This is a genomic window from Paenibacillus abyssi (assembly GCF_014640295.1).
GTDB classification, from domain to species: Bacteria; Bacillota; Bacilli; order Paenibacillales; family Paenibacillaceae; genus Paenibacillus_D; species Paenibacillus_D abyssi.
The window spans coordinates 1-115,343 of sequence record NZ_BMGR01000003.1 but is presented as its reverse complement, the minus strand read 5'-3'; the positions used below and the strand labels follow the sequence as shown (position 1 = coordinate 115,343).

General features: G+C 49.3%; 98 protein-coding genes and 9 tRNA genes (1 of these 107 running past the window's edge). 22 read left to right on the top strand and 85 right to left on the bottom strand.

The genetic code is table 11. The annotated features are described in order from the left end of the window. The 13 genes from IEW11_RS05165 to IEW11_RS05105 all read right to left on the bottom strand — a co-directional run. Positions 1 to 225 carry the 5' portion of an endo-1,4-beta-xylanase gene (locus tag IEW11_RS05165; RefSeq protein ID WP_188529681.1) on the bottom strand. 810 nt of this gene lie to the left of the window's left edge, so only the first 225 of its 1,035 coding nucleotides appear in the window; it begins with the start codon at positions 223 to 225; the stop codon falls past the left edge of the window. 71 nt (positions 226 to 296) lie between these two features. Continuing rightward, a complete protein-coding gene (locus IEW11_RS05160; RefSeq protein WP_188529679.1) occupies positions 297 to 2,360 on the bottom strand; it encodes an alpha-glucuronidase family glycosyl hydrolase in 2,064 nt (687 codons plus the stop codon). A gap of 107 nt (positions 2,361 to 2,467) precedes the next feature. Next, positions 2,468 to 3,376 (bottom strand): carbohydrate ABC transporter permease, encoded by a 909-nt coding sequence (locus IEW11_RS05155; RefSeq protein WP_188529677.1) that lies wholly within the window; start codon positions 3,374 to 3,376, stop codon positions 2,468 to 2,470. 15 nt (positions 3,377 to 3,391) lie between these two features. After that, on the bottom strand, positions 3,392 to 4,339 hold the full coding sequence (locus IEW11_RS05150; RefSeq protein WP_229724984.1) for an ABC transporter permease: 948 nt from the start codon (positions 4,337 to 4,339) through the stop codon (positions 3,392 to 3,394). A gap of 124 nt (positions 4,340 to 4,463) precedes the next feature. Further along, the gene (locus IEW11_RS05145) at positions 4,464 to 6,149 is read right to left on the bottom strand and encodes an ABC transporter substrate-binding protein (RefSeq protein ID WP_188529675.1); all 1,686 of its coding nucleotides are present in this window, start codon (positions 6,147 to 6,149) and stop codon (positions 4,464 to 4,466) included. A gap of 196 nt (positions 6,150 to 6,345) precedes the next feature. Continuing rightward, positions 6,346 to 8,070, bottom strand: coding sequence for a sensor histidine kinase (locus tag IEW11_RS05140; protein WP_188529673.1), 1,725 nt, complete (start codon positions 8,068 to 8,070; stop codon positions 6,346 to 6,348). A gap of 15 nt (positions 8,071 to 8,085) precedes the next feature. Then, the gene (locus IEW11_RS05135) at positions 8,086 to 9,657 is read right to left on the bottom strand and encodes a response regulator transcription factor (RefSeq protein ID WP_188529671.1); all 1,572 of its coding nucleotides are present in this window, start codon (positions 9,655 to 9,657) and stop codon (positions 8,086 to 8,088) included. A 250-nt stretch (positions 9,658 to 9,907) separates the two neighbouring features. Next, positions 9,908 to 11,056: a family 8 glycosyl hydrolase gene (locus IEW11_RS05130; protein ID WP_373289304.1), complete on the bottom strand. Its 1,149-nt coding sequence runs from the start codon at positions 11,054 to 11,056 to the stop codon at positions 9,908 to 9,910. Between the two features lie 545 nt (positions 11,057 to 11,601). Then, complete coding sequence (locus IEW11_RS05125; protein ID WP_188529667.1) at positions 11,602 to 11,823, bottom strand: hypothetical protein; 222 nt, start codon at positions 11,821 to 11,823, stop codon at positions 11,602 to 11,604. Beyond that, on the bottom strand, positions 11,810 to 13,249 hold the full coding sequence (hydA, locus tag IEW11_RS05120; protein ID WP_188529665.1) for a dihydropyrimidinase: 1,440 nt from the start codon (positions 13,247 to 13,249) through the stop codon (positions 11,810 to 11,812). The genes IEW11_RS05125 and hydA overlap by 14 nt, the downstream gene beginning before the upstream one ends. Positions 13,250 to 13,252: 3 nt before the next feature. After that, complete coding sequence (gene preA, locus IEW11_RS05115; protein ID WP_188529663.1) at positions 13,253 to 14,542, bottom strand: NAD-dependent dihydropyrimidine dehydrogenase subunit PreA; 1,290 nt, start codon at positions 14,540 to 14,542, stop codon at positions 13,253 to 13,255. A gap of 23 nt (positions 14,543 to 14,565) precedes the next feature. Then, positions 14,566 to 15,945, bottom strand: coding sequence for an NAD(P)-dependent oxidoreductase (locus IEW11_RS05110; RefSeq protein WP_188529661.1), 1,380 nt, complete (start codon positions 15,943 to 15,945; stop codon positions 14,566 to 14,568). 4 nt (positions 15,946 to 15,949) lie between these two features. Further along, entirely contained in the window at positions 15,950 to 17,197 is a 1,248-nt protein-coding gene (locus tag IEW11_RS05105) for a M20 family metallo-hydrolase (RefSeq protein ID WP_188529659.1), read from the bottom strand. A 270-nt stretch (positions 17,198 to 17,467) separates the two neighbouring features. Here IEW11_RS05105 and IEW11_RS05100 point away from each other — a divergent pair, with 270 nt between their 5' ends. After that, complete coding sequence (locus tag IEW11_RS05100; protein ID WP_188529657.1) at positions 17,468 to 19,138, top strand: PucR family transcriptional regulator; 1,671 nt, start codon at positions 17,468 to 17,470, stop codon at positions 19,136 to 19,138. Here IEW11_RS05100 and IEW11_RS05095 read toward each other — a convergent pair. The 12 genes from IEW11_RS05095 to IEW11_RS05040 form a co-directional block, all read right to left on the bottom strand. Further along, complete coding sequence (locus IEW11_RS05095; RefSeq protein ID WP_188529655.1) at positions 19,135 to 20,514, bottom strand: aspartate aminotransferase family protein; 1,380 nt, start codon at positions 20,512 to 20,514, stop codon at positions 19,135 to 19,137. The two genes, IEW11_RS05100 and IEW11_RS05095, sit on opposite strands and share 4 nt — an antisense overlap. A 112-nt stretch (positions 20,515 to 20,626) precedes the next feature. Then, the gene (locus IEW11_RS05090; protein WP_188529653.1) at positions 20,627 to 21,508 is read right to left on the bottom strand and encodes a nitrilase-related carbon-nitrogen hydrolase; all 882 of its coding nucleotides are present in this window, start codon (positions 21,506 to 21,508) and stop codon (positions 20,627 to 20,629) included. A 24-nt stretch (positions 21,509 to 21,532) separates the two neighbouring features. Continuing rightward, positions 21,533 to 22,606 (bottom strand): ABC transporter substrate-binding protein, encoded by a 1,074-nt coding sequence (locus tag IEW11_RS05085; protein ID WP_188529650.1) that lies wholly within the window; start codon positions 22,604 to 22,606, stop codon positions 21,533 to 21,535. Between the two features lie 139 nt (positions 22,607 to 22,745). Continuing rightward, on the bottom strand, positions 22,746 to 23,576 hold the full coding sequence (locus IEW11_RS05080) for an ABC transporter permease (protein WP_188529647.1): 831 nt from the start codon (positions 23,574 to 23,576) through the stop codon (positions 22,746 to 22,748). After that, positions 23,576 to 24,388 carry an ABC transporter permease gene (locus IEW11_RS05075; RefSeq protein WP_229724964.1) on the bottom strand — a complete coding sequence of 271 codons (813 nt, stop codon included), beginning with the start codon at positions 24,386 to 24,388 and terminating at the stop codon, positions 23,576 to 23,578. The genes IEW11_RS05080 and IEW11_RS05075 overlap by 1 nt, the downstream gene beginning before the upstream one ends. Positions 24,389 to 24,391: 3 nt before the next feature. Next, positions 24,392 to 25,174 carry an ABC transporter ATP-binding protein gene (locus IEW11_RS05070; RefSeq protein WP_188529645.1) on the bottom strand — a complete coding sequence of 261 codons (783 nt, stop codon included), beginning with the start codon at positions 25,172 to 25,174 and terminating at the stop codon, positions 24,392 to 24,394. Positions 25,175 to 25,581: 407 nt separating this feature from the next. Continuing rightward, a complete protein-coding gene (gene deoC, locus IEW11_RS05065) occupies positions 25,582 to 26,274 on the bottom strand; it encodes a deoxyribose-phosphate aldolase (protein WP_188529643.1) in 693 nt (230 codons plus the stop codon). 47 nt (positions 26,275 to 26,321) lie between these two features. Next, entirely contained in the window at positions 26,322 to 27,284 is a 963-nt protein-coding gene (gene deoR, locus IEW11_RS05060) for a DNA-binding transcriptional repressor DeoR (RefSeq protein WP_188529641.1), read from the bottom strand. A 151-nt stretch (positions 27,285 to 27,435) separates the two neighbouring features. After that, positions 27,436 to 28,389, bottom strand: coding sequence for an ABC transporter permease (locus tag IEW11_RS05055; protein ID WP_188529639.1), 954 nt, complete (start codon positions 28,387 to 28,389; stop codon positions 27,436 to 27,438). A 3-nt stretch (positions 28,390 to 28,392) separates the two neighbouring features. Further along, entirely contained in the window at positions 28,393 to 29,463 is a 1,071-nt protein-coding gene (locus tag IEW11_RS05050; protein ID WP_188529637.1) for an ABC transporter permease, read from the bottom strand. Continuing rightward, positions 29,460 to 30,983, bottom strand: coding sequence for an ABC transporter ATP-binding protein (locus IEW11_RS05045; RefSeq protein ID WP_188529635.1), 1,524 nt, complete (start codon positions 30,981 to 30,983; stop codon positions 29,460 to 29,462). The genes IEW11_RS05050 and IEW11_RS05045 overlap by 4 nt, the downstream gene beginning before the upstream one ends. Positions 30,984 to 31,081: 98 nt before the next feature. Further along, the gene (locus IEW11_RS05040) at positions 31,082 to 32,239 is read right to left on the bottom strand and encodes a BMP family lipoprotein (protein ID WP_188529633.1); all 1,158 of its coding nucleotides are present in this window, start codon (positions 32,237 to 32,239) and stop codon (positions 31,082 to 31,084) included. A gap of 442 nt (positions 32,240 to 32,681) precedes the next feature. Here IEW11_RS05040 and IEW11_RS05035 point away from each other — a divergent pair, with 442 nt between their 5' ends. Then, positions 32,682 to 33,632, top strand: coding sequence for a GDP-L-fucose synthase family protein (locus IEW11_RS05035; RefSeq protein ID WP_229724963.1), 951 nt, complete (start codon positions 32,682 to 32,684; stop codon positions 33,630 to 33,632). On the opposite strand, the gene gmd is transcribed toward IEW11_RS05035, so the two are convergent. Genes gmd through IEW11_RS05020 form a run of 3 tightly spaced genes read right to left on the bottom strand, consistent with a single transcriptional unit; the run spans position 33,612 to position 36,357 of the window. Continuing rightward, positions 33,612 to 34,691 carry a GDP-mannose 4,6-dehydratase gene (gene gmd / locus IEW11_RS05030; RefSeq protein WP_188529629.1) on the bottom strand — a complete coding sequence of 360 codons (1,080 nt, stop codon included), beginning with the start codon at positions 34,689 to 34,691 and terminating at the stop codon, positions 33,612 to 33,614. The genes IEW11_RS05035 and gmd overlap by 21 nt on opposite strands. A 30-nt stretch (positions 34,692 to 34,721) precedes the next feature. Beyond that, complete coding sequence (locus IEW11_RS05025) at positions 34,722 to 35,477, bottom strand: hypothetical protein (protein WP_188529627.1); 756 nt, start codon at positions 35,475 to 35,477, stop codon at positions 34,722 to 34,724. 28 nt (positions 35,478 to 35,505) lie between these two features. Next, the gene (locus IEW11_RS05020; protein ID WP_188529625.1) at positions 35,506 to 36,357 is read right to left on the bottom strand and encodes an alpha-1,2-fucosyltransferase; all 852 of its coding nucleotides are present in this window, start codon (positions 36,355 to 36,357) and stop codon (positions 35,506 to 35,508) included. Between the two features lie 226 nt (positions 36,358 to 36,583). On the opposite strand from IEW11_RS05020, the gene IEW11_RS05015 reads away from it, so the two are divergent. Both IEW11_RS05015 and IEW11_RS05010 read left to right on the top strand, forming a co-directional pair. Continuing rightward, positions 36,584 to 37,768 carry a MalY/PatB family protein gene (locus tag IEW11_RS05015; RefSeq protein WP_188529623.1) on the top strand — a complete coding sequence of 395 codons (1,185 nt, stop codon included), beginning with the start codon at positions 36,584 to 36,586 and terminating at the stop codon, positions 37,766 to 37,768. 177 nt (positions 37,769 to 37,945) lie between these two features. Continuing rightward, complete coding sequence (locus IEW11_RS05010; RefSeq protein WP_188529621.1) at positions 37,946 to 38,800, top strand: SDR family oxidoreductase; 855 nt, start codon at positions 37,946 to 37,948, stop codon at positions 38,798 to 38,800. A gap of 140 nt (positions 38,801 to 38,940) precedes the next feature. On the opposite strand, the gene IEW11_RS05005 is transcribed toward IEW11_RS05010, so the two are convergent. After that, the gene (locus tag IEW11_RS05005) at positions 38,941 to 40,344 is read right to left on the bottom strand and encodes an NAD-dependent malic enzyme (RefSeq protein WP_188529619.1); all 1,404 of its coding nucleotides are present in this window, start codon (positions 40,342 to 40,344) and stop codon (positions 38,941 to 38,943) included. Positions 40,345 to 40,401: 57 nt separating this feature from the next. Beyond that, the gene (nadX, locus tag IEW11_RS05000) at positions 40,402 to 41,208 is read right to left on the bottom strand and encodes an aspartate dehydrogenase (protein ID WP_188529617.1); all 807 of its coding nucleotides are present in this window, start codon (positions 41,206 to 41,208) and stop codon (positions 40,402 to 40,404) included. 128 nt (positions 41,209 to 41,336) lie between these two features. Here nadX and IEW11_RS04995 point away from each other — a divergent pair, with 128 nt between their 5' ends. Continuing rightward, positions 41,337 to 41,672, top strand: coding sequence for a 2Fe-2S iron-sulfur cluster-binding protein (locus IEW11_RS04995; protein WP_188529615.1), 336 nt, complete (start codon positions 41,337 to 41,339; stop codon positions 41,670 to 41,672). A gap of 182 nt (positions 41,673 to 41,854) precedes the next feature. Here IEW11_RS04995 and IEW11_RS04990 read toward each other — a convergent pair whose 3' ends face one another. From IEW11_RS04990 to IEW11_RS04940, 11 genes are all read right to left on the bottom strand, one after another. Further along, positions 41,855 to 42,154: a hypothetical protein gene (locus IEW11_RS04990; protein ID WP_188529613.1), complete on the bottom strand. Its 300-nt coding sequence runs from the start codon at positions 42,152 to 42,154 to the stop codon at positions 41,855 to 41,857. Positions 42,155 to 42,188: 34 nt separating this feature from the next. Next, positions 42,189 to 42,659 carry a RidA family protein gene (locus IEW11_RS04985; protein WP_188529611.1) on the bottom strand — a complete coding sequence of 157 codons (471 nt, stop codon included), beginning with the start codon at positions 42,657 to 42,659 and terminating at the stop codon, positions 42,189 to 42,191. A 48-nt stretch (positions 42,660 to 42,707) separates the two neighbouring features. Continuing rightward, complete coding sequence (locus IEW11_RS04980) at positions 42,708 to 42,992, bottom strand: 2Fe-2S iron-sulfur cluster-binding protein (protein ID WP_188529609.1); 285 nt, start codon at positions 42,990 to 42,992, stop codon at positions 42,708 to 42,710. Positions 42,993 to 43,036: 44 nt separating this feature from the next. Continuing rightward, positions 43,037 to 43,714, bottom strand: a complete 678-nt coding sequence (locus tag IEW11_RS04975; protein ID WP_188529607.1) for a GntR family transcriptional regulator — start codon at positions 43,712 to 43,714, stop codon at positions 43,037 to 43,039. Between the two features lie 99 nt (positions 43,715 to 43,813). After that, the gene (locus IEW11_RS04970; RefSeq protein ID WP_188529605.1) at positions 43,814 to 44,344 is read right to left on the bottom strand and encodes a chromate transporter; all 531 of its coding nucleotides are present in this window, start codon (positions 44,342 to 44,344) and stop codon (positions 43,814 to 43,816) included. Further along, complete coding sequence (locus IEW11_RS04965; protein WP_188529603.1) at positions 44,341 to 44,931, bottom strand: chromate transporter; 591 nt, start codon at positions 44,929 to 44,931, stop codon at positions 44,341 to 44,343. The genes IEW11_RS04970 and IEW11_RS04965 overlap by 4 nt, the downstream gene beginning before the upstream one ends. A 33-nt stretch (positions 44,932 to 44,964) precedes the next feature. After that, positions 44,965 to 45,438 carry a GlcG/HbpS family heme-binding protein gene (locus tag IEW11_RS04960; RefSeq protein ID WP_188529602.1) on the bottom strand — a complete coding sequence of 158 codons (474 nt, stop codon included), beginning with the start codon at positions 45,436 to 45,438 and terminating at the stop codon, positions 44,965 to 44,967. A 30-nt stretch (positions 45,439 to 45,468) separates the two neighbouring features. Further along, a complete protein-coding gene (locus IEW11_RS04955; RefSeq protein ID WP_188529600.1) occupies positions 45,469 to 46,950 on the bottom strand; it encodes an aldehyde dehydrogenase family protein in 1,482 nt (493 codons plus the stop codon). A gap of 96 nt (positions 46,951 to 47,046) precedes the next feature. After that, complete coding sequence (locus IEW11_RS04950; protein ID WP_188529598.1) at positions 47,047 to 47,757, bottom strand: iron-containing redox enzyme family protein; 711 nt, start codon at positions 47,755 to 47,757, stop codon at positions 47,047 to 47,049. Positions 47,758 to 47,872: 115 nt separating this feature from the next. Beyond that, positions 47,873 to 49,276, bottom strand: a complete 1,404-nt coding sequence (locus IEW11_RS04945; RefSeq protein ID WP_188529596.1) for a hypothetical protein — start codon at positions 49,274 to 49,276, stop codon at positions 47,873 to 47,875. A gap of 5 nt (positions 49,277 to 49,281) precedes the next feature. Continuing rightward, entirely contained in the window at positions 49,282 to 50,031 is a 750-nt protein-coding gene (locus tag IEW11_RS04940; protein ID WP_188529594.1) for a creatininase family protein, read from the bottom strand. A 175-nt stretch (positions 50,032 to 50,206) separates the two neighbouring features. On the opposite strand from IEW11_RS04940, the gene yyaC reads away from it, so the two are divergent. Next, on the top strand, positions 50,207 to 50,803 hold the full coding sequence (gene yyaC, locus IEW11_RS04935) for a spore protease YyaC (RefSeq protein ID WP_188529592.1): 597 nt from the start codon (positions 50,207 to 50,209) through the stop codon (positions 50,801 to 50,803). A 35-nt stretch (positions 50,804 to 50,838) separates the two neighbouring features. Here the strand turns inward: yyaC and IEW11_RS04930 are convergent, their stop codons facing one another. The 8 genes from IEW11_RS04930 to IEW11_RS04895 all read right to left on the bottom strand — a co-directional run bounded on the left by IEW11_RS04930 (position 50,839) and on the right by IEW11_RS04895 (position 60,249). Further along, positions 50,839 to 52,299, bottom strand: a complete 1,461-nt coding sequence (locus IEW11_RS04930; protein ID WP_188529590.1) for a hypothetical protein — start codon at positions 52,297 to 52,299, stop codon at positions 50,839 to 50,841. Between the two features lie 448 nt (positions 52,300 to 52,747). Next, complete coding sequence (locus tag IEW11_RS04925) at positions 52,748 to 53,632, bottom strand: ABC transporter permease (protein ID WP_188529588.1); 885 nt, start codon at positions 53,630 to 53,632, stop codon at positions 52,748 to 52,750. Further along, a complete protein-coding gene (locus IEW11_RS04920) occupies positions 53,613 to 54,392 on the bottom strand; it encodes an ABC transporter ATP-binding protein (RefSeq protein WP_188529586.1) in 780 nt (259 codons plus the stop codon). Before IEW11_RS04920 ends, IEW11_RS04925 begins: the two co-directional genes overlap by 20 nt. A gap of 16 nt (positions 54,393 to 54,408) precedes the next feature. Then, positions 54,409 to 55,509, bottom strand: a complete 1,101-nt coding sequence (locus IEW11_RS04915; protein WP_229724962.1) for an ABC transporter substrate-binding protein — start codon at positions 55,507 to 55,509, stop codon at positions 54,409 to 54,411. 33 nt (positions 55,510 to 55,542) lie between these two features. Further along, positions 55,543 to 56,586: a Nif3-like dinuclear metal center hexameric protein gene (locus IEW11_RS04910; RefSeq protein WP_188529584.1), complete on the bottom strand. Its 1,044-nt coding sequence runs from the start codon at positions 56,584 to 56,586 to the stop codon at positions 55,543 to 55,545. A gap of 392 nt (positions 56,587 to 56,978) precedes the next feature. Further along, positions 56,979 to 57,338, bottom strand: coding sequence for a Na-translocating system protein MpsC family protein (locus tag IEW11_RS04905; protein WP_188529582.1), 360 nt, complete (start codon positions 57,336 to 57,338; stop codon positions 56,979 to 56,981). A 155-nt stretch (positions 57,339 to 57,493) separates the two neighbouring features. Continuing rightward, positions 57,494 to 58,888 (bottom strand): hypothetical protein, encoded by a 1,395-nt coding sequence (locus tag IEW11_RS04900; protein WP_188529581.1) that lies wholly within the window; start codon positions 58,886 to 58,888, stop codon positions 57,494 to 57,496. Between the two features lie 206 nt (positions 58,889 to 59,094). Then, entirely contained in the window at positions 59,095 to 60,249 is a 1,155-nt protein-coding gene (locus IEW11_RS04895) for an MFS transporter (RefSeq protein ID WP_188529579.1), read from the bottom strand. A gap of 139 nt (positions 60,250 to 60,388) precedes the next feature. On the opposite strand from IEW11_RS04895, the gene IEW11_RS04890 reads away from it, so the two are divergent. After that, the gene (locus tag IEW11_RS04890) at positions 60,389 to 60,697 is read left to right on the top strand and encodes a 2Fe-2S iron-sulfur cluster binding domain-containing protein (protein WP_188529577.1); all 309 of its coding nucleotides are present in this window, start codon (positions 60,389 to 60,391) and stop codon (positions 60,695 to 60,697) included. A gap of 53 nt (positions 60,698 to 60,750) precedes the next feature. Here the strand turns inward: IEW11_RS04890 and nagZ are convergent, their stop codons facing one another. After that, positions 60,751 to 63,018, bottom strand: a complete 2,268-nt coding sequence (gene nagZ / locus IEW11_RS04885; RefSeq protein WP_188529576.1) for a beta-N-acetylhexosaminidase — start codon at positions 63,016 to 63,018, stop codon at positions 60,751 to 60,753. Positions 63,019 to 63,297: 279 nt separating this feature from the next. Here nagZ and IEW11_RS04880 point away from each other — a divergent pair, with 279 nt between their 5' ends. Genes IEW11_RS04880 through IEW11_RS04870 form a run of 3 tightly spaced genes read left to right on the top strand, consistent with a single transcriptional unit; the run spans position 63,298 to position 66,807 of the window. After that, positions 63,298 to 64,137, top strand: a complete 840-nt coding sequence (locus IEW11_RS04880; protein WP_188529575.1) for a sugar phosphate isomerase/epimerase family protein — start codon at positions 63,298 to 63,300, stop codon at positions 64,135 to 64,137. After that, positions 64,137 to 65,711: an FAD-dependent oxidoreductase gene (locus IEW11_RS04875; RefSeq protein ID WP_188530185.1), complete on the top strand. Its 1,575-nt coding sequence runs from the start codon at positions 64,137 to 64,139 to the stop codon at positions 65,709 to 65,711. Before IEW11_RS04880 ends, IEW11_RS04875 begins: the two co-directional genes overlap by 1 nt. A gap of 34 nt (positions 65,712 to 65,745) precedes the next feature. Continuing rightward, on the top strand, positions 65,746 to 66,807 hold the full coding sequence (locus IEW11_RS04870) for a Gfo/Idh/MocA family protein (RefSeq protein WP_188529574.1): 1,062 nt from the start codon (positions 65,746 to 65,748) through the stop codon (positions 66,805 to 66,807). Between the two features lie 425 nt (positions 66,808 to 67,232). Here IEW11_RS04870 and IEW11_RS04865 read toward each other — a convergent pair whose 3' ends face one another. The 7 genes from IEW11_RS04865 to IEW11_RS04835 all read right to left on the bottom strand — a co-directional run bounded on the left by IEW11_RS04865 (position 67,233) and on the right by IEW11_RS04835 (position 77,268). Then, positions 67,233 to 68,216, bottom strand: a complete 984-nt coding sequence (locus tag IEW11_RS04865; RefSeq protein ID WP_188529573.1) for a zinc-binding dehydrogenase — start codon at positions 68,214 to 68,216, stop codon at positions 67,233 to 67,235. A 157-nt stretch (positions 68,217 to 68,373) separates the two neighbouring features. After that, entirely contained in the window at positions 68,374 to 69,918 is a 1,545-nt protein-coding gene (locus tag IEW11_RS04860; RefSeq protein WP_188529572.1) for an extracellular solute-binding protein, read from the bottom strand. 120 nt (positions 69,919 to 70,038) lie between these two features. Then, on the bottom strand, positions 70,039 to 70,944 hold the full coding sequence (locus tag IEW11_RS04855; protein WP_188529571.1) for a carbohydrate ABC transporter permease: 906 nt from the start codon (positions 70,942 to 70,944) through the stop codon (positions 70,039 to 70,041). 12 nt (positions 70,945 to 70,956) lie between these two features. After that, complete coding sequence (locus IEW11_RS04850; RefSeq protein ID WP_188529570.1) at positions 70,957 to 71,862, bottom strand: ABC transporter permease; 906 nt, start codon at positions 71,860 to 71,862, stop codon at positions 70,957 to 70,959. Between the two features lie 466 nt (positions 71,863 to 72,328). Then, entirely contained in the window at positions 72,329 to 73,927 is a 1,599-nt protein-coding gene (locus tag IEW11_RS04845) for a response regulator transcription factor (RefSeq protein WP_188529569.1), read from the bottom strand. A gap of 12 nt (positions 73,928 to 73,939) precedes the next feature. Continuing rightward, on the bottom strand, positions 73,940 to 75,763 hold the full coding sequence (locus IEW11_RS04840) for a sensor histidine kinase (protein ID WP_188529568.1): 1,824 nt from the start codon (positions 75,761 to 75,763) through the stop codon (positions 73,940 to 73,942). After that, positions 75,760 to 77,268, bottom strand: a complete 1,509-nt coding sequence (locus IEW11_RS04835; protein ID WP_188530183.1) for an extracellular solute-binding protein — start codon at positions 77,266 to 77,268, stop codon at positions 75,760 to 75,762. The genes IEW11_RS04840 and IEW11_RS04835 overlap by 4 nt, the downstream gene beginning before the upstream one ends. A gap of 239 nt (positions 77,269 to 77,507) precedes the next feature. Here IEW11_RS04835 and katA point away from each other — a divergent pair, with 239 nt between their 5' ends. Next, positions 77,508 to 78,965 carry a catalase KatA gene (gene katA, locus IEW11_RS04830; RefSeq protein WP_188529567.1) on the top strand — a complete coding sequence of 486 codons (1,458 nt, stop codon included), beginning with the start codon at positions 77,508 to 77,510 and terminating at the stop codon, positions 78,963 to 78,965. 163 nt (positions 78,966 to 79,128) lie between these two features. On the opposite strand, the gene IEW11_RS04825 is transcribed toward katA, so the two are convergent. Beyond that, a complete protein-coding gene (locus IEW11_RS04825) occupies positions 79,129 to 80,892 on the bottom strand; it encodes a sigma-54-dependent Fis family transcriptional regulator (protein ID WP_308422694.1) in 1,764 nt (587 codons plus the stop codon). Between the two features lie 233 nt (positions 80,893 to 81,125). Between IEW11_RS04825 and adh the strand changes: the two genes are divergently transcribed. The 7 genes from adh to IEW11_RS04790 all read left to right on the top strand — a co-directional run bounded on the left by adh (position 81,126) and on the right by IEW11_RS04790 (position 89,714). Further along, positions 81,126 to 82,646 carry an aldehyde dehydrogenase gene (gene adh, locus IEW11_RS04820; protein WP_188529565.1) on the top strand — a complete coding sequence of 507 codons (1,521 nt, stop codon included), beginning with the start codon at positions 81,126 to 81,128 and terminating at the stop codon, positions 82,644 to 82,646. 14 nt (positions 82,647 to 82,660) lie between these two features. Beyond that, complete coding sequence (locus tag IEW11_RS04815) at positions 82,661 to 83,026, top strand: DUF779 domain-containing protein (RefSeq protein WP_373289303.1); 366 nt, start codon at positions 82,661 to 82,663, stop codon at positions 83,024 to 83,026. A gap of 142 nt (positions 83,027 to 83,168) precedes the next feature. After that, the gene (locus tag IEW11_RS04810) at positions 83,169 to 84,164 is read left to right on the top strand and encodes a substrate-binding domain-containing protein (RefSeq protein ID WP_188529564.1); all 996 of its coding nucleotides are present in this window, start codon (positions 83,169 to 83,171) and stop codon (positions 84,162 to 84,164) included. Then, complete coding sequence (locus IEW11_RS04805) at positions 84,161 to 85,603, top strand: sensor histidine kinase (protein ID WP_188529563.1); 1,443 nt, start codon at positions 84,161 to 84,163, stop codon at positions 85,601 to 85,603. Before IEW11_RS04810 ends, IEW11_RS04805 begins: the two co-directional genes overlap by 4 nt. Next, positions 85,581 to 86,924 carry an AraC family transcriptional regulator gene (locus tag IEW11_RS04800; RefSeq protein ID WP_188529562.1) on the top strand — a complete coding sequence of 448 codons (1,344 nt, stop codon included), beginning with the start codon at positions 85,581 to 85,583 and terminating at the stop codon, positions 86,922 to 86,924. The genes IEW11_RS04805 and IEW11_RS04800 overlap by 23 nt, the downstream gene beginning before the upstream one ends. 273 nt (positions 86,925 to 87,197) lie before the next feature. Next, positions 87,198 to 88,574 carry a sugar porter family MFS transporter gene (locus tag IEW11_RS04795; RefSeq protein ID WP_188530179.1) on the top strand — a complete coding sequence of 459 codons (1,377 nt, stop codon included), beginning with the start codon at positions 87,198 to 87,200 and terminating at the stop codon, positions 88,572 to 88,574. 177 nt (positions 88,575 to 88,751) lie between these two features. After that, a complete protein-coding gene (locus IEW11_RS04790) occupies positions 88,752 to 89,714 on the top strand; it encodes an acetamidase/formamidase family protein (protein ID WP_229724960.1) in 963 nt (320 codons plus the stop codon). A 118-nt stretch (positions 89,715 to 89,832) separates the two neighbouring features. Here IEW11_RS04790 and IEW11_RS04785 read toward each other — a convergent pair whose 3' ends face one another. The 6 genes from IEW11_RS04785 to nthB form a co-directional block, all read right to left on the bottom strand. Continuing rightward, positions 89,833 to 91,062: a CynX/NimT family MFS transporter gene (locus IEW11_RS04785; protein WP_188529561.1), complete on the bottom strand. Its 1,230-nt coding sequence runs from the start codon at positions 91,060 to 91,062 to the stop codon at positions 89,833 to 89,835. A gap of 177 nt (positions 91,063 to 91,239) precedes the next feature. Continuing rightward, positions 91,240 to 91,527, bottom strand: a complete 288-nt coding sequence (locus tag IEW11_RS04780) for an energy-coupling factor ABC transporter substrate-binding protein (protein ID WP_188529560.1) — start codon at positions 91,525 to 91,527, stop codon at positions 91,240 to 91,242. Further along, entirely contained in the window at positions 91,524 to 92,297 is a 774-nt protein-coding gene (locus IEW11_RS04775) for an energy-coupling factor ABC transporter permease (protein WP_188529559.1), read from the bottom strand. Before IEW11_RS04775 ends, IEW11_RS04780 begins: the two co-directional genes overlap by 4 nt. Before the next feature lie 105 nt (positions 92,298 to 92,402). Then, the gene (locus tag IEW11_RS04770; protein WP_188529558.1) at positions 92,403 to 92,777 is read right to left on the bottom strand and encodes a nitrile hydratase accessory protein; all 375 of its coding nucleotides are present in this window, start codon (positions 92,775 to 92,777) and stop codon (positions 92,403 to 92,405) included. Between the two features lie 14 nt (positions 92,778 to 92,791). Continuing rightward, positions 92,792 to 93,415: a nitrile hydratase subunit alpha gene (gene nthA / locus IEW11_RS04765; RefSeq protein WP_188529557.1), complete on the bottom strand. Its 624-nt coding sequence runs from the start codon at positions 93,413 to 93,415 to the stop codon at positions 92,792 to 92,794. A gap of 27 nt (positions 93,416 to 93,442) precedes the next feature. Beyond that, positions 93,443 to 94,114 carry a nitrile hydratase subunit beta gene (gene nthB / locus IEW11_RS04760; RefSeq protein ID WP_188529556.1) on the bottom strand — a complete coding sequence of 224 codons (672 nt, stop codon included), beginning with the start codon at positions 94,112 to 94,114 and terminating at the stop codon, positions 93,443 to 93,445. A 402-nt stretch (positions 94,115 to 94,516) separates the two neighbouring features. Between nthB and IEW11_RS04755 the strand changes: the two genes are divergently transcribed. Together IEW11_RS04755 and IEW11_RS04750 are read left to right on the top strand one after the other, a co-directional pair. Then, positions 94,517 to 94,699, top strand: coding sequence for a hypothetical protein (locus IEW11_RS04755; RefSeq protein ID WP_188529554.1), 183 nt, complete (start codon positions 94,517 to 94,519; stop codon positions 94,697 to 94,699). Further along, entirely contained in the window at positions 94,696 to 96,123 is a 1,428-nt protein-coding gene (locus tag IEW11_RS04750; protein ID WP_188529552.1) for an amidase, read from the top strand. Before IEW11_RS04755 ends, IEW11_RS04750 begins: the two co-directional genes overlap by 4 nt. Before the next feature lie 67 nt (positions 96,124 to 96,190). Here IEW11_RS04750 and IEW11_RS04745 read toward each other — a convergent pair whose 3' ends face one another. From IEW11_RS04745 to IEW11_RS04715, 7 genes are all read right to left on the bottom strand, one after another. Beyond that, positions 96,191 to 97,699: an amidase gene (locus IEW11_RS04745; protein WP_188529551.1), complete on the bottom strand. Its 1,509-nt coding sequence runs from the start codon at positions 97,697 to 97,699 to the stop codon at positions 96,191 to 96,193. 27 nt (positions 97,700 to 97,726) lie between these two features. Continuing rightward, the gene (gene urtE, locus IEW11_RS04740; RefSeq protein WP_188529549.1) at positions 97,727 to 98,425 is read right to left on the bottom strand and encodes an urea ABC transporter ATP-binding subunit UrtE; all 699 of its coding nucleotides are present in this window, start codon (positions 98,423 to 98,425) and stop codon (positions 97,727 to 97,729) included. Beyond that, on the bottom strand, positions 98,418 to 99,161 hold the full coding sequence (gene urtD / locus IEW11_RS04735; protein WP_229724959.1) for an urea ABC transporter ATP-binding protein UrtD: 744 nt from the start codon (positions 99,159 to 99,161) through the stop codon (positions 98,418 to 98,420). Before urtD ends, urtE begins: the two co-directional genes overlap by 8 nt. Positions 99,162 to 99,174: 13 nt before the next feature. Beyond that, positions 99,175 to 100,260 carry an urea ABC transporter permease subunit UrtC gene (gene urtC / locus IEW11_RS04730; protein ID WP_188529545.1) on the bottom strand — a complete coding sequence of 362 codons (1,086 nt, stop codon included), beginning with the start codon at positions 100,258 to 100,260 and terminating at the stop codon, positions 99,175 to 99,177. A 5-nt stretch (positions 100,261 to 100,265) separates the two neighbouring features. Beyond that, entirely contained in the window at positions 100,266 to 101,123 is an 858-nt protein-coding gene (gene urtB, locus IEW11_RS04725) for an urea ABC transporter permease subunit UrtB (RefSeq protein ID WP_188529543.1), read from the bottom strand. Positions 101,124 to 101,197: 74 nt separating this feature from the next. Next, positions 101,198 to 102,421, bottom strand: coding sequence for a transporter substrate-binding domain-containing protein (locus IEW11_RS04720; RefSeq protein ID WP_188529541.1), 1,224 nt, complete (start codon positions 102,419 to 102,421; stop codon positions 101,198 to 101,200). A gap of 530 nt (positions 102,422 to 102,951) precedes the next feature. Further along, positions 102,952 to 103,836 (bottom strand): cell wall hydrolase, encoded by an 885-nt coding sequence (locus IEW11_RS04715; protein ID WP_188529538.1) that lies wholly within the window; start codon positions 103,834 to 103,836, stop codon positions 102,952 to 102,954. A 237-nt stretch (positions 103,837 to 104,073) separates the two neighbouring features. Between IEW11_RS04715 and uraA the strand changes: the two genes are divergently transcribed. Next, positions 104,074 to 105,369: a uracil permease gene (gene uraA, locus IEW11_RS04710; protein ID WP_188529536.1), complete on the top strand. Its 1,296-nt coding sequence runs from the start codon at positions 104,074 to 104,076 to the stop codon at positions 105,367 to 105,369. 75 nt (positions 105,370 to 105,444) lie between these two features. Here the strand turns inward: uraA and IEW11_RS04705 are convergent, their stop codons facing one another. The 5 genes from IEW11_RS04705 to IEW11_RS04685 form a co-directional block, all read right to left on the bottom strand. Continuing rightward, positions 105,445 to 107,130: an alpha-amylase family glycosyl hydrolase gene (locus IEW11_RS04705; protein WP_188529533.1), complete on the bottom strand. Its 1,686-nt coding sequence runs from the start codon at positions 107,128 to 107,130 to the stop codon at positions 105,445 to 105,447. Between the two features lie 20 nt (positions 107,131 to 107,150). Further along, positions 107,151 to 108,926 (bottom strand): glycoside hydrolase family 13 protein, encoded by a 1,776-nt coding sequence (locus IEW11_RS04700; protein WP_188529531.1) that lies wholly within the window; start codon positions 108,924 to 108,926, stop codon positions 107,151 to 107,153. Positions 108,927 to 109,131: 205 nt separating this feature from the next. Next, positions 109,132 to 110,004, bottom strand: coding sequence for a sugar ABC transporter permease (locus IEW11_RS04695; protein WP_229724958.1), 873 nt, complete (start codon positions 110,002 to 110,004; stop codon positions 109,132 to 109,134). Further along, a complete protein-coding gene (locus IEW11_RS04690; protein WP_229724957.1) occupies positions 110,001 to 111,344 on the bottom strand; it encodes a sugar ABC transporter permease in 1,344 nt (447 codons plus the stop codon). Before IEW11_RS04690 ends, IEW11_RS04695 begins: the two co-directional genes overlap by 4 nt. Before the next feature lie 92 nt (positions 111,345 to 111,436). Continuing rightward, positions 111,437 to 112,771 carry a sugar ABC transporter substrate-binding protein gene (locus IEW11_RS04685; protein ID WP_188529529.1) on the bottom strand — a complete coding sequence of 445 codons (1,335 nt, stop codon included), beginning with the start codon at positions 112,769 to 112,771 and terminating at the stop codon, positions 111,437 to 111,439. A gap of 484 nt (positions 112,772 to 113,255) precedes the next feature. Here IEW11_RS04685 and IEW11_RS04680 point away from each other — a divergent pair, with 484 nt between their 5' ends. Next, entirely contained in the window at positions 113,256 to 114,275 is a 1,020-nt protein-coding gene (locus tag IEW11_RS04680; protein ID WP_188529528.1) for a LacI family DNA-binding transcriptional regulator, read from the top strand. A 115-nt stretch (positions 114,276 to 114,390) separates the two neighbouring features. Here IEW11_RS04680 and IEW11_RS04675 read toward each other — a convergent pair. The 9 genes from IEW11_RS04675 to IEW11_RS04635 all read right to left on the bottom strand — a co-directional run bounded on the left by IEW11_RS04675 (position 114,391) and on the right by IEW11_RS04635 (position 115,224). Next, a tRNA-Gly gene (locus tag IEW11_RS04675) sits at positions 114,391 to 114,464 on the bottom strand. Positions 114,465 to 114,473: 9 nt separating this feature from the next. After that, a tRNA-Pro gene (locus tag IEW11_RS04670) sits at positions 114,474 to 114,550 on the bottom strand. A gap of 26 nt (positions 114,551 to 114,576) precedes the next feature. Further along, a tRNA-Arg gene (locus tag IEW11_RS04665) sits at positions 114,577 to 114,653 on the bottom strand. 6 nt (positions 114,654 to 114,659) lie between these two features. Beyond that, positions 114,660 to 114,734, bottom strand: a tRNA-Gly gene (locus IEW11_RS04660). Between the two features lie 3 nt (positions 114,735 to 114,737). Continuing rightward, positions 114,738 to 114,824, bottom strand: a tRNA-Leu gene (locus IEW11_RS04655). Between the two features lie 13 nt (positions 114,825 to 114,837). Further along, a tRNA-Thr gene (locus IEW11_RS04650) sits at positions 114,838 to 114,913 on the bottom strand. Positions 114,914 to 114,965: 52 nt separating this feature from the next. Continuing rightward, a tRNA-Glu gene (locus IEW11_RS04645) sits at positions 114,966 to 115,040 on the bottom strand. Between the two features lie 7 nt (positions 115,041 to 115,047). Continuing rightward, positions 115,048 to 115,138: transfer RNA gene (locus IEW11_RS04640), tRNA-Ser, on the bottom strand. Between the two features lie 9 nt (positions 115,139 to 115,147). Beyond that, positions 115,148 to 115,224: transfer RNA gene (locus IEW11_RS04635), tRNA-Ile, on the bottom strand. Positions 115,225 to 115,343 lie beyond the last annotated feature (119 nt).

The window sequence follows — 115,343 nt, the reverse complement described above, 5'->3', positions numbered from 1 at the left end:
AACGATTCTATCCGCCGCCTCGAAGGTATATATCCCCTCCTCCGGATGAACGCGTTCAAATTTCATATCATTCTCAGCCGTCAGGCTGTTGAAGTGAGCTGCCAGCAGCTCCTGCTGGGTATCGATTGTCGTTAGGTTTACCGCGGCGCCGATATCGAAGTAATCCTTGTACTGTGCGCATAAAGCAGGAATCGGTGCGGTTGATCGTTGAGCCTCCCGTGTCATAGATACACTCCCTTATGTAGATTTATTTATAATTAAAAAATCTTGTGGCAGCCTGCACATCACTCGGTATGCTAATAAATCACACGGTTTTTCTCATCCGGTATTGCGGATTTACGATAAAAGTAGGTGTTGATCACATCGCGCCACTCCTTGGCATTTTCCAATTGCGCCTCAAGACGGCCGCATACATGCCGGTAGCGTTCCGCATCGATATCGCCTTCCAGGCCCCTCCAGCGGGAAATCACCTGTTCAACCTGCTCCACGCCTTCGAAATGCGTATCGTAAATATGCTGAATGACCGTTTTCCCTGACTTTAATCGATGGGTGTACGGCACATGATGGAAGAACAACAGCAATTCATCCGGACATGTCTCCAGGTTCTCATACAGCTCGCTGTTCGCTTTCTCGTACTGAGCGGAATAACCGGTCCCCGTCGATTGCGTCCGGTCCACCCCGATACCATGGCAATCGGCAAAATGATAGGTCCCCCACTTGGAATATTCATAACCGTCGATATCCGGCCCGTAGTGATAGTGAGGCCTCACCATCCAGCCCACGCCAAGCGGAGAGGTGTACTTCTCATAAATCGGCCATGAGGCCATCAGGATGTCCGCGATTGTATCCGCGGCGGCCTTATTTGGACCGAAGGTAAGAAGCGCCCATTCCTTGGCAATCAGCTCCGAGGATAGCTCCGGGTTCCAGATCAACCGGCCATAACCGTACAAATTCGCCTGGGCCAAATGATGTCCCGTCCAGTTAAGGTCATCCCCGATATTGGATACGGCGGTGATCCCGCTATGAACATAAGGATGTACAAGACCTGCCGCAATTTCTTTGACCGTGCTGCCCTCGCCCTTTATGCGGGTGTCAAAATCCAGCACTTCCTTCCACTGCGGGATTAAGTAGCACACATCCTTCTGCTGTCCGGTATATTCCTGTGTAATCTGGAACTCCACGATTTGATTCGTTTTCTCCATTGCTCCGATAAGCGGCGAAACCGGCTCCCGCACCTGGAAGTCCATCGGTCCGTTCTTGATCTGCAGCACGACGTTATCCAGAAATCGTCCGTCGAGCGGCTTGAAATGATCGTAAGCCGCACGGGCACGGTCAGTCGTCCGGTCTCTCCAGTCTTGATGGCAGTTGTAAACAAAGCATCTCCACAGCACGATACCTCCATATGGCTTCAGCGCTTCGGCAAGCATGTTGGCGCCATCAGCATGATCGCGCCCGTATGTGAACGGACCGGGACGGTTCTCGGAGTCCGCCTTCACGAGGAAGCCCCCGAAATCGGGAACATAACAATAGACGTCGGCAGCCTTTTCCTTCCACCACTTTTGAACATCCGCGTCGAGCGGATCGGCCGTCCTCAAGTCTCCCAGCTCGATCGGTGCAGCAAAATTGACGCTCAAATACAAGCGGATCCCATAGTTCCGGAAAATATCCGCGATTCTAGCTACATCCGGCAGGTAGACCTCGGTAATCAGCCTTGTCTCATGACGGTGCACATTTACGTTGTTAATGGCAATTCCGTTGATGCCGACAGAAGCTAACAATCTCGCATAATCCCGTACTCGAGCGGATCGCGACAACAAAACATCATTGCGGTAAAAAATAGATTGGCCCGCATAACCGCGCTCTACACTGCCGTCCATATTGTCCCAATGATTGACCATACGCAGCCGGTATTTCGGCACTTCGGTCACATCCACTTGGTCAGTCAATCCGCCCGTCTTCAGCAACCGCAGAAAATGAAAAACGGCATACAGAAGCCCTTTCTCTGTCTTGCCTGCCAGCACGATATACACGTGTTCCCCTCTGTCCACTTTGCGGATCACGAATCCTTCGTCTCCCAGCCGCTCCGCTTCCCCGGCTTCGATGGACTGATCAATGAACGAGGAGCTGCCGATCGTACCTAATGTCAGATAACGTCCCGAGCCGGATTCCATACACACGGGCTTCTGCCCCGTTATGGAGCGGATCCCGTCCACCAGCTCTTGCACAGCGGTTTGATAGATTCCGGAGCCCGCTTGCGCCGTTGTAATGATTTGCTGCAAAAAGTCGTGAATCGGTCCCATCGCAGCATGATCCGGCTCAAAGCCGTTTTGCAGCCAAGCCTGATAGCCTTTACTGGTCATATGGATCCCCCTTTTGTGGCATGTTTATCTTTGACAAAAAGAGCATAGGCAGACGCCTCCCCAGGATTGGCTGCCTATACTCCCTCGTGACCTGGACGGAAGTGGTTTTAGCCCTTTACGCCGCCAAGCGTCAACCCTTTTACAAAGTATTTCTGCAGGAACGGATAGACGCAGATGATCGGAAGGCTTGCCACAATCGTCATCGTCGCGCGCAGTGCCGTAGGCGTAACGACCGCTTGGCCGCCTTGCGCGCCCGCAAAGGCATCTGCCGCATTTTGTGCGCTTGCCGCCGTATTCGAGGTCTGCAATATTTTCTGCAATTCATATTGAAGGGTACTTAAATCTATATTCGATGAATTGTAGAGAAAGACGTCGAACCAGGAATTCCACTGTCCCACCGCCACAAACAGCGATACTGTAGCCAATACCGGAACGGTAAGCGGAAGTACAATCCGGACAAAGGTTGTAAAATCGCCCGCGCCGTCGATCTTGGCCGACTCCAGGACGCCATCGGGAAGGCCTTCGATAAACGAACGGATGATGATCATATTGAACACGCCGATAATGCCCGGCAGGATGTAAACCCAGAAGGAGTTCGTCAATCCCAGTTCACGGATCAGCAGGTATCCGGGTATCAATCCGCCGCTGAAATACATCGTCAGAACAAAAGCCAGAGTAACGAATTTACGGAGCACATAATCCTGGCGGCTTACCGTATAGGCCAGCATCGCCGTACAAAACACGGATACGAGCGTCCCGATTACGGTACGCAATACCGAAATCATCGTCGCGTGAAAAATCGTCGCTTCATTGAGGACATATTTATAGTTATCCAGCGTCCACATGCGAGGCCACAAGTAAATGCCGCCTCTGACCGTATCGTTCGCATTATTCAACGAAACAGCAATCATGTTGACGAACGGATAGAGCGTGACGATCATTAGAACGATCATGAACAAGATATTTAATGTGTCGAAAAGATTGAATTTCTTGCGCCTTAAGCTCACTTGACTCATTGGTAATTGGCCTCCTTAGAACAGTCTGCTCTCCCCTAGTCTCTTGGCAATGTAGTTGGCAGAGAATAAGAAGATAAAGCTGACGACAGTTTTAAACACGCTTGCTGCAGTTGATAAAGAGAAGTCTCCAATACCAATCCCGTATTTAAGTACAAATATATCAAGGTTTTCGGAATATTCGGCGTTCATCCCATTGCCGAGCAAATACTGCGGTTCAAATCCCGATTCCAATATATTTCCGATATTAAGAATTAATAAAATGACAATGACCGGCTTCAGCCCGGGAAGGGTGATATGCAGCATACGCTGAAACCGGTTGGCTCCATCAATTTCCGCCGCTTCATACTGCCCCGGATCAATCGTCGTAATGGCCGCCAAATAGATAATTGTGTTCCATCCCACATTTTTCCAAACCTCGGTTGTACCAAGAATGCCCCAGAAGTACTCACCTCTGGCCAGCCAAAGGACGGGATCTGAAATGATGCCAAGACCTACTAGAATTTCATTAATAACGCCTTCTGTCGACAATACGGTCGTTACGATGCTCGCTGTAACTACCCAGGAAATAAAGTGAGGCAAATAACTGATCGTTTGTACGACCCGCTTAAACATGACATTCCGGAGCTCATTGAGCAGAAGCGCAAGCGTGATTGCGGTAACAAAGCCCAGCACCAGATTGATGATGCTCATGACCAGCGTATTGCGCATAATCAGGTGGAAATTAGCGTCGGTAAACATGAATCGAAAGGTTTCCAGGCCGATCCATTCCTGATCGAATAACGGCCGGGCCGGCTTAAAATCCTGAAATGCAATTGTCCATCCCCAAAGCGGAACATATTTAAATATAAACAACCATAATAGGAACGGTACGGACATCATGACCAGTACTTTTTGCTGGATCAGCCGCTTGAAAAAAAGCCGAATGCCGGTTACGCGGGGTGCAGGTGTACTGTCGATCGAAATATTAGACACAGGTTGGTTTTTCACTTATCTGTACTCCTTTCCGTCACCCTGTTTAAGCTTCTCCTAACCGGAAAGACCGGAATGCATGGCATATCCGGTCTTCCGAGTATCCTTGCCTTATGAATTATTGTTCGGCGCGTTTTTTAACCTCTGCTGTCATTGTCGCCTCATAGGTTGCCTTATCCAGCTTGTTGAACTCCGCCACGTACTCCTCCCAAATTCCGTCCACTTCTCCCGGCTTGGCAAGAATCATTCTAGGCAGGTATTTCTGCGAAAGGTCTGTTGAACGCTGGCCGAAAATTTGCTCCGGCGAGCCCTGACCTAATTGAATACTCCAGGCAGGGAACCATGGACGCTCATCCGGCTCTGCGAACATGCCCGCAAATGTATTCGCATCGTAGATTTCCATTATTTTTCGATCGCCATCGGTGTAACCCATGTTCGCAACTTCCGGCTGATTGCCTACACCGTAGGAATTGCCGTCCGCCAGAATGGAGTTGCTGCCGTAACGCGGCCAGCCGTATTCAAAGTACTGGAAGCCATATTTCAATTTGAAGTCATTGTCGTCGCGATTTAACTTTTGTTCTTCTGTCAGGAAGAAGCGTCCGTTCTCATCCACGCTGTAAGTGTCGTCCTTAACGCCCCACTGCACGAGAATTTGGTTTTCTTCCTTCAGCAGGTTATCGAAGTATTTAATAATCCGAACCGGATCCTTCGCTTTGACGGAGATTCCGACACCGCGGTTGCTAACGAATGCAGGAGGATCGACATATTGGTCTTTGATGCCTTCCTCGAATACGATCGGCAGCGGCGCATAACGCTTCTCATCGATGCCGGCAGCTTTCAGGTTGTTCGTTGCTTCACCGATCTGCCAGTTGTATGCAAAGTAGCCGAGCACGCGGCCGGAAGTGACTTTTGCCATGAACTGATCCTTGTTCATTACGAAGGATTCCGGATCGAACAGGCCTTGATCGTTGACTTCACTCAGCTTTTTAATCCAACGCTTCTCAATATCGGTGGCGGCATACACTTTCGCTTCCAGCGTATCCATGTCTACAATGACACCGCCGTCATTCGGATAACCGGCAAGATGCATTGGAATGTTCGTCAACGTATAGAAGGAATCGGACGGTGCAAAGATATTAAATCCGATCGTAGCTTTGCCATCGACCTGCGGGTATTTTTCTTTGTACTGCGTGATCAGGTCAAAGTACTCGTCAACAGTTGTAATTTTCGGATATCCGAACTCCTTCAGAACGGAGCGCTGAATCCAGAAAGCGCCCTGATTAATATTGGGATCGCCAATATATCCTTGGTTCGGGGAATAAGGAAGGTGATACAGTTTGCCGTCCGGTTGACGGAATTTCTCGAAATAAGGGCCATATACACGTTTAATGTTAGGGCCGTGCTCCTCGATCAGCTCATCAAGCTCGATAAAAGCGCCGGCATCAAGGAATTTGTCGATTTCAGCTTCCGGTGCGATCACATCCGGATAATCACCGCTGGCAATCATAACGCCCGATTTTGTATCCGGGTCGCCGACCAGATATTCCAGCTTGAAATTTACGCCGGTTTGATCTTCCAGCATTTTGCCGATGGTTGTTTCATTGGCCATCACGTCCTTGCCCCGGCTCTGGAAGTTGAAATAGGTGAAAGTAACGGGTGAAGTATCCTCTTGCTGTTCCCCCGCGGCATTCGTATTCGTTGAAGAGTTAGATGGTGCATTGTTGTTGCCGCCGCTGCATCCAGCTAAAGCCGATGCTGTCAAAAACACGGATAAAGCGACCGTCAAAAGCTTTTTCTTGCTCATTTGCTTTTTTGCCCCTTTCTATATATCGTTGTTTTGTAAGCACTTTCAGTATAATTCGAAAACGCTTTCGCCAAAACCCGTCAATGTTTAGTTCCTGCTTTGAAAACTATAGATGATCCATCTGCAAGCAGATCTCAAAAATAAAGGCACGCATTAACCACGCGGCCCGGGATAATTGAACGTGCCTTTTTTGAAGCTATTCTTCCGCTGCCGTATACAGCGGCAATCGGATTTCAATGCGGGTTCCCGCCCCCGGCTCACTCTCAATATGGAAACGGAAGGCATCTTTGTAATACATGATGAGCCTGGAGTAGGCGTTCTTCATGCCGATATTTTCGCCAATGGCTTCGTCGGATTGCAGGTAATGAATAATTTCCTTCAGCTTTTCTGCGGACATGCCGATTCCATTATCCTTCAGAATGAAGATAAGCTCATTAGATGAGCGATGAATATCAATCGTAATAAAGCCTTTGTACGGAGAAGATTCGATGCCGTGAATACTCGCGTTCTCTACGTAAGGCAGGAAAGTCATTTTGGGAATTAATAGCTCCCGCACCGACTCATCGATCCGCAGCTTATAGTCCAGCTTGTCCCCGAAGCGGTATTTCTGGATCTCCAGGAAACACGAGATGAATTCCAATTCATCCCCCACGCTCACCCAGTCCCTCCCCCAGGAGATGGATCTGCGGAATATTTTGGCCATATTATGAATAATCTTCGCCGTTTCTCCTTCTCCTTTAATCACGCTGCGCATCCGGATCGTCTCCAGCGCGTTGAACAGAAAATGAGGATTAATCTGGCTGTGGAGCGCATTCAGCTGTGCCTGGCGCCGCTGGAGCTCCAAATCCTTCTTCTCGATATCCGCGATATAAACGTCGTCGATTAAGCTCTTGATCCGATTGGTCATTCGATTGAATTCTGTCGTCAATTGGCCAATCTCGTCCCGATCCTCGCCCATGGGGACCGGTTCAAAATTTTGGTTCTTCACCTTTTTCATATGCTTCAGCAGACGGACTAACCGTTTGTGCAGCGAACGGGAGATGTAAGCTATGATGAGTGTCGGCAGTACGAAATTAATACAAACCAGGTAAACAACAAATGCTCTTGATTTGCGCACTTCCTCGAATGCAACCTTTTCATCCATTGTCCCGTATACGCTCCACCCCTGCAAATAGTTGGCATTGGATAACGGAGTCGGAAATTGGATTGTTTGCGCTGTCACCGGTATGGATTGAATCGTTGTACGGCCGCTCATCCAATCAATGGTCGGATCGTTACTAAAGGTAATCATCCCTTCGGGACTTAAGATATACAGGTTGCCGTCAAAGGCTGAATTTTGAATGACTTGCCTGATCGCCGTTCGGTTCAGATCAATTTTAATTAGATTCAAATATTGCGCACTCCGGTTATTATCCAGCCGCAGCAGCAAACTGAGTCCGCCCTCGTCGAATACAAGCAGCGGATAAGAAGCGTTTGCCGTCTGCAGGGTTTGGAACCATGCCGAGTCCTTGATATCATCGGTTATCCGTTCGATATTGCCCGATGTAAGAATGCCGGGATTATCCGTGTACACATTCAGGTACGTTTGCGTGTAAAGGTAAAAGGTACCCTTCAAAAGAGAGTCGTACGCTTCAATATAACTGATGGCATCCGGATAATCGCGGTTCAACAATTCATTGAACACCGGGTCAAAATAAAATTGATACGAAATCCCTACCGCTTCGTCTATGATCGACTGAAACTCGTTGTTGGTTTTCTCAATTGCGAAGGTCGCATCCCGTATTTTCTGGTTTCGTATGTTCGTGGTCGTCACATGATAGAAGATCACGTTGGTCGCCACGATCGGGATGAGCACGCAAAGGATATACATCAAAAGCAGCTTGTCCCGCAGCTTGACGTTGTTGAAATGAAGCCTATTCATAAATCAGCCACCTGTTCACAGTTTGTTGATCAGCTTGTTCCGGTATTCCGTCGGGGTCAATTTCTCCAGCTTCTCGAATTGGGTGACAAAATAATCGGCGCTTTGAAAGCCTACCCGCTCGGCGACTTCATACATGCGCAAATCGGTAACGCGCAGAAGCTTCTTGGCCTCCTGTACGCGTAAACCAAGCAGAAAGTCATTGAAATACACGCCGTAGGTTTTACGGAACAGCTGACCTAAGTAAACCGGATTCATGAAAAATTTGGCGGCGATGCTCTTGAGGCTGATGTTTTCATTGTAGTTGGTTTCAATATATTTCTTGATTTTCTCGATACCGCCTTTGGACTGCTCCCGGCGCAGCTCGGCGATATACGCAGAGGCTTCATATATAAAATGGGTAAACAGCTGCTTCAGCTCCTGCAGACGGACGTGGCGATTCTGCCACTCCATTATACCGGGGAGCGACTCAAGCCCTTTCTCGTCGCTTTCCATATCCCGGATAATTTTGATGACGCCGATCACGCAGCGCGTTATCGTGTTCGATACCGCATTCGAGGCAAACCGTTTTTCCTTGAATTCCGCAAACAAATTATCGATCACGGACAAATAGGCCTCTTTATCATTTTCTTCAATATGCTCAAAAAGCTTTGTATACATAGCCGGTTCAATATCGAAATAATACAATGGCGTTTCCTGCATGCGGCCGATATCAATCACCGCCGCTCCATCCTCGGCATATTTGTAGGAAAGCGCTTTACTCGCACTCCGGTATGATTCCTTCACATCGTGCAGCAGCTCCACTGTCTTCCCTACATAAAGCGTGACGGGAGCGTCTTTCGCTCTTGAGAGCGCGGCATGCACCGATCGGTAAATCGCTTCCAACTTACTGTCCCCTTTAGCTAACCGCTTCGTATCAAGCAGCAAGCCATATAAGCCCGGATCATGCTCATAGCTTGGAATCTCGCAGTCTGTGCGATCAACGATTTCCTGCAACGCTGCCGCTACTTCCTTCACCGACCAATCGGTCTGCGCCCCGTCCATACCCTTCGGGTGGATCTCCGCCAGTACGTAGGCATACCGGGATTCCTCCTCCATATGAAGGGCGGCGGCATACTGCCCTGCATCCTCCTCGCGGAAATCTCCTTTGATGAGGCTCTCCAGCACCGAACCCGCAGCAAGCTTGTTCCCGGTGAGACCCGTCAGCTTTTTGGCGCTGATCGTTCCAACCAGCTTCTTCAATGTATTCTCAAGCTCTACCTCATCAATCGGCTTGAGAAGGTAATCGTGTACATTATAACGAAGCGCTTGCTGTGCATATTTAAAATCATGATAGCCGCTTATAATAATAAATACAGGAACCTTGCGCCATTCCGTCGTAACGGTACGGATCAGGTCAAGACCGTCCAACACCGGCATACGGATATCCGTAATGACCAGATCCGGGCTGACCTGTTCCATAATATCCAGCGCCTCCTGACCACTCTCCGCTTCGCCGCATATCTCATAACCTAGCGATTTCCAGTCAATTAAATTCATCAAGCCTTTTCTTACGAATAACTCGTCATCGACTAAAAGCACTTTGTGCATGAGCAGGCCTCCTTGTTCACAACTATTTATTATAAAGCATATAAAACGGATAAACAGTTTTTTCACAGAGAAATAATGTGCCGAATATGGAGAAGCCACCTTACGGGAGACGTATTCGTTTACAGAGAACCGTGCATTCGAATGTTCTTAAGCGCCGCTGTTGATCAAAGAAAGCAAATGGCGCCACAAGTGTAAGTCCCTGTGAGCCATTTGCTTTCTATTACCACATAACAGGAAACCTGATGCTAAGCTAGTCTTTTCGCTTCGGTAGCCATATGCGGTATTTGCCGCTAAGCGCCAGCATCGCAAACATATAGAGACAGTTGTCGTAGTACCTTCGAACACCGGTCCGAACCGGTGTATTCCAGAATAGCTCTACATTAGCACGCGCATGCGGACCGTCGGCGGCTAAAGAGGCCATGGCGTTCGTCGCAATCAAACCGACGGGATGAAGCGATTTCTCCTCGAATGGTTCACCGGAAATCGTATACCGGCGATAATCACCCGGCTGTTTGTCCGCGAAGAATGCTTGAAGCTTATTTGCCTCTTCAATTTCCCATGTATCCCCCCGGAACCATTCCCAATCCATGCCCACATTGCAAGCCACACGATACGAGTCGCTGAAGAAGTGTCCGTAACCCCGGTCATTGTTCGGCGTTCCGTCATAATGGGCATATTCCGGCGCTAATCCTGTTTCCGGATGGCAGGAAATTTTCAAATAATCCCGGCTGGCCGCCGCCGCCTGCTTCCAGAACGCCCGATCCTCCTCATAGGCGTACAGTGCAAACAGCTCATAGAAATGCGGCAGGTGATACGAGGGATCGGAATATTCGCAGTCCGGAATAAACTTAATCAGCTTATTGTCCGGATTCCACATCGGATATCCCTCGCCGTTCTCTCCTTTATGGATACACGTCCGCAGCAAATCGCGGGCCTGCTTGCCGTAATCATAAGGCGGAGGTCCCTCCTGCCACCGATGGGAAGCGAACAACAGCGCCATCGCAAAGAACTCTTCGCCATCCGGGGCCGGACCATTCGCATTCCGCGTTCCATCCGGGCTGCAGGACCAGGCAAAATAGCCTGCATGAAGGCCGTCCGTCATGAACATATGGTCCATCGTCCATTTCCACAAACGGTCGAATACATCCTTGCGGTCCATTTGCACCGCCATCATCATCCCGTAAGACATGCCCTCGGTCCGCACGTCCAAACTGCCGGTATCGAGGATATATCCTTTGCCGCCGTCAGCCTCGTAATATATTCGTGTATTTTCATCACCATCGAAAAGCGCATTCCACGTGTGCTGTAATCTGGCCTCAATCTCAGCTTCCCCGTACCCGCACTCCAAAAACACGTTGCGGTATTGTCCCGTATAAAAAGCGCCCCATTTCTCCGACATCTCCATTGCCCCCTGTTTTTTATTCCAAGACTTTATGTTTCACCAATGTATTTCAATCATTTGTATTCATCAATGATCATTTTGTAATCGTTTTCATTTTAATATAACTTATTTTTCTGCCTGGTCGTACCCGACGATGTTTACTGCTTACTTAGAATATTAAAGAAGTTTATGATTGTAGAGATTATTCCTTCCTATTCGCCTGAGGAAAAGCAAATGGTGTAGAGGTTCCTATTCGGAATCCCCTACACCATTATCACTTTTTAAGATGAATAGCCCACCGCTTGTCAGCTTCTCTTATTCACAGCTTTCATCGGCATTTTCATAACAAAGCTTCTCAGATTGAATGTTATTGTCTGTTTATCGCAGCTTCTCACGGGAATAGGAATAAAATGATCCAATAATGACAACTGCAATCGGCATAACGAGATACCAATCCATTGGAAACACCCCCTACTCATCATTACCCAGATGACGAGGCTTTTAACAATCTACATAGGGTTGTCAAGTGAATGGCTTCAAATCGCAATGAACACTTGCCATCTTCACAGCGCTTTTCTTTGCTTCTCGATGATCAAACCCACGATATATTTTCTCGCATCCGCACTTAACAGACGAAGACCCGTTTGGTTAGGCTCCGAAGCCTCCCTCGCGAAGCGTACATCCATCCCATCCATGATTTCCGCAACGCCGACAATCGTAAATCCTTTTTCCATCAAAGCGTCGATCTCCTGCTTCTCCTCCCAAAACTCCTCATAAGCCGACATTAGTATACCCTCCAATTGTTTTCTCCTTGATGGGCAGCTTCTCCATTTGGTTGAACCGTTTGCGGTGCAGGTATTGCCCGGTGCCCGGTTTGCCGACGAACTGCTTATTGCGAATGACGAATTCGCCCCGGACTAAAACGGAGACCGGCTCCCCTGTTATTTCCAAGCCTTCAAAGGCGTTGTAGTCGACATTCATATGGTGGGTTTCCGCACTTATCGTCCGTTCCGCCGTCGGGTCGAAGATGACAATATCGGCGTCGCTGCCGATCGCGATTGTGCCTTTCTGCGGGAACAGCCCGAACAGCTTGGCGCTGGCCGTTGATACAATGTCCACGAACTTGTGCAGCGAGATCCGTCCCTTGCGAACCCCTTCCGAATACAAAACACTGAACCGGTCCTCAATCATCGGGCCTCCGTTCGGTATTTTTGAAAAGTCGCCGAGCCCTAAGTCCTTCTGCCCTTTAAAATCAAAGGAGCATTGGTCGGAGCCGATCGTTTGAAGCTGGCCGTTCCTCAGCGCATCCCATAATACATCCTGGTTCCACTTTTCCCGCAAGGGCGGTGACCAGACGTATTTCGCGCCTTCAAAATTCGGCTTCTCAAGGTAGGATTGGTCCAGCATCAAATATTGCGGACAGGTCTCACCATATACGCGCAGCCCCTTCTTACGCGCTTCCGTTATCTTCCATACCGCTTCGGCACATGTGACATGCACAACATATAACTGCGAATCGGCAAGCTCCGTCAAATCGGCGGCACGGCCGGTAGCTTCTCCCTCCAGCACCGGCGGACGCGTCAGCGCATGATAGATCGGCTCAATCTTCCCTTCCTCCAGCGCCTTCGCGATCAGAAAATCGATCACATCGCCGTTCTCCGCGTGCACCATTACAAGTGCGCCCTGCTCCTTGGCCAGCAGCAGCGTCTTGAACAACGTTCCATCGTCTGCTTGAAAGACATTTTTATACGCCATAAACACTTTAAGAGAGGTAATCCCTTCTTCCTCAATAATTTGCGGAAGCTCAAACAGCACGTCATCGCTCACTTCAGCGATCATTAAGTGGAAGCTGTAATCAATAACGGATTTCCCCCTCGATTTCGCATGCCAGGTTTCCACCGCTTTCGCGAGCGGCGCACCCTTCGACGTCAGGCAGAAATCGATGACGGTCGTCGTTCCGCCGAATGCGGCAGCAATCGTGCCGCTCTCAAAGTCATCTTTCGTTACGGTCCCGCCGAACGGCATATCCAGATGCGTATGGGGGTCGATACCCCCCGGGAAGATATAACAGCCTGCAGCATCAACGATCTCGGCGCCTTCTGCTTCAAGATCAACGCCGATCATCACAATGATACCGTCATCGATTAAGATATCGCCAAAGTACGTATCCGTCGCGGTGACAATCGTTCCATTCTTGATAATCTTCTTCATCGCTTATACAACCTCCATTTCAGAAGATGCCGCATTTAATTTCTCGATCGCGCGCTGTCGATCATTCCATGTCATCGGCGGTTGAATACCCGGCAGTTCGACCATTTCGATCGCGCCGTCCACCGGACATACGATTGAACAGAGATTACAGCCGACGCAGTCTTCTTCACGCACCTCCAGAACCTGCTTCCCATCGGCGTTTGTCAGCATATCGATGCATTGATGCGAGGTGTCCTCGCAGGCGATATGGCATTTGTTACAGTTGATGCACGTCTCTTGATCGATTCTTGCTACAACTCTATAGTTAAGGTCCAGATCCCCCCAATTCGAATACCGCTCCACCGACTTGCCGACGATATCCCTCACCGATGAGATCCCTTTGTCATCCAGATAATTGTTCAACCCGTCGATCATCTCTTCCACAATGCGAAACCCGTGATGCATCGCCGCAGTACAGATCTGCACGCCTGCCGCGCCCATCAGCATAAACTCCACCGCGTCCTGCCAGTTCGAGATGCCTCCGATTCCCGAGATCGGGACACCGACATGCATGTCCCTGGCGCATTCCGCTACCATATTCAAAGCGATCGGTTTTACTGCAGGCCCGCAATAGCCCCCATGCGAGCCTTTTCCGCCGACATGGGGAATCGTATTCCAGGAATGGATATCGACACCCGCAAGACTATTGATTGTGTTGATCAGGCTGATCGCATCGGCTCCGCCGCTGACGGCATGGCGCGCTACCACGGTAATGTCCGTAATATTGGGCGTTAGCTTTACGATGACAGGTGTCTGTGCAACCTCCTTCACCCACATCGTCTGCATTTCCACCAGATCCGGCTGCTGCCCGGAGGCCGCACCCATGCCCCGCTCCGCCATGCCGTGAGGGCAGCCGAAGTTCAGCTCCAGCCCGTCAACACCGATGGCCTCTACCCTTTTGACGATTTCATGCCACTTCTCTCTTTTGGGTTCAACCATCAAGGAAACGACAAGCGCATGCTTTGGAAACTTCTTTTTCGTTTCGTAGATCTCCTTCAGATTGACTTCAAGCGGCCGATCGGTAATGAGCTCGATGTTATTGAAGCCGGCCACCCGCTGGCCATTAAAATGGACGGCGGCAAACCGTGAAGAAGTGTTAATGATCGGGTCGCCCAGTGTCTTCCAGACCGCTCCCCCCCATCCTGCTTCAAAGGCGCGCTGGACCTGATAACCGGTATTTGTAGGCGGTGCGGATGCCAACCAGAATGGATTAGGCGCCTCGATTCCTGCCAGATTAATACGCAAATCTGCCATCACTACCATCCTCCCGATTCGAATTAAATAGCTTCAGAGCTTGTCGCTGCAAAATGTCTGCTGATCGCGTAGGCGGTTTGCTTGCCTTGTTCCGCCGCCGATACGACCATCGCATCTCCCTTCCCGGACCCAAAGACGATATCTCCTGCCGCATACACTTTGGGATGGGACGTTCTTCGTGTCGCCTCGTCGATGATGACCACTCCGCGATCATGTTTCAAGCCGATGCTTTCGATGAGGCCGACATGCCGTTTCTGCCCGATTGCCAATACGACAGCGTCCACAGGCATAAGGAATTCGGAGCCTTCAATCGGGATAGGAATCGCTCTTCCGTCAGCGCCGGCTTTGTCGGACAACTGCATCTGCACACATTCCAGATGAGTCACTTTGCCATTCGAATCACCGATAATGCGCTTAGGCGCCGTCAGCCAACTAAATTCAACACCCTCCTGCTTAGCGAATTCGTATTCGAAATCATACGCAGTCATCTCATCCCTAGTGCGCCGGTACACCATCTTCACCTGTTCAGCTCCAAGCCTTACGGAGCAAGTGGCCGCATCGATAGCCGTGTTGCCGGCGCCAATCACCGCAACCTTGGCCCCAAGCAGAGCAATAGATGGCTCATGCAATTTCGTGCGTTCGACCAATTGGATGGCATCATACACGCCTGCCAATTCTTCCCCTTCCAAGCCGATGGAAGGGACATACCCCATTCCGGCCGCAAGCACAACAGCGTCATAGTCTTCAATTAACTGCTTCGCTGACACGTCCACGCCAACTTTGACGCCGGTCTTTATTTCAACGCCAAGCTTCTCCACCTGCTCCACCTCCCAGAGCGAGACGGTTTGCGGCAGCCGGAACGATACGATGCCATGCGTATCCAAACCGCCGGCCATTGGCTTCGCTTCGTAGATCACAACGGAGAAACCCTCTCTGGCAAGCTCTCTCGCAGCCGACAGACCTGCAGGTCCCCCTCCGATCACCGCAACCTTCTTAGCGTTCGATGGTCCGGGAGCAAATAGCTGCTGCCCGCTCTGGATCGCCCAATCCGTCGCATAACGCTGCAGCATCCCGATCATGATCGGCTTCGATGCCCCATTCAACACACAAGCGCCTTCGCAAAGCTCCTCCGTAGGACATACCCGAGCACAGCTTGCGCCCACCGGATTCGAATCCATGATCGTTGTCGCAGCGCCTTTCAAGTTATCCGTAGCGATCCGCTTAATAAAAGAAGGGATGTTAATGCCTGTTGGGCACGCTGTGATACAAGGAGCATCATAACAATAAAGGCAGCGATTCGATTCCTCCATCGCCGCTTTTCTCGTCAAACCCGGCTGCGCCTCGGCAAAATTGGCGGTTAGCCGCTCTGGCGAGAGTAATCCGATTACGCGTGAATGTTCCATAACGTTATCCCTCCTGGCACATTTTTAACAGTGTTTGGTAGAGCAGCTCAGTACCCGTGGCAATATCTTCTTTGCTGGCATATTCCTGTGGATTATGGCTGATTCCCTCCTTGCAGCGGACAAAGATCATGCCGTAATCGCAATAATAGGACATGGCCAGCGAATCGTGAAACGGGCCGCTCATTAATTCGGGTGCTGCCACCTTCATCTCCTTTGCCGCTTCCCGCACCGTATTCAGAATACGGGGAGCACAGTAGCGGGGCTCGCTGTTGGTATCCTCCCTGATCTCTACGCGCAGCCCATGCTCCTGTGCAGCCTGGTCGATCAGCCCGCGCAGCTGCTTCTCCAGTTTGTTGCGACGCGACAAATCGATATCACGCAGATCAACCGTAAATTGCACATGCTCCGGTATGATGTTCCTCGAATCCGGAAACACCTTGAGCGAGCCCACCGTGCCGACGGTCGGCGCTTCAGGCTGGCTTGACGCTATCGCCTGCAGCCCGACAATTACTTTGGAAGCCCCGACAAGCGCGTCCCTCCGAAGTCCCATCGGAACCGATCCGGCATGTCCGGCAAAACCATACATATCCACCGTCCACCACAACGGACCGGAAATGCCGGTTACGATGCCTACCGGACAATCCAATGATTCGAGGACCGGCCCCTGCTCGATGTGAAGCTCCAGAAAGGTTCCCACTTGACCGGGCTGATATTCGCTGTCGGCGAACCCTTCCGGCTCGCCTCCAAACTCCAGCAGCGCCTGTCTGCGCGTGATTCCGTTCTTGTCGGTCCGCTCGAGCTCACCTTCTTCCAATTGTCCGAGCAGTCCCCGGACGCCGAACAGCCCTTTATTGAACCGGCAGCCTTCTTCATCACAAAAGGCAGCGACCTCAATCGGAACGGACGGAACGATGCTTCTCTCTTTGAATGTCTGCACCGCTTCGATCGCTCCGATCACGCCCACAATTCCGTCGAATCTTCCTGCATAGGGCTGCGTATCAATATGAGAGCCGATCATAATGGAAGGAGCATCCGGGTTCAATCCTTCAATCCTGCCAATCAAATTGCCGAAGGCATCGATGCGAGCTTTCATGCCGGCTTCTTCCATCCATAACTTCACAACATTAACGGCTTGGCGATCCTCAGGGGATAGAGCCAGCCTGCATACACCCGTGGCACTGATTTTCCCAATTTCGGCAAGGCGGTCGATTCGCTCTTCAACTCTGTTTGCGTTAATTGTAAAATTCAGCATCTCTTTCTCCTCCGCAGCATTCTTTTATGTAACATAATATAACATTATAATCAAAATTTTCTGAAAATTTTCCATAAACACTATAGATAAAAGCTGAAAATTGTTCTATGATTATTAAATCCCTTTCTCAAATGTCATATTATCTAACAAACCCTGATTAAACTATATCGCTCCCCGATTTTCGATACACTAGACATTATGTCAAATTTCAAATCCGACTTTTTTTACGCGGGCAGCACCATGTAGAACAATTGAAAGCGAGGGATTCCATTGGATTCAGAGCTTGTTCTTACGGTTCGTGAGGCACTGCAAAGGCCGCTTTTTCAGCATGCCCAGGTGATTGCGGGAGAAGAAGGATTATACCGATTCATTCGGTGGGTGCATATTTTAGAGATTACGAGCTTTGAAACACTGATCCACGGGGAAGAGATGATCCTCACAACGGGTCTGGGTTTCAATTGGGATGCCGTTTCCTCCATCACATTTCTGGAAAATTTAATTAAACAAAACGCCACTTGCCTATGCATCGAAATCGGACAATACTTCGATACCGTCTCCGAAGAGCTCATCGAGCTTGCAAACCGCTATCAGTTTCCGCTTATTCTCTTTCCGCGTACCGTCCGTTTTGTCGATATCACGCAGGATTTGCATTCATTAATTATTAACCGGCACCACAAGATGCTTCAGGAGCTCGAAAGTCTGTCCAGAGAATTCCACCGCTTAACGCTTTCCTCGCAAGGGACGTCGAATGTGCTTAAACTGCTATACAAAAGCACGCAGTGCCAGATTATATACCGGCCGATCATAGGGAAACCCGTTTGCTTTCCAACCCTTCCCGCTCAAGAGCAGAACCATCTCTTTCAATCATTGGACCCATTCTGGGAGGAACTGGAGGGCATCAAACCAAATAGCTCCCCAATCCTAAGGCATTACGAAAAACGAACGGTCGTCTTGAAGCCGGTAGGCGCATTGGATCAAACATGGGCACATATTGTGATGGTTTGCGGGCACAAGCCGCGGGAGTATGACTACCTCCTGCTCGACTCGGCCTCTCTATCGATTGCGCAGGAGCTGCTTCGGACACGTTATATGGAAGAGAGAAAGCTTTATTCCGAAAACCTGTGGGTGGATGAACTGCTCAGCAGCCGATTTGATGACGAGAAGCATATTACAGCCTTAATCGGCCCCGACTTCAAAAAGCTGAATGAGTTGAATTACCAAGTCTGTTTAATTGAGGTTGAGAATCTTTACGATGACCACCCGAATGTATTCGATAACGATTGGGATTCGATCCGGCTTCAATTATTTATGACGCTGCGTTCCACGTTTGAGAAGTTTTCTTTCCTGCCGCTCATTACGTTAAAGAACAATCGTCTGGCCGTCATCGCACTGGATATGAAATCGAAGGTGCAGACAAAAGCAAGGTTGCAGCAAGCGCTGGCTGCCCTTCTTGATATCCATGCCCCTGATAAGCCGAAGGGTTTGCAGTTGGTAATCGGAGTGGGCAAAACCTACACCCGTCTCAAGGATGCCTATGCCGGCTATCAGGAAGCGGTGCAAGCTCTCTCGTTATATCCTTGCTCCAAACGGGCGCTGCTTTTCTATGAGGAGCTCGGGGTGTTCAGATTGCTGTTCAGCTTAAATGACGGCAAGACGCTGCAGACCTTTATCCGTGATTACCTGGGGCCTTTAATCGACCATGATCATTCCAAGGGCAGCGAGCTGCTGCTGACGCTTAAGGTGTATTTGGACAACGACGGCTCAAAGCAAATCGCGGCACAAAAGCTGTATATTGTCAGGCAGTCTCTCTACTATCGGCTTGAGAAAATATCAGAGCTGCTTGGCGAATCGTTCATGTCCCCGGAAAACCGGATCTCCATTCAGGTCGCTTTGCGCGCCTATCAGCTGTTGAACCCTGATAAATTCACCGGACACGCTTAGTTCAGGTTATCGCTGGCCTGAACTTGGTTGCTCATGACCTGCTTAAAGGTAGTGACAATGAATTGTAAATCTTCATCCGTGGAAGAGAGAGGCGGAGAAAAACATAACACATTGTTAAATCCGGCGACCGTGTCTCCGTTCTTCCCGATAATTAACCCCTTCTTTTTGCATTCCCCGATAATCTTATTGACCGTCGCCAGCGGAGCCGGCTCCTTGGTCTGTTTATCCTGTACCAGCTCGATGCCCAGAAGAAAGCCAAAGCTGCGAACATCTCCCACAAGCGGATGCGCCAGCAGCTCCTGCATTTCCTCTCTTAATCGCTGGCCTAGCAGCCGCGAGCGTTCAACAAGATGATCCCGCTCCATAATTTCCAGGTTTTTCAACGCCACCGCGCATGCCGACGGATTGCCGCCGAATGTATTGACATGGCGGAAATGGCTGTACGCTGCCGGATCTTTGAAAGCATCATAGATTTCCTTGCGTACGGCTGTCGCGGACAGCGGCAGGTAGCCGCTTGTCAGCCCCTTCGCCATCGTAACAATATCCGGCTTCATGTTAAAGTTCAGATGCCCGAACTTTTTGCCGGAACGGCCGAACCCGCAGATCACTTCATCCACGATGAGCAGCACCCCGTACTTGCGGCAGATTTCCTGTACGCGATCCAAATAGGCCGCCTCCGGGACGATAACGCCCCCACCCGTAATAACCGGCTCCAGAATGACCCCCGCGATCGTTTCCTCTCCTTCCCAAACGATCATATCCTCGATCGCTTGCGCACATTGCAGGTTAAAATCCATCTGCGATTGGCCGGCAGGGCGGCGATAGCTGTCCGGTGGATGGACGTGAAGAAATCCGCCTCCGAGCGGTTCATATTTGTATTTCCGCTGCGCTTGGCCTGTTGCAGACAGTGCACCCATGGAGCCCCCATGATAAGCGCGGTACCGGGCGATGAATTTATAACGGTTATGCCCGCCGGTCTGCTGATGATATTGCCTTGCAATTTTAAAGGCAGCCTCATTCGCCTCCGAGCCGCTGTTCGAGAAGAAGATAACATACTCCCCTTCCAGCCATTCATTTAATTTCTCTGCCAGCCGGACAGCCGGCAGATGGCTTTGCGTCAGAGGATAATACGGCATCATGAGCATCTGCTCATAAGCTGCCTCCGCCAATTCCGCTCTTCCATAGCCTACATTGACACACCATAGACCGGACATTGCATCCAAGTAGCGGTTGCCTTGAAGATCCGTGATCCACGCCCCTTTCCCTTCCGTGACAACCATCGGCGGTTGGTTGCCATTATAAGGAAGCATATTATGCCATAGAAATTTCCGGTCTTTATCCGCTATCGTATCGCTAGTGTTATCGATATCCAACATACAGTCAGCTCCTCACCGTTAACAATTATTAGACCGCCATGACGTGGTTTTCCGGAAAAAGAAAGGAGCCTCCTTAGTTGGAACAGCTCCATTTCAATCTTTCTTCTTGCCGTTATAACAGGGCCAGACCTTGATAAGTCTCTGGACGGCGGTCACGGTAAAACTGCCAGCTTTCACGCACTTCGCGGATCAGCGATTTGTTCAAGTCTCCGATTACCACTTCATCCCGATCCCTGCTGCCCATCGCAACAAAGCTTCCACGCGGATCGACCAAATACGATTGGCCGTAGAACTCTCCCATATTCCATGGGCCTTCAACGCCGACACGGTTAATAGCGGCCACATAATAACCGTTCGCTACGGCATGGGCAGGCTGCTCCAGCTTCCATAAATATTCGGATGTACCCGAGACCGTTGCAGACGGGTTAAACACAATTTCCGCCCCGCCAAGGCCAAGCATTCTCGCCCCTTCCGGAAAATGACGGTCGTAACAAATATAGACGCCCACCTTGGCAAATGCCGTATCAAATACCGGGTATCCCAGATCTCCTGGTTTAAAGTAATACTTCTCCCAAAATCCGCAGCCGCCTTCTCCCGCTCCGACATGTGGAATATGATGCTTCCTGTACTTGCCGAGATAGGTCCCGTCGGCATCGATCACAGCCGCTGTATTATAATAAGTCGCAATGCCTTCGCGTTCATAGATCGGCAGAACGATGACAAGACCAAGCTCCTTGGCAGCCGATTGAAACAGCCTGGTCGTCGGTCCATCCGGGATCTCCTCCGCCGCATCATACCATTTCACCTTCTGCTCCGCGCAAAAGTAGGGACCGTAGAAAATTTCCTGCAGAGATACGATTTGGGCGCCCTGCTGTTTCGCTTCCCGCAAAAGCATCAAATGCTTTTCTATCGCTGCAGCTTTGTGCACCTCCACAGACTCTTCGCCATGTACATCATGACGCGCTTGAATCAGGCCGATTCTTATCGTATCCATTCTCGCAGGCCTCCTGCCATTTCCTTATTCTATTGCCATCTCTATAATTTCATTCGTATAGGCTTCTTCCAGGTTGGCCGGATTCTCGATAACGCCGAACTGAAGGGCGATGTCCGCCGTTTGCTTGAATTTCTCATGGTCGATAACTCCCATTTTGGTGATGTCAAAGCCTTCGGGAAGAACCAGCTTTGCCACTTCCTCCATCATTTTTAACTGATGCTCTCTTGATGTGCTGCCTTCCTCCGTTTCTTTCATGACACTGTCTACAGCCGCTTCCGGATCATCGATCGCATCCTTCCAGCCCTTGAGTGATGCCCTGACAAACTTGGCAGCCGTCTCTTTGTTGTCCTCGAGCCATTCTTTATTGGCAAACAGATTATCCTCCAGCATGGCCACGCCTTCATCATTCATATCAATGACCGATAAATCGCTCTCCGGCACCCCTTGACCGAGCACGACCTGATACTCGTTGTAGGTCATTGCCGATGCGGCATCCAACTCGCCGGCGAGAAATTGGTCCATCGTAAACCCTTGCTTTACAAATTCCAGATCCTTATTCGGATCGAGCGTATACTTGTCAAACAGCGCCAAAATCTCAAATTCATTACCGCCCATCCAGTTGCCTACCTTTTTGCCTGCCAGGTCAGCCGGCGTGTTGATTCCCGCCTCCTTCTTGGAGACCAGCACCAATCCGCTCTCCTGATAGATTTGGGCGATTTCCACAAGCGGCAAGCCCTGCTCCTGATGCGCCAACAGACTGGCTACCCAATCAACCCCGATCTGTGCCACTCCATTTGCGACCTGCTGCTCCGGAACAATATCCGGCCCGCCCGGCAAAATTTCGACTGCCAGCCCCTCCTCTTCATAATAGCCTTTATCCAGCGCGACAAAGTAACCGGCGAACTGCGCTTGCGGCACCCACTTCAACTGAAGCTTAACGGGCACCGGTGCCGTTTCCGCCTCCGCTTCCGTTCCTGGTGTCTCATTCTCCGATTCTGCAGGTTCATTTCCGTTTCCACATGCGGCAGCAACCGAAACAAACAGCATAATAACAGCGATCAATAGGGCTCTGCGGCATTTCCATTTGTTCTCTTTCATCGATCATCTCTCCCTCTTCCGACAATGTGGTAAAGCAATGCACAGCATGGACATTATCGCAATTGCTATATAGGTTCGACCGGGCGGCTTCTCTCTGTCCCCCGCTTCAGCCGGCTGTGTAGATACCATTTATCCCCGATCAGCTTCTCTGGGAGGGGTGCCACCTGATAAATACTTTTTCAAGCCTTTCTACAATTAAGTAAAAAAGGACGCCCGCGACAGCGGCAACGATAATGCAGGACCAGCCAAGCGGCATTTTCGCCACTTTAATCGAATTGGACAGCAAGTACCCGAGGCCTCTGGAAGAGAAGAAAAACTCGCCCACGATCGCTCCGATCATGCTGGCAGTTGTATTGATTTTTAGCGCGGTGAACACATAGGGCAGACTTCTCGGAATTCGTAAATACAGGAGCACCTCGTGCTTCTTCGCCGCATAAGCGTGCATCAGATCCAAGGCCAACGGACTGATCATATTCATTCCCTTGTGGGCGTTGACAGCCATCGCCGCCATCGTCGTGACCGCTACGATGGCAATTCTCGACCCGATGCCGTCGCCAAACCACAAATTCATAATAGGAGCCAAAGCGACGATTGGAACCGCGTTTAATGAAGCGACGATAATTACGCTGCCTGCTCCCCATTTCGGCCAAGCCGTTGCACCCAATGCGACGATAAACCCAGCCGCTGAACCTGCCAGCATACCGAGAATAGCCTGGGTTAGTGTGTAACCAGCGTAGGACAGGAGGAGATCGAGATTATTCGCCATCGCCTCAAGGATCGCCAGCGGCAGCGGGAGCTGGTAGGTTTTCAAATCGAACAAAAAATGAAACACCTGCATTTGCCATAGTCCAAGCATCAGCAGGCCGACAACAATCGGAAGCCAAATCCGGCTCCCCGTATCCCCCTTCCTTCGCTTCCCCTCACCTGAACGAATCATCAAGCGGCGTTCCACGGCCGTATTCCCCTCCATTACCTGCCGCCCCCTTTGACACGAAATTCCGGCTGCCATGGCGCCGCAATCCGCTCCATCAGATTGATGGCCAAATAACTGGCCACTCCGAGCATTGCGCCGATAAATACGGTGGACCAAAACATGTAATTATGGGATGGTCCGTAATACAGATTGCGCAGCATGATTACGCCGATTCCTTGCCGGGCCCCCATAAGCTCCACCAGAATAGCACCGGTCACGGCAAGCGGCGCGGCAATTTTGAGTCCGCTGAACAGGCCCGGAAGAGCAGCCGGAAACCGTAATTTCCAATACATCTGCCATGGCTTGGCCGCATAGGAATACATTAATTCGAGCGCCGCCGGCTCAGCACTCCTCAGCCCTCTCAACATATTCAACGCAACGGGAAAAAACGTGATATACCCTGCGATCAGTACACGCGCCAATTGCTCATCGCGCACGATGCCATAAATAATCGGAGCCAGGCCTAGAATCGGTATCATCTGGGAAGCAACCGCATAAGGGAAGGTCAGCTGCTCGACCCATTTCGATATGCTCATCAGAATCGCGATCAAAGTCCCGGCAATAGCTCCAAGCAGGAATCCGAGACCTGCATTGGCAAAGGTGACGCCCCCTTCCATCAATAAGGTGCTTCCATACTGCCCGAAGGTGTACAAGACCTTATGAATATAAGGCAGCTTGGATTGGGCGAGCGGTACCTGCAGCACCTGCAGCATCAACCAGGAAACAGCTTCCCAAAGGATGAGCAGGCCAAGCCCCCACACGATTGTCGGCAGCATACGGCCGCGATACAACATGGTTTGCCCCTTCATTTGCTACACCCCTTCAAATCGATCGCGGATGGCAGCGATAAGCTGAAAAAATTCCGGGCTGTTTCTCATTTCCTGGGTACGGGGCCGCGGCAGAGGAATCTCAACGACAGAGGACAATCTTCCGGGGTGGGGAGAAAGAACAAATACCCGGTCAGACAAAAAGATCGATTCGGGGATACTGTGCGTAACAAATACGACGGTGTTTTTCACCTTGCTCCAGATCAATAACAGCTCTTCATTCAATCGTTCCCTTGAAAATTCATCCAATGCTGAAAACGGTTCGTCCATCAGCAATATTTCCGGTTCCATCGACAGCGCCCGGGCAATCGCTACCCGCTGCTGCATCCCCCCGCTTAACTGCCAAGGGTATTGGCTGCCGAAATCCTGCAAACCGACCAATTCCAGCAGTTCTTCAGCTTTTTTGCTGCGCCGAGCCTTCTGGACGCCCATCATTTCCAGCGGCAGTGTGATATTATCCTTGACCTTTCTCCAATCATATAAGACAGGATTTTGAAAAACGATGCCGTACTTTTGCGCCAACCTGGCTTCTCTGGCGGATTGCCCGGCGATCTTAATCATGCCGCTCGTCGGTTGAATCAAATCCGCCATCAGGCGAAGCAATGTCGTCTTGCCGCAGCCCGAAGGGCCCAAAAGGGAAACAAACTCTCCTTTGGCAATTTTCAAGCTCACTTGTTGAACGGCCAATACGTCGGATGCTCCCGTATCGTACTGCATGCTAACCTGCTCCATCTGAATCTCAGGAATTGTTATCGCTGTCCCAGCCATTTTCACTCCCCCTTTATTTCACACGGAAAACTACTTGCTCTTGAAGACTAATGAAAGCGAATCACCCAAAATATTTCCTTATCAACCTTAACTATATGTCATGTTTAATGACATATTTGCACCTAAATCATTTATTCATATTTATTTATGTCTTATTTACTTACATGTTACACTGTTGCACCCAGACTAACATTAGACATAAAGGTAAATTAGGCAGCCAAAAGTTCGGTCATTATGTCCAAAAAGGGAGGGCAACTCCCCCATTATTCTGATTATTTATGTAATATAAATTGACATTAAATTTAATGTTTTCCTCTCCGAACAAAGAAAAGCCGCGGCAGACAAAACATTGTCAACCGCGGCTCTTCTATTATAGTTACACACTATCTATCGGCTGCCGGCCAAAATCAGTACCCGGTTCCTTGGCCTCCGGTGACGATCGCCACGCTTGAGCTCGCACCGATCCGGGTCGCTCCTGCAGCAATCAAGCTGCGGACGGCCGCCTCATCCCGCACGCCTCCTGAGGCTTTAACTCCCATCTCCGGCCCGACTGTCTGCCGCATTAATGCGATGTCTTCAACCGTTGCGCCGCCCGGCCCGAATCCCGTCGACGTCTTCACAAAGTCAGCCCCCGCCGATTGACTAAGCTCGCACGCCTTCACTTTCTCATCATCCGTGAGATAACCCGTCTCAATGATGACTTTAACGACGGCACGACCTCTGCAGGCACGGACCACGGCCTCGATATCACTCTTTACATCGCCGTACATTCCCGATTTCAGCGCCCCGACATTGATAACCATATCAATCTCAGTCGCACCTCCGGCGATCGCGTCCCTCGTCTCAGCAACCTTTGAAAACGTGCTCGTCGCCCCGAGCGGAAACCCGATAACAGTTGTCACGCCTACGCCAGAGCCAGCCAGCTGCTCTGCCGCCGCAGGCACCCAGAAAGGATTAACGCATACGGTCGCGAACCGGTATTTACGCGCTTCCGCACACAAACGGACGATATCGGATACTTTGCTGTCCGGCTTCAATAACGTATGATCAAAGTAGGCAGACAGCTCTTCAGTTTTTCCAGCTTCATGTTCTGAACTCAAATCTCGTCTCTCCCATCGCACAGCCCTCCGTGGATAGCCGGCTTGTATTATAATGAACGATCCCGTTCCATCAAATATTTGGCTGTAAATTGATCGGTAATTAAAACATTGGCATACTGCCCGCGTAGAGCACCGTAAATCCCTTCAACCTTCTTGGGCCCCCCGGCTACGAGAATCGATTGCTCCTTCAGTTTCAACTCTTCAAGATCAATTCCGATCGTTCGCCCGTTCAATTCATCGGCAATGATGTTTCCATCCGCATCAATATAACGCGAGCAGATATCTCCAACGCCTCGTTCATGGATAACCTTCAGGTCAGACTCCGTAAAATAATTCGCTTTGATTAATACGGAATCTTCAGTCGGTGCGCCAACTGTCACAATGGCAACATTGGATTGCTTGCCCATCTCCAGAATATTGCGGATATGCCGATCCGACTCGATTGCATGCTTTACGACGGAATGGTCAACGATGGCTGGCAGCGGAATGAAGTAAGGCACCGTATGGAACGCTTTGCCGAACAAATGAACAATCTCATAAGCGTACGTATTCGTCTCCGAATGGCTGACCCCGCCGTTAAGCTGTACCACCTTGACGTCCTTCACGTGTTTGTCCCGCAGGTTAAGGGCCGCCTGATACAGCGTTGTCCCCCATGTCATGGCAATAATGTCTCCGTCTTTCACGGTTTCATACAAATAGTCACCCGTCGCCACACCCAAATACTTCTTCACAATGGCATCCTCATACTGCGGCACGGAGACGATGACCGCTTTTTTGAGCCCGAATCGTTGTTCAATCTGCTGCGCGAGGAGGCCGTTGTTTTCCTTTGGATCGATGATTTTGATTTGAACGTATCCCTCATCCTTCGCCTGCTGTAGAAACCGGGATACCGTAGGGCGGGAAACGCCGATTTTCTTGGCAATTTCCTCTTGATTATAGTTCAATTCATAGTACATTCTAGCCGCATCAATCATTTTGGCTTGCTTATCATCCGAACGTTCATCAGCCATATACGCTCAACTCTTCCCTTGATGTTCCAATAGCGAAAAAATGTGCTGTCAACAATACACATTTTTTCACCGAAAATTATAGCAAATGTTTTAAAGAATGACAACGGCCCCCGTACAACCGTTAGACACAGGCCCAGGTACGCCCCCGGCTTCATCGCTTGCCTGAATCAAAAGCCTCGCCCGCCGCCTTAGGCGCCTGTGAAGACTTTGAAAACAGAACAAGCGCTATGAGTGTAATCACATAAGGAAACACTTTTAGAATAAACGGCGGGATGACTGCAAGCGACGGAATCACCTGGGAGACGTTTGCGAGCGTGCTGGCAATCCCAAAGAACAGGGTTGCCGCCAGTACGCCGAAAGGACGCCATTGCCCGAATATGAGCGCTGCCAAGGCCAAAAAACCTAATCCAGCTACCGTTCCGTTAAATTCACCGGCAAACGTCACGATGAATACCGCTCCGCCAAGCGCCGAGAATGCGCCTGAGATCATCACGCCGATATAACGCATCCGCCTCACATTAACACCGGCTGCTTCGGCTGCCTGCGGATATTCGCCGCAAGCCCGCAAACGCAAGCCAAAAGCTGTTTTGTTCAGCATAAAGCTGCTTAATAATACGACCAGCAGAATAAGCCAGGTTGTCGGATACGTCTTCGTAAACAACAAATCCCCGATGATGGGAATGGAGGAAAGCACGGGGACGTCAAAAGGCAAAAACCCGCTTGTAATCCGCACGTTGCCGCTTCCTGTAATGTTCCTCGCCAGAAATATCGTCAAAGCGCCGGCGATCATGTTAATCGCCGTTCCGCTAATGACCTGGTTGGCGCTCAAGTTAATGCTGGCAAAAGCATGCAGGAGGGAGAACAGCACCCCGGCTGCCATCGCTGCAAGCAGGCCAATCCAAAGAATAAACGGATTCCCCGGCCACGCCGCCTGTAATTTGAAAATCACTAAAGCGCCGATAAAGGATCCAACGACCATAAGTCCTTCCAAGCCAATATTAACGACGCCGCTCCGTTCACTGAACAAACCGCCTAAAGCCGTAATAAGAAGAGGAATCGTGAACACGATGGCATAAGGAAATATTTGCTGAATAAGGGTCCACATCCGCTACTCCCCCTTCCTTCCATCGGCATCCAGCCGGGCCGATAATCTGCGTTTCATGAACCATCTTGCGAACCGTTCCATCAAAATGCTCGTCGCCGCGAAATAGATGATGATCGCGATGATCGAATCCGCAATTTCGGGAGGAATATCGGTCATCGCGTTCATAAATCCTCTGCCCGAATATAACAGGCCGAAAAATATGGCAGCCAATAATACGCCCACAGGCGAATTAGCGCCCAGCAGCGCTACGGCAATACCATCAAATCCTTGGGAAGGAAGGCTGCCGATTTGAATATTTGACGCATTCCCCGCATATTGGGCCACGCCGCCAAGTCCTGCAAGCCCGCCGGATATGACCATCGAAAGGATAATACTGCGGTTCACTGCGATTCCGGCATATTCCGCGGCATAGCGGTTGAACCCTACGGCTTTCAGCTCGTATCCGACCGTTGTTTTATTGATAATAAAGGCGATGATAATGACGACGATCACGGCCAAAAATAACCCCAGATTCACATACGAGCCGCCAAACCACTCGGATAGAAATGCCTCCCTTAGCGAAGCGGCAGGCGGCAGCGCCCTGGATTCCGTCTCCAGATACTCGCCTTTTAAATAAGCCGGGACCGCATAATAAATCGTCCAGTAAGCGATCCAGTTCATCATGATTGTCGAGACAACTTCATGCACATTGAATTTCGCTTTCAGCAGACCGGGAATGAACGCCCACAGCGCGCCGCCCGCAAATCCCGCTATCGCCATAGCGAGCAGCAGAATCGGCCTGGCAGCATCCAGGTTAAGTCCAACAGCTGTTGCGCAAAAGCCGCCGAACAGCATTTGTCCTGCAGCGCCAATATTGAATAATCCCGTTCTAAAAGCAAAAGCTACCGCCAATCCGGTAAATATGAGCGGCGTTCCTGTAGCCAACGTATTTCCGATCCGTTCCGGATTTTTCAATCCGCCTTCGAACAGGTACTTATAACCCTCCATCGGATTATGGCCGGTGACCACCATCAACAATGCGCCAGCTAACAGCCCAAAGACAACGGCGAGCAAGGATATGACCATATTTCTCATTCGCCTTCACCTCTTTCTAAGCCGGCCATCATCAAACCGATCTCATTTTCCGACGTATCCGCAGCATTGACAACACCTACGAGTTCCCCGTTATTCAAAACGGCAATTCGATCCGATACCCCTAGAATTTCATCCAGCTCCAGAGAGATCAGCAGGACCGCTTTCCCTTTATCCCGATGCTCGATTAACCGCTTATGAATATATTCGATTGAACCTACGTCAAGACCGCGGGTAGGCTGCACTGCGATAAGCAAGGTAGGATTAAGCTCAATCTCACGGCCGATGATTGCCTTCTGCTGGTTACCGCCGGATAAGGATCTGGTGATCGATAACGCTCCTTGTCCGGATCGCACATCAAAGCTTTGAAGAATCCCGTTCGTATATTGCCGAATCGACCGCTTGTTCAAAATGCCGCCTTTGGAGAAAGGAGGACGTTTATAAATTTCCAGAACCATATTTTCTTCCAGCGTATAATCGAGCACTAACCCCCGCCTCTGCCGGTCCTCCGGTATATGTCCGATCCCGCTTCGGATCCTGTCCCGGATGCTCAGGCCGGCCACATTCCGCCCTTCCATATAGATGGCGCCTTCTTCAATTTTTCTCAGCCCCGTTATGCCTTCTACCAATTCCGTCTGGCCGTTCCCCTCAACCCCGGCGATCCCGACAATTTCACCGGCACGCACCTCGAGAGAAAACTGCTTCAGGCCCAGTACTTTTTTGCTGTTTTTAACGGAAACGTTTTCTAATTTCAACACAACTTCGCCCAGGCTGCTTGGCTTCTTGCTCACCTGAAACGATACATTTCGGCCTACCATCATTTCGGCCATCGTCTGCTCGCTTGTCGTCGCGACCTCGACCGTTCCGATTGTCTTCCCCCGGCGAATCACCGTACATCTATCGGCGACGGCTTTAATTTCCTTGAGCTTGTGCGTAATAAGAATAATGGACTTGCCCTCAGCGATTAGACTTTTCATAATCTTCCCCAGCTCCTCGATCTCCTGAGGCGTCAGTACGGCTGTAGGCTCGTCAAATATTAACACTTCCGCATTACGGTAGAGCATCTTAAGAATTTCCACCCTTTGCTGCATCCCGACGGAAATATCTTCGATTTTGGCATGGGGATCCACATTCAATCCGTAACGCTTGGAGAGTTCGGTGATTCTTCTGGCGGCCGTTTTGATATCAAGCACGAGGCCTTTCCGGATTTCGTTACCAAGCATGATGTTCTCGGTAACCGTAAAATTCGCAACCAGCTTAAAATGCTGATGGACCATTCCAATTCCCAGCTTGCCCGCAACATTCGGGTTGGAAATCCGGGTTTCTTTGCCGTGTACCTTTATCGTGCCGCGATCCGCCTGATACATGCCGAACAATATACTCATAAGCGTTGATTTGCCGGCCCCGTTCTCACCGAGCAGCGCATGAATTTCTCCCTTTTTCAACCGAAGCGTAATATCATCGTTGGCCACAACCCCCGGAAATTCTTTTCGAATGTTGAGCATTTCCACTACATAATCCATCGAATACGGCTCCTTTGGCAAGATGATCATTGGTACCAAAAAGAGACGGAAGGCCCCGTCTCTTATCGTTTCTAAACGTTAATAATGACATGATTCGATTACTTGATTAAATCTCCTTGTACAGCGGCCACCGCAATTTCACCGGATTGAATCTTCGTGAAAATCTCGCCGACTGCAGCAACTGTTTCCGCACTCAGATTCGGATTTTCTTCCGGAATGCCTACGCCGTTGTTCTTGGAATCAAGCGTCAGCGTCTCTCCGCCCGGGAATGCGCCGTCCTTCTCCGCTTTAACCATATCATACGCGGCCTGATCGATCTTCTTCATTGCGGAGGTGAGGATGATCGATTTTTCGCCATCATAGACGCCGTCCGCATACTGGTCGACGTCTACGCCGACGATCCATACATTCTCACCCTTTGTTGCGCGGTTTTTCGCTTCGGTAATCGCACCCACTCCTACGCCGCCTGCCGCTGCAAACACGACATCCACTCCGCTGTCATACATTTGAGCTGCAAGCTGGCTGCCTGCCGCAACGTTATCAAAGCTGCCTTGGTAGATCACATTTTCCGGTTTAATCGTAATGTTCGTGCTTAAATTTTCATTCGCGTATTTAAGGCCTTGCTGGAAGCCCCAGTTGAACTTTTGTACAGCTGGAATCTCCATGCCGCCGATAAAGCCCGCTTCGCCTTCTTTCAATTGAAGCGCAGTTGCGACTCCTGCAAGGAAACCGGACTCATGCTCCGCAAAGAAGATCGATACTGTGTTTTCCTTCACGACCGGGGCAAAATCGCCGGCATGAGGAGCGCCGTCAAGAATGACGAATTTCGCATCCGGGTATTTGTCTTGGGCTTGGAAAATCGCCGTTTCAAACTTGAAGCCAGGCGCGATGATCAATTTAAAGCCTGCATCGTAAAGATTGCCGATCTCTTTCATATAATCAGCCTCAGTCGTTCCGGCCGGTTTTAAATATTTATGCTCGATCCCGAACTCTTCCGTTGCCTGCACAACACCTTCCCATGTGCCCTGGTTGAACGATTTATCATCAATCGTTCCCGCATCCGTTACCATGCCGACTTTAAAGATTGGTGCCTCGGCACTTCCCTCATTAGCGCCTTCATTCGCTCCGGCATTCGTATTTGCATTTGTATTCGATCCTGTATTCGTGCCTGCATTGTTGCCGTTGTTGCTGCCGCAGCCGACGATCAATGTTACCGTCATAATCAGAACCGCCAATGTAAACCAGCTTTTTCTCATAGGTATCTGCTCCCTGTAACCGTATTTTTATCTGCACTAAGCACCGTTCCTGCAAGCCCAACCGACCGAGTGAATGAATAACCCCCGCCCCCAGGCACCCCCTTGAACAAATTTGTCTAACTTCTTTTTCGGATTGAACATTTGTAAAAACGAGATTATATCATTTGTTAGTTATACTATTTAATATAAAGTGGAATTTCCAATTTGTAAACTAATATCTTCATAAAACTGCGCTTTTTCTTCCGTATATGTAAATTTAATTGACACATTCTCCGAGTGTCCTAATGAATATCAGTAATAATATAACATATATCTTACATAATAGGATACAATCAACACTTTTTTAGAACTGTTGGATGTGTTTTGCTCAAAATGTTCAAATGGTGCACACCTAAGCGCGCAACCCCGCATACTAAGTAAGGTAGGAATGGGGGTTGAGTGCATGAAAGGAAAAAGAATCATGGTCACGGGAGGTTCGGGCTTCCTTGGTTCCCATGTTGTGGAGCAATGCAGGAAAAGAAGATGCGCTGAGCTTATCGTCCCGCGCAGTCACGTCTACGATCTTCGCGATCCATCCGTTGCCTTCCCGCTGGTAAAGACGGCGAAACCTGACATTATCATTCATCTTGCCGCATCCGTAGGCGGCATCGAAGCCAACCTGAAAAATCCGGGCGCCTTTTTCTATGACAATGCAGCAATGGGGATCCATCTGTTGGAAGCCGCACGTTTAGCGCATGTGGAGAAGGTCGTCATCTGCGGAACGATCTGTTCCTACCCTAAGCATGGAGTACTGCCTTTAAAAGAGGAAGCGTTATGGGACGGCTATCCGGAAGAAACCAACGCCCCTTACGGACTCGCCAAGAAAATGTTGCTTGTCCAGTCCCAGGCCTACCGTGAACAATACGGCCTTAATTCGATTTACCTGCTCCCGGTTAACCTGTACGGACCGCGGGATAATTTCGATCTGGAAAGCTCACACGTCATCCCTGCGCTGATCCGGAAATGTTTGGAGGCAAAAGAGCAGAACCGGGACGAAATCCATGCCTGGGGCTCGGGCAAAGCGACAAGGGAATTTCTATTCGTGGAGGATGCGGCGGAGGCCATTGCGCTGGCTGCAGAAAAATATGACGGCGGGGATCCGGTAAATATTGGAACAGGAGTGGAGATTTCCATTCGCGCGTTAGCGGAGACCATTGCCGGGCAGGTTGGCTTCACCGGCAAGATCGTATGGGATCCTAGTAAACCTGACGGACAGCCGCGCCGCTGCTTGGATGTATCCAAATCAAAGTTATTATTCGGATTTGAATCAAGGACCACTTTGGAGGAAGGCTTACAGAAGACTATTGCATGGTACAAACGAAACAGGAGCACGTCATCCGACCGAAAAACCTGAAACAATGATAAGATCGCTTTCCATCATTTCCTTTACCAGCCCTTGCAGATCATATTTCGGGCTCCAGCCCAGCTTCTGCTTGGCCTTCTGCGGGTTGCCAAGTAAGAAATCGACTTCTGAGGGACGAAAATATCTGCGGTCCACGGCGACAACCTCCCTGCCGATCTCCAACTGATAATCCGGATGATGGCAGGCCTTCACATATCCTCTCTCTTCTTCTCCCTCTCCGTTAAAGGCCAATTCCATGCCTACATGCGCAAACGCCAATCGGACAAACTCTCTGACCTCTGTAGAGATTCCTGTCGCAATCACGAAATCTTCCGGCTCTGCCTGTTGGAGGATGAGCCACATCGCTTCCACATAGTCGCCGGCATGCCCCCAATCCCGCTTCGTGTTCAAATTGCCCAAATACAGTTTGTCCTGCATCCCTAAAGCGATTCTAGATACTGCGCGCGTAATTTTCCGGGTGACAAACGTCTCGCCGCGAATGGGGCTTTCATGGTTAAACAAAATGCCGTTGCATGCAAACATGCCGTAGGCCTCGCGATAATTGACCGTAATCCAATAGGCATAAAGCTTAGCCACTGCATACGGGCTCCGCGGATAAAAAGGAGTGTTCTCCGTTTGCGGCGACTCCTGAACCAGACCGTACAGCTCGGATGTAGAAGCTTGGTAAACTTTCGTTCTCTCGATCAGGCCGAGAATCCTGATGCCTTCCAATATTCTAAGCGTCCCAAGTCCGTCCACATTAGCTGTATATTCAGGCATTTCAAAGCTGATATGCACATGGCTCATTGCCGCCAAATTATAGATCTCATCCGGGCGGACCTTATCTATCACCCGGATCAGGTTGGCAGCATCGTTCATATCCCCGTAATGCAGAAAAAAACGGCCGTTCAGCTCATGAGGATCCTCATATAAGTGATCGATCCGTTCCGTATTAAATAGAGAGCTTCTGCGTTTCAAGCCATGCACCGTATATCCTTTGTTCAGTAAAAATTCGGCCAGATAGGCTCCGTCTTGTCCGGTAATTCCAGTTATTAATGCAACTTTACTCATGGTAACCTCCTGCCATGAAACCAAATTTGCTTAATCCTTTTTCCGATGATGATTCAGCAATGTACCGTACGGGGAGTTCTTATAGGGCTTGGCGGCATAAGAAGAGCATTCACCGGCATGGCGGAATTTTTGTATTTTGTAACGGTCCCCATGCTGACAAGGAGCTCGATAGACCTCGATCTTGTGTTTGACTGCTAACAGCGACAATACGGATTGATCGTGGCGATGATCCTTGAATTCCGGAAAATTGTTTAATCCGCATTGATTCGCAATGTCAGTCAGAATGCGTTCATCGAGGCAGTAAGTCAGCCACTCCTTTACAAACGCTTTGTTTTTCTGGTTATTCATAAATAGGCAAAAAGAACCCATTAGCTGCTCCGCATTCCAATAGTCTTCGGAATCGCATTTCATCAAGGCGAAGCAGTCTCTTTTCGTCCATGCTTTATTAAGCAGATTATGTGCCCTGAACAGCATGATGCCGCCCTGGCGCTTGCAAATATCGATTAGCGGATCTAATGGCCGGATGACTTCCATCCCGGAATCGGAATAAATGATCATGTCATTTTCCTTCGCCTTGGACATGGCTTTAAAAATAATATACGGCTTCCACAGCCAATACCCGCCGCCGCGCGGCTGCTGCAGTATTTTTTTGTTCTTCTCATAAAATGAAGTGCTTGCCAGATCTTTATCCCTGATAGGAATTACCTGATCCACTCCGTATTGAAGAGCGGACCGCCGCAGCTTCTTCTGGGATTTATAAAACCGGGCTGTTGCGTAACTGACCATGAATACCATTTCCTCCACCTTCTTCACATCACAGTAAATCCAATCGTCTGCTGCTATTCCAAGGATCATAAGGCACCAGCGTTTTACTTTTGTGGGGCCTCACGAACAATTTGCATCGTTCATTTAATAAGCCGGCTGTGAAGGAAAACGTACTGTTGGAAATCGCAAGCCGGTCGCATTGGGTCAAGAAGTAATAATCGGGGTAGAAGGAGGGATCCAAGCGATCATATTTAGGTTCGGCAGGAAATTGTTTGATGAAATCGGCAGAGGTAACAGGCAAAAAACGCTTGAAATCGGATAAAACATTTTCCAGATCGTCACTGGCAATAAACAACACCGGGCTATCGAGCATCGGCCATATTGAATTCAGCCAATCGATATACCAGCTGGTTGGAACGGCGTAATTGCGCGGATGGTCTTTATATTTTAAAAAATCCCCTCTTCTCACATGAATGCCAATAATGGTTTTCCCGTTTTTTCGAAGCTCGCTCATCCCTTTGCTCACGATTGCGTGTATTTCCGGAATGGGTTTGAATAATGACCGGAACATCTTTTTGTAGGGAGCGTAGCTTCGGGTATGCATAATAAACTGCCCTTGGAGGTCTACGTTCACAAAAGGCGGTTTTTTACTCCCGAGCAGCGTTTTCGTTTTTATTTTTTTAATTTGGCTATCTTTTATAACCGAAAAATGATGCGTAATCGGCGGATCCTTGTGACCAAACAAATATTGGCCGATCCATGGAGGCGTTTCTACCCTCAAGTTAAAACTGGAAGCATAGATCCGCAAGAAGCCGTATTGAAAAACTTGATTGCCAAAGCGGCCAAACCCTCGTGTTCCCAAAGCACTCATCGTAATGGTCGGCTTGCTTTTTTTACTCACAGCACATCCCGCCTTCAATGCTAACAATCATGGTTTATGTAACCTATGATTAAAAAATAGAAGATGTGATGCTACACAAGACTATATTTACAGCTATTAGGCTTTGTTTTGCTGCCTGGTTATGAATTGTCACAGCAATAAGGAAGGCCCGGCCTACATTTTCACCGCTCACATGATATAATGTCTTCAGACGATAAGACACAGAGGATTCTGAAGGAGGAAAATCATGGGGTTTAATTTTGATCAAGTTCCAAATCGGCGTAACACGCATTCCTATAAATGGGATCAATCCGAGAAGCTGTTCGGCGACCCGGATATATTGCCGCTGTGGGTGGCGGACATGGATTTTCCAAGCCCTCCGGCGATTAAGGAAGCCTTAATCAAGCGCGCAGAACAAGGCGTGTATGGCTACACCTTCCGCTCGGAAAAATATGTGGATGCCATCATCGAATGGTACCGCAAGCGCCATGGATGGGAGCTTTCTCCTTCCTGTTTGACTGACGTTCCGGGTGTCGTAACTTCGCTTAGCTTGTGCGTAGAGCTGTTCAGTGAACCTGAGGGCGCGGTTATTCTGCAATCGCCCGTTTATTATCCATTCTATGACGTCATCAAGATGAATGGCCGCCGCGTCGCTAACAATCCTCTTCTATTGAAAAGCGGCCGTTACGAGATGGATTTCGAACATCTTGAATCGCTGATGAAGGACGGCGCCAGACTGATTCTTCTCTGCAGCCCGCACAATCCGGGAGGGCGCGTATGGGAGCCTGAAGTGCTGCAGCAGCTGGGAGAACTGTGCGAACGCTATGATGTCATCATCGTGTCCGACGAGATTCATGCCGATCTGGCTTTGCCCGGTTATAAACATGTCCCGATCGCTTCCATTTCGGAAACTTTGGCTCAGCGCACGATCACCTGCCTGGCTCCGACGAAAACGTTCAACCTGCCGGGGCTTCAATCTTCATTTGTCGTGATTCCTAATTCGGAGCTGAAACGGCGTTTCGATTACCGGCTCAAAGCGCTCAGCCTGCATATGATGCACTTTTTTAACAATGAGGCCATTACAGCGGCCTACACCGAGGGCGGACAATGGCTCGATGAGATGCTTCAATATTTACAGGGCAACGTAGACTATGCCCTTTCTTATTTGGCCGAGCACCTGCCTGAAGTTACCCCGATGGTTCCGGAAGGCACTTATCTGCTGTGGGTTGACTGTCGGGGGTTAGGAAAAGACATTCAAGGATTGAAAGAACTGATGTACAAGGGCGCCAGAGTCGCATTTAACGAAGGATCCGTATACGGCGCAGAGGGCGCAGGATTCTTAAGAATTAACCTGGCTTGTCCGCGCGCTGTCGTCGAAGAAGCGCTCCGCCGGTTTTGCGGCGCAGCCAAAGAAATAGCCAACGCCCAATGAACTTGATTAAACCGTCCGATAATCCGGACGGTTTTTCTTCTCTCTGCCGCCAATTTCCCGATCGATTGATGAGGCTGTATACATTTTTCCACTTTCTGCGCTATATTAATGATACATACTTTTGGTTACGCTTACAATAAGAGGATGGACAACATTCCGGCAAGGGAGGATGAATGGATGGGACCGTTTGCTGAAAACTTATTGAAAGACAAAGTCGTACTTATTACAGGCGGGGCTACCGGTTTGGGCCGTGCTATGGGGGAAATGTTTCTGAAGCTTGGAGCTAATCTGGCGATTGCCAGCCGCCGTGAGGACGTGTTGAAACAGGCGGCGGATGAAATGAGCCTGGATGGCAATGAAGTGTTCTATAAAAGCTGCGACGTTCGGGATCCCGCTCAAATTCATGATATGGTGGAAGCTGTCCAGCAGCATTTCGGCCGGATCGATGTACTCGTTAATAATGCAGCTGGAAATTTTATCAGCCCTACCGGGCGCCTCTCTGCGCGGGCCGTCGATGCGGTATTGAACATCGTGCTTCACGGCACCTTCTATACGACTTTGGAAGTGGGAAAAAGATGGATTGAGCAAGGAAGAGGCGGTACGATGCTCAACATCGCAACGACATATGCCTCCACAGGCTCGGCATTTGTCGTTCCATCAGCAGCAGCGAAAGCCGGTGTGCTTGCACTTACCCGGTCTCTTGCGGTGGAATGGGCCCAATATGGCATACGTCAAGTTGCGATCGCCCCAGGCCCCTTCCCGACGGAAGGCGCTTGGTCACGCCTCTCGCCCACACCTGAGCTGGAGGCGAAAATGATTAACCGCATTCCCCTGCGGCGCGTCGGCGATAAAGAAGAGCTCGCCCATCTAGCCGCTTATGTAATCTCCGACTATGCCGGTTATATTAACGGCGAAGTCATAACGATCGATGGCGGCGAGTGGCTGCAGGGCGCCGGACAATTCAACGACCTTCTGGAGGTAACCGATGAACAGTGGGACCGGCTCGCCGAAATGACCCGTAAAGGAAAATAAATAAAACGAAACGGAGCAGGTCGAATGGTTCTGGAGAAACGTTAGCGTACACCTCTATTGAACCTCAAAAAACAAGGGGCTTCCCATCGTCATCATAGATGACTTATGGGACACCCCAGTTGTCGACTGTATCGTGAAAGCTATCTAAAATCAGGCGGTATCCGTCTAGCGACACCGGTTAAGATGGCAGCCTCGATAACGGCATGCCTAACCTTCGTTACGACCTGCTCATTAAAAATACTCGGGATAATATACTGCTCGTTCAATTCCGTTCCGGAGACAACAGCCGCAATCGCACGGGCTGCGGCAAGCTTCATCGGTTCGTTGATGCGTCTGGCGCGGCAATCCAGCGCTCCCCGGAAAATACCCGGAAATACAAGCACGTTGTTGATCTGGTTCGGATAGTCGCTTCGTCCTGTAGCAAACACCCGTACGATCGGCAAGGCCGCCTCCGGATCAATCTCCGGATTTGGATTGGCCATCGCAAATACGATCCGGTCCGGCGTCATAGACATGACGTCTTCTGCGGTCAGTAGATTGCCTCTGGATACACCGATAAATACATCGGCATCCCGGATGACCTCTTTCAAGCTGCCGGGCTGGTCCTCTACCTGAGGCTGTTCGGCAAGCCAAGACCACATCGGATACGGATAGGTTCCTCCGCGCACGATGGCGCCGTCACGATCAACCGGAACAAGCCTTTTTACTCCTGCCGCAAGCAGCATTTTACAGATCGATACACCTGCCGCTCCAATGCCGTTGACGACGATACGAACCTGATCCATTCGTTTTCCAACCACTTTTAGAGCATTCAATAAACCTGCGATGACGACGATCGCCGTGCCGTGCTGGTCATCATGGAATATGGGGATGTCCAGCTCATCAGCTAGACGCGTCTCAATCTCGAAGCAGCGGGGCGAGCTGATATCCTCCAGATTAATGCCGCCGAAAATCGGGCTGATCGCTTTGATCGTGCTGATAATCGACTCCGTATCCTTCGTGTCCAAACAGATTGGAAAAGCATCCACTCCCGCCAACTGTTTAAATAACATCGCTTTGCCTTCCATTACCGGAGCGGCAGCATGCGGGCCGATATCTCCTAATCCCAAGACCGCGGTTCCGTCCGTGACAACGGCTACTGTGTTTCGTTTGATTGTCAAGGAATACGCTTTTTCAGGATTTTCGTGAATCGCAGTCGAAACCCTTGCAACCCCCGGCGTATACACTCTCGACAGATCATCCCGGTTCTTGATCGGAAGGTTGGGCTGAACAGAAATCTTGCCTCCCAGATGGACCAGAAACGTGCGGTCCGACACATTGATGAGCTGAATGCCTTCAAGCTGCTTCAATGATTCTACCACCTGCGCTTCCACGTGGTCAGCCACATGTACGGTGATGTCGCGAACAGAAGTTTCCTGGCCGGGCCGGATGACGTCAATCGAGGTGATGTCACCGCCCGCTTTGCTGATGGTGGATGCCACGTCGCCAAAGTTAACCAAAGCATGATTCATTTCAAGCCGCAAAATTATACTATTATACGCCACGCTGCTATCCCCTTTTCTACTGAAAATATGGACAAGAAGAAAACGCAATCATACTGATTAAAGACCGATTATAAAGGAAGAAGTCCGTTCGCGCAATGTTTTAATTACGCTCATTGCCACAATGTATCCTGTCTTGGGATTTCTCGCGGACGGCGTATTCTGAATTTGCAGTTGAATTCGTCCAAATTTCCCGCTTGCAGCAATTTCATGGGTATTATGCGTAACAGTCGGATCCACGATGACCTTTACCTTTGTTTCGTCAAATCCGACACCCGCCAGGCTTAACGCGGCGGATACGTTGACACTCTCAGGGAATAATCGCGCCGAATCCCGCGCCACACCCTCAAAAGCGGTATAAGGCTCTTTTAACGCTGCAAGATCGACCTGCTGTTCAACGAAGGTGCCATACCAGGCTTGCGGCGGCTTACGGGTAATGAGCGTCACTTCATCCATATCCCCTACACTGCCGGCAGCAATACGGTCCAAGCCGCCGATCGCAGCCGAGGGAACGATAATTTTACGCTGACACTCCCCGGCCACTTCCATCATTCGATTCAACAGCAGTTCGTCTGCAAAAGCTCCCACGCTAACCACAAGCAAATCCGCACCATTCACCAAGGTAAGCTCCCCGTATTTGCGGACAGCCTCATGGCCTGCGCATTCGACGACAATATCCGGCCGCTGCGAAAAAAATTGAACCTGATCTTCCGTCATTGCGTATCCATATGGATCCGATTCCTTATATTTGGATTTATCGCGAACCAAAATGGATGTTACTTCCGCTGCTCCGGCTTTACCTTGTCCGATCGCTTCTGCTACATCTTCGCCAATCGTCCCATAACCAATGATTCCAACCTTTAGCATAAATCCCTCCAGCGTCTATTGTAGTATGGTTTGCTATATTGTTATCATACCAAAATTATTGCATTTGGTATACCATAAACCGAGCCCATATGGTATAATCATTTTATACCGAACGGGAGGGATGCCTAATGCCAACTGTGACTTTTCAAACCTCGGGCAAAACCATCGAAATTGATAAAGACACCAATCTATTAAGAACGTCCATTCGATTTGAGGGCTCTGTCCCTTATAAATGTGGCGGGGGCTTATGCGGAACCTGCAAAGTAAGAATCGTGGACGGGCAAGAGAACTTGAGTAAGGTCATGAAAAAGGAAGTGGCCAGACTTGGGGAGGAAAAAATCGAGCAAGGTTTTCGCCTGGCATGCCAAACCTTCATTAACGGGGATGTTACGGTGGCATGGGGCGAAGAGGATCTCGAACGCTTGAATAAAATCGCGCAAAGACGCATCAATGCAGCGCAATAATCCGAATATGTTTTTGAAATTAGGGGCTGTCTCAAAAAGCAGATTACATCTGCCGCCTGAGATGGCCTCTTTCGTATTGTGCTGATGAGACTTATTCTATCTTGAGCCTATACAAAAAGCTGTCCCTGCAGTCATCTCAGATGACTCCGGAACAGCCTTTCCTGCTTCCTGTTGTGCAACTTTTATTGTACTTTAACAATTTTACTTTCATCATCATGATCCAATTCGTAGATTTCCTTCTCAATGTCCTCGATCGAATCGAACTTTGGAAACACTTTAAGCGGGATGCTGTTGTCCGGGAACACCTCGGAAACCCCTTGAATCACAATTCTTGTATCATTGCTTTTTATTTTGCAAATCGAGAATGTCGTTTTTTTCTTCCCGAAGAAATAATACTCGTAATCAGCTACCTTCTCCAAATTAGGATTTTCGGTAACCGTGCGGTAACGTTCTGTTGTGGTCATTAAGACAAATTCGCTCATCATAATACCCTCCACTCATGAATTTGATTTTCAATCACTCAAAACGCACAATAAGCTCAACTTCCACTGCAGCCCCGCCGGGCAAGGCGGCGACACCGATCGCCGACCGGGCGTGAACGCCCTTTTCGCCGAACACTTCGACCAATAAGTCGGAAGCGCCGTTCAACACGTCAGGAAGCTCATAAAAATCAGGTGCCGCATGGATAAATCCTTCCATCTTGACGATACTGACCACCCGGTCCAAGCTTCCGAGCGCCGCTTGCATCGTGTTCAGATGATTAATGATGCACTGCCTGGCCGCTTGATATCCTTGCTCTTTCGTTACATCCTGACCCACTTTGCCTTTGTATTTCAACAAGCCGCTGACCTTAGGCGTTACACCGCTTAAGTACAGATAAGGCGCCGCCATCGTATAAGGAACATAATTACCACTCGGTTTAGGTGGAGAATCCAATGTAATATTCAACGCTTCCAGCCTTGTTTCGATTGTTCTTTGTTCCGCCAACAAAGGTCTTCCCCCTTTGGATCAGTTGAATAACCGCGTGCTTGCGGGCTATTCCTGACGAATCTCAAGATCATCTGAGATATACAACTGGCATGCCAAGCGAAACCCTTCATTTAATCGTTCACCCAGCATTTTGTTTTCCTTCCAATTCGGCTCAGGCAGCTTGTCTGCACCGGCTAGCACTCTGACCATGCATTTTGTACACTTACCCATACCGCAGCCATACTTCAGATGGGGGAATTTTTTGATTCCTGCTAACACAACCAAGTTGCTATTCTCACTCACTTCTTGCTGGTAAACTTGACCGTTTTGATGTAATATCACATTCGGCATAAAAGACCTCCATCTGCAGCATGACCTAGATCAATACGGCGCGCTTATTCTTTATTCAGGGCCTCTAAATAGGCCTTTTTGGCATTTTCTACATGAATCTTGGTGAAATTCTCTGCCAACTCCGCTTCGCGATCGCGAACCGCCTTTGCCAGATCGCGATGCTCCTCCATTGCTTTTCGCATCCGACCTGGAAGCTCATAGCCTAAATGAACAAATGCACGAATGTAATCCGATAATCCGTCCAGCATCTGCGTCAGCCGCGGGCTCTGGGTGGCACGGCATATTACATCATTAATTTTGAAATGAAAGTGCCAATGCTCCTGCTCAAAATTAGGCTGGGCGAGCGCATGATCGATCTCTTCGATGATCTGCGTTAGCTCCTCACGATGATTGGCTTCGGCTTTATGCGCGGCCAGCTTCATCGCCAAGCTTTCCAAAGCGGAAAGAATCGTGAAAATCTCGATTACTTCCTCTGGCGAAAGCTTGGATACGACGACCCCTTTACGCGGAAGCGTTTTTACGAAACCTTGTGACTCAAGGCGGAACAATGCTTCACGAATCGGCGTACGGCTAACATTCAATTGATCCGCCAGCTCACGCTCGATAATTCGTTCACCTGATTTATAGACGCCTTGGACAATGGCTTGTTTTATATATTGATACACTTTATCTCGAATAGGACTTAGTTCTTCATCTTTCCAAATAATTGGCGTCTCCGGCATCTGGTATACCTCCGATTGTTGTTTTTCTTAGTTTAATGCATCTGTCGATAATTGTACAACAATCAAAACTCAGGGCAGCCATTTGCCGAATAAGCTCGATTAACCCAAGACCAGCGCTCCATAACCCATTGCCAGACAGATCACGATACCTGGATGAACCTTATATTTCTCCAGAGCAATCAAGCTGACGAATGCCAGTAAGGCAGTTTGAACAATGCCGGAGGATTGATAAGCAGTCATGAAAAATTGAAGCGCCAGTATACCCATCAATACGGCAACGATCGGCCTTACAATCTGCGTCATCGCCACAACCTGGGGCGACGTCTTGAATAAATGAAGGAACTTGAACAATAAGATCATTGCGACCGCAGTCGGGACAATCGTTGCAAAGAGCGCTACTAATAGACCGGGAATTCCTGCGACCTGATAGCCGATGTAACCGCCAAGCTTCGTCGCGATCGGACTGGGAAGCGCGTTGCCGAGCGCCAGCACATCACCGAACTGCTGCAGGCTCATCCATTGATAACGGTCAACCACCTCGGCCTGCAGCAAAGGAATAATCGGCGGCCCCCCGCCGTAGCCCAAAATATTGGATACAAAAAATGCCCACAAAATCTCCAGTAACGTCATGCTGAAAAACCCCTATCCGAATCAACATGCTTTTGCTTCTTCCGTTTTCTTGAAATGGCAGTCGCCTCGATAAATGCGTAAGCCAGCGCAATGCCAATCAGCAAGCCCGGATTCAGGTTCAAAAGCATCAGGGCCGCAATCGCGATCACGGTCCATATGACCGTTTTGCTCTTTACCCAGCTCCCCCAGGCTTTCTTGAAAAACTCATAAGCGAGCACAGCCATCATGACACCGATAACCGGTTGAATGCCTTGGGTGATTCCGTTAACAATACCGGTGTTTTTTAAATTATAAATAAAACCAAGAAGTAAAATCATAGCTGCCAGAGAGGGGACCACCATTGCCGTAATCGCGATTGTGGCGCCGAGCGCCCCCTTCACCTTATAACCGATATAACCGGCCATCTTCGTCGCGATTGGCCCTGGCAAGGCATTCCCAAGCGCTAATACGTCAGTGAACTCGTCATCGGTTACCCATCCGTATTTCTTGACTGCTTCGGCATGGACTAGGGGGATCATCGTAGGTCCGCCGCCGTAGCCGAGAAGTCCAATCCGCAAAAAACCAACGAACAGCTTCCAATATTCCATGTTCCCCCCCTATCCGGAAAAGCATCGATCCGATTATTTTTTAATGTCTGCTTGTGTCATGACTTCATATTCACTGCCCAGATAGTTTTGCAGCGCCTTAAGAGCTGCTGTTCCTACCGCTGTGTCCTGTTCCCCGTTACCACCGCTGACGCCTACACCGCCGACGACTTCGCCGTTTACTACGATCGGGAATCCGCCTACGAAAATCGCGAACTTGCCAGGCATCATCACATGAATGCCGAAGGCTTCGCCGGTGGTCGTTGCCGGACCGCCAGGCTGATTGAACAAATGGGTCGACCGTTTGTGTCCTCCCGCGGTGAAGGCTTTGGCAATCGCAATTTCCGGGCCTGTTATGCGTGCGCCATTCATGCGTTCCATCGCAATGACATATCCGCCGTCATCAACGATACAGATCGTTTCCAGCGCATTTGCTTCCTCTGCGGCTTTCTTCGCCGCCTCGATCATCACTTTTGCTTCTTCCAATTCCAATCTCATAACCGATTTCATAGAAGTCCTCCGTACCTAAGTGGCTTAATATTAAAATTTGATGGTCTGTGTGCCGTGATAAACGGTTTTTTCTTGCAAATAAAAATCTAGCGCTGCCCTTCCGGATTCCCGATAGGTTGCCGTACTGGACATTTTAACGCCTCCGAAAGGAGCGTTTAGCGCATTGCCTGTCGTCGGACGATTAATTTTTACGACGCCCGATTGAATGTTATGAATAAAATATTGCGCCCGGTTCGGATCCGCTGTACAGATCGAAGCGGATAAGCCGAATTCCACGTCATTAGCGATCTCCATCGCTTCTTGGAAGCTGTTTACGCGAATGATCGAGATCACCGGACCGAAGATTTCTTCCTGTGCAATGCGCATCTTAGGTTTAACATTCGTGAATATTGCCGGCCTTACATAATATCCGTTTGTATAATCGCCCTCGCTGAGCCGCTCTCCTCCATATACCAGCTTGGCACCTTCCTGCTGGCCGATTTCAATGTAGGACAGCACATTGTTCAATTGGCTCTCGTTGGCCAACGGCCCAACCTCTACGCCTTGGCTGAGTCCGCTGCCAACGCTCAATGCTTTGGTCTTTTCGATCAATTTCTCCACGAATCGGTCATGCGCTTCCTCCATGACGATCACTCTGCTGGTACCCGTGCAAGCCTGGCCCGTCAGTTCGAACCCGCCTTTGATCGCCAGCTCTGCCGCCTGATCGATATCGGCATCCTCCAGCACGATGAGCGGATTTTTACCGCCCAGCTCAAGCTGAACCCGGGTGGAGAGGCGAACCGATTGGTTGATCTTCTCTCCTGCGCCTGTCGAGCCTGTGAACGTGACCGCTTTAATTGCCGGATGTGACACAAGCGGCTTCCCTGTCTTCGATGCCGAGCCGGTTACAAAATTGATGACCCCTGCAGGCAAACCCGCGTTATGCAGCGCCTCTACCAGACGATAAGCAATTAACGGCGTATCCGATGCCGGTTTAAAAACAACAGTGTTGCCGGTTGCCAGAGCGGGAGCAATCTTGCGTACAGGAATCGAGATCGGGAAATTCCAAGGTGTAATAACGGTCACTACGCCAAGCGGCTCTTTTTTCGTATATACGAATGTTGTCGGATCATCAGAAGGCAGCGTATCGCCGGATACATTCAATCCTTCTGAAGCATAATACCGCAGCGTCTGTGCAGAGCGCTTCACTTCCATCTTGCTGCTCGCAAGCGTCTTGCCTTCCTCCCTGGTCAATTCAGCAGCGTACTGCTCCAAGCCGGCTTCCAGCAAATCCGCAGCTTTGTAGAGGATTTCCGAACGTTTGCTTGGTGAAACGGAGCGCCAGGACTGGAATGCGCGTTCCGCAGCTTCGATCGCTTCCACCACATCTTCTTCTACCGAGGCCTGAAAACGGGCGACAACTTCCGATACATTTGCCGGGTTTATACTGTCGAACGTTTCTTTGCTTGCTGATTCCACCCATTCGCCATTGATCAAGTTTTTGAAGGTTTGTACTGCTGTTTCTACCGCCATGTCAATCCCCTTTCTCTGCAAAGGCAAAGCTTTGGCTAAACCAATTCCCGAGAAGTTATTTCCCGGGAATTAGTTTTTACTTCTTATATTCGTTCATTATTTACCGCAAAACTCACGGGAGATAGCCGCAATGTACATTCTGCGCATTTTTGTCGCTTCTTCAACGATTTGAATACAACGCTGCTGCTCTTCCGGTGTTCTTGCATATTCCAATACGATCTGATAGCCACGCTCGCCGTGGATCTCATCGGATACGATATGAAGATCGAAAAATTCTACTTCCTCATCCGTGAAGCCATAATGCTCACGAAGGGTTGGGGTTTGTCTGCGATAAATCGCAGGTACTTGAGATTCAAGGCCGACAACAAGAGCCGCTGTGGCATACAAATAATTTTCCTTGAACGCCATCCGGTAACACCAGGATTGAAGGCCAATCGTTTCCGGCAGCAGATGATCCATCGAAACGATCCGCTCACGAGTCGTTCCGCAAGCTTCACCAAAACGGATCAGCAGATCTGTATGGCGGTCGCCACCGAGTTCTTCCTCCCACATGTTCTGAAGCAAGAAGTCTCTTGCGTCCTCATGCGGACAATTAGCATACACATAAGCCAAATATTCAGCAAAAGGACCAACGTATGCGTAATGCTGCTCCACCCATCTGGCAAAATGTTCTTTCTTCAGTTCACCGTTAGCCCACATTGTCGTGAAAGGAGCTTTGGCAACGGCATTACCCTCAATCGCCTGTTCCAATGCCCGGCGGAATTCCTCTTTGTTCATCAAACTAGGTTTGGTTGCGGTTTGTGTCATTTTAAAACTCTCCTCTCAAATATATAATAATTTGTAATGAAAACTTTTTTAGTTTTGGTATATTGTATACCAAATTTCTTTATGAACCTATTATCTCTTAGCTTAGGCTTGTTTGTCAACCTGCAATTTTTAAAATAATTAGCAGAACCATAGACATCAGCAGGAACGTTAATGTAAAGGGAGCGTTCCAATTGGACACCTTATACGCGCTGCTTTTCGTCAGGCTCGCCATCATGGCCGCTGTCGCGTTATACGGTCCCATTAAGAACGCCGCTGCAGCGCCGGTCAGCATAGCGATCGCCGTTAGCTCAACAGATACGCCAAGCGCTTGCGGATTCATCGATTCCGCCGTCAAAGCGAGCGCGACTGCAGGCTGCAGTCCCAGGAATGCAAGTCCAAATGGGATAAGCGGTATTAACAGAATAAACAGCTCTGCCCCGATCACATTTTTAACCATGCCCAGCGTTTCATTGATGACATGGCCTGCACCGGTGCCTTGAATCGCTGAGATCATAAATCCGGCGCTCAGAAAAATGAAGAATTGATCCTTCATATGAAGAAGATGCTCAGGAAGCTTCTTCTTTGCTGCGCGAATGAATCCACGCCCTTTGCTGAGCAGCAAGGACCAGACAAATGCGTAAGGAATAACAAGCAGTGTAACAATTAGCAGAAATCCGATATGTGCTGTGCTCTCCAGCATGGATATAAGCCCGTTGAAGATCAAAATCGCCAGCAGAATCTGAATCGGATGACTCGCCTTTTCTTTATTCAACTGCTGGACTTGCAATTCCACTGCACTCTCTCGCGCTGCAGAAACCTCGCTCATTGCCGTTTGTCCTAATTGCTTCTGGCGTCGTTTGGCATTCCAATGCGCCATCAAGCAATCCACTGCAACGCCAAGCAAGCTAAATGGAATGACGATCGGTAAAATATGGCTCCATTTGACCCCAGTCATTTCCACAACAATGCCCACGATAGGCGTCACTGGCGTCCATAAGGTCGGCATACTGTAGCCGTGAGTAATCGAGCGGCTCAAAAATCGTTCCTTCTGGCCGATCGGATAGAGATCGACCGATGGACGCATCGTATGATACATCATCGGCAGCGCAGCGAGGTTCATAAAAGAGCTCGATACAAACGACAAGAATGAAGTTATGGTATACAGCAATCCGGAATGTTTCACTCTTTTTTGAATAATCGCTTGTACTCGTACCGCATACCGGCCCAGCTCTATCGGAATAGCAATTAATGGTATTAAAGCAAACAGGCTTAATACATTCATCATTCTGCCAAATCCAAGGATATAGCTATGCCATGCCGCTCCATAGGTTACGAGCAGCGAAAGGCCAATCGCCAGCATAAGGGTACCCAGCACCTGTACGAATCGTTTGGCGAAGCGGAATACCGATATGACAATCAATACAGTTATAATAGAAAGAAGCCAATTCAGGATGACGCTCGGGTATAACGCAGAACAGAGATAGGCAACAATCGCTGCTAGGAATAAGATCGGCAGCATTAGGCTTACAACACGTCTTTGACAGCCCTCGTCAAGCGCTCAAGAGCAGTTTCCACGATTTCCTCGCCGATTTCCCGGCTCGCTTTTGTTGCATCGCCTAAGTTGCCGTTAAGCGTCATTTCCTCATAAAAATAGAAGCCCTGCAGCGGATTGCCGGGACGCAGCTTTTTCCATCTGCCCGTTTCTTGAATATCGCCCTTGGCCAGCTTATCGGTCCGTACCAGATGCGGCGCCAAATAGAGCGCTTCGGACACCTCACGGTCGCAGCTGTGGCCGTAGAGCTTGGATTCAATACGCCGATCCATGACATCCTTGGCGGATGCAGTCGTCTTGGCATAATAAAATTCAATGTTAAGCTCTCTTGTCAGCACATCGGCCGCAACGCCAAGCGTTGACTGATTACCGCCATGGGAATTTAAAACTAGAAATTTCTCGATTCCATGCTGCTTCAATGATTTAATCATGTCGCGCAAAATAGCGATCAAGGTGGATGGCTCCAGCGAAATCGTGCCTGGAAAGTGAATATGATGGGATGATATTCCCATATTAATCGTAGGCGTCATCACCGCCTCCGGATACAGCTTCTCCGTTAAGCGTTTTCCCATTTCCTCGGCCAGAACGGCGTCGCAGCTTTCGACCATATGCGGACCATGCTGCTCATGAGCGCCAAGCGGAATAATTGCAATTTTGACGGTCTTTAGCGCTTCTTTAATTTCAAGCCAAGTCATTTCGGTTAATATATACGATGCAGGCATATTCAAGCTCCCTCCCTCTCTTTTGTTATATGGCCTTATGGTCTATTGTATACCATATTTAACAAAAAAGTCATAGATTAAGCTCATAATCTACTTTGTATTTGTCGAATAATCAGGTATGATCTAGTTAGATGTAATTGAGAATACAATGATAATAGGAAAGAAGATGAAGGCAATGATGCACCATATTCACTATTTGGATAAAAAGTCGGTGGACTACTTATCTGAAAAGTTAACCAATCATTACTTAACCCATCCGGAATATAACGAAATCGTTGTCGTTGGCGTCGGCACGAATCGTTACTCCGGAGATGCGCTTGGCCCAACGGTCGGCAGTATTTTGCAGGCACAATTCAACGATAACCGCCAGATCCGTATTTTCGGCACGTTAGAGAGGCCTGTCCATGCACTGAACCTTAAGAAAACATTGACCTACATTGCCAAGAAGCACAGCAGAGCTTATGTCATCGCGGTCGATGCTTGCCTGGGACAGTATTACAAGATTGGTACGCTCCAATTAGTCGAGGAGCCGCTCGCTGCAGGAATCAGCCTGAACAAGGAGCTTCCGCCGGTCGGACAAATTCACCTCAAAGGCATTGTAAACAACCATGGTCCGTTAAATCATAAGGTGCTGGAGCACACCAGCCTTACCTTTGTGAACGAGATGGCCGAAGTCATCAGCCGGATTATTGCGAAATCGATTCAAGAAGTGGTGCCGAATCTGATTCCTGCTCAGATGCCGGGTGATCAGGCAACCAACCAAACCTCTTAGTCAGCTGACCTGCCACCCGCATCACGCCAGTTACCTTACCAGATCAAGATTGCGATAAGTGTGGAGACGGCAAGTCCGATGATGACCGGCAGGAAGTTTTTGCGGGCCAGATCAATGGCTGAAACCCCTGCAAAGCCGGCAACAGCCACAAGCGAGGACCAAGCTATGATCGTTCCTCCACCAGCCCAGATCGCACCCATCTGACCAATCGCAGCCAGTGTGGAAGGATCCATATTAACAGCTGGAGCGAGCGCGCCCGAGAGTGAACCTGTTAACGGGAGTCCGGAGAAACCCGAGCCGTCCAGACCGGTTAAGATACCGATAATCAAAATACCAAATCCGGTAATCAAACCGTTGGAAGGAATCGAATTCTGGATGGAAGAAACGAGATCAAACAGGAAATTCGGTGCTGCCGCGCCTTCAGCGACGGACAAGATGCTGCCGGAGAAATCCGAATTGCCCAAGAAGAAAAATCCGGCGATCGGGATAACTGGCCCCATTGCTTTAAAGGCAAATACGAAGCCTTCAGTAATGTGGTCGCTGATCTTATCAAGCGCATGAACTTTGCTGAATGCGATCGATGCAAGAATCAGCAGGATAACCGCCACGCCGCCGATAAATGCGGCTCCATCCCCGCCTTCAAAGCTTCCCAGTCCGGTTCCGCCGAACTTACTGATGATCATGACAATCATCACACCGAGCATGGACAGAGGTACAAGCATAGCAAACAGCTTCGACCATTTGAGCAAGGATGGTTCAAGTGTCTCCACAGCTGCAGCAGCTTCCGCGTACTCCACCGATTCTGTCTCCTTAGCCGACTTCACGCTTGTAATCTCTTGGACTACAGAATCGGAAGTCACCACTTTGCGAATCGCTTTACGGTTCATTAAGTATGCCCCGCCAATCGCAACTCCACCGGTAATGAGCGATAACACCAATGCTTTGTCAGCAACTGCGCCTGTCGCTACTCCCGCCCCGGTTGCGCTCAGCATCGGAGCTACCTGCATGATGTAGTCGGAAGACAGCGCCATACCTTGACCGGCCATGGCAATAGCCATCGCCGCCCCCATAGGCGGCAGTCCAGCGCGGATCGCCGCAGGAATCAGAAGCGCTCCGAGCAAAGGAACCGCAGGCGTCGGCCAGAAGAAGAGCGAGATCACGAATGTAATGCCAGCAAGTAAGAAGAAAGCGATATGACCGTTAACGAAAAACTTCTGAATCGGTTGGAGCATCCGCCGGTCTGCACCGAGGTCGCGAAGTGAAGCCAGGAGCGCCACCATGAAGGTGATGATCAAAAAGATCGTAAACAGCTCTCTGGCAGCGGTCAAATTGGCATTATATACCGATTTAAATCCGCTAATCACATCGCCTGAATAAATCCAGCCGATTAAGAAGGTCCCGATTAATGTCGGAATGACGACGCCTCTTCGAAATAGCATGACCAGTATTACACTTACTGTCACTAAAGCGTACATAACATGTGATAAAGTAATCATCCGTATCCCTCAACCCTTCTAGTATTTTTGCCTACGAACTGAATTGTAGCATACTTTTTTTTCCGTGAATAGAGTTTTGGTGTTTGGTATACAATTATTTTTAATAAAACGTTAATATGTCTGCGCTTTCATTCTGTTTACTTCTAGTTAATAGCATAATACAACGCTTACATTATTGAAAAGTAGTAATTATTAGTCGATTTTTCATGATTACGTTTCCATTTTTTATGTGTTATATTTAGTGACATATTCATTGATTTACTGCTTATCTTCATTGTAATATCGCTTCATTTCATAGATTTCCCCTGTAATTAGGATGCTTTTGTAAAATCAACCTTAAATCTATACTTAATTTTGGTATATTGTATTCAATAGTGTTTTATTCAAGAGGAAAACCCTCCTTCCACATGATATTCCCCATGGGTCCAGAGGGTTTATTTAAATGGCGTCATTCATAATGATTTTTTTTGAGCGCATATCTGCCTAACAAATCAACCAAACTATAAAGTACGATCGATAGCAGTGCAAGCATCGCTATACTGACCATGACCATGTTCATCTGGAATACCTGACCGCCATACGTGATCAAATACCCGAGCCCTGCTTTGGAGGACAAGAATTCTCCCATAATGACTCCTACTAAGGTCAGACCGACATTTACCTTTAACGTCGCGATGAAATTCGGTACGCTCGCAGGCAGCAGTACCATCGTTAGCATCTGCGAGCGCGTGGCCCCGAATGATTCCATTAGCTTCAGCTTTGTTTTGCTGATTTCCTTAAAGCCGCTCTCGATCATGATAATGGTAACGATAATCGAGATGGCTACAGCCATGCCATATACAGAATAACGGTCCCCAAGCCAAATATAGAAGATCGGGCCAAGCGCAACCTTAGGCAGTGCATTCAATACTACAACATACGGTTCGAGCACCCTGGAAGCAAAGGTAGACCACCAGAATAGGACAGCAATAAGCGTACCGAGAACCATCGACACGACAATGCCGATGATCGTCTCCAACCCGGTAATCCAGGTATGCCGGAACAACTCTCCTTCGAAGGCCAGCTCCTGAAAAGCAGTGACCATGCTGGACGGCCTGCTGGTAAGCATCGGATTCACCCATTGCATCGCGGCGGCTAATTCCCAAATCGCCAGGAACAAGACAAATACCGCAATTCGTGACAAGCGGATCAGCCACAGCTTTCTTTTTTGCAGCCTTAGGTACGCGGCATACTGCGGAGAGGCTGATTTATTGCTGATCAAAGCTACTGCCGGCTGTTCTGTTCGCTGCTCCGAAAGCACTGCTGACGACTCTCTAGCCGGTAGAGACGACATGGCCCTCCAACTCCTTCCATATGGCATTAAAGTAAACATGGTATCGGCCGGCTTCCCGCTTTTTCCACGGGGAAAGATAAGCACCTTCATCAAATAACATCGTGTAGACCGAAGATATTGTGCTTGGCCTTTTCGACATGACCATCACGCGATCCGCCATACTGATCGCCTCTGAGATGTCGTGCGTGACCAGAATAGCCGTCTTCCCCTGATCCTTGATAATATTGAAGATTTCATCGGAAAGCGTTAAACGGGTCTGGTAATCAAGCGCCGAGAACGGTTCATCAAGCAGCATAATGTCGGGTTCCGTCACAAGCGTGCGGATCAGCGCTACCCGCTGGCGCATGCCTCCGGACAGCTGGGCTGGGCTGTGGCGCTCAAATCCCCCTAGGCCGTAACGCTCCATCAGCTCCAATGCTTTTCGCTCCGCTTTCTTGCGGTCCATTTTGCGAATTTCCGCTCCAACCAGCAAATTGCTTAGAATATCCCGCCATTCGAACAAATGGTCATGCTGCAGCATGTATCCGACCTTCGGGGAGGTGCCTGACACCTCCTGGCCATCGATCATGACCTTACCCTTTGTCGGCTTCACCATCCCGGAGATGAGGGAGAGCAGCGTGCTCTTGCCGCAGCCGCTCGGTCCCACAATACTGATAAATTCCCCAGGTTCGATAGACAGATTAATGTCCCGCAATGCCTCGGTTTCCTGCTTTAAGGTGAAATAGCTTAAGCACACCTCGTTTAATTCGATTTGTGGCATAGGCTCGTTTTCCTTCCTACTTCAAATTATTCACAAAGCTCATATCAACGACATCTTCCATATTAGCGATTTTCTCTTCAGCTTTAAGCACGCCGTTCTCAATAAGTACGCTTTGCAAGGTTTCAAAGCCTTCAGCAGTCAGCTCTGGAACAGCCGGCCAAGTGTCTTGATTTTTGTAGCGCTCGACAGACTGGATAATGATATCTTTTGGCGTCCCTTCAAAGAACGGCATTAACGCATCGGCGATTTCGTCATCGGTGGCGGAGCTGATCCACTCTGCCCCTTTGGCAACGGCATTAACGAATTTTTGAATGACTTCCGGATTCTCTCCGATAAAATCCGAAGTAGCTACATAAGAAGTTTCCGGGAATGTGCCGAACGCTTCTCCCATCGATGCCGCATAATGTGCCACGCCTTCTTTGACCAATGTCGAAGCAACCGGCTCGAACAGCTGGATAAAGTCGCCTTGGCCGCTGGTGAAAGCGCCGGCCATCGCTGGTGCTGCAAGATTGGTAATAACCTCGACATCTGTCACATTTTCCTTAAGCAGCTGGGAGTTCATGACCATTTGAGGCGCACTGCCCGGCCTCCAGCCCACAATCGTTTTGCCTGCCAGGTCACTCCACTCGAACGCATCCAGCTTTTCGCGGGAGAGCAGGAAGGAGCCGTCCTTCATCGTCAGCTGATGGAATATTTTGATCTTCTTATCCCCCTCCTGATTGTAAATATAAATCGCTGTCTCCGGCCCGACCAGCGAGATATCCGCCGTACCGGCAATCAATGCCGCGGCTCCCTTATCCGATCCCTGCGCGGTGTTCATATCGATCTCCAATCCTTCTTCTTCAAAAAAGCCCTGCTGCATGGCAACGTAATGCGGCGCATAAAAAATCGAGCGAATAACCTCTGAAAATTTAACCATGACGATTTCTTGCTCTACTGCAGGCTCAGCTTCGGGTTCGGCATTCGTGTCAGTGGCTGCATTGGCTTCCGGCGTGTTGGCCGGTGCATTATTCGGCGCAGCCGCCTGGTTCGATGCGGGGGTGCTCCCGCAAGCCGCTACAAACGTCAGTAACATTACACAGAACAACAGTACAACCGATTTGCTCATCTTCATCATGGTCTCTCTTCCTCCCTATCATTACATGCTTATTTATTGAACGGCATGGGACGACGGCGCACTTACCAAATGGGCTTCAGCCATCCCCCTGCCATATTCAACCATCTTGGAATGTCCCACATCACGAAGCGCCACGGCCGTTATCCGTTCTCGAAGCAGGAACACTTCTACACCGGGAAGCAGCAGCTCGAGAGCATAAGCGAGCGGAAGCCCGTTCTCCATAATTTCAACGGAGTGGGGATTGCCTAAGATAAAATTCAGCCCTCTCTGCTTTGCCAGCACTACAAATTCATGATCCTCCCGCACCCGGCTGATACTGGCGATGATCGTATCTGTCTCCGGATACATCTGAAGCGCGATCTCAAGATGTTGGAGCGAAAAACCCGTATGAGGGAAAAAGTGAAGAATATGCTTTACATGCCTGTCCGGAGTTCCGCTGAGCAGCTTTGCCGGGTTGGAGAGCGTAGCTTCCTGTAAAGTGGATTCACCGCGGATTGCGCGCTCCGCTTCCAATAAATCAACATCAATCTCCCGCCCCATCCAATGATCGATACGCGCCAAAATATCGCCAGCAGTGTGCACACCCTCCAACGCAATTCCCTTGTGAAGCACATTCCCGGGAATCCCGCAAAACGAGATATCCGTCGCCAGCTTCCGGTGTCCATGCAGCAGCGTAAGCCCGGGATGAAGCCCGTGGAACGCTTCGTGCATCTCGATGAGCGCCAAATTATATAAAGGCAGGTAATCCGCAAACGGAACTCCTCCTGAGCTGGCGGCATCCGCAACAGGATGATGAACAATGATCAGGTCAAGTTTCATGGCGGAAGCCATCTCAATCATCGATTCCGTTAGGGTCATCCCGACACCAATGCGGGTTACCGGTTTATGCTTGCTGCCAAAGATAAGCCCAGGGATTTCCATGACGTTTTTTCCGGGTATATTTGAGGTTTTCATAACTACATAGGGATTCGTACCAGAGGTAATCTCATTCCAATCCATGACCATCCTTCCTTTGGAAATGGTATTGAGCGCATCCAATACATGGCCTACCTCCGTTTGAGTCTGTCTCAAGGTCATAACAACGCCTCTCCTCTCTTGGTGTTTCAGGTTTGGGTTCGTAAATTTTCGACAAAAAAACCGCCATTATGAGCATACGGGTCTTGGGATACCCTGATATGTCACAATTAGCGGCCGCAAAACTCTCCATTCGGAGCTTTTTATCACCTGCTATATGTAGATTGTTGTCTGCCCGAACAAAATGGCAATGAATCTCTTCCATAGAAGGATCCGCGGCCTTAATCTCCTCAGACATTAAAACGATCACACTTACGGAAAAATCTGTACACCTCATGTACTAGCTGTTATAACTAACCTGTACTACTTGTCAGGTAATATAACACATAAAAAGTTTTAAATCAAGATAAAAGTTTATAATTAACATTTTAATAACTTACTATGTTATGTTTTTGTCAAATTAAATCCAGTTCTTCCTTAAACAGAATAACCGTTCCCGAGAACTCCGTTACCGGATCATAGTCTTTGAGAACTAACTTCACTTCCAATCCAAGCGTTTTTTCCACCTGCTCCTTGAGCATTCTTTTGTTGGCCTCCATGATCAGTACATCCACATTCGCAGTCAAGCCGCGGTTTGATTCATCCAGTATCTTCAAGGCCGGAATTCGCTTGTGCGTAGCGAAGATAAAAGCTTTGTCACCCGAAATCTCGATCTTCTGCGATTTGATCCCCATGCCAAAAATCTCTTGGTTGATTGAATTATAAATTTTAATGATCTCCTGTTTTAATACGCCTGCCGGATATTGTTTTTTCACTTGCCTTCCCTCCCTCTCACGGATCTCCGTACGATTATCATTTTTGCCTCTGCGAGTCTATTTCTACGAACAAGCTGTACAATCCTCTCTTGGCCATAAAAGAAAAGCATCGGTACTGGTTTGTCGTGTAACAAACCGGACCAATGCCTCTTGCCTTATACGTTGACTAGAAATAAATAAATCGGCAGCAGAATCAATAAAAGGGCGGCAAACTTATAATTTTTAAATGCCAGCTCGAGCACGTCCCGCTTCAACAAGCTCGAGATCAGATTGTTAACCGCTGCAGCAGGCGAGATCGTATTGGAAATACCCCAGCTTCCAAGCAGCAGTACACCAAAGAACAGGGGCGAAATACCCACACTTGCAGGGTCTACTGTTGTCGCGAGAATCGTCACCACAATAATCGGATGCGAACCAATTAAAGAAGTGCCGAAGACTAGCAGCATAGCGCTAATCGTAAACACAATAGGAAGCGGCAGCGGAACGGCCGCCAGCAGAGCTGGAATCGCGGCGCCAAGCCCTGTCTGAGCGATTGCTCCGCTGAAAAATCCAGCTGTCAGAAATAACGTAATTTCTTTCTTAAGCGAAGGAAGCGCACGGACAAAATGATCGGTTGCCCCTTGCTTATAGGCATCAAAGGAACGGGATAACAAACACCATATCAAGGGATAAAGCACTGCCGCAAATACCGTGATAATAACGATCGGCAAAGGCAGAAGCTGCTCCATACTAAGCACAATAATGATGGCAAGGATGAGATACAAGGCCAGCTGCCACAGCCTCGAGCGCAATACGCTCTCACCCTTTGCGGCTTCATCCGCTGCACCTTCCTCAGCCTCGCTCCCTGCCGCCACTTCCCGGGAGGCATCGCCTCTATCCATGAGGAAGGGAAGTTCAACCAAAAAGCTGAGCACAAAGCTAAGCAGGCTGAAGCCGAGGACATAAGGCAGCAGGTCGATCCAAGCCAGCTTCAATGCGGATGTGACAAGCGCCATCGCGGCAAAATAGGGCGACCAATAGATCGCCGCTGCGAACCCCCGGTTAAGCGCATTGCCCAAGATTCGCCACGAGCGCGAGCTCGGATGGATCGATGCCAGATGGTAGACAACGCTGATCGAGCCCACATTCAGAAACACCGCGAGAATCTGTGTAAGCAATTGGCTTGCGATGAAGAAGGAGCCCTTCCCCTTCACCCGGGTGCGATACAGCCACTTCAGCGCTTCGACGAATCTAGGCGAGCGAACGGGAATACCGAATAACGGGGCAAAAACAAATAAAGTGACCAACGTGATATTGACCGCAGCTGCGTCGAGCCAGGTTTGGACGGGCGCTCTTTGAACCCATAGAATGCCAATGCCGGTAACAAGAAAGGCTGCCGACAGAATCATCGTTATCCCGCGAATCTTAGGCAATAACACAATTATCGTGGTGAATACAATCACTCCGAGCACCCATGGCATCCATGCAAGATGGGTAAGCTGCTGCACAATAAATCCTATAGCCAGGCTAATGATGAGGAACCGTTCGGTTCTCTCTGCTGCAACATTCATGGTTTACGTCCCTCTTTCTAACAAGCGTAAACGGCAGCATCAACTGCCGGTAATCTCTATGAATCGTTTGTTTTTTGCTTAAATACTATACTACAGCCGCAGCATAAATTCATTAGCGATAAGTATGAAAAAAGGCTCTCTCATCAAGTGAGAGAGCCAGGGTCTGCAGAGTCTGCCTGGACTGGTAAACTTGCTGTTCATCCTGCTTAGCTGTCCTGCACCTGCTGAGTTGCCGATCTTTTATGGAAGAGAACGGTTGAGACTGCTGCAACCGTACCAACCAAAGCAAAGATGCTGCCTGCACCAAAAGCGGTGTGCGGCCCGAAATTATCCATCGTGTATCCTCCCGCGGCACTGCCGATAATCCCGCCTAATCCACCGAACGTTACGGCAAGCGCTGCCTGGCCTGTTGCCCTTAGCTCGTTAGGCACAAGCGTAGATAAATAGTGAATCGATGCGACGAAGAATAACGGGAATGACAAGCCATGAAGCGCTTGGGCGGCTATTAGCACCGACGGATTGTCTGTCTGGCTGTAGATCGCCCAGCGGATAATGTAAATGACCGCTCCAATGATGAAAATGCCGAGCGCACTCCATCGCTCGATCAGCTTTCCTACAAAAAACAACGCCGGTACCGTGCTTATCGTCGCGACAAACCACGCCATGCCCAGTTGAGTCTCCGACGCTCCCAATTCGCTCAGATAAATTGCGAGCATGCTGTCATTCATGCGGTGTGGAATGGAGATAATCAGTACGACCAGAAGAAACCAGAGCAGCCTAGGCTTCATGAATAGCTTGCCAAGCGCCGCCAGGTTGACTGGAACCGGCGTCGCCTTTGTATCTTTTAGCAATAATGCGGCTATAATCGCAAAACTTAAGGCGACCGCGTAAATATAGCGCAGGTAATCAATGCCGATCCTCTCCACCAACAATCCGAGCAGAAGAGCGGAGATCCCGACTCCCACTTCACCCCATAAGCGAATGCGTCCATAATCCTTATTATTCTCGTGCGCATACGATATCGTTAATGTGTCGGTTAAAGGAGCGGATGCACTATTAAAAAACATAAACACAGCGTAAAACAATATGATCATCGTGAAGGAGCCCATCGAGAGGAGTCCCATACTTAAAAACAAACTCGCGGTTAATATGACGATGATAATTTTTTTGATCGTTTTTGTCCGGTCGCTGACATAACCCCAGAAAGGCTGGGCAAATATGGACACGAAAGCGCCGCATGCGAAGATTGCGCCGATCTGGCTTGAATCTAAGCCTTTATTTTGCAGATAAAGAGGAAAAAAGAAAACCATCATACTGAATGTGGAAAATAACAAATAAACATAAGCCGATATACGGACCATCTAGAGCCTCCTGTAAGTTAACGTACTAGATTATCGTAGCACAACGGGGATGGAATGAATACTCCGCTATCTAGCTAAATTTCACTGTCATTTTGGTATAATGTAAATTATCTATGACATTGTAGGAGGACATCTGTCTATGAAATACGTCCGGATTCGGGTTGTCCACAATCAAAACAAAGCGTTCTCGGTACAGTGCCAGTCCGGATCCACCCTGCTGCAGCTTGTGAATCAACATGTAGACGATCCGAAGACGGAAGGCATACCCTACCTGTGCAATAAAGGCGCCTGCCGCAGCTGTACCATTGAAATTTTGGAGAACGGTGAGCTGCTTGATGAACCGACCAGGCTTGAGCAGCGCTCACTATCAGTCGGCCGGACAGCAATCGACCGAGGTTACCGGTTGGCATGTTTAAGTTATTTTAAAGGAAATTGTGAAAGACCCTGACGGGAGCTTCCGTCAGGGTCTCGCATAGTACTGGAGCGGCTCTATTCTTGCGGTCACTGCGTTAACAAAACAGGCAGGGTACCTCCCGCGCTCTCGTGACCGAAAATAACATTTAAGCCGGCTATCCTATTCGGCGTTTGTTCTCCGTACACAGCCAAAGCTGTCTGAACATTACGCAGGAACATCAGCTCATAAGGATTGCCCATCGAGAGAAACGCGTAAGGTTTGGACTGCGCATTCAAGTGGTCGATTAAGCTCTGCCACTGACTCCAGGCATATTCCTCAAGAGGACTTCGGTATTGGTAGGATGCCGCAATGACAAAGTCAGCCTGTTCGATCGCACGCAAGCCTGCTTGCCCGTTAAGCTCATTCAAAACCACGAGCTGAATTGTGACCTGCTTCGCAGCTTCAATCGCCTTCAATTGGCCGCTCAGCTGCTCCGCCTGTCCAGCGGTTGGTGCGACGATCACAATGCTCTGCCCCTCGCGGATAGCATACGGCAGATAATTGCGATCGTTTTTCTGAAGGGTAACCGCCTGCTTCGCAATCTCAGCTTCTACAGCTTGATGCTCACTATCACCTATTATCCGCTTGGCGGCTTGTATTTTCGATTGCAGATTGGGCTGCCTATCAAATAGTTTATATTTCTGCTTCAGAAGCAGAATTCTTTTCACAGCGCGGTCTATCGCTTGCTCCGAAATCTCTCCCTGCTCTACTGCCGCCGCCAGCGATTGAAACGCGGCGTCTACATCCCGCGGCATCAGAATAATATCCGCACCGGCGGATACCGCCATTTTGACCGCTTCCGCTTCGCCAAAATGCTCCGATATGGCTTTCATCGTAAAGGCATCGGAGATAATAACCCCATCAAAGCCCAACTCGTCTCTGAGCAGACCGGTCAACACCTTGCGCGATAAAGTCGCAGGCACGTTAACGATGGAGCCGTCCAGCTTGGACACCATCTGCGTGTTATCGATTTCCGGGAACGTAACGTGAGCGGTCATAATCATATCCGCCCCTTCGCGAATAGCTGCCCGGAACGGCACCAGCTCTACTTCATCTAAACGCTGCTTGTCGTGAGGCAGGCTGGGCAGTCCGAGGTGTGAGTCCACATGGGTATCCCCATGCCCCGGAAAATGCTTCACGGTCGAGATCACACCCGTATGATTCTGCCCTTTCATGAATTGAACGCCAAGGTCCGTTACGAGATGCGGATCCGCCCCGAAAGACCGGATGCCGATCACCGGATTGCGTGGGTTGATATTGATGTCCAACACCGGCGCAAAATTCAGATTGACGCCTAACGCTTTAAGCTCGGTCCCGGTAATTTTTCCCGCTTCGTAGGATAATGCAGGCTTGCGGGCAGCCCCCAGCGCCATATTGCCCGGCAGGTTGGTCCCATCCGGAATTCGCTTTACCGCTCCTCCCTCCTGGTCAATACCGAGGAACATCGGAATATCACCGGCCTTTTGCTGCAGCTGATGGGTAAAGGTCGTAAGCTGCTCCACATTCACAATGTTTTTATCAAACAGAATCAAGCCGCCCAGGTAATTGTTTTTTATTGTGCTCTCAATGCCATCATTCATTGTCGTTGTAGCTCGTCTGTTCCACATCCGGATATCCGGCATGAACATTTGCCCGACCTTTTCCTTGACGGACATGAGTGCAAGCAAACGATCCCAATCTTGAGCTTCAATAGCTTTGGCCCGCTCATACCGGATCATCCTTGTCAGAAATACGGCAAATTCAGCGCGGGTTACGGATTGCCCGGGCCGAAACGTCTGATCCGAATATCCGCCGACTAATCCGTTAGAGGCCAATAAGCGGATCGAGCCCGCTGCCCAATTGCTGTCTATATCCGTTAATTGTACGCTCCGGTTCCCTTGCGTTACCCGGTAAGACCGGGTTAGAATCGCTGCCGTTTCCGCGCGGCTGATCCACTCATCCGGACGGAAGACTTCACCCGGGAAACCGCCTATAATCCCCTTATGAAATGCGATGGAGATTTCTTTGTAGAAAAAATGATTGCCCGGAACGTCCTTAAAGCTCACTGCTTCATTGGCCTTTTCATCAGGAAACAGCTCCCGCACCAAATAAACGACTGCCTGAGCGCGCGTAATGGTATCCAATGGACCGAATCTCCCTTGTCCGTAACCGGCGACTGTCCCTCTGTCCGCTAAATAATGAATGCTGTCAGCTGCCCATTGGGAATACTGCAGATCCGTAAACTTCGGCTGGGCGGATGCTGAATCCGAAGGATGCAATAGTGCGGTAACCAGCATCAAAGCCATCATTACCGCAGCTCTCTTGATGAGACGCATCGAACCATCTCCTCCCTATGAAGAAATTTGTAGACCGACGGTAGTTCATACAGCTTTACGAGCATGTCCGACATCTCTATCCCTCCAACAATTAGTACGGCTTCCTCTCATTATAAAAGACGCTTTAAATTTCTGGAAAGTTTCTGCCTGGAAAAAACCATAAGAATACCAGAAGAAGTCATCGTTCTCCATATCAAATCCCCGGACGTTTTTATACAATCAAACTGAAATCATAAGCGCCTCCGCATGCTGGCGGGGAAGGATACAAGGAGGAAACCTATGGAGCTGTCACTAAGTATGTGGAGCCTGCATCGCACAGTAAGGGAAAATCAATGGACCGTCATGGATTTTTTATCATTTTGCAAAGAGGAAGGCATTCAATCGGTTGAGCTGTTAAATGTATTTTGGAAAAATCAAGAGCAGGAGCTTGATCAGGTGCTGCGCTATACAAGCGAGAGAGGAATCAAGGTCGTCAGTTACGCAGTGGCCAACGATTTTGTCAATGAGGATCCGGAGAAACGCGCTGACGCGCTGAAAGAAATAACCGATGCCATTCCGGTCGCCAAGGCATTAGGCACTTCCATTATCCGGGTCTTCTCCGGCAATCTGGCCCCCGGACTTACCATGGAAACTGCTCAGGACTGGATTGTGGACGGTTTGTCCGCAGCTGCCAAGCAAGCGGAGCAAGCGAGGGTTACCCTGTGCTTGGAAAATCACGGCCAGTTGGCCGGTCGCGGAGAACAAGTCAAGCATATTATCGACACCGTGGGATCGGAAGCGCTGCGTTCAACTTTTGATACAGGCAATTTCCTGCTTGTTGACGAGCATCCTTCACAGTCCATCCAAGTTCTTATTCCCTTTATCGCGCATGTTCATTTCAAAGATTTTACCGAGCATCCTGAAGGCAGATATAAATCGCTCGGCGGCAAAGCCTACGAAGGAATCGTGGCCGGTCAGGGAGATACAAAGCTTGAATCACTGATCCAGCTGCTGCAGCAAAACGGCTACCAAGGCGCTTATGTGCTGGAGTACGAAGGTCTTGGCAGTGAAGCGGAGGGTGTGCGCAAAAGCTACGAATTTGTCCGCCAGTACAATCTTAAACACGGGGTACGTGCATGATGGTTAACGAAATCCATGCCGATGTCGTCATTATTGGAGGAGGCACCGGAGGGTGTGCCGCTGCTCTATCCGCGGCTAAACTCGGCAAGAAGGTGATCATGACGGAGGAAACCGGCTGGATCGGCGGCCAATTGACCAGTCAGGCCGTTCCGCCCGACGAGCATCCGTGGATTGAGAAATTCGGCAGCACCCGCAGCTACCGGCAGTTTCGGGAAGGAGTTCGCAGCTATTACCGTGATTTCTTCCCGATGACGCCTGAGGCGCGTTCCAATCCGTTGCTCAATCCCGGCAGCGGAGGCGTCAGCCGGCTGTGCCACGAGCCGCGCGCCGCACTCGCCGTGCTGAACCAAATGCTGGCTCCTTATATCCACAGCGGCAGATTAACGATTCTGCTCCGCCACCAGATTCATTCGGTTGAAACAAATGGCGACCGAGTGCTTTCGGTAACGGTTCGGAGTCTGGAATCAGAGAATCAGACCGTACTGACAGCGCCTTATTTCCTCGATGCCACAGAATGCGGAGATGTTCTCCCGCTTGCCGGCGTGGAATATGTAACCGGTGCGGAATCGCAGCAGCATACCGGCGAACCGAATGCGCTGGCAGGCAAGCCGGATCCGATGGATATGCAGGGCTTCACCTATTGCTTTGCGATGGACTACCTTGAAGGGGAAGACCATACAATAGATAAGCCGAAGCAGTACGCGTTCTGGCGGGATTACCAGGCCGACTTCTGGCCGGCAAAGCAGCTGAGCTGGACAGGCGTAAAGCCTCATACGCTTGAACCCGTTCAATACGAGCTGTTCCCTGGAACGGACCGGTACTCCCTGTTCTATTACCGGCAGATTATAGATAAAACCAATTTCCTGGAAGGAACGTTTCCAAGCAACATATCGCTGATCAACTGGCCGCAGAACGATTATTGGCTCGGACCGATTATCGATGTGAGCGATGAGGAGCGCTCCCGTCACCTGGAGGCAGCCAAGCAGCTCAGCCTGTCGCTATTGTATTGGCTGCAGACCGAAGCGCCGCGTCCGGACGGAAAGCAAGGCTATCCTGGACTTCGGCTGCGCTGCGATGTGGTGGGAACAGAGGACGGGCTCGCGATGTATCCTTATATCCGTGAATCCAGGCGCATTAAAGCCGAATTTACCGTACTCGAACAACATGTCAGCGGCGCTATGCGGCCGGAGGGCAAAGGCGAAGCCTTCCATGACTCGGTCGGTATCGGGTCTTATAGGATTGATCTTCATCCGAGCACAGGAGGACGCAATTTCATCGACGTCTCCTCCGTTCCATTCCAAATTCCGCTTGGCAGCCTCATTCCGGTAAGGATGGAAAACCTGCTGCCGGCCTGCAAGAACCTGGGCGTCACCCACATCACCAACGGCTGCTACAGGCTGCATCCGGTGGAGTGGAATATTGGCGAGGCAGCCGGCAGCTTAGCGGCTTATTGCATGGAACACGGCTTGTCTCCTAGAGCGGTCCGTAATGACAGTAACCAGCTGGAGCAATTTCAATCCCTTTTGACCCGGGAAGGTGTCGAGATGGATTGGCCTTCCGTACACGCCTTATAAATTATTAATCCTAACAAAAGAGGTGTTCGTTCTCATGAGTAAAAAAATACGTGTAGCCGTGATCGGCGCAGGCTCTATCTCAGAAATGCATCTCAAATCGTACCATAATAATCCCGATGCTGAATTGGTTGCCATTTGCGACTTGAACGAAGGCCGCGCAAGGGCCAAAGCCGAGAAATACGATATCCCGAATGTCTATACGGATTATAATGATGTGATGAAAAATCCGGATATCGATGCAGTTAGCATCTGCACCTGGAATAACTCGCATGCCCCGATCAGCATTGCCTCGCTCAATGCGGGTAAACATGTGTTATGCGAAAAGCCTCTTTGCAAAACGGTTGAGGAGGCGCTCGAGGTAGAGGAAACCGTTAAACGCAGCGGTAAAACACTTCAGGTTGGTTTCGTGCGCCGTTACGCGTCTAACACCCGCATCATCAAGCAATTTCTGGAGAACGGTGATTTAGGTGAAATTTATTATACGAAGGCTTCCTGCATCCGCAAGCTTGGCAATCCCGGCGGCTGGTTCTCCGACGTGGAGCGCTCCGGCGGCGGCCCGCTTATTGACGTTGGCGTACACGTCATCGATCTGTGCTGGTACTTGATGGGCAGGCCAAAGGTCAAGTCCGTCTCAGGCAACACCTACCGCAAGCTGGGGAATCGTGCAAACGTCAAAAATCTGGCCTATTACAAAGCGGCGGACTACGACGCGAACCATAACGATGTCGAAGATCTGGCCAATGCGATGATCCGTTTTGAAAATGGCGCCTCCCTCCTCGTTGATGTTAGCTTCACGCTGCATGCCAAGGAAGATGAGCTGACCGTCAAAATCTTTGGGGATAAAGGCGGCGCTGAGCTCGAACCGGCGCTTTCGATCATTACGGAGAAATACGATACGATCTTGAATGTTACCCCGCAGATTAACAACCTGTCCTTTGATTTCGTTCAAGGCTTCCAGGATGAGCTTAATTATTTTATCGAGGTGTGCCAAGGCGGCAAGGAAACTTTAAGCCCTGTGCAGGACGGCGTAGAAATGATGAAGATCCTGTGCGGCATCTATGAATCGGCGGAAAAAGGCACTGAGATTGTTTTTTAATTTCACATGATCTCCCCGATCAAGTATCAAGCCTGTCTGAGAAACCTTAACAGACTTGAGCTTTTTGGGATACCGATGATTTTCGCCGCTAAAGCGGCCAGCCGGACATTATTCGTCACATTTACGTTGATTTATGGTTTGGAGTTCCAGTTAGTTATAGAGAGAGGATTCTCGCGAACAGGCTTTTGCGGGGATATCTTCCTGTTCCCGGATTCCCACCTCGGCCTGTTCATTCAAGGGAATCCGGGAACAACAGCGATCGGAAGAACATTTGACTGCGCAGTGAATGCGGTACAACCAAAGCGTTTAAGAGAAAGGTGCTATCCCATCGTCATCAGCGATGACTTATGGGACAGCACCTATTTATTCCATCCATTTCATATTCGCCACGATATGCAGAGACCGCATAATGTCCTCTGCCATACTTACAGCTCCGCTACGATTTTACCTCTTGCATGTCTTTCGGACAAGCGGATCAGCGCCTGCGGCACATCCTCCAATGCGATCACTTCCGTCACCATCGGGTCCACTTTTTTCTCAAGCATCAGCTGCATGAATTCGTCCGCCATTGCTGCCAGATCCTGCTCGGCCCGATCGTCTCCGGATACATGAGCGCCGCCCAGCATCAATTTATGAACCGTGAATGTTTTGTGGGAAGGCTGGAAGTCGGCTACCGTTTCCGGTGCGCCTGCAATACAAGCCAGCTGCCCTCCGAACGACAACATGGACAGATCCGCCTGTGCCGTCGCGCGGTTGATCGAATTCAGGATGCAATCTACGCCGAGGCCGTTTGTCGCTTCCATAACCCTTTCATGTACATTTTCACGATTATAATCAATAACGGTGTCCGCTCCTAAGCTCTTCACATAATCAAAGTTAGCTGGGGAAGCCGTTGTAATAATAGTCGAAGCGCCGAAGGCCTTTGCCAATTGAATCGCATAACCGCCCACACCGCCGGCTCCGGCATGCACAAGAACGGATTGTCCGGGCTTTATGTTCATTTTTCTCTGCAGCACTTGATAAGCCGTCAATCCCGCACATGGAAACGCCGCGGCTTCCACAAAGGATAAGCCTTCAGGAATCGAGGCGGCGGAATTCGCCTTCGTGACCGTATATTCCGCAAAGCCTCCCGGTTTAACGAAGCTGCCGTGATAAACGACCCGATCTCCTGCTGACCATTGTGTCACGCCTTCTCCAACAGCATCCACGATCCCCGCCACATCTACGCCAAGTACGAATGGATAGTCCCAATCGGGATGCCCGTTTAGTGAAACCTTATAATCAATAGGATTCAAGCTTGCAGCGCGAACCCGTACTCGTATTTCCCCCGCTCCTGGCTGAGGCATCGGCAATTCCGATATCGTCAGCGTATCCGGCTTGCCAGGGGCTTTCAATACTAAAGCTTTCATTCTGATTCCTCCCTTATCGATCATACTCCCTCATAATACCAAACCTTGAATAGATAAATACAGCGGTGAAGGCCGGCGAATCACAAATCCATAATCAAAAGAGTAAAGGGACTGTCACAAGGTGAAAACACCCCGGAGCAATCCCTTCTTTTACACGTTATTGAACTGTTGCAAACCAATCGTTAGCGGCTTGGATCATCTCGTCGCCGCCGTCTGCTCTCCACTGCTCCACGAATCTGTCGTAGTTATCGAGCGACTCTGCTCCTGTGATAAACTTGATAAACTCATCCTCCACATATTTATGGAGTTTTTGCTTGTGCTTGGAAATATTCTCGATCGGAGGCGCAAAGGTTAATGCATCATAGTACATGATATCTTTACCATTCTCCTGGAATGTCTCAAAATAATTTTGAACGAATTCATTTTTACGGACGCGCGCCTGCCAATAAACCGGGTATTTCTCTTCGTCGTTGCCCGTCAGATAGTCGCTGCCGAAGTTATATTGGTCATCAAAGATCGGAAGGATCGGGAAGTATTTTCCGTCCTGCACTTCATGGTGCACGCCTTCTTTACCGATCGTTGCTTCCTTGAAAATTTCTTCATCCAGCTTCAGATCAAGATATTTCATCGCCTCTTCTTTATTTGGGGCCCATTTTGGAATCGCAATGTAAAAGGTAATGCCGCCTGATGCACGTGCGGAAGCATTGCCTTCGCTATCCTTCAGGTAAGGCAGGATGCCGATTTTGGCATCAGGGAAATTGGTCGCCATTGCATTGTTAATATTCGCTGCATTCCACCAGCCCTCACGGTACATAAACGCCTTGCCGCCTGTAAATTTTTCGATCAACGTATTGGATTGGTTAATCGCCCATTCCGCGTCAAGCAAGCCTTCCGTATACAGCTTATTCATATAAGCTAAATAGTCTTTCGTTGTCGGATCTTCAACCATATGGATAATCTTGCCGTCTTGTTCCTTAAACTGCGTATCTAATCCGTAATCCCATCCCAGTGCCGAACCGATTTCACCTTGGAAAGGATCCTTGCCGCCTGTCATCGGAATGACATTTTTCTTGTCTTTCACTTCTTTCAGCACATTGTACAGCTCATCAAGATTTGTAGGGGCTTGCAAGTTCAGCTCTTCCAGCCAGTCCTGTCTGTAGAGCAGGGCATAACCTAAGGTTAGACCGCTGGCGCTTGATTCAGGGATCGCCATAATTTGACCATTCACCTTCGCACCGTTCCATGACGATTCACTGATCACTTGTTTCATGTTCGTACCATACGTTTCAACCAACTCATCCAAGGGCTCGAGCGCGCCGGAGGATGCCAGATGGGCGAATTGAATCGGATTCAATTTCATGAAATCATATGGCTCTTGATTCGCCATCAGCAAGTTAAGCTTTTCATCAAAGTTCTCAACCGGCAGTTGGTCATATTTCACTTCATAACCGGTTGCTTCTTTCAAGAAAGTCCCCACATAATAATCATTGGGGTCAAAACGGTTATACTGCATAAGCTGGCGAAGCACAGGCTTTTCCCCGTCATCCTCGGGTTGATTTACATTCGCATTTGTATTTGTTTCTGTTGGCTCAGCCCCGCCTGTATTCGTGTTTTGAGGGGTGTTGTTTCCGCCTCCGCTGCATGCGGTGACGATTACGGCAATCATAATAACGGATAAAACGATCAATAAGCTCTTTCTCATTTCTGTCGACCTCCATTTCGTTTGTTTGACAAAACGTTTGTCTGCCCCTTGATGCCGTTCATTGTCTGCTTGCTGATGAGCTCACCTCCAGTTAGAGTAATCTGTTCCATTGTTCCTGCCTTACCCTTTGACCGAACCGATCAGCACGCCTTTGACGAAATACTTCTGCAAGAACGGATAAACCAGTAAAATCGGCAGTGTAGCCAAAATGATCGAAGCCGCTTGTATCGACTGCGGTGAAGCGTTCATTGCCGCATCCACGTTAATATTGCCGCCCATCCTTAGAAAAGCGTCACTTGAGGTGACGAAGAGCTCCTTCAAATACAGTTGCAGCGGTTTGTTCTCTGGAGTGTTGATATAGATCAAGGATGCAAAATAGTCGTTCCAGAACTGTACCGCGTAAAATAATCCGATCGTAGCCAGCACCGGCAGTGACAGCGGCAATGTAATCCGCCATAGAATTGTCAGGTTGCTCGCACCGTCCAATTTGGCCGATTCCTCCAGGCTGTCCGGCAGATTTTCGAAGTAGCTTTTGATAATCAGCATATTATAGACACTGATCAGTGCGGGCAGGAATAACACCGGCAGTTGGTCAACAAGACCGAGACCGCGCATCAGCAAGTACGTGGGAATTAGTCCACCGCTGAACAGCATCGTGAAAATATACATCAGGATAAAAAACTTTCTGCCGCGCAGCCTTACTTTCGACAGCGGGTAGGCGGCAAGCGTCGTCATCAGCAGCGCAAGCAGTGTGCCGCAAACGGTGATAATAACCGATACCTTCAGCGCATTTAGAAACATCGCATTGCTGGCCACATATTGATAGGTTCCAAACTGAATATCGATCGGCACCAGATTAACCCGACCGGATATGACCGCATTCTCACTGCTCAGTGATTTGGCGATCAGATTAATGAATGGAAAGATCGTCGTTAAACTGAACAGGATGAAAAAGGTATAATTAAAGACGGTAAAGATCTTCTCGCCCAAGGAATCTTGAATTCCGTTCGTTGTTTTCCATTTCATCTTAGGCCCTCCTTACCAGATTCCGCGTTGTAAGTATTTTCTGCTTAAACGATTCCCCGTTATGATGAGGAAAAATGCAATCACCGACTCAAATAATCCAACTGCCGTAGAAAAGCTGTAATTCTGTTCCCCAAGGCCGACCCGATAGACATAGGTTCCGATGACATCTGCAACGTTATAAACGCTTGGATTATACATAACGAGAATCTGTTCCGTGCCTGCCTCAAGCAGCGATCCCAGGCGCAGGATAAACATCAGCACGATAATCGGAATCAGGCCCGGCAGCGTAATGTGCAGCGTCTGCTTCCATTTGTTTGCGCCATCGATCTTGGCGGCTTCATACAGCTGAGGATCAATGCCCGTTAATGCGGCCAGATAGATAATCGTGCTCCACCCGACCTCTTTCCAGCCGGCGGATGTGATGATAAGAGAACGGAACACATCACTATCAAGGAAAAAACGGACCGGTTCTCCCCCTAACGCAACAATCATTTTGTTGACGAGGCCGCCGTTAACCGATAACAGATCAATAAACAAGCCACCTACGATAACCCAGGATAAAAAGTGCGGTAAGTAGACAATCGTTTGAACGCTGCGCTTAAATATCATATTTTTCAACTCGTTCATCATGATCGCTACGATGATTGGCAAAGGGAATAAAAAGACGATTTTATAGATGGAAATGAACAATGTATTTTGGAAGACTTGCAGAAAGCCCGGCGATGTCAACAACCTTTCAAAGTGCTTAAGTCCCACCCATGGACTTGCCGCCATGCCTTGAAAAATGTTGAAATCTTTAAATGCGATAACAATTCCGTACATCGGCGTGTACTTAAAGAGGATCAAAAAAGCGATGCCGGGGATAAGGGCGAGATAAAGATCCCAATCTTTCCGAATATCGACAAATAACTGTTTCATAACGTTGTCCCTCCCCCAGATCCAATGATGAATAGTAATGCCGTGCGGTTCACCGCTCCGCCCTGGTCAATCGACTTACTATTAGTGTAGAATCGTGAGCGGGTATTTAGTAGGTGACTGTGATTACCTTTTATGGTACTTTCATATCCTTTTCTCGGGGCTTGTCTCCTGAAGCTTGATAGACCGCGGGATTGCGGCTTCGAAGTAGTCATCAAATTACCAATACAAGTCATAGGTGTCCTATCCGCGCAAAAAAATGCAGCCCGAATCGGCTGCATTTGTTCTTTTATATGGTTGGGCCAAGAACTGGCATGTCTCCTGACCAAAAACAAAGGGAGCGGCATTTCAAGAACCGTTACGAGAATGTCTGGCTCATGTTCGGTGAAAGGCGGCGGAGGGGCCGGATTCATGCTGGAGAAGCGTTAGCGTTCGCCTTTGTCCCCGGATGCTTACCTCTGAAGAGGAGTTACTGTTTCACCTCACCCGGTGTCACCCCCCAGTATTTGCGGAACACCTTCGTGAAATAGCTGACATCCCGGTAACCGACCATATTGGCCGCATCATAGACCTTTGAGCCTCTCAGCAGCAGTTCCTTGGCGCTTTCCATTTTTCGCTCAAGCACGTAGGTAGAAAATGGTTTTCCCGTTTCCTGTTTAAACAGCCTGCTCAGGTAGGAGGAATTGACATATAACCGGTCGGCGACCGTATGAAGCGTCAGCTCTTTATCCATTTCTTTTTCAACGATATCCAATATTAATTTCACGGTCTGGTTGCTCACTGCTTTCCGCTGGTTTTGAACGTGCGTCACAATGCTCTTTACGGTCCGGTTCAACCATGAAGCGATCTGTTCCTTGGTCGTCAAAAGCTGCGGGTTGTGAAAATATGCAAAATCCGTCCCCGCGACCTCTTTTACCCGCCAACCCTGCTTATGGATCAAACGCGTTAACAAGCTGATAAAATAAAGGACATGCTCATGCACGTCATCCACCGATTCCGCTTTGCTCATGCCGTTCTCCCATAGTGCATCGATAAACGTCTTCGCCCTCTCCCCATCTCCCGTTTCGAGCGCAATTTCAAGTCCCTTTTCCGTATTGGGCTGAACGGCCAGAACCGAATTATTGCCTTGCTCTTCGCTATATGGGATCGCGATATCACGACCGTAAACCACTCTGCTCTGCAGCGCTTTGTTCGCTTGAGCGTGAAGCTTGTGGAGTTCCTTCCATCCGCCGGTCTCGCCGCATATGCCTGCGCTCGCTGTCAGCTTCAGGCATTCCTTCACCTTCGATAACAAATTCGTCACCGTTACATTGACGAATAACAGCATCTCATTCGGGTCCTCTTGGCAAGAACCGTGAAAGATTAATGCCGTGTAACCGTCGGGTGTCGTGAAGATCCAAGCCGGTAAAGACTCCAGCAGTTCTTTTACAATACTGTTTAGCGAAAACAGCAAAAGCGGACCGTCGTGCTTGCCGAATCGGGTTTCCTCTTCCGGCAGATCATCCATATCCAGCATGACAACGGCATATTGATAATCGCCGATGTCTTCGATCTGCACTTCTTTGCTGTATCTCATAATTTCCCAGTCATCGTATTTGCCGCTGGTCCAATATTGAAAGAAATCATTTTGCAAATTGGGCAGAAGCTGACTCCACTTCTGCTGCAGCATCGCCTGATTGTGGAGAAGGTCCAGCTCCTGTCTTAATAAATCAGCCGCTTCCAGCACGGCCTGAAGGATTTCCGTATCGCCGGCCGGCTTGAGCAAATACTTCATAACGCCGATCTCGAGGGCGGATTTGGCGAATCGGAAGTTGTCATGTCCACTGAGCACGATGATCTTAACGAGCGGATTCATGTTAAGCACCTGGCGCGCCATCGTGATCCCATCCATCTCCGGCATATGGATATCAAGCAAAATAATGTCCGGTTGTTTTCTTTTAAAAAGATGCAAAGCCTCTGATCCGTTGCCGGCTAATCCGACAACTTCGATCTCGTGCTCCTCCCATGGAATATTATTAGCCAAGCTGGTTCTCAGGCGAACCTCGTCTTCAACAATCAATAGATTCATTTTCCTGTCTCCTCAGAACGATTGATTCGGGAACGGCTTCAAGCGGAATGTTTCTTCGCACCTGTCTAGCGGAAGTATAATTTTAACGGTTGTCCCTTGTCCTTCCCCGCTGCTGATTTGCAAGTCGGCTTGATCACCGTAATACATCTTGATACGCGATAACACATTACGCAGCCCATACATCCCCTTTATATGCTGTTCCATGTAAGAGAACGGCCCGAATTCATGGCTTGAGAGCTTTTCCAGCTCCTGATGAATATCATCAAGCCGTTCCTTTCCGATACCTGCTCCGTTGTCTGACACGGATAGGATGAGATATTCCTGCTCAATTCGACTGGCAATGTGCAAGTGGCCATCGTGCTTGTTGTCCAGCCCGTGCAGGATCGCGTTTTCGACCAATGGCTGCAAGAGCAGCTTCATAATGAAAAACGGCTTGCTTTCCTCCTGCAGATCATACGTCACAGAGAAGGAGTCCAGAAAACGAAGCTGCTGAATTCGAATATAGTAATGCAGATGGGTGACATTCTCCTCTACGGTAAACGTATCCCGTCCTTTATCCAGGCTAAGCCGGAAAAACCGCGATAAATTAAGCACCATCTCACTGATCTCGGCAGCATCGTAGTTTTTCGCCGTCCAATAGATCGAATCTAACGTATTATACAAAAAGTGGGGATTAATCTGGGATTGCAAAAACTTTAATTCCGTCCTCGTCAACCGAAGCTGCTGCTCGTAATGGTATTGGATCGAGTCCTTCTGATCCTGAACCATCTTGTTGAACGCATTCGTGAGATAACCGAGCTCATCGCTCCTGTTATTCTCAAGGCGCGTATTAAAGTTTCCGCTTCCGACCGAATGCATCCCTTTGAGCAAACGCTGCACCGGCGAGGCAATTCCGGAGTAAACCGCCCATGAGATCAACAGCGCGAGAATGACGCTGATCCCTATGATGATATAGGTATACATTCGTGTCAGATAGGTTTCCTTAATCAGCTCTTCTTCTGGCTGCAGCAATAAAAGCGACCATTTATAATAACGGGAATCGACCCGGACTGCAAATTCCCCGGGCGTCGTGTCTCTCAGATCGCCGAATTGCAGGCCCCGGTCTCCCGTTCCCGCAACAAGCTCCTGATCATTCGTATAAAGGTAAATATCTGCGTTCGGGGACGGAAGCAGCGAGCGAATCAGATCCAGCAGCCTTCCTTTGTTAAACGTAAAGATTAACAGATTCGGTTCCCGCGCCGGGTTATTCAGGTCCATAACGCGAACAAGCGATATGCTGTCCGTATTAACGACAGATCCGAAGGTTTCCGTCTCGGTGATCGGATAATCCGGCATTAAATACATGATTCCGGTTCCGTTCGATTCAGCAAGATGTCTCAGCTCCTGCAGATGCAGCGGGCGCACAATTCGGCTTCCCCCATGCGCGGTGGACAGAAGCATGCCCGATTGGGAATGGAATAATGAAACCTGCGATACCATATTGTTGATTGAGGTGAAGGCTCCAAGCTCCTTCATGATATCGGCAAAACGGATATAGGACATCGCGTCGAGCTCTGCCCCGATCTGGCTCAGCGTCCTCAGCATATTATTATCAGTGGCGACCAGGGTCGAGATTTCTTCGACATTTTGCAAAGTCAGATCGATATAATCCATGGAAGAAGCAAGTGCGGTCTCCGTCCGTTCCACCGTTCGCTCAAGCAGGATATTTTGGGAGCGAAAGTTTACGAACAAGCTCACGATGACAAGCGGCAGCAAAATGAGCAGAAAATAAATGGTTAGGCGAAGCTGAATTTTTCGGGTATAGCGTTCATAAAACCATGAAAAAATACGTTTCATGGCCCACCCCTTCCCACGGTTTGGTCATACCATTCATTCACTTCACGCGTCATCTCATCTCCGCCCTCGCTTCTCCACCATTCCACATAATGATCGAACTCGTTAAGCGGAATGACGCCGACAATAATCTGCGTGAAGATATCCACCAGCTCGGTAAGCTTATGGTTGAATTTCCCCATGGCCGGCATCGGAAGGCCGGTAAACTCATTTTGGATCAGGTTCTGCTCGATCAGCTGCAGATTATTGTATAGTTGAAAATGCTCCCCGAGAGAATCGAGCCTTAGCTTTACCATCTCGGGGACGGCTACATCTACAAGAGACGAATAAATCCCGCGATACAAATGCTTGTCATGCTCCGAAAAATTCGTGATGATCTTCTCGTTGTCCCTCTGCCATACTTCATTTTCAAAACCAAGCTTTAGTTGTTGTTGTCCTTCACCGGCAATGAAATTCAAAAACTTGATCACAGCAGGGGCTTGATTGCTGTTTGCCGGTATGACGGAGTATTGCCTGACGATGGGGCGATCATATACACCTTTATGGCCTTTGGGCCCTGTCGGATAGGCAAGAGGAATCCACTCGGCATTCGGATCCCGGCTCTTATTCAGCGCTATAGGCCCGCGTGTATCGTACCATGTCGCCGAATACAGGCCGACTTTCCCGCTTACGATTTTTTGTTCCAAGCTTTTGTTGCGGTTAATAGGGAACTCAGGATCCAAAAGGCCCTCTTCATACAGTGTATTAAGATAGGCCAACGCTTCTTTCGTTTCCGGTAAAATATCGGAATACACCAAACGACCGTCCCGTTCTGTCCACTGCCCGAGCTGCACGCCGTAAGCGCCAAAGAAAGGGGCCGATCTTCCCAAATTTTCAGTCATTAATAATCCAATCGTGTCATCCAGCCCATTTCCGTCCGGATCGTTCAGCGTAAAAGCTTTTATCACTTCGTAGTACTCTTCCAGCGTTTGCGGAGGCTGCAGGCCGAGCTTGTCCAGCCAATCTTTTCGGGCATACATGATTTCCACGCCTTTGACTTCATTAATGCTCGGAACCGCATAAATACTTCCGTTAAACCGGACTTTATCCCACGCTTCTTCAGGAATAGCCTCTTTCAAAGCAGGGCCGTAACGATCGATCAGATCATCTAACGGCATCAGTGCATCTTGCTTCACATAGTTTGACACCCATACATTATTAATCACGTTGATCAGATCCGGATAATTGCCCGATGCCATAATCATGTTCAGCTTGTCTTCATAACCTTCCGATGGCGGAAGAATTACCTCAATATCTAATTGGGTATTTTGCTTGATGTAATCGAGATACGGGTTATTGTTCTCATCCAGCCCTTCCGGAAACGTCATCCCGAGACTATTCACAACAATGCTTATCCGTTCTTCAAAGAAATGGTCTGTCTCTGCATCGTTTAACGCGTTTGTGTTATATCCATATAAGAACACGATAAAACCTGCGCACATGACAGCAAACAGCAGAGAGAAATACATCTTCGTTGACTTCAAGCTCCCCACCCCTCTGTGAAAACATTTTCATCGCCATACACTACCATTTTACATAAGAATCGGCAGCAGGGATACCTTCAAACCGATCGATCGGCCGTAATTACGGCTTCTTCATCTATTCATAATATATATCTAAATTATGATCATTTGAAAAAACTATTGATTTTTAATTGATAATGATTATCATTATGTCTATAACAAAACAAATTCTACGAGGTGATCAGATGAGTACAGAAAAGAAACATCTTACAACAAGCTGGGGTGCTCCAGTTGGAGATAACCAAAATTCCATGACAGCCGGTTCCCGCGGGCCAACATTAATTCAAGACGTTCATCTGCTGGAGAAGCTGGCGCATTTTAATAGAGAGCGTGTTCCAGAGCGTGTGGTTCATGCCAAAGGTGCCGGTGCACACGGCTATTTTGAAGTGACAAATGATTTGACGCAATATACGAAGGCTGCCTTCTTATCTGAAGTAGGAAAACGCACGCCAATGTTCATTCGTTTCTCTACCGTTGCCGGTGAGCTTGGCTCTGCCGATACGGTGCGCGACCCGCGCGGATTCGCCGTGAAGTTCTACACCGAAGAAGGAAACTACGACTTGGTTGGCAATAACACGCCTGTTTTCTTCATTCGCGATGCCATTAAATTTCCGGACTTTATTCATACACAAAAACGTCATCCGCAAACCCATCTGAAAAACCCGAATGCGGTATGGGATTTCTGGTCCTTATCCCCTGAATCCTTGCATCAAGTGACGATCTTGTTCTCCGACCGCGGCATTCCGGCAACACTCAGACATATGCACGGCTTCGGAAGCCATACCTTCAAATGGGTCAACGCTGAAGGCCAAGGCGTATGGGTGAAATATCACTTTAAAACTGAGCAAGGCGTCAAAAACCTGGATGTTGAACTTGCGGCTAAGCTTGCAGGTGAAAACCCGGATTACCATACTGAGGACTTATTCAATGCAATTGATAATGGCGACTTCCCGGCTTGGAAACTGTCTGTTCAAATCATGCCGCTTGAAGATGCGAATACGTATCGTTTTGATCCGTTCGATGTGACAAAGGTATGGTCGCAAAAAGACTACCCATTGATCGAAGTGGGCCGCATGGTACTGGACCGCAATCCGGAGAACTATTTTGCCGAGGTGGAGCAGGCGACCTTCTCCCCTGGCGCATTCGTCCCTGGTATTGAAGCTTCCCCGGATAAAATGCTGCAGGGCCGCCTGTTCGCTTATTCCGACGCTCATCGTTACCGCGTTGGCGCTAACCATAATGCCCTGCCGATCAACCGTCCGGTAGCTGAGGTGAACAATCATCAGCGTGACGGCCAGATGAGAGCGGACAACAATGGCGGAGCCTCCGTTTATTACGAGCCGAACAGCTATGGCGGACCAACAGAAGCACCTCAGCACAAGACGACTCCGTTTGAAGTATCGGGCCAAGCGGACAGCGTCGGTTATGACCACGATGATCATTATACACAAGCTGGCGACTTGTACCGTCTGATGAGCGTGGACGAGCGCACTCGCCTGGTTCAAAACATCGTAGGTGCGATGATGCCGGTGGAAAAAGACGAGATCAAGCTGCGTCAAATCGGACACTGGTACAAAGCCGATCCGGAACTTGGACAACGCCTCGCAGAGGGACTTGGATTACCGGTACCGCAAGGGAATTAATCTGAACTTCAAGGAGTTTATTACCAGATTTGTGAGAAGGACCGTTAGGGAATACCGCCCTAACGGTCTATTTCGTTTTTGATATAAATTGCGCATATACACCGCATAGGGAGACAAAGCAAAAGCGCCAGCCGCTTTTTGATCAGCAGGCTGGCGCAATCGCTCAGAATACGGTAATGCCATACTCCTCTATTTTGCGGTATAACGTGGTTCTTCCGATCTTTAACAGCGCCGCAGCTTTGCTTAGGTTCCATTCTGTTGACTGCAGCGCCTTTTTTATCGCGAACACCTCCGCTTCTTTCAAAGAAGGAATCGTCCCACCTTTATCCTCGGTAAGCGGGGACTCGCCCTCCTCCTCAATCAACAGATGCTCCGGGCCGATCGGCTCCCCTTCCGCGAGGAAGGAAGCCTGCACAAGCACGCTGTTGAGCTCTCGTATATTGCCCGGCCAGGAATATCGCCGCAGCTTTTCCTGGGCTCTTTCCGTTATGACCGGAAACGCGATGTTCTGTTTATGGAGCAATTTCCCTACCAGCAGCATGATATCGCTTCGATCACGCAGCGAAGGCAGCGTGATCTGAATGCCCTTTAACCGGTAATAAAGGTCGGCGCGGAATCTCCCCGCTTTAATTTCCTCTAACAGGTTTTTGTTGGTCGCTGCCACGACTCGAACCTCAATCGGTTTGTTCTTCGTGCTTCCGACCGGGGTAATGATCCCTTCCTGCAGCACTCTTAACAATGCCGCTTGTGCACGAAGAGGCATATCGCCGATCTCATCCAAAAATAGGGTTCCCCTATGGGCAGCTTCAAACTTTCCTGTGCTGCCGTCCTTGCTTGCTCCCGTAAACGCTCCACGCTCGTAACCGAACAGTTCGCTCTCCACCAGGCTTTCTGGAATGGCGCTGCAGTTCAGGGCAATGAACGGCTCAGCAAAACGTGCGCTTGCGGTATGGATCGATTGGGCGAACAATTCCTTTCCCGTACCGCTCTCACCCAGCAATAATACAGGATAATCGGTCAAAGCCGCGCGCTGGGCCAATTCTTTCTTCTGCATGAGGGTCGGGCAGGATCCGGCAATATCATCAAAGGTGTATAAGCGGCGCTCGGCTTCCGACAGTTTCTTGTTCTGAACAGCGACTGACCGCCAAACTTTATGATGGTGATCATGGATCGTTTCAACAGCAAAGCCTTCGACCGGGATAAACTCTTTGCCTATGGCATCCTTCCCCACAATACGAATTGCCGCTTGGTTCGCACGAATGATCCGGTTATCCCGGTCGAGAGAAATGAGCGGCAAAGGATTAGTGTGCGCGGTATACTCCAATTCCTTCAATGTAATGAGATGTTCTCTATTGGACTCTTCCATAATGATCTTGTTTTGTAAAGAGTCGGCCGCCATACAAGCAAGCGACAAGGTATGGGGATGGTAATGCTCCTGCTTGCCGCTGATGTTAATGACACCCAGCAATTGTCCGGTTGAGTCGAATACGGGTGACGAGGCACAGGTTAAAAAATGGTTTGAGCTGAAATAATGCTCTTGGGCATGCACGCGCACAGGTATTTTTTCCATCAGGGCAACGCCGATGGCGTTGGTTCCTTTCCGTTTCTCTTCCCAATTCGCTCCCACTTGAAGCTGAACAATTTCCGCGCGGCGGGAAAATCCGGGATCGCCTACGGCATGAATGATCGTGCCCCGCGCATCAATGAGCAGAGCGACTTGTCCCGATTGCGTGATGCTGTCCTTCATTTTTTCAAACACTTGCTCCGCATAGTTTACGATGTGCTTGTTATGCTTGAGGACCTCCTGGATGCGGTTCCCTGTCAGAATATGATCCTCTACGGGATCGGATGGGCTCAGGCCAAAGTCATGACAGCGCTTCCAAGATTGCGCCATTACATTTGTCAGATTGGTATGCTCCAGAGACAACAATATGAACACCTCCATCGTTAACACGGTATTCTAATTCGATCATATCACAGTTATTCCATTTTGGAATCGTTCTTGGCAAGAATGTGCCAAAATGAAACACTCGTACTGCCCCAAAAAGAAACACTCCCATATAAGCGCTTTCAAAATTGCCGGTGCTTGCGGTTTTTTTAGATTGGCACGTTTTTTGCTTATATTTATAATGAATTTTATTTTAAAGGAGGCAACGCGATATGATTTATACACAACCAGGTCAAAACGGATCGAAAATCACATTCAAGAAACGTTATGAAAATTTCATTGGTGGACAATGGGTAGCACCTGTTAAGGGCGAATACTTTGAAAATCTTTCACCGGTAAATAACCGGCCGTTCTGTGAAGTTCCCCGCTCCACCTCGGAGGATATTGAACTGGCTCTGGACGCAGCCCATGCCGCAAAAGAAGCATGGGGCAAAACTTCAGTCGCTGAACGCGCCTTAATTCTGAATAAAATCGCCGACCGGATGGAGGCCAATCTGGAGATGCTGGCCGTCTCCGAAACCTGGGATAACGGAAAGCCGGTCCGGGAGACGCTTGCTGCCGATCTGCCGCTTGCCATCGACCATTTCCGCTACTTTGCCGGAAGCATTCGTGCCCAGGAGGGATCGCTGAGCCAATTGGATGACGACATGGTGGCCTATCATTTCAATGAACCACTTGGTGTCGTCGGGCAGATCATTCCATGGAACTTCCCGCTGCTGATGGCAACCTGGAAGCTTGCTCCCGCCCTTGCCGCAGGAAATGCCGTCGTCTTGAAACCGGCGGAGCAGACGCCTGCCTCCATTCTTGTGCTTGCAGAGCTTATTCAAGATCTGCTGCCTCCTGGCGTTGTTAATATCGTGAACGGCTTCGGCCTTGAAGCAGGGAAACCGCTGGCCTCAAGCAGCCGCATTGCCAAAATCGCTTTCACAGGCGAGACGACGACCGGCCGCCTGATCATGCAGTATGCTTCACAAAATCTGATTCCAGTTACGCTTGAGCTTGGCGGAAAATCGCCGAATATCTTCTTTGAGGATGTCGTCGCCCGTGATGACGCCTTCTATAATAAAGCGCTTGAAGGCTTCACGATGTTCGCCCTGAACCAAGGTGAAATCTGTACCAGTCCGTCCCGGGCGTTAATTCAGGAATCGATCTACGACGAGTTTATAGAAAAAGCGTTGAAGCGCGTTGCCGCGATCAAGCAAGGAAACCCGCTGGATACCGAAACGATGATCGGCGCGCAGGCTTCCACCGAGCAAATGGAAAAAATCATGAGCTACATCAATATCGGCAATCAGGAAGGTGCGGAGTGCTTAATCGGCGGCAGTAAAGCTTCGCTCGGAGGCGATCTTTCCGATGGTTATTACATTCAGCCAACCGTGCTGAAAGGCCATAACAAAATGAGAATTTTCCAGGAAGAGATCTTTGGGCCTGTCTTGGCCGTTACCACGTTCAAGGATCAGGAGGAAGCGCTCGCGATCGCCAACGATACGCTGTATGGTTTGGGATCCGGCGTCTGGTCGCGCGACATGAATACGGCATACCGGATGGGACGCGGCATCCAGGCCGGCCGCGTATGGACCAACTGTTACCATGCTTATCCTGCCCATGCTGCATTTGGAGGATACAAGAGCTCGGGTATCGGACGCGAGAACCACAAAATGATGCTCTCCCACTACCAGCAAACTAAAAATCTACTTGTCAGCTACAGCCCGAACGCACTCGGATTCTTCTAAGAGGCGGCAGCGCTATGACAATGGAAATCCGGAAAGTGATTGCCACCGACGCCGCGATCGGGCTGATCGAACGATTAAAGGCTAAGTACGGGCCTGTCATGTTTCATCAATCGGGCGGGTGCTGTGACGGCAGCTCTCCGATGTGTTATCAACAGGGCGAGTTTTTGGTCGGGGACAGCGATGTGCTGCTGGGCGATATTGGCGATGCCCCTTTCTATATGAGCAAAGCCCAGTACGATTACTGGAAATTCACCCAGCTGATCATCGATGTCGTACCCGGCAGAGGCGGCATGTTCTCCCTGGAGGGACCGGAAGGCCTGCGTTTTCTGACCCGTTCCCGGATGTTCAATGACGATGAAATACGCATTCTAAATCTATAACAGCTCCCTGTCTCCTGCTCTGCAAGCCCTGCTTCCCGTCCATACGAGGGAACAGGGTTTTATGCGTTGAAACGTACTTTGGGTTTGCTTGCCGACTCTTGTATAATAAAGCTATAAATAAACGTTTCAAAGGAGCTCTCGCATGTCGAATCGGAGATGGAATCTGGGGATCGTCTTCCTTTTTATACTATTTGCCTGTTTGCTGCTGAGCTTTTTGTTCTCGACGCTCCGCATTCGTGAGCTGGTTCAGCCTTTAAAATCGACCGGGCTGGGCGAGGAATCCCTCCATCATGTCGTGCTGATCTCGCAGGAGCTGGACAATCCGTTCTGGCGGTACATCGAGGAAGGCGCGCGCGAGGCTTCCGAAAAGTACGGGATGAATCTGGACTATATCGGACCATTTCGCATTAATCCGGCCGAGCAGATCAAGCTGCTCGAAAAAACGATCGCCTCGAAAGCCGATGCCATTGTGGTGCAGGGCATTAATGATCCGCTGTATCGGACGTTGATCGATAAGGCTGCCCTGCTAGGGATTCCTGTCATTACCGTAGATACTGATGAACCGGGGAGCCGGCGTCTTTCTTACGTAGGCACTGACAATGCGGAGGCAGGAAAACGGATGGGCGAGCTTGTTGCGTTGGCAGCCGGAGAAAAGGGCAGCATCGGCGTATTGGTCGGCAATGAGCAGGCACATAATCAACAGCTTCGCCTATCGGGCTTCCGTTCGGTCATCAGCCGTTATCCGGAGCTTTCGATTGCCGATGTCCGATCATCGAATATTTCCCGTCTGCAGGCGGCACAGGAAGCCGAAGATATCCTGCTTAGCTACCCGCAAGTCGATTATCTGGTCGGGTTCAGCGCACTGGATGGCGCAGGAATGCTGGAAGCGGCAGAGCGGGTTCGTCCGCAAGGCGTAAGTATTTTCGCGTTTGACGATTTGACAGAGACTAAGGAAGCCATTCAAAGGTGCAGGATCGTATCAACCATCGTACAGCAGCCGTACGAGATGGGGTACGATGCCATATCGCTGCTGCATGACCATTTCAACGGAAAGGCGCCGCAGCAGCAGCATTTTACTGCTGTCGCCGTGCTCGACCGCCAATCGTTTGGCAACGGCACAGAGGATAATTGCCCATGACGATTCGCACAAAACTGCTGATCTTCATTCCACTGCTGGTGCTGCTCGTCAATTCCGTCACCTACTTTTTGTTTGAAAGCGGAAAAATCGTGCAGCAGAGCTATGATTTGATGATGGACCGCATTTTGCTGTATAAGCAATCCGCCCAGTCTGCAGAAAACAATCTCAGGCTTTTATACGGTTATTTGCTTAATCCGGACACGGACAGCAGTGCCCAGTTAGAGCAAGGCAGGGAAAAGCTCCTGGAGCTTCAGGACGTCCTTTCCAACACAACGAGCTCCACCTTCCCGCCATCGACGATGACGAGCTACGCCAATATGTTAGCTACCCTATTGGAACAGGAGCAAGCTGCCCTTGCTGCAGCGGAAGCTCAAGCGCCCCGGGCTGCGCTTGCCCATTACGAGGAGGCTGAGCGAACGACCGGTTTTATCCGTGAGGAAGGCCAGCGTCTGGTCGATATGGAGCTGAGCTATTATCAGCCGGTCTACGCGCAGATTCAAATCGAAAATGAGCGCATGAACCGGCTCGGTGCAGCCGTATTCGTCATCAATACGCTAACAAGCGTGATGCTGGCGGTCTGGATCTCCCGCAGCATCACCGGACCGGTCAGCCGGCTGGCCGGCATGGCTAAGCAGATTTCCAAGGGCAATCTGCGGTTTGATCCGCCGCCGCGTTCGAATGATGAGCTTGGCATTTTGTCCGATGCCTTCAAGCAAATGTCGACCGATCTTGAAGTATTGATCGAAAAAGACAAAGAGAGCCTCGAGAAGGACCGGCTTGTCAAGGAATTGGAGCTTCAAGCGCTGCAAAGCCAGATCAATCCTCACTTTCTTTTTAATACATTGAATGTGCTCTCCAAGCTGGCGCTGCTGGAAGGCGCGGAGAAGACAAGCGATCTGATCGTATCGATGTCGAATCTGTTACGGTACAATTTGCGCAAGCTGGATCAGCCGGTAACGCTGCGGGATGAGCTTGAACATGTCAAAGAATATTTCACGATTCAACAAGCCCGCTTCCGCGATCGGATCCAGGTGGAGCTCAGCATCGAAGAATCCGCACTGCACCCATCTATACCGTCGCTCACGCTTCAGCCAATTGTTGAAAATGCCTTTCTGCATGGCATTGAGCGGATGGAAAAAGGGGCGATCATCCATCTTGAGATTAAGCATGTTCATGAAGGCGTTCGAATCTCCCTATCCGACAACGGCATCGGAATGAGCGAGGAGGTCCGGCAGGCGCTGCTGCGCTTGGAAGCAGGAACGGAAAAGCACTCCACTGGACTTGGAACAAGAAATGTATTCAAGCGCCTGCAGTTATTTTACGGCCGCAATGATCTCGTCGACATCGAAAGCGCGCCTGGAAAAGGAACAACGGTTACAATCCTGATTCCCCTTAGAAAGGAGAGTGCACAAAACAATGTATCGGTTGCTGATCGCTGATGACGAGGCGCTGGAGAGGGAAGGGCTTGAGCTGATCATTCAGCGCATGATGCCGGACACCTTCCAGATCATCCATGCCGAGAATGGACGAATGGCAATAGAACGGGCGGAGGAGCAGCGGCCGCATATCGTTTTGATGGATGTAAATATGCCCGGCATTCAAGGCCTGGCTGCCATAAGGGAAATCAAAGAGCGCCTTCCGGACACAAAGTTTGTGCTCGTGACGGCCTACGATTATTTCGCATACGCCAAAGAGGCGCTCTCGCTCGGTGTGAAGGAATATCTTGTCAAGCCGGCCAAGCGGGAGCAGGTGATTGGAACGCTGGAGCAGCTTGTTCGGGAGCTGGAAATGGAAAAACGCAAACGGACGGATGAGCTTCAGCTGAAGCATAAAGTATCCCAACTGCTGCCTTTGGTGGAAAATGAATTGGCCCTGATGTTCATGGTCGATCAGACCTTAGAGGCAGATGCTGAGCAATTGTCCGAATGGCTCGACTTTCCTCTCGATCACGGCTGCGCGATTGTGGTCGCATTCCCTGAACATGTGTACACGCGGGACAAAAAGAAAATATACGATCTAATCCGCAGCTTTGCCAAAACACACGAGCCCGGCTGCATTATCAGCTCCTTGATCGATCGCCATATGGCGGTTTTCTTGAGGAAAGCACCGGGAACCCGGGAAGACGGGTGGAAGGATGAGGTAATACGGTTCACGGAAAAGCTTTCCGCTTTGGCGGATCGACAGCTCGATCTGATCGTTTCAATCGGCATCGGGACGACCCGGAGCGATTCGGACGGGCTGCGCAAATCTTATTTCGAAGCGGTGTTCGCTTCCACCTATTATGAGCAGAGCGGCAGCATATGCCACTTTGACGAGTTAAAGCAAGGAGAGGGACAGAGTGGCTCCGAACCGGAAAAGCCGGCTCATTACGAGGAAACGGCCGATCGTGCCTATGTCATATCTGCGCTGCAGCGCATCCGCGAAGAACGCGAGCAGCAAACCGTAACCGTCCTTGACAGGGCGAAGCGATATATCCAAGAACGATTCGCAGAAGATTTATCGCTCGAAGAAGTAGCTGATTTCGTTCATCTGAACCCCCACTACTTCAGTAAAATATTCAAACAGGAGTTTGGAACAACCTTTATTGATTTCGTTACCGGGCTTCGAATCGATAAAGCTAAAGCGTTGATGGCCTCCGGCCATCTTAGCCTGAAGGAAGTTTGCTTTGAGGTCGGTTATAAGGACCCTAATTATTTTAGCCGGGTATTCAAAAAAGTGACCGGCGTCACGCCAACGGAGTACCGCGGCAGCCAAACCTAGTCACCAATACCCAGTCCATGTCTTGCGGCATGGACTTTTTTGCGTTTTACAGAACAAAAATATGCTAGTTTTTCATTATCGCAAGGCAAAACGGGAATCGTCCGAATTAAGTGCGGGAATAACACTGATAAGTGAAGATGATTGCCGCCTTAGCCCGCAGGATCCAATGATATAATGAAAGTCGCTTTTGATTAAAGTACGCTGTTCAACGGGAGTCATACAAAGAAACCAGATGCAGCGCGGAAATTGCAGAGAGGAGATGCAGCGTTGGAAATGACTGCAAACAAACCAGGACAAGTCAGCATGAAATTTGTCACACTTGTATCTATTGTATCCGCTTTGGGCGGTTTGTTATTCGGCTTCGATACGGCTGTCGTATCGGGCGCTATCGGATTTATGGAGGAGAGGTTCGATCTTAGTAAAATGCAGGTCGGCTGGGCTGTATCCAGTCTGATTATTGGCTGTATTATCGGTGCTGCAATGTCCGGTGTGCTGAGCGATCGATTCGGACGGAAAAGAGTACTGATCGCTGCGGCGATCCTGTTTGTCATCAGCTCCGTCGGCTCCGCCATCCCGGACACGTTCTCGTGGTTTGTCATTGCCCGCATCGTTGGCGGCATCGGGATTGGGATCACTTCGACCTTGTGTCCGCTTTATAATGCGGAGATCGCACCCGCTAAGTACCGCGGCCGCCTGGTCGCTCTTAATCAGCTTGCGATCGTAACCGGTATTTTTCTTACTTATTTCGTTAATTTGTGGATTGTAAACTCAGGAGGCGACGCTTGGCACGTCTCTACCGCATGGCGTTGGATGTTCGGCGTAGGCATCATTCCAGGCATCCTGTTCCTGGTCCTGCTATTCTTTGTGCCAGAGAGCCCTAGATGGCTGATCAAGCAAGGAAAGTCAGCAGAAGCGCTTCCGATTTTGCTGAGGATTCACGGTGAAGAATTAGCCAAACAGGAAGTAATTGACATCAAGGAATCGTTCAAGCAGGAAAGCGGGTCGATCCGGCAGCTGTTTAACCCGGGGCTGAGAATCGCGCTGATTGTCGGTGTAGGGCTGGCCATCCTCCAGCAGGTTACGGGAATTAATGCGATTATGTATTATGCCCCGGAAATTTTCAAAGCTACAGGCGCCGGCACAAACGCCGCATTGATCCAGACCATTCTGGTTGGCTTGATCAATTTTATTTTCACCATTCTGGCACTCTGGCTCATCGATAAGGTGGGACGCAGAGCGCTGCTGCTCGTCGGTTCGGCTTCGATGACATTATGTCTGCTTGTTATCGGCTATGCTTTTCAAACAGGCAACACCTCAGGCCCGATCGTCCTGATCTTTATTCTACTTTACGTGGCGTCCTTTGCCGTATCGCTTGGACCGGTCGTATGGGTGATTATGTCCGAAATCTTCCCGAACCGTATTCGCGGGAAAGCGACTGCCATTGCGGCCATGTCATTATGGGCAGCGGATTATGTCGTCTCCCAATCGTTTCCGCCTTTGCTTGGCTCTGCAGGACCGGCCATTACATTCTGGATTTTCGGCTTTATGGCGTTATTTACGTTCTTTTTCACTTGGCGCATTGTGCCCGAGACGAAGGGCAAATCGCTTGAGGAAATCGAAGCTTTATGGTCATCGAAAAAAGCTGCTTAACCCTTATAAAGATGCCGTTACGCTAAATACGGCATCTTTTTTTCGCTTTTCAGTACCACCTCAATTTATATGTTATATTAATTGACATATATAGTGCATAAATTTATAATTATAATAAATATGTTATATTTACTAACATAACTTAAGTCGATTAACATTCGAGGAGTGATGAGTCAAGTGAAAAAATCAACAGTGGAGATGACTAAACAGCCCACCACCCATTACAGCCCGGCGAAATATCATTTTGTATGGGATAATTCACTCACGCCGACATTGACAATCGAATCCGGAGATACGGTTGTATTTGACTTCGAAGACGGTTCAGATCAACAAATCCATCCGGGTGCCGGGATTGAAGCCTTATTAAACTATGATTGGAAGCGCACTTATCCTCTGCATGGCCCGATCTATATTAACGGCGCAGAGCCGGGCGATACGTTGGAGATTGAAGTTCTCGACTTAAGGACGAAGGGTTGGGCCTGGACGGCCGTCCTGGAAGGCTTCGGGCTGCTGCCGGATGAATTTGATGAACCCTATCTTCGTGTATTTGACATTAGCAACGGCGATTACATCCCTTTCCGCGAAGATATTCACATACCGATAGAGCCCTTTCTCGGCATTATGGGCGTAGCGCCGAGCCGGAAAGGCGAGCTTTCTTTGGCACCTCCCGATATAAACGGCGGCAACCTCGATATCCGCCATTTAACAAGAGGCACCAAGCTTTTTCTGCCCATTCAAGTACCAGGCGCACTCTTCTCGGCAGGCGACGGACACGCCGTTCAAGGAGACGGGGAATTATGCCTCACCGCTGCCGAATGTCCGCTGTACGGTTCCCTCCGCTTCACACTTCACAAGAATAAAACGATATCCAGTCCGCAGTTTATTACTTCGCCCGGATCACTGACGCCCCGCACCGAGGAAAAAGGGTTTTTCGCCACAACGGGCATTGGGCCTGATTTGATGAAATGCGCCCAAGACGCAGCCCGCTCCATGATCGATCACTTGGAAGCCGAATACGGGCTGTCGCGGTACGATGCTTACCTGCTTTGCAGTTTAGCGGTAGATTTGAAAATCAGTGAAATCGTGGACAAACCGAACTATGTCGTGTCCGCTTACCTGCCCTTATCCATCTTCAAATAAGCTTGCATATCGTGAAACTCTTATACTTATAAGTCCAACAAAGGCGTCCGCCTACCGGTATAACACCGATAAGCAGACGCCTTTGTGTTGGATGTGAGGCTCGGAACTGCAATACCGCCTATCCCTTTGTCTCCACAACCCCCTCTTTTGCAGCCCCAAGGCCAAAGATCAAAAGCAGAATCCCCACCACAAGCAAGAACAGCAAAGGAATCGTCCAATGATGGGTCGCATCATACACAAATCCGAAAAACGCGGGACCGGCAGCAGCGAGCAAATATCCGACGGTTTGCGCCATGCCGGACAGCTCGGCCGCTTGACTGCCGCTCTTCGTCCGCAGGATGAAAAACATTGTCGCCAGACTGAAGGCGGACCCCCCTGCGATCCCAATCAAAATAACCCCTATAGGCATCAAGCTGTGAAGCTCGCTGAGCAAAATGATATAACCGGCGATAAAAAAACCGGCAATCGTCACGACCAGCCCCCGCTGATTTGCAAAACGCCCGGCAACAATCGGTACAAGAAATGTAGCCGGAAGGCTGACCAGCTGCATCAAGGAAACCATCCAGCCCGCCGCCGTTTGGCTCAAGCCTTGCTGCGAAAGAATTTCCGGCAGCCAAGAGATCGTAACGTAAAAGTTCATCGACTGCAGCCCCATAAACAAGGTCACCTTCCAGGCCAGAGAAGAGTGCCATAAGCCTCCTCGGCCGCCGGCCCGCTCAGCTGCCGGCCTGCGCCGCGAACGAAGCTGCGGCATCCAGACAAGCAGCGCGCAAGCGGTAAGAATGCCCCAGATGCCAAGAGAACCGCGCCACCCCAGGTTTAAGCCATACGCAATTGGAACACTGACCCCGGAAGCAATAGCCGCCCATATATTCATGGACAAGGAATACATCCCGGTCATAATGCCAAGGCGATGAGGGAACTTACTTTTAATCAAGCCCGGCAGCAGTACATTGCTTAAAGCAATGCCCATCCCGAGCAGTGCAGTGCCCATAAACAGCGCAGTGACAGACGGCAGCGCACGCAGCGCAATACCTGCCGTTAAGACAAGCATACTGATAAACAACGTATATTCCATCCCCAGACGACGCGCCAATTGGGGAGCCAATGGCGACAACAGCGCAAACGCAAGCAGCGGGAATGCCGTTAGCATCCCCGCCAGCGTATTGGAAATTCCCGCATCATCGCGTATGGCCGTAATCAACGGCCCCACCGCCGTAATCGGTGCGCGAAGTGAAGCAGCGATAAGCAAAATGCCTGCAATAAGCATCCAAACTCCCATTCGGGAAAAGGTTTCCGGAGTAGCAGCCTCCATATTAGCCGCTATCGGATCTCGAGCCGGTTTCATTTAGGTTCTCCTGATCGATAAGTTGATGATGATTCTTACTTTGATCTTACATCTGTTTCTGAAAAAAAACAATTGACGGTCCCTTTATCAATCCATTAATTTCTTCCATACGAAACCACTTTCCACATGGGGGATACTGAACGGGAGGCATTCGTATAGGCGAGGGTATCGATGCGCTTAATCATGGACGGCGTATTTATCGCGCCTGCCCTTAAACAGACCGATGACATACCCGATCAGACCGGCTCCTAAAGCCGCCTGCAAAGCAAACAGCATACTCTCCGTTTCACCGGGGATTTCTCCAATCAGCGAAAACCACGGCTCATATTCGGGCGCAATCTCAACAATCGCTTGTTCTGCTTTACCATCCGCCCCGCTAAAATCCCCGCTAACGAATACTAAAGGAAGAATCACCAGCAGGAGGACAATTGTAATCAACAGGATCGTTTGGACTTTGGATTTCATGATTGTCTCGCCCCTTTCATCCCCCGCCGCAGCAAGGAGAGCTCATGCGGACTATAAGATTTTAGCCAGTTCCAGAGCAGAACCGTGAGCAGCCCCTCGGTGATCGCAAGAGGAATCTGCGTCACGCCAAATATACTGCCGAATTTCAAAAAGGAAGCGAGCATCCCTCCTTGGGCAGACGGGAAAGCAAGCGCGAGCTGAAAGGAAGTAACGAGATAAGTCGTGATATTAGCCAGTGCTGCCGCGCTAAATATCGCGAGCTTTTCCTTATCCGTCAAACGCATCAGCAATTTATACACTGCGTATCCAGCGAACGGACCGGCAACGGCCATGGAGAATGCATTTGCGCCAAGCGTCGTAACGCCGCCGTGTGCAAGCAGAAAAGCCTGAAAGACCAGTACGATCGATGCAATAACGCTCATCGGCAGCGGCCCGAGCACAATGGCGCCGAAGCCCGTTCCCGTAGGATGCGAGCTGCTTCCGGTTACAGACGGGAGCTTTAAAGCCGATAATACAAATGTAAACGCGCCGGCAAGGCCGAGCATCAGCTTCAGCTCGGGCGCTTCTTTTGTCAATTGGACGATCTTCCGAACCCCCAAAGCAAAAAACGGCAGGAACAAGGCCCACCAAAAAACAGCCCAGCCAATCGGAAGAAATCCTTCCATGATGTGCATGGCATATGCCGTTTGCGGAGCATTCATTAATAAATAAACCGTAAATCCGGCCACTAAAGCCGCAACCCCCCAAAACTTATATCTACGCACACGCATTGCCCCCATTCCTTTGCTTCAACTGGCCCTAAAGCTAAATTCTGTTCCCCGCTTCTGTTAAAAAAGGACAACGCAATGTTGTCCCTGATCTTGTCGATAAACCCATTAATAAAACTCATCTCGTTCCCCGGTCAGAAATTGTTCTGCACGAGCTTCAATTTCCTGCTTGTCCAGCATTCCGGTCTCTACCACGAGGCGCTCCAACGCGCTCATCCAGTGGTCGTAATAATTCCACACCGCATGGCCCTCATCCTCATGCCCGGATTTCTCCCACGCCGAGATCTGCTCGGCCAAACGGCCCCGGAAATCATCCCAGGAGGCATAATGCTTTTGGTCATATAACGCAATTGCCATTCCGAAGGCTCGGCTTTCCCAAGGTTCATGAAAGTTCAGCTCGCCGTTTGTTCTGGGAGGCGATACCTCCTCCGGCATATAAGCGATCAGTTCTTCAACAGAGTGCGCATCACAGCTCGTTTTCATCCCGCCCGCTCCTCTCACCCTGCGACTGCGGGAGGCTGGATTTTAACGACGCCGATCATGGAATCGCGCGTGACAATTGCCGCAAGCTCATCCTCTGTCATGTCTTCAGTACCCTCCGGCTTTTGCGGCAGGACTAGGTAACGCATCTCCGCACTGCTATCCCATACACGAATCTCCATACGCTCTGGCAGATCCAATCCAAATTCCTTGATGACCTCTCTTGGCTGTTTTACAACGCGGGAACGGTAGGCAGGCTCTTTATACCAAGCCGGCGGCAATCCAAGCAGAGCCCACGGGTAACATGAGCACAAGGTACAGACCACCACATTGTGAACATCATCGGTATTTTCCACAACTCTGACATGTTCTCCCTGCATGCCGAAGTACCCAAGCTCCCTCAATACTGTCTCCGAATCCTCCAGCAGCGCTTTTTTGAACTCAGGATCCGACCAAGCTTTGGCGACGACCTTTGTCCCGAGCATCGGCCCAAGATCTTTTTCGTAGAACTGCACCACGCTCTCTATCGCATCAGAGGAAATGAGCCCTTTCTCGATAAGCAATGATTCAACGGCTTTTGTCCTCGCAGACCAATACGACTCCGGATGCGGATGATGATGGGAATGATTATGATCAGTCAAATTAATCTCCTCCTTATGAATTGGTTTTTAGGCAGGCTCCAAATGACTTTCCCAAAGATCGATATATACTGCTTCGCTCTGATTCGAGCCCCATAATTCATCAGCCTCGATACGTACCGAATATAGATATTCCGGGCCTTCGCCTTTTCCGTGCGCATGTCCGTCAGGGAATACATGGGCACCATATACGGCTTGGATGACCCCATATTTGGCCCGGGCGTAACGCGGCAGCCTCGTGTGGCCTGTCGGGCTAATATTAATCGTCTTTACGCGATCTCCTATCTGGTACTTGGGAATAACATCAATCTCACGATGCGTCGATGCGCCATATTTGAGAACCATCTGCATGTGATTCACCAGATCCGGATTCTCGTTTCGCGGCATTTCCCGATCCGGCTGTACCAGAAAAGCTTGCGTCCGACTCTCGAGCTCTTCTGCGTCCACCATCCCTTTCTCGACCAACAAAGTCGCAAGGGTTGCCGTCCAGTGGCCATAATACCCTGAGGTCAGATACTCAACGGGACCCATTCGTTCAATGCCATGCCGCATTTCATCAAGATTGAACCATCCTTGCCCGAGCGCTCCGTTCAACAGCCCAAAGGCGCGCCTTTCCCACTCTTCATGAAAGAGAGGTTCATTCTCCTCGATAACGATCTTCCCGAAACCATCCATGCCGCCGACATCGTGAATCCCATTCATTTGTACACCCTCCTGTTTCTGATTGAGTTATTAAATGATCCATTCGCACAGCATCCCTTGCTTTTGCGATCGGACCAGTGATACCCATTGCCTTCACGATCCATCACCTAATGTATGATGTATACACAAAATGTCGGTTTACATTTTCTCGGATGTTGATCTTCGTTTAAGAGGATTCTATTATACCTTTAATTCTGTGTCAATATAATTAACATATAAAATCGATAATTTGATATATACAACTGATTTCACAGGATGAAATGTTAATTTAATGATAGATTTAACGCTAGTATGTCGAAAAAACACACTTATTAAAGTTAAGTAAATAATCATTGACAAGTATTTGTTATATTTATTAACATGATATCGATAGTAAAAATTAGTTGATGTGGAGGGATTCAATTGTCAACATTCATTCGCGAGCAATTTCAATCCAAAGACATTCATCTGCCTGAGCAAGATTATGAAATTCTGGCCGAAAGAATGGCCGGCCTTGCACAGCTGAGGGCAGCTGTCGAGGAAGAGAAGCTCGATGATTTCAACATGCAGTTACTCCTCATTCCGAGCGGAGGTATTGCCAAATGAGCAAAGAACTCGCTTCGAAGTCGATTGGCGAATTGGCGCCATTAATTGCCAGCAAACAACTCTCTCCCGTCGAACTAACGCAGACCGTACTGAAACAAGCAGAAGCCTATAATACAGAAATCAATGCATTTATCCGCATTGATTCAGATTTAGCGCTGGAATCCGCAAAAAAAGCAGAGGCGGAAATTATGGACGGCAGTTATATCGGCCCGCTGCATGGCATTCCAATGGCGCTCAAAGACATTTTTGCACTCAAAGGACAAGTGTCCACTATGGGCTCGAAGATTCACAAGGACTATGTCGCGGACTATGACGCCACCGTCGTTGCAAACCTAAAAGAGGCGGGCGCCATCATGACCGGAACTTTAAATATGCACGAGTATGCATGGGGCGGAACGACTAACAATCCCCATTTCGGCCCTTGCCGCAACCCTTGGAATACAGAGCGGATACCGGGCGGTTCAAGCGGAGGCTCCGGAGCTGCCGTGGCCGCCGATATGACAATCGCTTCACTCGGCACCGATACAGCGGGATCGATCCGAATCCCTGCCGCGATATGCGGCATTGTCGGTTTGAAGCCGACACACGGCCGGGTGAGTAAATACGGCTGCTTCCCTCTCTCCTGGTCACTCGACCACATCGGACCGATGACTAAAACCGTCACTGATGCAGCCATCGTCCTGCAGGCCATTGCCGGATACGACCACAATGACCCCACCACGCTTGACGTCCCCATTCCTGCCTATGCCGATTTTTTGACTGAAGATATTAAGGGCATGGTCATTGGCGTTGAAGAAAGCTACTTCTTCCATAACATCGATGACGAAGTTGCCGCCGCAGTAAGACAGGGCATCGAGACATTGAAAACGCTTGGTGCCGAGATCAAAATCGTTTCCATCCCTAACCTCAAGCATACGATGTTTGCAGAGTACGTTACCGTTTTAGGCGAATCGGGTGCTATCCACCATAATAACTTGAAGCTTCGCCCATTGGATTTTGGCGAGGACGTCAGGCTATCTCTCGGGCTAGCCGAACTTCCGAGCGCCGTGGACTATGTCATGGCACAACAGCTCCGCCGCAAGCTCATTCTGGATTTTGATGAGGTTTTCCGTTCAATCGACGTGCTCGTAACGCCTACATTGCCTCTCGTCGCCCCCGAAATCGGTGCTGATTTCTCTATTGTAAACGGCAAACAATCCCCCGTAACCGATGATCTGATCCGTTTGACATCCCCAAGCAACCTGGCAGGCCTGCCAAGCCTTACCGTTCCCTGCGGATTCAGTAAAGGCTTGCCTATAGGGATGCAGCTTATTGGAAAGCCATTTGACGATGGAACGCTGCTGAAGGTCGGTTACGCGTTCGAACGCACCAACGACTTCCGCTTACAGAAACCTAAATTTGCCGCCGCTATCGAATCCAACTAAGCACATCACACCGATAAGGAGCCCGTCAGCAGAAACTGACAGGCTCCTTTTTTTACCTTGCCTTCGCTTAACGATTCATCATCTCAAAAGCATGCGCTGCGCGCAGTACCGTTTCATCCTCGCCGAATCTGCCGATGATCATCATGCCGATCGGCAGGCCTTCCGATGTTCCACACGGCACGTTGATCGCCGGATGGCCGGTCAGATCGAATGGAGCGGTATTCGGAATCGTCTCCAATGCCCTTGCGATATATTCCTCTTTGCTTGCTTCCGGTCCCGGAAAACGGGTGGCTTTCATCGGAGTCGTCGGCATGATTAGCACATCGAAGCGATCTAACGCATCATCGTAAGCCTGCTTTAACTTTCTCGATAAATTTTGCGCAATCGCATAGAACTTGCCGTTATACTCCGTTTGCATATATTGGCCCAGCAGCATGATCATTTTTACAGTTTCGGAATATTCGTTAGGCCGCATTTGCCTCCCTTTGGCATAAGCGTCCAAAAGCTTCGTGCTGTAATGCCCCTTCCAGTTCGCGCCCAGCGCGTTGCCGTTCACCATCTGGGAGGTCGTTCCTTCCGTGCCGATCACATTCCAAATATGCAAACCGTCAATATGCATAGGAATGGATACATCCTGCACCTCGGCTCCGCATTTTACAAAAGACAGGGCCGCATCCCTTACGATCCGATCCACGTCTTCCTCGGAAAACCCTTCTCTGCCAAAGCCCTCTTGCACAATGCCGATCCGCAGCCCTTTGGCATGGCCGACAAGCGCCTCTGTATAAGATTTCGGCTCAAGCCCGGATTGGCGGGGATCCAGTCCATCCGCCCCTGCAATAACCTCCAGCAGAAGAGCAACATCCTCAACCGTCCTGGCGATCGGGCCGGCATGGTCGAGCGTTTGCTCAATCGGGAAAATTCCTGTATAAGGAACGAGGCCGTAAGTCGGCTTATGTCCGTACACACCGCACCACGAGCTTGGCATCCGGATGGATCCCCCTTGATCGCAGCCGATCGCCATATCCACTTCCCCGGAAGCCACCAAGGCTGCGCTGCCGCTGGAAGACCCTCCTGCCATGCGAGTCGGATCATGCGGATTTAGAACAGGGCCGCTCGCCGATGTATGACTTCCTCCTGACAGGCACAAATCCTCGCACACGGCCTTTCCGACGATTTCCGCGCCGGCATCCAGCATTCTTGTCACGATGGTTGCATCCTCGTCAGGCACGAATCCCTCCAAAATTGCTGATCCATTCATCATCGGAACGCCCGCCAAGCTGATATTATCCTTTAACGCGATCGTTTTACCGGCCAATTTACCGACCGGACTTCCTTTTATGGAGGACTTATAATACCATGCGTTTAACTTGTTCTCCTCTCCTTCAGGCCGGTATCCCGGCGTCCGCGGGTATTTCACAGGCAAGGCCGGTTCCACGATCTGCAGAATACGTTCATACGAACTTACCGTCCCACTAATGAGGGTATGAAATGTTTTCAAGTCACCTTCAGAGAGATCAAGCTTATAATGCTCGGCGATGTTCGCCAATTGCTGTTGTGTTGGACGTTGGATAGCCATGTTTTATTCCTCCTCTAAAATGAATGATTATATCGTTAGATACTTTTTAACTTCGCTGACAGATGCGCCTTTGACATCGCCGGAGCTGACGATTGCCCCTTTCTCCATCACCAAGTACCTCTCCGCTATTTTAAAAGCAAAGTCCAGATTTTGTTCGACGATAAACACGGAGAGCGACTTCTCCTTATTCACCCGGTTAAGGATGCTCGAGATTTCCGATACGACATTCGGCTGAATCCCTTCCGACGGCTCATCGAGAAATAAGATTTTCGGTTTCGACATCAGGGCCCGGCCAATCGCAAGCTGCTGCTGCTGACCGCCCGAAAGCACCCCGCCTTTCCGTTTCAAATGCTCTTTTAACGCGGGGAAATACTCCAGAACCTCTTCGACCAATGCTTCCGTCTCTTTCGGATGATGGGCAATCGCACCGAGATCCAGATTTTCCCTGACCGTCAACATCGGAATAATCTCCCGCCCCTGCGGCACATAGGCCAATCCGTTTTTCGATCGCTCAAAAGGCTTCTTTCCCGTCATATTTTTGCCTTCGAATGTGATCCGGCCCTTTCCCGAACCAAGAAGTCCGATCAAGCTTTTCAATAGCGTCGTCTTCCCGACGCCATTCCTGCCGAGCAAGCACACCTTATCCGCTTTGCCGACATTGAAGCTGACATCGGTTACGGTCTGCATCTTTCCATACGATACTGTGAGTCCCTCTACATTAAGCATGCGACTCCTCCTTCAAGTACACCTCTTGCACGGTTGAATTATTTTCAATTTCTTCAAGTGTACCTTCCGCCAAAAACTTGCCTTGATGAAGAACAGTTACCATTCGGGCAATCTGTCTGACAAAGGCCATGTCATGCTCGATGACCAATACCGATCGACCTTTGAACAACGTTTCGATCAACTCACCGGTTTTATATGTCTCATCCGCTGTCATGCCGGTCGTCGGCTCGTCAAGAATGATCAGCTGCGGATCCTGGGCGAGCAGCATGCCCATTTCCAGCCACTGCTTCTCGCCGTGCGACAGATTTACCGCATAGTTCAAGGCCTTCCGTTCCAAATTGATTTTCGTCAAAATATCATAGATGCGATCGGTAATTTCTTTCTTCTTCTTAAAAAACAGCGCCTTAAACACCGGGTGATACCCTTGCAGCGCCACCTCCAGATTTTCAAACACCGTCATGTTGTCAAAAATATTCGGCCCCTGAAACTTTCGCCCGACTCCTAGCTTTGATATTTCATAGGGCTCTAAACCGGTAATATCCGTGCCGCTGAGCTTAATTTTGCCTGCTGTCGGCTTCGTCTTCCCAGTAATCAGATCCATCAGCGTCGTCTTCCCCGCTCCGTTAGGCCCCAAAATCACTCTCACTTCACCTTGATTCAAGGAGAAATTCAGTTCGGATATGGCTTTAAATCCGTTGAAGTCAACTGAAAGATCGGTGGTCTCAAGTATTTTCATCGCCATCACCCGCTCATGATAAATTATTAGCGTAATCCCGTTTTTCCATCTCCATCTCCATATTCTCATCGATTTTTCTATTCAGGAGGGAGTCAAAATAGGTTCCAAAGCGGTTTTTCAAGGTTCCGTATATGCCATCCGGGAAGAAGAGAACAACCATGACGATAATGACGCCGATAAACAACTGCCACAGCTCCGGATATTGCTCCGACAGCAGATTGGACATCCAGTTTATAATCAATGTGCCTACCGCAGCGCCCATCAATGTTCCGCGTCCGCCGATCGCCAGCCACAGGATGACCATTGTCGACATATTCAAGCCGACATCAAGCGGGGAGAAAAATCCGTTGATCGGGACATACAGCATGCCGGCCAGACCGGATAAAAAGCCGGAGATAATAAAGATGAAGATCTTATAATTGGAGGCGTTGTAGCTAAAAAAAGAAATGCGGCTTTCATTTTCCCGTATCGACTTCAGAATTTTACCGAAATGGGAATTCGTTAACCATCGGGCAAATAAGTAGACGAGCACCGTGATAATTAAGACCATATAATAGTAGGCAGTCAGGCTCATCGGCTCTCCGAATATGGGAAACCGCGGCAATCCCATCAGCCCGTTGAATCCCCCGGTATACATCTGCAGGTTCACAACAAGCATCTCAAACAGCTTTGCCAGCGCTAATGTAATAAGGGAGAAGTAGACGCCGCTCACCTTGCTCTTAAAGATGAAGAAGCCGATAATTCCGGCCAAGATGGAAGGAAGGATAAGCCCGATCAACAGGGCTGCGGGAATGCTTTGAAGAGGTTTCATCAGCGTCGGAATTTCCGTAATATCAAAGCGCGTCATGAAGCTGGGGACACCGTTCTGCAGACTGTAAGAGATAGCAAGCATATATCCTCCAAGGCCAAAAAACACAGCATGGCCAAGACTCAATAGGCCAGCGTACCCCCATACCAGATCCATCGCAATGGCAAAAATAATAAATACAATGAACTTGCCCATGAGTTCCAGACGGAAATCAGATGAAAACATCGGGAATAAAGCCAAAAACAGGACCAGCAACACGCCAAAAGCATTATTTGTCGCCACTCTTCTCATCGGGATTACCTCCTTTCAATCTTGAACAAACCTTCCGGTTTGTAACGAATGACAATAATCACAAGCAAGAACACAATAATTTTGGCGCCTGTTTCACCGCCGAATACAGTCAACAGCTGATTGGCCTCTCCCATCACGATTGAACCAAGCGAAGTGCCCAGAAGCGATCCCACCCCACCAAGCACAACGGTCATAAAAGAATCGATCAAATAGTCCATCCCCATGGTCGGCGCCACATTTTTAAGGGGGGCGAGCACCGCTCCGGCAATCCCTGTTAACCCTGCCCCGAAGGCAAATGTAAGCATATCGATCCGCGGGGTATTAATCCCCAGACAATCGCTCATACTCCGGTTTTGCGAAACCGTGCGAACGAGCATGCCGAATTTCGTCCTAAAAAGCACATAAGCCGTAATGAGGACAAGCATTATGGCAAATCCAACGATAAATAAGCGCAGATAAGGTATATAGACCGAGCCTATATTTAGCGCTCCGTTAAACGGGTTCGATACGGACTTCCCCGCAGGACCAAAAATAATCCGGACCAGCTGCTGCAAAATAATCGATATTCCGAAAGTGGCCAGCAGCGTTTCAAGCGGCCGCCCATAAAGCCTCCTGATAATGAGAACTTCCATTAAAGCCCCGACAATTGCCGTGACAACAAAAGCGGCAGCCATCGCGACGATAAAAGGGAGATCCGCCAAGGTGCTGATGACATAGGACGTATAGGCACCAATCATAATCAACTCGCCGTGGGCCATATTGATGACCTTCATCACACCAAACGTAATCCCCAGACCCAGTGCAATTAAGAGCAAAATACCTGAGACGCTGATGCCATCTGCAATCTGCTGTGCAATATTCATCGATATCCCCCGCTTCTTCGAGCGGGAGAAGAGGCCGCTCTTCCCCCGCGCCGAACTAGTTACTCAAGAAACAGTTACTTCTTCCAGGGCTCCTCATGATCAGGGAACAGCAGCTTAGACCACGGCTCCGGCGCAGGGGCTTCCGACTCCTCGATAATATCGAACTGCGCATCCTTATTCGCAACGCCGATCCGGAAGTTCAGCTTCACATGGTTATTTTCCGGATCCACCGTTACTTCCCCCTCAGGCGCCATAATCTCCAAGCCTGCAAACGCCCCGATAAGCTGGCCGGCATCATTGATATCCTCGGCTTTTTCGAGCGCATCAGCAAGCAGATAAGTAGAGTAATAGGCCGATTGCATTAATGTATCAATAGGTCCTTCTCCATACTTCGCATGGTAATTCGTAACAAACTCCTTATTCTCCGGTGTGTCCACCGTTTGGAAATACGGCAGAGCGGAAATATGCCCTTCTCCGACTTCGCCTCCCATGGCCGAAAGATCTGTTTCATTCGTCACCACGCTGGCAATCGGCATCGTATCCGGACTTAACCCGTAGTTGTCATATTGCTTGTAGAATGCGGCAGCACTCTCCGCAACGAGCACTGAGAAGATCACATCCGGCTGAGCTTCTTTTATCTTGTTGACGATCGATGCGAATTCGGATTGGCCCATCGGCACGTAATCTTCACCGACCACTTCGCCGCCGTTTAATTTCAGGAGCTCCTTCACTTGCTTGTTTACTTGAACGGGGAAGACATAGTCGGAGCCGATCAGGAAAAATTTCTTTCCTTTGTTTTCCGTTAGCCAAGGAATAAATTGTTCAAGCCCTTGGTTCGGCACAGGCCCGACATACATTATATTTTTCGAGTATTCTTCTCCTTCATAGCTCATCGGGTAAACGAGGACGCCATCGTTTTGTTCTATGATAGGAAGCATAGCCTGACGGCTTGCCGATGTGTATCCACCGACAATAGCCGTGACGTTATCCTGAAGCAGAAGCTTCTTAGCCTTGGTAGCCGCCATGGACGGATCCGAGGCATAATCCTCGTATACCGGTATTAATTGCTGCCCTTTTACCCCGCCATCCGCATTAATCTCTTCAATGGCCATCAGCGTTGCATTTTTCAAGCCTTTCTCACCCATCGCAGTGACGCCGCTATCCGAGAAAAGGACCCCGATCTTAATGCCATCCCCCTCACTGCCGCCGCTTTCCGAGCCGGATGACTGTCCGCATCCAGCCAGCAATACTGTACACGCCAACCCTACCGCAATCACTTTACCCAACCACTTCTTCATCGCCAAACCTCCAGTATGGTGTAATGACAAACGCCCCTTTAACTTGTTCTATAATTTGGTTAAAGGTACACGATTTCCCCCCTGTCGCGGCTTATAGTTGACAATGCAGTTTTAATTCCCGACCATCTAACAAATAAATAACTCCTTATGTCATGTATTATGTATACATTGATGTATAAACCTTTTTAAATGTTATAATTCATAACATCTTGCGAGAATTATACTATGGACTTTTCCTGGAAGCAATAGTTCCCAATTTATTATTTTGCTATTCTCTCTTTAAATATTAGGGATTCACGATATGTGATTACAAAAATTTGTTTCTTCGAAACAATTAAGAGTTGTAATATATGTTATGATATATAACACATAGTTCGCGTAAATGATATGAAATATCCGTTTGCAGGTGAATTCAAAAAAATGCCACTAAGGCCGCAGCGCCTTGTGGCATTTTTTGATTATTTTCGACGTTGCACGGCTTTCGCAAAACTTTTCTGATTAATAAATGAGAATAGAGGAATATTATATCATTATTTGGCGAATACATGATTACCGATCTTCACGGTCACTTTCCTGTCCCGCACCCATTGGTTATCCGTCTTATCCGGGTTATAGAAGACAATGGCGCCTTTGCTGGGATCCTCTCCATTTAAAGCTGCTTGTACCGCCCGTTTTGTCTCAGCGCTTGGCGTTACATTGTAAATCCGTTTATCTAGCACCGGCGAGTATTGATAATAAGATTTGCCGTTATAGGTGGTTACTTGAAAGATTGTGTCTTTAATTTTATCCGGCCAATCCGGGCTTTTGACCCGATTGAGTATAGAAGCGGCTACAGCCTGCTTGCCCCTATAGCTCTCACCGCCCGCTTCCGCCTCTGTAATCCGGTAGAGCCATTTCAAATCATCCTGCGAAACGGATCCGGCGAGAGCCTCGGTATTTGCCGCATTTACACTGTTTATCCTGAGCTTTCCGCTCATGCTGATAAACGTTTTTTTGGAACGGGCACTATAGGTAACTTCCATGCCGAGCTTTCTGGCCGTATAAGCCAGAGGGATATAGATCCGTCCACCGTTATGAATCGTTTTCGTGTTCAGCTCATCCCGCTTCCATTGATTCAATCCTTGCAGGTCGTAATCTGTAAAGCTTTTACCGGATGGAAATCCAATCGTCATGCTGTTCCTGTTAATGACTGCTGCACGGTATTTTGAGCTCCAGCTCACACTTGCATTCAGCTTCCGGAAAAATTCGGCCGGTACCATTTGTTGATTATTTTGCATGATCCTAGATGTCGTCACCGGTGAGCCGTTCACATGAATCGTTGTGTCCGCTGCACCTGCCGCCTTTGCGCCGGCTGGCATCATTAGAATACTTGCCGCATAGGTAATAAGCAAAATCATCGGCAGTCGTTTTCTCATCGTTATCCATCGCCTCCCTACCTGTACTACTCTACTATAACTTGATTCATCGTTTCCATGGTAAAAAGAGGCTGTGTGACTTGCCGCGTGAGCAAAGCTATACGACCTGTTTCCAACTCTAAGGAAAAAACAAATCGCTATATATTAGAAATGACTTGCCAAACCTATGTTGAACTATGTAGAATCAACAAAGATATTATCAAAATAACAGCTTATCTATTGGAGGAAAGTTACAACATGAGACGTGAAGTTGGGGTTCACGAAAGACCGCCCATCGGGCAAAGCCTGATGCTGAGCTTACAGCATCTTTTCGCCATGTTCGGAGCGACGGTGCTTGTTCCGAATCTGCTCGGTGTGGATCCGGCGATTTGCCTGCTGATGAACGGGATCGGCACACTGCTTTATTTATGGATTTGTAAGGGGAAAATTCCCGCCTACCTCGGTTCCAGCTTTGCCTTTATCGCCCCCGCGGGCGCGGTCATCGGCAATTACAGCTCCACTGAAGCAGGCTATGCGGCTGCACTTGGCGGATTTATCGTAGCCGGGTTGATCTTCACCATTCTTGCGTTTATTATCCAAGTTGCCGGTACCGGCTGGATCAATACCGTGTTTCCTCCTGCAGCTATGGGTGCGATTGTCGCGGTCATCGGCTTGGAGCTTGTTCCGGTTGCTGCCCGTATGGCGGGCTGGATTGCTCCGCAGGATGCTGTCGATTGGTCACCGAGCACAGACGCCATTATCCTATCGACGGTTACACTGCTCGTCACGATGCTTGGATCCGTTGTATTCCGCGGTTTTATGCGTATCATTCCAATTCTGATTGGCATCATCACCGGATATGCGCTCGCCTATTTCATGGGCCTTGTAAACTTCGGCCCTGTCGCAGCCAGAAGCTGGATCGAATCGCCGACCTTCACCTTCCCGGTATTTGAGCTCGCGGCCATTCTAACGATCGCACCTGCCGCACTTGTCGTTATTGCTGAGCATATCGGCCATCTCATCGTAACCGGCAATATTGTCAAGAAAGACCTTTCCAAGGATCCCGGACTTCATCGATCCATGCTGGGCAACGGACTCTCGACTTTATTATCCGGTTTCGTAGGCTCAACTCCAAATACGACATACGGGGAAAACATCGGCGTGCTGGCTATTACCCGTGTCTATTCCACATTTGTCATCGGAGGCGCAGCAGTCATTGCAATCATTCTCTCGTTTCTCGGCAAATTTTCGGCGCTCATCGCCAACATTCCGGTTCCGGTCATGGGCGGAGTCTCCCTGCTGCTGTTCGGCGTTATTGCCGCTTCCGGGTTTCGGATGCTCGTGGAATCCAAGGTCGACTATGCAAAGCCGACCAATCTGTTCTTGACGATGATTGTACTTGTTACGGGACTTAGCCATGCTAAGGTAACAATCGGCAGCTTCTCGTTATCAGGTATGGCTCTAGCCACTGTCGTTGCGATCCTGTTCAGCCTGCTGTTCAAGCTGTTCGAGGTAACCAAGCTCTCCAACGATAACGAAGCTTCAGGCCACTAAGAAAAAAGCAATCGACCGTTCCCTCAACAATGGGAACGGTCGATTTTTCATTTCTAATCTAACTCATGTCGTCTATTACTGCAAGACTATAGATCCGTAAGGGGGGATCGTCAGCGTGATGCCGTCTTGTTCAATCGCGCTGCCGCTCTTGTTGGACAATAGAATATTCCCAAATTCATTGCGATCGCGCAGCGTAAGCTTCTGCTCTTCCCCTGACATATTGTGAACGACAAGCACACGTTCCTCATTGGTCATTCGGATGAATACCGTCACCTTATCGTTATCGCTCGGATAGTCGGCAATGCTGCCGTTACGAAGCGCCGTCGTTTCGTTGCGCCACCTGATCATCGTTCGATAGTGGCTGAGCAGCGATTCCGGATCATTCATCTGGAGCTCCACAGACGGCGTGTCCTGGTTATGCCGGGTAGGCTCCCAGGTCGTCTGTCCCGCTCCAGTCGCTTCATACCACAGCATCGGCTCGCGGATAAACTCATCGGGCTTCATGCCCAACATCCCGATCTCTTCTCCATAATAGATGAAGGGGTTACCTGGCACAGTCAGCAATAAAGAAGCCGCTATTTGGGCCCGGTCCACATTCCCGTTTAACGTGCTCATGACCCGCTGCTGGTCATGATTGGTGAGGAAAGGAGCGTCGATAAATCTGCCGCCAGATGTTTTTTCGAACAAATTATAGGCCCGCGCGATAGAGAAGCCCAGATCTGCGCCGCGCTCATTGTTCGCCATATCAACGAGCGTTTCCGCAAGCCCGAAGTTAAATCCGGAATCAAACGGTTCGAGGTAAGGGGCAATCAGCACCGGCGAATTTTCCCATATCTCTCCCACAATATAGGCTTCGGGATTCGCCTCATTCATGCCTGCGCGGAATTCATTCCACCATTCGATATTTTTTGCAAGCATTTTTTCGTTTTTCACTTCGCTTTGCGTGTTTTGGAATATATGCTTGGCCGCATCGAGCCGAAAGCCGTCCACGCCCAGCTCCAGCCAAAATTGCCCGATCTTGATCATCTCCGCCCGAACCTCAGGGTTATCCAGATTCAGATCCGGCATCCCCTCCCAGAAGATCCCGAGATACTTGCTGTCGCCGACTGTTTTCCAAGGATTTCCGCTACCAGCTGCATTCGTGATATCCACAGCTTCGTCTTCAGGCTTCCATGTGTACCAGGAACGGTATGGGCTGTCCGGATTCATGGACTCGATGAACCAAGGATGCTGAGAACTCGAATGGTTCACCACCAGATCCATAATCACTTTTATGCCTCGCTTCTGCGCCTCTTCCGTTAACCGTTTAAAGTCTTCCAGCGTTCCATATTCAGGATGAATATCATAATAATCCGTCACATCATATCCATGATAGCTCGGAGAAGGATTAATCGGCATCAGCCATATCCCTTCGATACCCAGATCGGTATCGGTATCCGGGTCACCGTCGTTCAAGTAATCGAGCTTCTCAATGATCCCATTCAGATCACCGATGCCGTCGCCATTCGAATCATAAAAGGAACGGACGAAAATCTCATAATAAACATTGGAAGGCTGCTCATCGATATGACTCCTCACAGAGGCGTCCGCTTTAGCAGATTCCTCCGCTGCAGAGCTTTCGGATTGCGCCTCATTCTGCGCTTCATTTTGTGCTTCATTGAGCGCTTCATTCTGTACCGCGTTCTGCGTATCGCTGCAGCCGGCCAACACAACAAGGATGAAAACAGCCAGCCAGCCCGTAACATGCTGTAACCTTTTCATCGGTGCAGGGATCACCCTTTCTATTTGAAGACCATGTAACCGTAAGCGTCAATATGAACCGTAGTATCAGGCGATACGGCATACTTTTTTCCTGTTATTAGATCGGTCACCGTATCCCCTTCTTGTTTCCATGGAAAGGACAGCTTCACTACCTGCGTCTTCGGACTGTTATTGATCAACAAGCCGGACGCCTGATCCTTATATGTTCGAATGTAACCGTATGTGTTCTTCAGCTCATCTTCCAGCCAGGTTTCATAACTGCCTCTAGCCAGCTCCGGATGCTCCTTGCGCAAGGATATGATGCTCCGGTAATGATCGAGCATGGACTCGTTCCGCAGCTCCTTCTCCCACACCATCGGTTTGCGGCAGTAAGGGTCGTTCTCCCCCTCCATGCCCACCTCATCACCGTAATAAATCATCGGCATACCCGGATAAGTCAATTGGAAAAAAGCCGCCAGCTTCATCCGGCCTTCCGCCTGCTTTTCTTCGTTCCAGCCCCATCCGCCTTTTGTACAGGCAGTTAGGAACCGTTCGGTATCATGGCTGTCGATTAGATTAAACATCGCCGCATTCGCCTGGTCGGAATAAATCATACGGGAGTGGGTCAGCAGGTTGTTAAATGTCCGTACGCCGATGTTTTGCTTGGCAAAAAAGCCATTCAGCGCTTCCTTGAACAAATAGTTCATTACGCCGTCAAACTGATCTCCGCGCAGCCACGCTCTGGAATCATGCCACACTTCCCCGATAATAACCGCTTCGGGATTGGCTTCCTTTACCACTTTGCGGAAAGCGCGCCAGAACTCGTGATCCACCTCATTGGCTACATCCAGGCGCCAACCGTCGATTCCTGTTTCCTCGATCCAGTAACGGGCGACCTGCAGCAGATATTCCCGCACCTCCGGATTTTTCGTGTTCAGCTTGGGCATGGAGAATACACTATTGGCGAACGTTTCATAGTTCGTTTTCGGGCGCTGAACAACCGGAAAGCTGTCGATAAAGAACCAATCGGCATATTTCGAACTCTCGCCATTTTTCAGCACGTCCTGAAACGCGAAGAACGTATCTCCGCAATGATTGAACACCGCATCGAAAATAATGCGTATGCCTCTACTGTGAGCTTCTTTTACTAATGACTTCACAGTATCAAGGTCGCCGAATTGAGGATCGATGCTGTAATAGTCCGTTGTATCGTATTTATGATTGGTTGTTGATGTGAACACCGGAGTCATATAAATGACGTTGATCCCTAATCCCTCAAGGTAAGGCAGCTTCTGCTCGATGCCCGCCAGGTCACCGCCGTAATACGTTTTCCAATCGGTCAGCGGTTCGTCCCAATCCAGCGTTCCCGGAGGATCATTCTTCGGATCACCATTGTAAAAGCGTTCCGGGAAAATCTGATACACGATCCCATCATGAACCCAGTCGGGAATGGTGAAAAGATCTTGTTCCGTGATATACGCAAACTGAAAATATCCTGCTCCTTCACGGTTAACGGCGATGCCCTTCTCTCCGTACCAGAGATGATCCCCGGCCGTTCCTTCCAAAAGAAATACATACCTCACCCGTTTGGTATCACTTGGAATAATGCCTTCAAAGTAATCGTACAACTCATCCCAAGCCACTTTGGACAGTGCCATGCCGGATTCCCTGCCCTCAGATTGATACCGGTCGCTGTGCAATAGACTGCAGCGGGCGACATCCTCTTTTTTTGCGCGTAATCTTACCTTTAGCTCATTGCTGCCCACCGCAAAAGCAAACGGGTTATCGGCAATGTGCAGCAAAGCCTCTTTCAGCATTACTTATTCCTCCCTCTCACAACGATGTTCATCCGCAATTTGTTTCCATCAGGCCTGCCCCTGCATGCCCACCCATACCATTAATGAAGAAAATCCTATGAACATAAGGGAGATGACGATGGCGAAGATCAAAAATACTTTGTTTAATTTGGACATCGCGTTTGCCTCCTTGCCATTTCATATGCCCGCATCACAGCATGCCGGATCATCCTTTATTGGCTCCCGCTTTTAAGCCTTCAATAATATATTTCTGCAGAAACAGGAACAAGATGGTAATCGGAACAGCTACAAGCACCGCTCCTGCAGCGAATAAAGTAAACTCCGTATTGCCTCTGCCCGTTACCATTTCGAACAGGCCAATAGCCAGCGTCTTGTTTTCATTGGAGCGCAGCACCAGCCGGGCAAAGATAAAGTCCATCCAAGGACCGATAAAGTTATTGACCGCGATGAAGGTAAGAATTGGAATCGATAACGGCATCATCACTTTAAAAAAGATCGTTGTATTCGATGCGCCGTCTATTTTAGCGGCTTCCTCCAGACTGCGCGGGAGTCCATCAAAGTATCCTTTGACAAGCCATGCTCCGAATGGAATGGATCCGCCTGCGTACACAAGAATCAAACCCCAGTGATTGTCCAGCAGGTTGAGCTGCAGGAGCAAAATATAGATGGCAATCATGCCCATGAAGCCTGGGAACATCTGCAGCACCAGCATGGCCATCAGCCCTTTTCGACGGCCCGGGAAACGGAAACGCGAGAACGCATAAGCCGAGGTGACAATCAAAAACGTCGAGATGATCATATTCATCGTCGCGATGAACAGCGTATTTTTATACCACAGCACATAATCCGTATCCGCGATCAGCCGTTTGTAATGATCCAGCGTCAGATGATCGGGAATGAACGCGCTGCTGAACAACGTATCCCCAGGGTTCATCGAACCAAGGACGATCCAAACGACCGGATAGATGACAAAAATCGCTGTCAGGATAAGTATGATATATATCGAAGCGACAACCAGGTTTTCCCGCAGCCTCATGCCTGGGGAAAGGGAACGTTGTTTACGGGTTGGATTCGTCATTGTATCATATCCTCTTCTTTAAAGGCTCTGGTCTTCCGGAAATTATAAATGGAGAAAATGGCAACGATCACGAAAATAAGGATCGATACGACAGACGCCATATTGTATTGGTTTTGTTCCAAAGTAAGCTTATAAATCCACGAAATCAGGATGTCTGTAGAGCCGGCATAGCTGTATGCAATGTTCGCCGGTCCGCCCTGTGTAAACAGATAAATCATATTAAAGTTATTGAAGTTGCCTGCAAAGCCCATGATCAGCAGCGGTGCAGTTGCAAACATGACGAGCGGAAACGAAATCTTCCAAAACTTCTGCCACCCGTTTGCCCCGTCCACTTCGGCTGCTTCGAACATATCTCTGTCGATACTCGTCAACACCCCCGACATTAGCGCCATCCAAAACGGGAATCCGAACCAAATGTTGACCATTACGAGCGCGATTTTCGCCCATGTTGGATCGGACAGCCAAGGGATCGGATCGAGCCCCAGCTTGACCAGATACTGGTTGATTGGTCCAAACTGTCCATTGAATATATTCCGGAATATCAAGATGGATATAAATTGAGGGATGGCCCACGGTAAAATAAATATCGTTCTCCACAACTTTTTATAACGGATTCGTTTGTGATTAATAATAACCGCATAAAACAACCCGACAAAAAACGTTGTGATGGTGGCCAGGATCGACCATATGATCGTCCACCACAATACACCATAGAACGTATTGCTCCATATTTCCAGACGGAACAGGTTAATGAATGTCTGAAAGCCGACCCAGTCGACCAGTCTCAGCGGAGGCAGAACCGGTGCGGCATAGTTAGTAAACGCAATGAGAATACCGAATACTAACGGCAGCACGGTAAGAAACAAGGTGAAGAAAAAAGCGGGCGTCAGGAGAATATAGGCGTAACCATTATCCCATGCATTGCGCATCGATTCGGCAAATGTTTTGGGCTGCCCGCCCTCATCGATCATTTTGCCCGTCTTGTAAGCATCGATAATGTTGCGGATGTAGACCAAGAGAATGACCAGAAGCACCAACACGACGATTACACCCTCGATCATTAAAAATATCGAGTGATCGCCTTGCTCTGTAATTCTTCCCCGCGCACCCCGTACTTGCTGCTGTTCACCCAATGTATATAAACCCCACAGCCCATTCATAATAGGCTTATACCACACCACAATGATGAAGAGCTCTAGCACTGCATACAGGATACCTTTCATGTATTGCCGATTGTAAAGCTGCCCTAAGCCCATGAACAGCGCTGACAATACAGCGCCGATGACGGACCGTTTCATTTGCGGCTTCTTGGCGGCAGATGGATTTATTTGAGGACTCATAGGAGCCACCTTTCTTTCTGATCATATACCGCCCAATGCTCTCCATATCGCTGCAGCATTGGGCGGAACTTAGAAAAAGCTCTTATAAGTGCTTATTGTCCAGAGTTTTGAATCTCGATTGCTTCTTTAATTTGTTGAACTGCGGAGTCAAGCGCTTCCTTCGGCGGTGTTTGCTCGTTCCAGATTGCTGCAAGAGCGGCTCCTGCAGGGCCCCACACAGCCGGCATTTCCGGAATGTTAGGCATCGGTACAGCGGATTGGGCTTGCGTCAGAAAAGCGGAAGCGATTTCATCTTGTTTAATCGCCTCGTTTTCGAGCAGGGCATTATGCGGCGGGAGCTCACCCGTCATTTCAAAACGTTTTAACAGCATTTCTTCGCTCGTTGCAAATCTTGCATACAAGGAAGCGGCTTCAGGGTATTTCGTATATGCATTTACATACAGACCTTTAATTCCGGAAAAACTTGTCGGTACATTACCGTTTTCAAGCTTCGGCATCGGAATAACGCCAAAGTTGAGTCCGGCATCTCTATGGCCTTTAACCGCCCAAGGGCCGTCTACATTGTACATTAATGTGCCTTCGTTAAATAAGGACTGTTTGATGTCGTAAGTGATGTCTTCGTTGTTCAACGGCAGAATCTCTTTTTTGAGACGAAGCATGAATTCACCAGCTGCTACAGCGCCTTCATTGTTCAGGCCAATATCATTAGCATCGGTGTTAGAATTGCCGAACACATAACCGCCATGGCCGCCGATGATGGAGTATACGAAGTAGAAATTGGCAACTTCCATCATAAAACCGAACTTGTTCTGTGCTTTATCTGTATATTCTTTCGATTGGGCAATCACTTCTTCAAATGTGGTCGGCACTTCAGTGACTAGATCTTTGTTGTAGAACAAAGCATAGGTTTCAATGTTAGTAGGGTAACCGTACAATTTGCCTTCATACGTGGTTCCGGTAATCGCAGCATCCATGAAATTTCCAAGGTACTCATCCGCATAGAAGTTCTCCAGGATCAAACCTTGCGCTGCCATGGAGCCGGCATGGTCATGGGGTGCAGCGAATACGTCAGCCGCAAGGCCGGCAGGGCCGTCTGTTTTAAGCTTGCCGGGAGCATCCGTATGTCCAACGTCTTCTACCTTGACTGGAACACCGTATTGCTTGGTGAATTCCTCAGCAACGAACCGCGTCCATTCTCCTTCTGCATCCTTGTTATCCCACACAATCAGCGATGCGCCTTCTTCCGGCAGGTACTCCTCTTCTTCCTCTGCATTATTGGCAGTATTGCTTGGAGTATTGGTTGAACCAGAATTGTTCGGAGTTGTATTGCCGCCATTGTTGGCCGGTGCATTACCGCCAGAGCATGCCGCAAGAATTAATACCATGATTAACGTAAAAGTAAGAAACACCATTTTTCTCGACTTCATTGTCATCAACCCGCCTTCTTCATCAATTTTAACTACCTGTGTTTTCCTGAACAACGATCTTCAACTCCCCTATTACATCTGGAACCTCTTCAGCCCTCACCCCCTCTAAAAATTAAATCGTCTAAATCCGGGATAAATCGCTTTATTGTGCAAACGTTTGAATAAATGTGCGTAACATAGAAAAAAGGCACAACCTCTCCCGTTACTTACGGTTCCGAGGTTGTACCTTTTAGGTAACATTGCCTTCAAATTTTCATAGGATTGTGCTAATTCGCTTTTATAATAACAGAGAAGTTTGCTGATGTAAACGGTTTCCTTGCAAAATTTTGTTATTCAATTGTGGCATGTTTTTACTTTATTTTGCATTTCACTTTTAAGTACGAATTGTATTACGCTTATTTACATTTTCTTCACTTTATGATAGAAGTATAAGGGACTTGCTTTAGTCAAAAGCGTAAACGTTTGCACTAGATGGAGGTTTTCAATGCAGGTAACGATTAAAGACGTAGCAAAAGCAGCCGGGGTATCGCCTTCCACCGTTTCCCGTGTCATTTCCAACCATCCCCGCATAAGCCGGAAGACAGTTGCCAAGGTAAAGTCCATTATGGAAGAGCTTGGATATCATCAAAATATGATGGCAAGGAGCCTTGTTTCCAAAACAACCCGCACGATCGGCATGATCTTGCCGAGATCCGCGGAAGAGCTCTTTTTAAATTTTTTCTTCCCTGAATCGATACGAGGGATTGTCACGCAGTCAACACGCAGCGGTTATGACTTGATGATGACATCCGGCGCTTCCGAGCATGAGGAATTGGAGGCGATTTTACGATTAGTTCGAGGGCGCCGCGTGGATGGAATCATTCTCTTGTCCTCACGCGTACATGATCCGCTCATTTCCTTTTTACATGCCCAGAAATTCCCATTCATCTTGATCGGGCGGAGTCCGGAGTATCCAGACATATTATCAATCGACAATGATAATATACAAGCCTCGTATGATGCCACCCGCCATCTGATTTCGCTTGGACACGAGCGTATCGGCTTTGTTAGCGGCCCTTCTCATCTTGTCGTCTCGCAAGACCGGCTGGTAGGGTATAAGAAAGCGCTGGCAGATTATAATTTGGCATTGAATCCGAGATGGATCGTTGAAGGGGAGTTTCTGCAGGAAAGCGGCTACCATGCGATGTCTTTGATTATGAATTTGCCGCAGCGCCCGACCGCGCTGGTTATCATTGACGACATTGTAGCTTTTGGCGTATTACGCGGACTCAGTGAATTAGGTTATTCCGTTCCTCATGACATCAGCATTATTAGCTTTAACAATATCGCTTTGTCCGAGCTGACGAACCCACCGCTTAGCAGCATCGATATTGGCATTTATCAGATGGGCTATACCGCGTCGAACCTCCTGATTCAATCCATTGAAGAGCAGCAGCCGGAACAAAACCGTATCATAATCCCTCATCGGCTGGTCACAAGAGAATCAACTAAACGGCTTACATAGCTATCTTCCCACCCGGTATAGGTGCACATTACAAGCCGGTACTAAATCCCGGTTGGCGATACAACAAAAAACCCTTGCTTCGCAATGAAGACAAGGGTTTGAATGATCATTATTATGGAGCGGGTGATGGGAATCGAACCCACGCTACCAGCTTGGAAGGCTGGAGTTCTACCATTGAACTACACCCGCAAAATTGAATGGTCGGGATGACACGATTTGAACATGCGACCCCCTGGTCCCAAACCAGGTGCTCTACCAAGCTGAGCTACATCCCGATGAATTATTTAATGCTTAAAACTAATGGCGTGCCCTGAGAGATTCGAACTCCCGACCTTTTGATTCGTAGTCAAACGCTCTATCCAGCTGAGCTAAGGGCACTTAATATGGAGCGGAAGACGGGAATCGAACCCGCGACCCTCGCCTTGGCAAGGCGATGCTCTACCGCTGAGCCACTTCCGCATATGGTGCGGTCGAGAGGACTCGAACCTCCACGGCTGTTACACCACTAGAACCTGAATCTAGCGCGTCTGCCAATTCCGCCACGACCGCAAATATGAAACTATGGTGCCGTCGAGAGGACTTGAACCCCCAACCTACTGATTACAAGTCAGTTGCTCTACCAATTGAGCTACAACGGCGTATTAAGATCCAAACAAGCTGTAACATTAAAGGTTACGATCTGGATTAAAATGGTGACCCGTAGGGGATTCGAACCCCTGTTACCTCCGTGAAAGGGAGGTGTCTTAACCCCTTGACCAACGGGCCATATGTATGGCGGAGAGAGAGGGATTCGAACCCTCGCACCACTTGCGCAGTCTAACCCCTTAGCAGAGGGTCCCCTTGAGCCACTTGGGTATCTCTCCAAGCTGTTCTGGTGGGCCCTAGTGGACTCGAACCACCGACCTCACCCTTATCAGGGGTGCGCTCTAACCAGCTGAGCTAAGGGCCCACATCAAAATCCACGCTTGTAAATGGTTCCACATCAATTAAACCTTAACTTACACCTTGAAAACCGGATGCGAAAGTGATGAATTACCTTAGCTGTCTTGCTGTTGTTTAGGATAAGCC

What these genes read in the sequence shown, in the direction of transcription:
- IEW11_RS05160 (WP_188529679.1), bottom strand. Translation starts at nt 2,360, where the DNA reads ATGACCAGTAAAGGCTATCAGGCTTGGCTGCAAAACGGCTTTGAGCCG.
- IEW11_RS05155 (WP_188529677.1), bottom strand. Translation starts at nt 3,376, where the DNA reads ATGAGTCAAGTGAGCTTAAGGCGCAAGAAATTCAATCTTTTCGACACA.
- IEW11_RS05145 (WP_188529675.1), bottom strand. Translation starts at nt 6,149, where the DNA reads ATGAGCAAGAAAAAGCTTTTGACGGTCGCTTTATCCGTGTTTTTGACA.
- IEW11_RS05140 (WP_188529673.1), bottom strand. Translation starts at nt 8,070, where the DNA reads ATGAATAGGCTTCATTTCAACAACGTCAAGCTGCGGGACAAGCTGCTT.
- IEW11_RS05135 (WP_188529671.1), bottom strand. Translation starts at nt 9,657, where the DNA reads ATGCACAAAGTGCTTTTAGTCGATGACGAGTTATTCGTAAGAAAAGGC.
- IEW11_RS05130 (WP_373289304.1), bottom strand. Translation starts at nt 11,056, where the DNA reads ATGTCGGAGAAATGGGGCGCTTTTTATACGGGACAATACCGCAACGTG.
- IEW11_RS05125 (WP_188529667.1), bottom strand. Translation starts at nt 11,823, where the DNA reads ATGTCGGCTTATGAGGAGTTTTGGGAGGAGAAGCAGGAGATCGACGCT.
- hydA (WP_188529665.1), bottom strand. Translation starts at nt 13,249, where the DNA reads ATGAAGAAGATTATCAAGAATGGAACGATTGTCACCGCGACGGATACG.
- preA (WP_188529663.1), bottom strand. Translation starts at nt 14,542, where the DNA reads ATGGCAGATTTGCGTATTAATCTGGCAGGAATCGAGGCGCCTAATCCA.
- IEW11_RS05110 (WP_188529661.1), bottom strand. Translation starts at nt 15,945, where the DNA reads ATGGAACATTCACGCGTAATCGGATTACTCTCGCCAGAGCGGCTAACC.
- IEW11_RS05105 (WP_188529659.1), bottom strand. Translation starts at nt 17,197, where the DNA reads ATGCTGAATTTTACAATTAACGCAAACAGAGTTGAAGAGCGAATCGAC.
- IEW11_RS05095 (WP_188529655.1), bottom strand. Translation starts at nt 20,514, where the DNA reads ATGTTGGATATCGATAACACTAGCGATACGATAGCGGATAAAGACCGG.
- IEW11_RS05090 (WP_188529653.1), bottom strand. Translation starts at nt 21,508, where the DNA reads ATGGATACGATAAGAATCGGCCTGATTCAAGCGCGTCATGATGTACAT.
- IEW11_RS05085 (WP_188529650.1), bottom strand. Translation starts at nt 22,606, where the DNA reads ATGAAAGAGAACAAATGGAAATGCCGCAGAGCCCTATTGATCGCTGTT.
- IEW11_RS05080 (WP_188529647.1), bottom strand. Translation starts at nt 23,576, where the DNA reads ATGGAGGGGAATACGGCCGTGGAACGCCGCTTGATGATTCGTTCAGGT.
- IEW11_RS05075 (WP_229724964.1), bottom strand. Translation starts at nt 24,388, where the DNA reads ATGAAGGGGCAAACCATGTTGTATCGCGGCCGTATGCTGCCGACAATC.
- IEW11_RS05070 (WP_188529645.1), bottom strand. Translation starts at nt 25,174, where the DNA reads ATGGCTGGGACAGCGATAACAATTCCTGAGATTCAGATGGAGCAGGTT.
- deoR (WP_188529641.1), bottom strand. Translation starts at nt 27,284, where the DNA reads ATGGCTGATGAACGTTCGGATGATAAGCAAGCCAAAATGATTGATGCG.
- IEW11_RS05055 (WP_188529639.1), bottom strand. Translation starts at nt 28,389, where the DNA reads ATGTGGACCCTTATTCAGCAAATATTTCCTTATGCCATCGTGTTCACG.
- IEW11_RS05050 (WP_188529637.1), bottom strand. Translation starts at nt 29,463, where the DNA reads ATGAGAAATATGGTCATATCCTTGCTCGCCGTTGTCTTTGGGCTGTTA.
- IEW11_RS05045 (WP_188529635.1), bottom strand. Translation starts at nt 30,983, where the DNA reads ATGGATTATGTAGTGGAAATGCTCAACATTCGAAAAGAATTTCCGGGG.
- IEW11_RS05040 (WP_188529633.1), bottom strand. Translation starts at nt 32,239, where the DNA reads ATGAGAAAAAGCTGGTTTACATTGGCGGTTCTGATTATGACGGTAACA.
- IEW11_RS05035 (WP_229724963.1), top strand. Translation starts at nt 32,682, where the DNA reads ATGAAAGGAAAAAGAATCATGGTCACGGGAGGTTCGGGCTTCCTTGGT.
- gmd (WP_188529629.1), bottom strand. Translation starts at nt 34,691, where the DNA reads ATGAGTAAAGTTGCATTAATAACTGGAATTACCGGACAAGACGGAGCC.
- IEW11_RS05025 (WP_188529627.1), bottom strand. Translation starts at nt 35,477, where the DNA reads ATGGTCAGTTACGCAACAGCCCGGTTTTATAAATCCCAGAAGAAGCTG.
- IEW11_RS05015 (WP_188529623.1), top strand. Translation starts at nt 36,584, where the DNA reads ATGGGGTTTAATTTTGATCAAGTTCCAAATCGGCGTAACACGCATTCC.
- IEW11_RS05010 (WP_188529621.1), top strand. Translation starts at nt 37,946, where the DNA reads ATGGGACCGTTTGCTGAAAACTTATTGAAAGACAAAGTCGTACTTATT.
- nadX (WP_188529617.1), bottom strand. Translation starts at nt 41,208, where the DNA reads ATGCTAAAGGTTGGAATCATTGGTTATGGGACGATTGGCGAAGATGTA.
- IEW11_RS04995 (WP_188529615.1), top strand. Translation starts at nt 41,337, where the DNA reads ATGCCAACTGTGACTTTTCAAACCTCGGGCAAAACCATCGAAATTGAT.
- IEW11_RS04990 (WP_188529613.1), bottom strand. Translation starts at nt 42,154, where the DNA reads ATGAGCGAATTTGTCTTAATGACCACAACAGAACGTTACCGCACGGTT.
- IEW11_RS04980 (WP_188529609.1), bottom strand. Translation starts at nt 42,992, where the DNA reads ATGCCGAATGTGATATTACATCAAAACGGTCAAGTTTACCAGCAAGAA.
- IEW11_RS04975 (WP_188529607.1), bottom strand. Translation starts at nt 43,714, where the DNA reads ATGCCGGAGACGCCAATTATTTGGAAAGATGAAGAACTAAGTCCTATT.
- IEW11_RS04970 (WP_188529605.1), bottom strand. Translation starts at nt 44,344, where the DNA reads ATGACGTTACTGGAGATTTTGTGGGCATTTTTTGTATCCAATATTTTG.
- IEW11_RS04965 (WP_188529603.1), bottom strand. Translation starts at nt 44,931, where the DNA reads ATGGAATATTGGAAGCTGTTCGTTGGTTTTTTGCGGATTGGACTTCTC.
- IEW11_RS04960 (WP_188529602.1), bottom strand. Translation starts at nt 45,438, where the DNA reads ATGAAATCGGTTATGAGATTGGAATTGGAAGAAGCAAAAGTGATGATC.
- IEW11_RS04955 (WP_188529600.1), bottom strand. Translation starts at nt 46,950, where the DNA reads ATGGCGGTAGAAACAGCAGTACAAACCTTCAAAAACTTGATCAATGGC.
- IEW11_RS04950 (WP_188529598.1), bottom strand. Translation starts at nt 47,757, where the DNA reads ATGACACAAACCGCAACCAAACCTAGTTTGATGAACAAAGAGGAATTC.
- IEW11_RS04945 (WP_188529596.1), bottom strand. Translation starts at nt 49,276, where the DNA reads ATGCTGCCGATCTTATTCCTAGCAGCGATTGTTGCCTATCTCTGTTCT.
- IEW11_RS04940 (WP_188529594.1), bottom strand. Translation starts at nt 50,031, where the DNA reads ATGCCTGCATCGTATATATTAACCGAAATGACTTGGCTTGAAATTAAA.
- yyaC (WP_188529592.1), top strand. Translation starts at nt 50,207, where the DNA reads ATGATGCACCATATTCACTATTTGGATAAAAAGTCGGTGGACTACTTA.
- IEW11_RS04930 (WP_188529590.1), bottom strand. Translation starts at nt 52,299, where the DNA reads ATGATTACTTTATCACATGTTATGTACGCTTTAGTGACAGTAAGTGTA.
- IEW11_RS04925 (WP_188529588.1), bottom strand. Translation starts at nt 53,632, where the DNA reads ATGTCGTCTCTACCGGCTAGAGAGTCGTCAGCAGTGCTTTCGGAGCAG.
- IEW11_RS04920 (WP_188529586.1), bottom strand. Translation starts at nt 54,392, where the DNA reads ATGCCACAAATCGAATTAAACGAGGTGTGCTTAAGCTATTTCACCTTA.
- IEW11_RS04915 (WP_229724962.1), bottom strand. Translation starts at nt 55,509, where the DNA reads ATGATGAAGATGAGCAAATCGGTTGTACTGTTGTTCTGTGTAATGTTA.
- IEW11_RS04910 (WP_188529584.1), bottom strand. Translation starts at nt 56,586, where the DNA reads ATGACCTTGAGACAGACTCAAACGGAGGTAGGCCATGTATTGGATGCG.
- IEW11_RS04900 (WP_188529581.1), bottom strand. Translation starts at nt 58,888, where the DNA reads ATGAATGTTGCAGCAGAGAGAACCGAACGGTTCCTCATCATTAGCCTG.
- IEW11_RS04895 (WP_188529579.1), bottom strand. Translation starts at nt 60,249, where the DNA reads ATGGTCCGTATATCGGCTTATGTTTATTTGTTATTTTCCACATTCAGT.
- IEW11_RS04890 (WP_188529577.1), top strand. Translation starts at nt 60,389, where the DNA reads ATGAAATACGTCCGGATTCGGGTTGTCCACAATCAAAACAAAGCGTTC.
- nagZ (WP_188529576.1), bottom strand. Translation starts at nt 63,018, where the DNA reads ATGCGTCTCATCAAGAGAGCTGCGGTAATGATGGCTTTGATGCTGGTT.
- IEW11_RS04880 (WP_188529575.1), top strand. Translation starts at nt 63,298, where the DNA reads ATGGAGCTGTCACTAAGTATGTGGAGCCTGCATCGCACAGTAAGGGAA.
- IEW11_RS04875 (WP_188530185.1), top strand. Translation starts at nt 64,137, where the DNA reads ATGGTTAACGAAATCCATGCCGATGTCGTCATTATTGGAGGAGGCACC.
- IEW11_RS04870 (WP_188529574.1), top strand. Translation starts at nt 65,746, where the DNA reads ATGAGTAAAAAAATACGTGTAGCCGTGATCGGCGCAGGCTCTATCTCA.
- IEW11_RS04865 (WP_188529573.1), bottom strand. Translation starts at nt 68,216, where the DNA reads ATGAAAGCTTTAGTATTGAAAGCCCCTGGCAAGCCGGATACGCTGACG.
- IEW11_RS04860 (WP_188529572.1), bottom strand. Translation starts at nt 69,918, where the DNA reads ATGAGAAAGAGCTTATTGATCGTTTTATCCGTTATTATGATTGCCGTA.
- IEW11_RS04855 (WP_188529571.1), bottom strand. Translation starts at nt 70,944, where the DNA reads ATGAAATGGAAAACAACGAACGGAATTCAAGATTCCTTGGGCGAGAAG.
- IEW11_RS04850 (WP_188529570.1), bottom strand. Translation starts at nt 71,862, where the DNA reads ATGAAACAGTTATTTGTCGATATTCGGAAAGATTGGGATCTTTATCTC.
- IEW11_RS04845 (WP_188529569.1), bottom strand. Translation starts at nt 73,927, where the DNA reads ATGAATCTATTGATTGTTGAAGACGAGGTTCGCCTGAGAACCAGCTTG.
- IEW11_RS04840 (WP_188529568.1), bottom strand. Translation starts at nt 75,763, where the DNA reads ATGAAACGTATTTTTTCATGGTTTTATGAACGCTATACCCGAAAAATT.
- IEW11_RS04835 (WP_188530183.1), bottom strand. Translation starts at nt 77,268, where the DNA reads ATGTATTTCTCTCTGCTGTTTGCTGTCATGTGCGCAGGTTTTATCGTG.
- katA (WP_188529567.1), top strand. Translation starts at nt 77,508, where the DNA reads ATGAGTACAGAAAAGAAACATCTTACAACAAGCTGGGGTGCTCCAGTT.
- adh (WP_188529565.1), top strand. Translation starts at nt 81,126, where the DNA reads ATGATTTATACACAACCAGGTCAAAACGGATCGAAAATCACATTCAAG.
- IEW11_RS04815 (WP_373289303.1), top strand. Translation starts at nt 82,661, where the DNA reads ATGACAATGGAAATCCGGAAAGTGATTGCCACCGACGCCGCGATCGGG.
- IEW11_RS04810 (WP_188529564.1), top strand. Translation starts at nt 83,169, where the DNA reads ATGTCGAATCGGAGATGGAATCTGGGGATCGTCTTCCTTTTTATACTA.
- IEW11_RS04805 (WP_188529563.1), top strand. Translation starts at nt 84,161, where the DNA reads ATGACGATTCGCACAAAACTGCTGATCTTCATTCCACTGCTGGTGCTG.
- IEW11_RS04800 (WP_188529562.1), top strand. Translation starts at nt 85,581, where the DNA reads ATGTATCGGTTGCTGATCGCTGATGACGAGGCGCTGGAGAGGGAAGGG.
- IEW11_RS04795 (WP_188530179.1), top strand. Translation starts at nt 87,198, where the DNA reads ATGACTGCAAACAAACCAGGACAAGTCAGCATGAAATTTGTCACACTT.
- IEW11_RS04785 (WP_188529561.1), bottom strand. Translation starts at nt 91,062, where the DNA reads ATGAAACCGGCTCGAGATCCGATAGCGGCTAATATGGAGGCTGCTACT.
- IEW11_RS04780 (WP_188529560.1), bottom strand. Translation starts at nt 91,527, where the DNA reads ATGAAATCCAAAGTCCAAACGATCCTGTTGATTACAATTGTCCTCCTG.
- IEW11_RS04775 (WP_188529559.1), bottom strand. Translation starts at nt 92,297, where the DNA reads ATGCGTGTGCGTAGATATAAGTTTTGGGGGGTTGCGGCTTTAGTGGCC.
- IEW11_RS04770 (WP_188529558.1), bottom strand. Translation starts at nt 92,777, where the DNA reads ATGAAAACGAGCTGTGATGCGCACTCTGTTGAAGAACTGATCGCTTAT.
- nthB (WP_188529556.1), bottom strand. Translation starts at nt 94,114, where the DNA reads ATGAATGGGATTCACGATGTCGGCGGCATGGATGGTTTCGGGAAGATC.
- IEW11_RS04750 (WP_188529552.1), top strand. Translation starts at nt 94,696, where the DNA reads ATGAGCAAAGAACTCGCTTCGAAGTCGATTGGCGAATTGGCGCCATTA.
- IEW11_RS04745 (WP_188529551.1), bottom strand. Translation starts at nt 97,699, where the DNA reads ATGGCTATCCAACGTCCAACACAACAGCAATTGGCGAACATCGCCGAG.
- urtE (WP_188529549.1), bottom strand. Translation starts at nt 98,425, where the DNA reads ATGCTTAATGTAGAGGGACTCACAGTATCGTATGGAAAGATGCAGACC.
- urtD (WP_229724959.1), bottom strand. Translation starts at nt 99,161, where the DNA reads ATGAAAATACTTGAGACCACCGATCTTTCAGTTGACTTCAACGGATTT.
- urtC (WP_188529545.1), bottom strand. Translation starts at nt 100,260, where the DNA reads ATGAGAAGAGTGGCGACAAATAATGCTTTTGGCGTGTTGCTGGTCCTG.
- urtB (WP_188529543.1), bottom strand. Translation starts at nt 101,123, where the DNA reads ATGAATATTGCACAGCAGATTGCAGATGGCATCAGCGTCTCAGGTATT.
- IEW11_RS04720 (WP_188529541.1), bottom strand. Translation starts at nt 102,421, where the DNA reads ATGAAGAAGTGGTTGGGTAAAGTGATTGCGGTAGGGTTGGCGTGTACA.
- IEW11_RS04715 (WP_188529538.1), bottom strand. Translation starts at nt 103,836, where the DNA reads ATGAGAAAACGACTGCCGATGATTTTGCTTATTACCTATGCGGCAAGT.
- uraA (WP_188529536.1), top strand. Translation starts at nt 104,074, where the DNA reads ATGAGACGTGAAGTTGGGGTTCACGAAAGACCGCCCATCGGGCAAAGC.
- IEW11_RS04705 (WP_188529533.1), bottom strand. Translation starts at nt 107,130, where the DNA reads ATGAAAAGGTTACAGCATGTTACGGGCTGGCTGGCTGTTTTCATCCTT.
- IEW11_RS04700 (WP_188529531.1), bottom strand. Translation starts at nt 108,926, where the DNA reads ATGCTGAAAGAGGCTTTGCTGCACATTGCCGATAACCCGTTTGCTTTT.
- IEW11_RS04695 (WP_229724958.1), bottom strand. Translation starts at nt 110,004, where the DNA reads ATGACGAATCCAACCCGTAAACAACGTTCCCTTTCCCCAGGCATGAGG.
- IEW11_RS04690 (WP_229724957.1), bottom strand. Translation starts at nt 111,344, where the DNA reads ATGAGTCCTCAAATAAATCCATCTGCCGCCAAGAAGCCGCAAATGAAA.
- IEW11_RS04685 (WP_188529529.1), bottom strand. Translation starts at nt 112,771, where the DNA reads ATGAAGTCGAGAAAAATGGTGTTTCTTACTTTTACGTTAATCATGGTA.
- IEW11_RS04680 (WP_188529528.1), top strand. Translation starts at nt 113,256, where the DNA reads ATGCAGGTAACGATTAAAGACGTAGCAAAAGCAGCCGGGGTATCGCCT.